We start from the raw sequence: 114,689 nt of genomic DNA, 5'->3' as shown, positions 1-114,689 counted from the left end.
AAACTCGTGCAGCAGGTAGCCGTTGGCGGAGTGAAGCTCCACGCCGTCGAATCTCGCCGCGATGGCGTTGCGGGATGCTGTCACGAACTCGTCAATCACGCCGGTGAGTTCGCCGTCGGTGAGCGCATGCGGCACCGGGTAGGGCTGCTTGCCGTCGTAAGTATGGGTCTGGCCGTTGATCGCGATCGCGCTCGGGGCTACGACGGTGTGTCCGCCGTTGGTAGCTTCGTGGGTCACTCGCCCGGCGTGCATCACTTGCGCGACGATCTGGCCGCCCGCCGCGTGCACCGCGTCGGTAACGTGCTTCCAGCCCTCGAGCTGCTCGGGCTCGACCAGACCGGGCTGGCCGGGGAAGCCCTGCCCGGCATGGCTCGGGTAGGTGCCCTCAGAAACGATCAGACCTAGCGAAGCGCGCTGGGCATAGTGTTCGGCAACCATCGGGCCGGGAACGCCGGCTTGGCCCGATCGGGTACGCGTGAGCGGTGCCATCACCAAGCGGTTGGTCAGGCTTAGCTCGCCGAGGGTCGTGGGGGAAAACAAGTTCACAGCAGATCTCTTTCTGTCGGTCGTATCAACTTCAACATCGACCGGCACGCACTATTCCTCCCTGAGAATGTGCTCGGTTTGCTGGCGGAACCTGCCCGCGCGTGGCTACAGCAACGGGGCTGCAGTTCGTTCACCGGCTAGGGCAGTCGACTCCAATCGGTCGGGATTCGGCGGCTACCTCCCTGGGGCAGTTCGCGGATGGTGCCCACAATGGCGAGGGCTGAGACGGTGGCGATAATGATTGCGGTTAACATGGCACCAACGCTACGATCGTATAAATAGTGCCAACAGTGGCAGCCATGCCGTCTATCTAATGAATACTGCCAACTTCGCATGCGGCGTATTCAGCGAAGAGTTGAGGTTCTCATGGAACGAGTAGCGGTCATCGTGCACGACGGGTTCACTCCGTTTGAGTTCGGACTCGCCTGCGAAGCGTTCGGTCTCGATCGCACCGATGAGGGCATCCAGTCGTTCGATTTTCGGGTGCTCACCGCAGACCCGGGCGCGATCCGCAGCAGCATCGGCTACACAATGAACGTCGACAACGACCTGTCGTTTGCCGACGACGCCGACGTGATCGTGCTCACACCGGTTCCTCGTTCCACCTGGGGAACCGTGGATGCGCGGGTCTCCGCAGCGCTCGAACGGGCGGTCGCGCGCGGAGCCTGGGTGCTGGCCATCTGTAGCGGCTCGTTTACTTTGGCGGCATCCGGACTATTGGATGGACGCCGCGCAACCACGCACTGGATGTACTCGCAAACCCTTGCCGAGATGTATCCCAAGATCGACGTCGACCCCGACGTTCTTTATGTGCAGGATGACCGCATCATCACGAGTGCCGGCACGGCCGCCGGCATCGACGCGTGCCTGCACCTCTTGCGGCAAGAGCTGGGGGCCGAGGTCACGAATCGCATCGCGCGACGCATGGTGATTGCGCCGCAACGCGATGGTGGTCAGGCGCAGTTCATCAGCAAGCCGCTGCCGGTCGTTCGGTCAGAGTCGTTCGCGGCAGTGACCGAGTGGATGCTAGAGAACCTGCGCGATGAACTTCCGGTAGACGAGCTTGCGCGTCGAGCCCAAATGTCGCCGCGCACCTTCGCCCGCCGCTTCAAAACGGATCTCGGCACCACCCCCGCAGCCTGGCTCGCCCGCCAACGACTGCTGCACGCGCAACGGCTTCTCGAAGAGACCGAGCTTGATCTTGAGCAAGTGGCGGGCGAGAGTGGGTTCGGCTCTGCCGCTGTGCTGCGCCAAAACTTTGCGCGCACGCTCGGAGTCACGCCGAGTGCGTATCGCAGCCACTTCAGTTGCGGAACGCACGAGCCTGTTTCGGCCTAGCGCAGCTGCTCTCCCCGATTCACCGCCAAATCTTACGGTTTTGACTCATCTCGAACCCTGCCGCCGTCTACACAGCAGCCGCGTCTAGGGTTGGTTGTGACTCCTGTTCCGGCGGTTCTGGAAGAGGATGTTCAAAGTCCAGCCCGGCGTCTAGACCCACGGTCTCTCGTCTTACTTAGGAAGAAGCGATTCGCCTGTGACCTCCACGACGAAGACTGCCCCGCCCGCCGAACTGAGCGTGAAGCGCATCCGCACCTGGTCGGCACTTCTTGGCGTGCTCAGTGCCGCCGTTGTGCTCGCTGTCGCCGAGTTCTTCGCCGTGTTCATCTCGCCCGCCAGCAGCCCTGTGCTTGCTGTCGGCTCCCTCGTCATCGACCTCGCACCGTCATGGTTGAAAGACCTCACCATTGCGCTGTTCGGAACCAACGACAAGATCGTGCTGCTGCTGTGTGTCGGGCTCTTGGTGCTGGTTCTCGCTGTGGCGATCGGGCTTGTTGAATACGCGCGGCCCAGCTGGGGAGTCATCCTTCTTGTCTTCGTCGGAGTGGTCGCGACGATCGCTGTCACGACGCGCGCCCAAGCTTCCGCAAGCTGGCCGATGCCGACAGTTCTCGGCGTGGTCGCCGGTGTGCTGGTGTTGCGCCTCACCATGATTCGCTTGCGACGCTGGGTGAGTTCTGCCCCGGTCACGCCTGCTAAGACGCCCGCCGGTACCGCAGCGGCCGCGCGTGCCGCTAGCGCTCAACGTTCATCCGCCACTCCCAACCGTGTGCCGGCCGCGTCGCGCCGCGACTTTCTTCGCATCGTGGGCGTGGCATCCGTTGGGGCTGTTCTCGTCGGCGTCGGCGCGCGCGTCGTCAACGCCAGTGCCAGTGTCGTGGATGCCGTGCGCACGGCTCTCACGCTGCCGGCCGCGGCGTTCCCCGCTCCGGCAATCCCCGCTGGCGCCAGTCTCGACGTCGCCGGCATCTCGCCGATCATCACCCCCAACGCTGACTTCTATCGCATCGACACAGCGCTCGTTGTGCCCAACATTGATGCGGATGAGTGGAGCCTCAAGATCACCGGAATGGTCGAGAACGAGATCGAAATCACGTTCGCCGAACTGCTCGCACTGCCCTTGGTGGAGACTGCCGCAACGCTGTCGTGCGTGTCGAATGTGGTGGGCGGCGACCTCGTCGACAACGCCATGTGGCTTGGCTACCCCATCCGTGAACTGCTCGCCCAGGCGAAGCCGCTCGCCGGAGCTGACATGGTGCTGTCGCGCAGCATCGACGGCTTTACCGCCAGCACCCCGATCGAGGCGTTGCAAGAAGAGTCTCGCGAGAGCATCCTTGCCGTCGGGATGAACGGCGAGCCGCTTCCGCGCGAACACGGGTTCCCGGTGCGCATGGTGGTGCCCGGACTCTACGGCTACGTCTCGGCAACCAAATGGGTTGTTGAGATGGAAGTCACCCGCTTCGCCGACGCCACGGCCTACTGGACCGATCGCGGATGGTCGGCAATCGGTCCCGTCAAAGTGCAATCGCGCATTGATGTTCCGTCCTCAGACGCATCGGTTGAGGCGGGCACTGTCGCCGTTGCTGGCGTCGCGTGGGCGCCCAACACGGGAATTGCCGGTGTCGAAGTGCGCGTCGACAGCGGCGACTGGGAAGCCGCCGAGCTCGCCACCGCGATTTCCGCTGACACCTGGGTTCAGTGGGTCTACCAATGGGAAGCCACGAGTGGCAACCACATCATCGAGGTGCGCGCAACGGATACCGAAGGCACAACGCAATCCGGTGACCCCGTGCCGGTCGTGCCCGACGGCGCCGAGGGCTGGCATCGAATCGGCGTTCAAGTCGCGTAGCAAAGCCCGAGCGAGTAGCTGTAGCGGGGAACTCAGCTGCAGTTGTCTGTGTCTATCGGCTTGGCGCCGTACGACTCAAGAAACCAATGCAGCGCATGCAGTAGCCGCGAGGGCACGGCGGGACGCAGGTCAGTCGGTGCGGCCTCGAGGATTACGGCGAGCTCATCGTGCAATCCAACGAGATCCCAGCGGGAAGCTAGCACCCGAAATTCTTCATACGGGCCATGGCTCGTAGGTTCGTCAACCACGAGTTACACCTGTTCCGCTGCGAAATTGAAACTCAACGGCAGAAGATCGGTGGCAACCACACTCACGATCCCCTCCGGGGAAGGGAGAAGCACGCGAATATTCGGGTAGTAATCGGCGAGCACTTGCCGGTCTCGACCGCACGGACTCTTCACTCCGCGCCCGTGATTTCCGACCGCCACAATCTCCGTCAGTTCCGTCGCTCCGGCTGCGCGGGCTGAGCCGAGCGCGACAAGTTCAGCACAGGGCCCGCCGGTGAAGTGATACAGATTTACTCCCGTAAACGTTCGGCCGTCGGATGCTCGTACCGCAGCGCCCATCGTGTGCACACCGTCTTCGTCTGGGCCGGCATCCGTTGTTGCGTCAATAGTGTTTCGTGCGAGTTCGATGAGCGCCAGCTCGCTCTCGTTCACGGCGCGGGCCGATGGCGGCAGCCCTGCAGTCATCGTCGAGCAACCCTGCGGTTGTGCACCGGGATCATGATGAGGCCCGGAAGAAACAGGAGGACCACGAGGGCGGCGACCCAGTAGCCGCCCGGCGAAGCCGCGGTGATGACCCCAAAGACGATCAACCCGACGCCCAAGCTGCGCGTGATGATCGAACCTCGAGGGATCACTTCTGGGCGAGTCCAGTACGGAATTCGCGTGCTGCTATTTGCGCGGACTGTTGCAGCGATTGACCAGAGGAGCATCGCGCCGCCCGCAATTGCTAAGGCCCAACCAACGAGAATCATGCTGTCGATCCCACCACGCCCAAATCTGGAAAGCAAGTGTCGCTCAGGTTCAGGGCGTCGGCGATTTCGTCGCGGGCGAGAGTTGGCGCTCGGCATTGTCGCTGTGCAGTGTGCTTGCGAACTACGCGCGATCGTGGAGGGTGATTTGGTAGCCATCGAGGTCGGCGAACGTGAAGGTGCGGCCGAAGGGACCATCGACGGGAGCTGAGACGATGGTGATGCCATCGGCAGCGAGGGTGTCTTGGATAGCTTGGGCGTCGGGAGCGTGCATCCAAATGCCGACCCCGAGTCCGAGTTGCGAGACCGAGTCGAGGTCAACGCCGGGGGCAGCGGAGCGCACCGCGAATGCTGCCGGGGTGGTGCCAAAGACAATGGCGTGAGGTGGGCCTGGCTGACGGGTCAAGCCAAGGTACTTTTCGTAGAAGGCGCCTGCGGCGTCGAGGTCGCGAACCTGCAGTGAGATGAAGCCGGGGCCGGATGCGGTGGTCATGATGTCTCCTAGGTTCTGATGTCAATTAGTTGACATCGAACACTCTATGTCAGAATGTTGACATGCAGCAACAGTCATCCGGAATCGATTTGGAAACCTCGGTGGGATACCTCCTGAAGGAAGCCTCCAGCGCACTCCGGTCGTCGATGGAAGCCGTGCTGCGTCCGCTCGGGATGAACATCACGCACTACTCGTGCCTCGAACTGTTGGCCCAACGACCCGGCCTCTCGAACTCTGAGCTTGCCCGCGGAGCCTTCGTTACTCGCCAAGCGATGAACGTCTTGCTGCAATCCCTCGAGCGTGATGGTCTCATTACGCGGCCCGAGCAGCCCGTCGCTGGCCGCGTGCTCCCCGCCGAACTCACTGCGAGCGGGCGGCGCCAGTTGGCCTCCGCCAGCGCTGCGGTCAAAGACGTCGAGGACCGGATGAAGTCCACCCTGAGCATGGACGAACAAGCGATGCTCGGCGATCTGCTGTCGCGGTGCGTGACGTCGCTGCGCGGTGCAGGCGCCGAGTCGAGCTCGCCGGCGGACGAGCATCCGGCATCCACTCGTCAGCCCACCAAATCGCAGGCCCAATCGTGAGTGAATCGGTCTACCGGCGCGTGCTCGGTGCCGAACTCGACGAGCTAGCGCCTGAGCTTCGTCCCTACTTCGATGGCGGTTCGCGCGTCGGCGTAGGCAGCGGGGTGTTCGACGTTGCCGGGTCGCCGCTGCGCATCCTGAAACCGGTGCTGGCGTTTATGGCGTGGCAGCGCATCCTCTTTCCGGAGTACGCGCGCAACGTGCCCTTCGGCGTCATCAATACCCCCACCGCGGATGGCGACCTCGGCGCTGTGCGCACCTTCCACTTCCCCGGTCGCGACCGCGCCTTGCAGGATGAGATGCGCGTCGTCGACGGCCGCCTGCACGACTTCTTGGGCAGGCGCGGCGGCTTCGAGGTGCGCCTGGAGCTCACGGTCACGGATGGCCGCATGCGGTTGCGCTCCGACCGCCAATGGCTGCATCTGGCTGGCCTCCGCCTCCGCATCCCCGCGCTCGCCACGGTCACCGTCGACGAGTCGTGGGCCGACGGGCGACAGCACGTGGACGTTCGGCTCCACACTCCGCTACTCGGCGACTGGTTCCGCTACGTCGGGTACTTCGCTTACGGCTACAACTAGCTCCGCCGCAGGGTTCCCCTGACGACCCGTTTACAACGGCGCGCTTGAGGCGCAATATGGGACGCATGAACGCACAACGCGAGTTGCTCCGTATCGAAGTCGAAGACGTCGAAATCTCAAAACTGGCGAGATTGCTTACCTCGTACACAACAGGAGTGTTCAACCGAACGCTGCGCTTTGTCGGCAAGGTAGATGGCGACACTCGCTACGAAAGCGGAACCTTCTCGTCAAATCACATGTTCGATCCGGCGAATCCTGATGAAGCGTATGCGCCGCGCATGGCCGAGCACCTTGCGAAGATCCGCCACGACATCGAAGCGGATGGCTGGGTTGAGACCGAACAGGGAGCCCAATCGTGGGCGCTCACTTTCGCTCGGCCCGAAAGCAGCTAGAGCCGAGCGTCGCGAGCAGCTCGCTCTAGACTCTCGCCATGCTGCTACTTCTCGACCTTGACAACACTCTCGTCGACCGAGAGCTGGCGTTCCGCGAGTGGGCGGCGGATTTCGTGGCTGAGATCGGCGGGAACAACAACGACGAAGAGTGGCTAATCGTGGCCGACGCCAATGGGTACACGCCACGCGAGACGTTAGCGAGGGACATTCACAGCCGTTTCGAACTCGCCGCCCCGGTCGTCGCGCTCGTTGATCGACTGCTGTTCGATCATGTGGCTGCCGTTGCGTGCTACCCCGGAGTCGTCGACAAACTCGAGGAGCTTCGATGCGCTGGCGATCGACTCGTCATCGTGACGAACGGCACTACCGCTCAGCAGACGATGAAACTCCGTCGCGCTGGGTTGAGCGACCTAGTCGACGACGTAATAATTTCGGAGTCCGTCGGGATGCGAAAGCCTGAGCCGGCAATCTTCCGGCACGCAATGCGTGATCACACCCACAACACGGCAGTGTGGATGGTCGGCGACAACGCCGATGCCGACATTCGAGGAGCTCAAAAAGTCGGGCTGCTAACTGGCTGGGTGAGTCACAACCTTCGCTGGGACGGGGTGGAGTCGCCCACGGTTTCCCAACCCACCACGGCTCTGGTGCTCGAGCAGATCCTCCACGGTCGATGAGTTGAACTCAGGCATCTGCGGGAGGTAATCGTGGTCGTGGCCTGCATCAACCGCCGGGTCGATCAGTCTACCGAGCGCGCTCGCTTCCCCAGCGAGAAAGTCGACCAGCTCTCCGATGCGCCAAGCGCTACAACCTGACGGGGCAAAGGAAAGACCGGCCCTGGACCCCAATGGGGCGGAACCGGTCGTGTCGGAGAAAATTTAGCAGGTTCCACTGATATCAACGAAGTTATTAACATCCAGCCGCCGCAAAACCGTCAATTGACCTTTCGGCGTCATCTGCGGCACAAGCCGAAACCTCCTAAATCCACCCCTGCTGCCACGCCTTGTCGGCAGCGTCGTGCCGCGAGCGAGCGTCGAGCTTTGTCATCGCGGAGGACAAGTAGTTGCGCACGGTTCCGGGCGCGAGGTGTAGAGCATCAGCGATTTCTTGCACGCTCATCGTGGAGCGGCTGAACCGCAGCGCGTCGAGCTCGCGATCAGTGAGAGGGCAGCGGTCAGCAGTGAGGGCTGTAGCCGCAATTTCGGGATCAATGTAGCGTTTGCCTGCCACGACATCCCGAATCACAGCAGCCAAGTCTTCGGCGGGCGTCGACTTGGGCACGAAGCCCGAAACGCGGGCGGCAAGGGCCCGGCGCAGCACGCCCGGTCGAGCGTGGCGGGTCACAATAACGACCTTGGTGGCGACGGTCGAGAGGATGCGCGTGGCCGCCTCGATACCGTCGGCCTGCGGCATTTCGAGGTCGAGCAGACACACATCCGGCTGCAGCTCGAGCGCTTGCTCCGCCGCCGCAACACCGTTGTCGACGCTCGCGATGACCTCGATATCGGCTTCCAGATTGAGCAATGCGCTGAGAGCACCCCGGATGAGGTGCTCGTCGTCAGCAATGAGCAGGCGGATGACGCGCGGCATCGCAGCGGTGTCGGTCACGGCAGTATCGCTCACGCTTTCACGCTCGTTCGGGCGGGGATCCGCACCCGTAACTCGAAGCGGTCACCACTCGCATCGACGTCGGTAGCGAGTTCACCGCCGAGGGCGGCGACGCGAACCTGCAGGCCGGCGAGGCCGCTGCTGGGCGCATCTCCCGACGAGGCTGAGGCTCGCAGTACGTTATTGCTCATCGCCAACGTGCTCTCGCTGTCGTTGCTGTCGAGCTGGATCGACACTTGGGTTGCTTCACTGTGTCGCAGGATATTCGTCGTGGCCTCGCGCACGGCGAGCCCCAATGCGCGCCGCACCTCAGCGTCGGCGGGCATCGTGCCGACGGCCAGAACACACTGAGCACCAGCAGCCGCGAGAACTTCGCGCGCGTTCTCGAGTTCGTTGTCCAGCTCAACTTCGCGATAGCCAGCCACGAGGGAGCGGGTCTCTTCGAGGGCTTGTTTGGCGATCATCCGGGTTTCGTGAATATGTTCGCGGGCTGCTTCGGGGTCGATGGCCAGCATCCGCTCGGCCAGCTCAGATTTGAGGGCGATCACTTGCAGATGGTGCCCCTGAATATCGTGCAGGTCAGAAGCGAAGCGCAGTCGTTCTTCGGTGACAGCGAGTTCCGCCGCGCTCGAACGCAGGCGGTCGAGGGTGACGACAATGTCCCACCACCACAGGGCAGAAAGCACCATTAGCGGCAGCAGAATTCCATAAAACAGCACCAGCCAGGCGTCGGCAATCGCCGCAGGGCTGATGGGGTTGCCGAAGATCATGGTCGCGAGCACAGGGTGGGCGATGGACGCCGCGAGCCCGACGGCCAGCAGTGTCCAGAGTTGGCGACGCGGAAAGAGGGGAGCAACCACGCACACGGCCATCCACAGCGGAACAGCGGAAAGAAAGCCCACCTCGGGCCTGAAAAGTCCGATCACCCAGACCGCAATAGCGGGGGCGAGAAGCGCGATGAGCCACGCAATGTTCGGGATGCCCTGCCCTCGCTCCGTGCGAAGGAACCAGCATCCGCGCACTTGGGCTGCCACCGCAACCACCGTCAGCGCGATGAGAAGGCCATCGAGAGGCGAGCCTGATGCCGCGAAGATGGCGAGCATATTCAGAATCACAACCGCGTTCAACACGATGTAGAAGAACACGATGGAGCCGAGGGTGTAGTTCCAGGTGGCGCGCACTCCGCGAACGCCGCGAGCCTGTTCGCCGTCGCGGGGCGTCGCGGGCGTAGTGGATTCGAGCATGGCCTCCAGCGTAGAGCAGTGACATTTGTCACGGTCGCGGGTGCGAAAGTTCACCGGATGCCGTGACGCGGCGGCACTGCCCAGCGCGATTATCCGCGGCGAAGATTGATTCATCGCCGGAACCTCAGCCAGTGACAAGCCGGACGATTCACGTCATCCTCATCAGAAAGGCACACCATGTACGACGCTTTCACCTCCTTCACTTCCGGGTTGCCCGAACTGCTGCAGTGGGTTGGTGTGATCCTGATCGCGGCGATTCCCTACGTGGAGTCGTACGGCGGCTCGGTGATCGGGGTTATCGCCGGTGTCAATCCGGTGGTCGCGATCATCGCTGCGATTGTGGGTAACGTCATCTCGATGCTGATCTTCGTGTTCGTAGCCCACCGGGTTCGCGCCAAGGTTGCCGCGGGCCGCGCGCCCAAGCCGGAAACACCCCGTCGCCAGAAGCTCCGCGAACGGTTCGATCGCTACGGAGTCGCCGGCGTCAGCCTCCTCGGACAAACCCTCCTGCCCAGCCAGATCACTTCGGCCGCGATGGTGTCGTTCGGCGCTTCGCGCAACGCCGTGATCGTGTGGCAGATCATCTCGATCATCATCTGGGGTGTTCTGTTCGGTGTACTCGCCACGTTCGGAACCACCGCCCTGCGTTGATGCGGATGCCCGGGTGGCCGGGCATCTCCCCGCCGGAGCTGCGCACTACGTCTGTACGCAGCTTCGGTAGCGGCGGCAGGTCACTGGCCGCACAGACTGTCAGCGCACCATCCGCGCGTCAACGAGTTGGGGAGTTGCAGGGTCGATGTCTTCGGTGCCGTCGAACTCGAAGCCATTGCGGCGGTAGAAGGCCACAGCCCGGGGATTGTCCTTGGCGACCCACAGCGCAGCAGGCGAGTCGCCTAGGGTCGCGTCGAGCAATGCCTGACCGATGCCGGTGCCATGGTGCGCCGCCACAACATAAATCGCTTCGAGTTGGGCTTGCGCAGCCACGGCAGTTTCTTTGACGGCGGCTTCCCGCCCAACCGAAGCAAATCCAACGATTGTGCCGTCAAGGTCAGCCACTTGGATGCGCCGCTCCGCTCGCGGATGGTTAAGAATGTGATTCCACATCTTCTGGCGTCCGGCCAGATACTCGGCCGTGAAGAAGCCATCGGGGAGGAGGTGGGAATAGGTCTCCCGCCAGCTCGCGACATGCAATTGAGCGAGAGCGTCGGCGTCGGCAGGCACTGGGTCGCGAAGAATGGTGGTCATCTGATTATCGTGCCAGTAGCTTCGGCGGAGGGGAAGATGTGATCGTTTCTCTTGTTTAACTCTTGCGACACAAGGTATGTTCGACCGCATGGTTGAAAGCGCAGCAAGCACCCAGCTCCGGCGAGGGGTCGTTGGGCCGTGCATCCTCGCGTTGCTCTCGACCGGCCCGCGCTTCGGGCTACAAATCGTTCGCGAACTGAATGACGTCGGTCAGTTGCTGACGAGCCAGGGCACCGTGTACCCGCTGCTGAGCCGCCTACAAGAAGCGGGTCAAGTCAGCAGCCACTGGGAAGTGAGTGACACCGAGCGACCGCGCCGCTATTACAGCCTCACGGATGTCGGTCGTTGCGACCTTGAACTCTTCCGCGAAGACTGGCGCCAGTTCTCCGACTCCGTCGGCTCGCTCCTCGAGACCGTCCCCTCCGCATCCGTTCCCAGTGCCTCCATCGAAAGTGAGCTGCCATGAACCACACCGCCGAGCACCCACTTGTCACCTCGTACCTCTCTGATTTCGATGACCTGGCAGCACCACTGTCTTCGGCCCGCCGTCTGGAATTACGCGAAGAAATCGCCAGTCACTTGCGCGAGTCCATCCCGGTCGCAGTCTCGAACGCCGACGCTGCCGCCGTCATCGCTGCGTTCGGGTCGCCCGCTGAAATTCTCGGGGACGAAGGCATCCCGGGGCAGGGTCGCCCGGCCTCGCGCTCATCTCTGAAGCGCCGCCAGCGAGTTCTCATCGCAGCGGCGATCGTGATCGCCGGCCTCGTCCTGGCCATATACCTCTGGTTTCCCGGACCTCAGCCTGCGATCTCACCACAAGCGCCTCAGTCATCAGAGGGTCCAGCATCCGTGGTGAATGAAGACCCGACAGGACCAGCCAGGGTGACCGAGGGCACGGCCTACTTTGAATACCTCGCCGCGATCGAAGCGATGCCCGAGACGCTGCCCAGCGGCGCGGCCTATCCCGCCGGCGTGCCAGAAGGGTTGGACTCTGGCCAAACGGATGGCGGAGTTGTTCAGTCTGGACTGGGCGCGACTGTCGCGCACTTCACCTGGCTGTGTGCCTGGGAGGCCGAGTACCTGACCGCGGCTGACGACGAGGATGCCGAACGCCTAGTCGCTGCTGAGGCGATGCTCACGCAATGGCCTAGCTACGACTTTGTCTCCGACCCTGATGGTGGGTGGGCTGCGAATGTTCTCGAGCCGCTGAGCTTCGGCGACACGGCCGGTCTGCAGAGAGACTTTCCGCAGACTTGCGCTCAGGCGGGCATCCTCAACGTCACGGCCCCGTGAGCGCCCGGCGACTGAGAATCGCACCGCCCACGAGCACTCCGCCACCGATCCACGTGAGCGCGATGCCGAAGATCGCGGGGACCGTCCCTTGGTCGAGAAAGACGTTAACGGGCTCTTCGGAGGCGCTAGAGGGTGAGTACTCGCAGTTGAAGCCGAGGGGGAATAACGAGAACGATGCAATGATCCGGTATTCGCCAGCGCCGATCAGCGCTTCAGGTCGAGAGGTGTTGTCGGTGCAGTTTCTCCATTTACCCTCGTAATTATTCGATCCGAGGTTCAGCAGTACGCCGCCCAAAATCATTATGCCCAGCGCAATGAGCACAAAGCCTTCGACCCACGTAGCCCGCTTCATGATCCCCCGATCTCTGAGCGGCAAGCGGCCGACTCATAGCTAAAGATTACTTCAGAAACTATGGATAGCTCACGAGTTGGGAACTCAACCAGCCTTAGGATTGGCGCATGGCGACTCGCTTGCTCACCGAATCTGATCGACCCCTTCTCCGGCAGGCAACGTTGGCCAACATGAATTGGTGCGGGCCACGTTTCACCTTCGACGATCTCGATCAGTCCAAGGACCTCGCGCACTACTATTCCGACTTCCCTCGAGAAGACGACTTCGGGATGCTGGACGAGACTGACGGTGTCGCCCGCGCAGTCGCTTGGCTAGTCTTCTTCCCCGCAGAGCATCCCGGCTACGGTTTCGTCGATGAGGCCACCCCCGAGCTGAGCATCACGACGTTCGAGGGATTTCGCGGGCAAGGAATCGGCTCGGCGCTTCTTGAGCAACTCATCGCGGAAGCCGCAGCGAGAGGCGTGCCCGGCATCAGCCTGAGCGTGGAAGACGGCAACCACGCCCTCGCTCTGTACTCGCGGCTCGGGTTTCAGGCGGTCGGCCGCTCCGGTGAATCGGACACCATGGTGCTGCGGTTGCCTACTCTCTAAGACTCGCGCGGGGTAGCCGAGCGGGCTAACATCGAGACACAACCACCCGGATGCTTCGGCTACCGGGCGCGGCCCCTGAGGGATCAGGGGCCTGCTTCATTTCACGGCTAGATCAGCGCCTTCCGCATAATCCGCTGTTCCTCCTTGCGATGATCGTGGCGAACTCCGATCACGCCAACGGGCCTCGTTGAAGCTCAACGTCGTGGGCGCGAGCGCCTAGGAGGTAAGCCCAGGAAGCCCATCAATACTCAGAGTGTTTTTCTCAGCGCGATAATCAGCCAGTCCTGCCGGCCCCTTTTTCTCTGCTTGCAGTCGAAGAAGATCGCGTTCGCCGGTCATCTGCATGAGGGGCACTCCCCATCCACAGGAGTCGCTAATTCTCGTGACGTCGACAGTGATTACGGCACGGGTGCTGGGATGTTCTGGATGACGGGCCACGACATCGTCAAAGGTCGCATCGCCGGGTAGATGGACGGAGCCCGTGCCATGAAACCGCACGATGCGGGGCCGCTCCTCGAATGACAGGAACATGAGGCAGACGCGGCCGTTTTCCCGCAGGTGCGCAATAGTCTCGACTCCACTGCCCGTGTAGTCGACCCACCCCACCGAATTGGGGCCCAGCACCGAGAACGAATCGTGGCCGCGCGGTGACATGTTCACGTGGCCGTCCGTTGAGAGCGGGGCGGTAGAAACGAACCACAATGGTTGCGCTTCGACCCACGTTTTCAGGCTGTCGTCAATGCTGTCGAAGAGTTTGCCCATGGCCCGACTTTATCGTCAGTATCGCTCAACTACGCGGTAAGCCGCTCAATCAGTTCGCGATAGCGCGCCGCAGTCTGCTCCACGATGTCAGCGGGAAGCTCGGGCGGTACGCCCTGCTTGTCCCAGTGGGCGGTGAGCCAGTTGCGCACGATCTGCTTGTCGAAGCTCGCTAGACGACCGGGGCCGCCGGCGGCATAGAGTTCGGCATCCCAGTAACGGCTCGAGTCACTTGTCAGAACCTCGTCGGCCAGCACGAGAGCACCGGTCTCCGGGTCGGCTCCGAACTCGAACTTGGTGTCAGCGAGAATCACGCCACGAGTTTCGGCGATGGCGGAGGCCCGGGCAAAGATGTCGAGCGAAGCATCCCGAAGCGCCGTCGCAACCTCAGTACCCACGAGTTCGACGGTGCGCTCAAAGCTGATGTTCTCGTCGTGCTCACCCATCGGCGCTTTCCACGCCGGGGTGTAGATCGGTTCGGGCAGGCGGTCGCCATCGCTCAAACCAGCCGGCAGCGCAATGCCGCACACGCTCTGCGACTCCTGATATTCGAGCCAGCCACTGCCCGACAGGTAGCCGCGAACAACACACTCCACCGGATACATCTCCAGGCGCTTCACGATCATCGAGCGGTCAGCAAGCTCAGCAGGCGCATCAACGTCAGCGGCATCCGCCAAATGGTTCGGCATGTCAGCGAGCTGCTCGAACCACCACTTGCTCAGTTGCGTCAGCAGCGCCCCTTTGCTCGGGATGCCCGGCTCCAGCACATGGTCAAACGCACTCACGCGATCACTGGCAACCATGAGCACAAGCTGTGGCTCGTCGGCGCGCACATACAGGTCACGGACCTTGCCGGAATACGTCAGCGTCCACGCCCCAGCAGCAGAGTCAGCACCGGCAGCAGCATCCGCCCCAGCAGCGTCGTTCACAACGTCGCTCATTTCGCGACGCGCAAAGCGATGTCGCTGCGGAAGTGTGAGCCCTCAAGGTGAATGTGCCCGAGCGCTTCATAGGCACGTTCGCGGGCGACGGCGAAGGTCTCGCCGGTCGCGACAACGCTGAGCACGCGTCCGCCGGTGGCGACAAACTCGTCACCCTTTTTGGCGGTGGCCGCGTGGGCGATGGTGATTCCGGGAACGGCGAGGGCGGCATCCAGTCCGGTAATCGGGCGACCGATCTTGGGGTTCTCGGGGTAGCCCTCGCTCGCGAGAACAACCGTCACGGCAACGTCGTCGCTGAAGATGGGCGCTGCGTGGTCGGCAAGGCCGCCAGTTGCTGCGGCGTAGAGCAGCGAGCTGAGCGGGGTGACCAAGCGGGGGAGCACAACTTGCGTCTCGGGGTCACCGAAGCGAGCGTTGAATTCGATGACGCGGATGCCGTCCCGAGTGACAATGAGCCCACAGTAGAGGAGTCCGATAAATGGCGTCTGTTCTTCGGCGAGCTGGCGGACCGTGGGCAGCGCGATGGTGTCAATGACCTCCTCAACGAAGCCGTCGGGGAGCCAGGTGAGCGGCGAATAGGCGCCCATGCCGCCCGTGTTGGGTCCGTCGTCACCGTCGTAGGCGCGCTTGTAGTCCTGCGCGGGTGAGAGCGGAACAACGTTGTGGCCATCACTCAGCAGGAAGAGGGAGACCTCTTCGCCGGCGAGGTATTCCTCGACGAGAACGCTGCCGTAGGTGAGCCAGTGCTTGGCGTGATCAACGGCGGCGTTGCGGTCGCCCGTGACGAGAACGCCCTTGCCGGCAGCGAGGCCGTCGGCCTTCACGACGTACGGAGCGCCGAACTCGTCGAGAGCCTCAGTAGCTTCGTCGAGCGAGCCGGCGCGGTGGGCGCGACCGGTGGGCACGTTGGCGGCATCCATGATGCGCTTGGCAAAAGTCTTGCTGCCTTCAAGAGCGGCGGCAGCCTTGCCCGGGCCGAACACGGCGATACCGCGGCGGCGAAGAGCATCAGCGACGCCCTCAACCAGGGGAGCCTCGGGCCCGATGATGACCAGTTCGATGTCATTGTCGAGGGCGTATTCGGTAACAACGCTTCCCCGAGTGGGGTCAAGCGCGACCGTCTCCACGACCGATGCGATACCGGCATTGCCGGGCGCAGCCGTGATTTCGTGCGTCTCCTCCTCACTGAGAAGTGACGTCACAATGGCGTGCTCGCGGGCACCGGATCCAAGAACAAGAATTCGCACAAGCACAGCCTAACCAAGCCCACAGCCACAGTTGTTAGCGTTAAGGCATGGCACAGCTGAAAATAGCCCCCATTGCTGGTGAAGCGAGCATCCGGATGGTGCGCGACGGTAGAGCAGACCGCGACGCCACCGCAACCGCAGTGCGCTACCTCTTGCAGGTGCTCGCGAAGAATGCCGAAGGCAACTCGGTTGAAGTGCGAGTGCCGCCGTTCGGTGCCGTTCAAGCCATCGAAGGCCCCAACCACACGCGCGGCACCCCGCCCAATGTTGTTGAGATGGATGCCGCGACCTGGATTGCCCTTGCCACGGGAACACGAGAGTGGGCCGAAGCCCTCGACTCCGGCGACATCAGCGCCTCAGGGTCGCGTGCCGACCTCAGCGAATACCTCCCAGTTGTGTGGGAGAGAATAGTGCCGTGAGTATTACGCCAGAACACGAGCCCGCGGCATCCGCCCCGCAGCAGCCTGCGATGAAGACCACGGTCGAATCAACGGGCGTGAGCATTCGCCGTGCGCCTAAGTACGGCGCGTTCATGATTGTCGGTGGTGGGCTCGGTGCCGCCGCCACGTTCATTCTCACGATGTCGTTCCCCGCTGACCCTTCGGTCGGATTCGGGGCTCTCTTTGGCTACTTCAGCCTCTTTGGTATTCCTGCCGGTGTTGCCGTCGGAGCTCTCGTGGCGCTCATCGTCGACCGTTCCTCGCGCCGTCGGGCCAAGACCGGCACGGCCGAGCACGAGATCTCGGAGCCAGAAGTGTACGAGGGCACGCTCGAGTAACAACGAGCTGCACCCCGCGGAAGTTCACCCCGAGAAACGCGCTGCGCTAGCTCAGTTGCGTGAGCTCAAGCCAGTCGAGGTATTCGGGCGTGATGTTGCCCGAAACGTATTCGCCCGTGAAGCAGCTCATTTCGAGAGCTGAGACGTCGGATCCTTCAGTGATTGCGGCCTGCATGTCGGCGACCTCTTGGTAGATGAGAGCGTCAGCGCCCATCTCCAGAGCGATCTCGGGAATCTTGCGCCCGTGGGCAACGAGTTCAGCGCGCGTCGGCATGTTGATGCCGTACACGTGTGGGTAGCGCACGGGAGGTGCAGCGGAGGTGAAGGTGACCTTGTTGGCGCCGGCTTCACGAGCCATCTGCACGATCTCTTTCGAGGTGGTGCCACGCACGATGGAGTCATCCACGATCAGGATGTTCTTGCCCTTGAACTCGGTGCCCATGGCGTTCAGCTTCTGCTTGACGCTCTTCTTGCGCTCGGCCTGGCCGGGCATGATGAAGGTGCGGCCAACGTAGCGGTTCTTGTAGAAACCTTCGCGGTATTCGACGCCAAGCTTCTGGGCGACCTGCATTGCGGCGGGGCGCGAGGAGTCGGGGATGGGCATCACAACGTCGATGTCGCCCATGGGGGTGAACTTCGAGATGGTGTCGGCCAGTTTGTCGCCCAAGCGCAGGCGAGCTTCATAAACGGAGATGCCGTTCATGATCGAGTCCGGTCGGGCCAGGTATACGTATTCGAACGAGCACGGAATCAGCACTGGTGCTTTGGCGCACTGCTTGGAGAACATTTCGCCGTCGGGCGTAATGAAGATCGCTTCGCCGGGGGCAACATCCCGCACCAGTTCGTATCCGGCGCTTTCCAGCACGAGAGATTCGGATGCCACGATCCACTCGTAGCCGACGAGACCAGTTTGACGGCGGCCCAAAACTAAGGGGCGGATGCCGTAGGGGTCGCGGAACGCGAGCAAGCCGTGACCAGCGATCAGCGCGATCGCGGCGTAGGAGCCCTCAACGCGGTCGTGCACGCGCTCGATGGCGGTGAAAACTTGCTCGGGGTCGAGGTCGAGCCCCGACACCTGCTCTTGAAGTTCGTTGGCCAACACGTTGACGAGCAGTTCAGTGTCGCTCGTGGTGTTGAGGTGGCGACGGTCGATGCGGAACAGCTCATCGGTGAGCTGCTGCGTGTTCGTCAAGTTGCCGTTGTGAACAAGGATGATGCCGTAGGGCGCGTTCACATAGAACGGCTGGGCTTCATTTTCATTGAAAGCGTTGCCTTTGGTGGCGTAGCGCACGTGGCCGAGGCCGGACGTGCCGACAAGGTTGCGCATGTCGCGAGTGCGGTATGCCTCGCGCACTTGCCCGTTGGCTTTCTGCAAGTGCAGAGTGCTGCCGTCGGCGGTGGCGATTCCTGTGGAGTCTTGACCGCGGTGCTGCAGGAGCAGCAGGGCGTCATAGACCTGCTGGTTGACGGGCTGAGAAGAGACGATACCGACAATGCCGCACATGCTTTCGCGTGGCTCCCTGAGGTCGTAGAGCGCGTACCCGGTGTGAGTACGGTCTAGCTTCTCACATCTGGCAGTGCTGTTGCTGCGGGGAAGCGGGGGTGCTGCTGCGTGTAAAACCCGCAGACCGGTACGCTTGAGCCGTGACCGAGAACTCTTCTTCCAGCTATGCCGCAGCCGGTGTCGATACCGCTGCTGGTGACCGCGCCGTCGAACTCATGAAGGCGGCCGTCAGTGCCACTCATGGGCCCAACGTGGTCGGAGGTTTTGGCGGTTTCGCTGGCCTCTATGACGCCTCGTTCTTCAAGGACTACAAGCACCCGCTGATGGCGACATCGACGGATGGCGTGGGCACGAAGGTTGCGATCGCTCAGGCTCTCGACAAGCACGACACCATCGGCCAAGACCTCGTCGGCATGGTTGTTGACGACATCATCGTCGTGGGCGCCAAGCCCCTCTTCATGACCGACTACATCGCGTGCGGCAAGGTCGTTCCCTCGCGTATCGCCGACATCGTTGCCGGTATTGCTCGTGGATGCTCGGCTACCGGTACTGCGCTCGTCGGCGGCGAAACGGCAGAACACCCCGGTCTTCTCGGCCCAGACGACTACGACGTTGCCGGTGCGGCAACCGGCGTGGTTGAAGCCGGATCGCAGCTTGGCCCACACCTTGTTGCCGATGGCGATGTTGTGATCGCGATGGAGTCCTCGGGCATCCACTCCAACGGTTTCTCGCTTGTTCGCCACATTCTGGCCAACAACAAGGTCGGTTACAGCGACCACCTCAACGAACTCGGCGGAGTCGTCGGCGAAGTGCTCCTCGAGCCGACCCGCCTCTACACAATGCCGCTGCTCAACCTGCTCGACGCCCAGCCCGGCGCCGTGCACTCGCTCAGCCACGTCACCGGTGGTGGCATCGCCGCCAACCTCGCGCGCGTGCTGCCTGTCGGCTCGTGGGTTGAGGTCGAACGCTCGACCTGGTCGCCGCCCACCGTATTCCGCGTGCTGTCTGACCTGGCTGGTTCCAGCCTCGAAAGTGCCGAAGGAACCTGGAACCTCGGCATCGGCATGATCGCGATTGTGGCGGCGGATGCTGCCGACGCGACAATCGCCGCACTCACCGCCGACGGCATCCCCTCGTGGGAAGTCGGTCGTGTTTCGATGGCCGCCCATGATCTTTCTGGCTTCGAACAGGGAGCCAAGGGCGTCAACGGTGGCGCTGTGCGCCTGAGTGGTTCGTACGCGAACTAACTGCTCGCGATGTCGTCGACAGGAGACGAAGCGCAACCTCATTTTGTGAGTGACCGGGTGCCACGAAGGCGAATGGTCGTGCCGTGCGCTTGAATGGGCGCTATGGCAACTAAGCAGCCCGATAACTCGGTTGACGTCGACAACGACGTGCAATCAGCAGAACCCGAAGAAGTACCCACCCCCGTGGACGAGCAGCACGACGGCGACGACGTCGTGACCGTGAACGAAGCTGACTCGGATGACGGCCACGACGACGCAGATCAGGTAGACGGCACACAACGCCCCGAACCGCTGCTGACCCGCGATGGTTCCCCGGCCGCCGCACTGTGGAGTCTGAACTCCCGCTGGCGCCACATCAACCACGGCTCCTTCGGTGCGGTCCCCGTCTTTGCCCAACTGCGTCGCCTCGCCTACCTCCAAGAAACCGAGAGCGCACCGCAGCGTTGGTTCATGGCCGCACCCGAGCGCCTTGCTCAGGCCCGCGAAGGTCTTGCCGATTTCCTTGGGGTAGATGCCGACCGTTTCGGTTTCGTCCCTAACGCCAGCGCCGGAATGACGGCCGCCATCCGCGCCCTCATGCTCAACGCCGGTGACGAGCTGCTCATCACCGACCACGCCTACGGAGCGGTCGCGTTCTCGGCTCGTCGCGAGGCCCGCCAGCGCGGAGCCAAACTGCGCACCGTGCCCATCGAACTCGATGCCACGCCCGAGCAGATCCTTACGGTTCTCGGCAAAGCACTCGCCAAGAAGCCTGCTGGCCTCATCATCGACGCGTCAACCTCCGCCACCGCGCGCGAGTTCCCGGTCGCGGCGCTCGCCGAGTTGGCCACGAAGCACGGGGTTCCTCTGCTCGTGGATGCAGCCCACGCCCCGGGAATTCAGCACCGCCCGGCCGAGGGCATTGCGGCATCCGCCTGGGTTGGCAATTTGCACAAATTTGCCTGCGGTTTTCGGGGCAGCGCAGTGCTCGTGGCCGAAAAGAAGTTCGCCAAAAACCTGTACCCGGTAATCGATTCCTGGGGAATGGATGAGCCCTTCCCCGGTCGATTCGACCACCAGGGCACATTCGACTACACGCCGTACCTCGCTAGCGTCGACGCCATCACGGGGCTCGAAGCCCGCATCGGCTGGGATTCCATTCGTGGCTACATCGAGTCACTGCTCGACTACTCGACCGACGTTGTCGCCGATGCGCTTGATGCTGCGTCTGGTGAAGAGTCGCGAGTGGATGTCGCAGCCCCCGCTCCGGGAATGCGCCTCTTGCGGCTCCCCGGCGCTCTCGGCGCAAGCCATGACGATGCGCAAGCTGTTCGCCAACGCATCACGGACGAACTCGGATTCGAAACCCAAGTCACGAGCTTCCGTGACACCGGCTATCTGCGGCTTTCGGCGCACGCCTACAACACTGCCGACGACTATGAGCGCTTTGCCGAAGACGCTGTGCCGACTCTCGTGGAGTGGTCGCGCGAGCGCTAGCCCGGCACCGCGTTAACGCACGAAGCGAGCATCCGACCCCGGAGGGTCTGGTGCTCGCCTTGTGTGCAGAAGGTGCGTTATTAGGCGCTACGAGTTTCCTCGTCGTCCTCGTCATCTTCTTCAACGTCGTATTCGTCGCTGTATGAACTACCAGCGGAGTACTCCGGCCACTTTTCGCTGTCTTCCGACACCGGAGCAGCGCTTTCTGACCCGCTCAACTCGCGAGCGAGTGCACCATAGTTGGTGTCTGGGCTGAAGTACTTCAAATCCCGAGCAACCTTGGTGTGCTTTGCCTTTTGACGGCCGCGTCCCATTCGAGACCCCCTCATGCTTCTGTCCCGGTGCACTGACGGTGGCCAGCGAACGAGCGAACAGGGATGGATGAAAACTAACCTGAAGTTTAGCACGATGGACAGAAAGGTCTTCGTGGGCGGTGCACAGGTGGGGTGTTCACGGGTAACGTTAGCCCGTGACATCCACCACTGAAACCGACACCTCTGTTGTCGTTATTGGTGCTGGCCAAGCGGGCCTCTCTGTTGCCTACTATTTGCGGCGACTTGGCCTCGACCCCGGCAACGACTTTGTGCTCCTCGACCGCGGCCCCAATACGGGGGGCGCGTGGCAATTCCGTTGGGAAGCGTTGCGCATTGGTTCCGCCCACCGCATCAATGATCTTCCCGGCCTCGACGAGCTGGGGCTCAGCTTTGAGACCGCCGACAAACACATGCCGGCCAAGAAAGTTGTCGCCGACTACTACCGCGCCTACGAAGAGCACTACGGCCTTCAGGTCGTGCGCAATGCGGATGTCATCGCCGTCGATAACCTCGGCGAACATTTGAACGTCACTTTCACCCTCGATGGCGAAGAAACCAAAACTGTCAGCACCATGCTCGTCATCAACGCCACGGGCACCTGGGGTGCACCGTTTATTCCGTGGTACCCGGGGCTCAAGTCGTTTGAGGGCCGCCACCTTCACACGAGCGAATACCGCAGCGCCCGCGAATTCACCGACCAGAGTGTTGTCGTGGTCGGCGGAGGAACGTCAGCGATCGGGTTCCTGCTCGAACTCGAAAACATCGCCAGCAATCTCACCTGGGTGAGCCGCCGCCCCATCGACTTCCTCGAAGACGGTGGCCTCAACCTTGAAGCGCGCAAAGAAGCTGTGCTGGTGCAGGATGAGGCGGCGCGGGCAGGCCGAGCCCTCCCCAGCATCGTCAGTGGCACGGGCGTTCCGCGCACCCGCCGCATCCAAGCCGGAATTGAGCGGGGCGTTTTGACGCCGCGGCCCATGTTCTCCAGCATCGAACCCGGTGGGGTGCGCTGGAAAGACGGTGCCTTCCAACAGGCGGATGCCATCATCTGGTCCACCGGATTCCGCCCAGAACTGCGCCACCTTGCTCCGCTGAAACTGCGCGAGAAAGAGGGCGGCGTGGCCGTCGGGCAGGGCGTCGCCTGGAAAGACCCCCGTGTCTTCTTCGCCGGGTACGGGCCGCAGGCATCCACGATTGGTGCCAACCGTGCGGGGCGGATGATCGCCCGCCAAGCCATCGCCACGCTCAGCAAGATTCAAGCCATGAAGAACGGGCGCTAGCGCTTTCGCAACCGCGAGCTGTCGGGAACGCTGGCATCGCTAGCCGGCGGATGCCACATCGCGAATCAGTGCGCGAAGTGCGGCAAGCTGGGGCCGGCTGTCGCTCGTGCGCCATTGCATTTCGAGGGGCAGAGTTGCCGGCCGGGCCAGCGGAATGGCAACGAGATCCTCGGGCAGGTGGCCGATGAGGGCGGCGGAGACGAGCGAGAATGCGCGCGACTCCGAGAGTAGATAGAGCCGCGAACCCACGATTCGGGGCGGGCTCACCAGAAGCAGCGGGCTCAGCCCACGCGAGGTGCAAATCTCGAGCAAGTAGTCGAAGTAGGCGGGATTCTGTTCGCGCGGCCACAGCAACAGGGGAAGATCGCCGAGCTCCGGGAGTTCGAGGTGGGCGGCATCCGCCAGGGGGTGTTTGCGGCTGATCGCGACAAAGACTTGTTCTTCGGCGAGCACCTCAACGCTGTAGCCGTCGAGGTCGTCAAGGAAGCGGCCAAGCCCGACATCGGCCTGTTCGGCGACGAGGTGGGCCGACACTCCTCCGGTGTCTACAGGAATGTCTTCGATGCGAGTCGAGGCCAGGGACTGCTCCGCTTTGCTGATCACGGCGGGGAGCAGCCGGTTCACGACGCTCGGCGAGGCAACGACGCGCACGGTGCGCAGGCGGCTCGGCTCGTGCAGCTTCACATCGAGCACGACCTGAGTTGCGTGAGCGAGCAAACTTTTACCCTCAAGGGCCATCGCCTCGCCTGCCGCGGTGAGCGTGGCCGATCGCCCAGACCGATCGAGCAGTGCGATGTCGAGAGCGCGTTCCAGCCGACTGACTTCTTGGCTCACCGTCGGTTGAGAGATGTGGAGCGCTTCGGCTGCGCGACCGAAATGCCCGAACTCGGCAACGGCGACAAAGATCTCCACTTGCCGCAGTGTGATTTGCATAGGTTAAACCTATCGAAACTCTCGTGACTCTTTCTGGATTCTTGGTAATCGACTGGTTACGGTGGGGAGAGAGGTACGCCTCCGGCCGAGCATCAGTGAAGAAGCACAGCGAAGAAAGAGATTGACTATGTCTGAACCCGTCATCCACGTTTCCCAAGAAGTGCAAGACGCTGTGCGTGAAAACCGCCCCGTTGTCGCTCTCGAATCCACAATCTTCACCCACGGGCTTCCTCGCCCGCGCAACCTCGATGTTGCTCTTGAAGCCGAAGCCGGTCTTCGCGCGCAGGGCGTCACGCCCGCCACGATCGGTGTCTTCAACGGTGTGCCGACTGTCGGCCTCAGCACCGAACAGATCACTGAACTTTCCAACACTGACAATATTGCCAAGGCCAGCCTTCGCGACCTTCCTGTCGTGCGCGCCCTCGGCATCCACGGTGGCACCACCGTCGCAGCAACCGCGTTCCTCGCGCACCACGCAGGCGTCCAGGTCTTCTCCACCGGCGGTCTCGGTGGCGTTCACCACGGTGCCTCCGAAACCTTCGACGAGTCCGCTGACATGACCACGCTCGCGCAAATCCCGATCCTGGTCATCAGCGCCGGAGTGAAGTCGATTCTCGACATCCCCGCAACGCTCGAACGCTTCGAGACCCTCAACATCCCCGTCATCGGCTACGGCACCACCAAGTACCCGGGCTTCTATGTCACCGATTCAGGCTTCAGCATTGGGTACTCGGTCGACACTCCCGAAGAGGTCGCCGCCGTTGTCACCGCCCGCGATGAACTCGGACTCCCGCAGTCGGTATTGCTGGCCAACCCCGTCGCCGCCGACAAGCAGCTTCCTCCGGAGCAGCTCGACGACATCCTTGCTCGGGCCTGGGCCGAAGCCGACAAGCAGGGCATCAGCGGAAATGCCTCAACCCCGTTCCTGCTCGACTTCATCCAGAAGGACACCAAGGGCGTCAGCCTCGACGTCAACGTCGAGGTCTACCGCGGCAACGTCTCGCTCGGTGGACTCGTCGCCACGGCGCTCACGCGCTAGCGGCAGTCGACACGTGCTCGGAATCATCGGCGACCTCGTTGAAGACGTGGTCGTCTGGCTGGCTGAACCGCTGAGGCATGGCACCGATACGGCGGCGGAGATCTTCCACACCCGCGGCGGTAGCGGAGCGAACGTTGCCAGCTTCGCCGGCCGCCTCGGCCCCACGCGCTTCATCGGCTGTGTCGGCAACGACCACCTCGGCACCCTGCTTGTTGAGGGTCTCGAGGCGGAAGGTGTTGACGTACGCGTGCAGCGCAAACACGTCACCGGCACCGTCATCATCCTGATCGACCAAGACGGCGAACGCAGCATGGTGCCGAACCGGGCGGCAGCAACAATGCTCGATGAGGTTCCGGATGAGTGGCTCGACGGCCTCGAGCTGCTGCACGTCTCGGCCTATTCCTTCAACGGAGCGCCCGTTGGCGAAACCGTGATTGATGTGATTCGTCGTGCCAAGCAGCGCGGGATTCTCGTGTCGATCGACGTCTCCTCCACCGGGATGCTCGCCCAGTACGGCATCGACCGTTTCCTTGATCTCATGGCTGACCTCAGCCCCGACTTCTTGATCGGCAACGCCAGCGAAATGGAGTGTCTCGGAGTCGTCATCGACGGGCAGCCGGGTGCTGTCGCTGCTCGACTCGCGAAGACCATCATCGTGACGAAAGCGGGCGCGGATCCCACCCTCGTTCACGAGCCTGGTCGGGAGCCGCTGACGGTTGCGGTGCCACCGGTTCCCGAGGTCCGAGACCTCACCGGCGCCGGTGATGCCTTCGCTGCGGGATTCCTGACGTCGTACTTGGCTAGCCGCGACCTGCAGAAAGCGTGCGTGGGCGGTCACGCCTCCGCGGCCCTCGTGCTGGCATCGCCGGGAGCATCCTCCGGAGCAGCGTCGAAGTGACTCGCCTCTTCGTCAAAATCTGCGGCATCAGCACTGCGGATGCCGCAGCGGCGGTCGCCGACAGCGGCGCTGACGCGATCGGGTTCGTCTTCGCTCCCGGCAGTCCTCGTGAGGTCAGCGCCGAGCACGCGCGTTCCCTCATCGCGGGCCTTCCGTCCGCGTTGGAAACGGTGGGCGTTTTTCGCAACCAGTCGATCGATACGGTGCTCCGCACCGCGCGCGCTGCCGGTGTCGCAACAGTGCAGTTGCACGGTGATGAAACTGAGGCAGAATTTGACCGGCTGCGGGCAGAAGGCTTCGGCACCATCCGCGCGCTGTCGATTGATGATTACCGCCGGCTCAGTCGTGACGGAGCATTGCGCGCCGACGACCGGTTGTTGATCGACGCGGTTACGCCGGGTGGGGGAGCAGCGTTCGACCCCAGCCTGCTGTCGGATGCTGCGCCTGACGACTTCTGGATTCTGGCCGGCGGCCTCACCCCGCAGAATGTGGCGGAGCTTGTCGGCATCATGCAGCCGGGTGGTGTTGACGTCTCAAGCGGCGTCGAGGTGAGTCGCGGAGTGAAAGATCCGGCCCTCATCCGAGCTTTCGTGGAAGCCGTTCGCGCCGTCTCAGCGGCGAGGTAAACCCCACTGGCGACGCAGCCAAACGACGAGGCTAAGTCGCGAGCGCGATGAGGCCGAAGTAGGTCGCGGCGGCGACGCCGATGCCGAGCACGAGGTTGGCGGCAACGCTAGCGACGGCGGTCTGGAGTCGCTTCATAGTGGCGATCTGCATTGTTTCAACGCTGAGAGTACTGAAGGTGGTGAGTCCACCGCAGAGTCCGGTGAGCAGCACGAGCTCGAGGTTAGGGTCGATCGTGCCAATGTGCGCCATGCCAGCCAAGGTGCCGCCGAGGGCAGAGCCGATGACGTTGACGACGAGCACGGCCCACGGGAACCGCTTGTTCGGAACAAACGCGCGTGCGGTGAGGTAGCGCAAGACGGCCCCGGCGGCTCCGGCGCCCAGGATCGCAAACACCACGCCCGCGGTCATTCGTTCACCAGGTCAGGGCGGCGTGCGCGAGCGAAACCGAGGCGCAGGCCCAGTGCGGCTGCGGCGAGTCCGAGCACCAAGGTGGCCGCGAGGTAAATGAGGGCGGGGATGAGCTGGTCGGCACCAATGAGTTGCACGACGGCGACGGCCAAAGCGGAGAACGTCGTGAAGGAACCGAGAAGACCGGCGCCTAAGCCGGCGCGGGCCCAGACCGGAGCGGGTGTCCATAGCTCGGCGACGACGAGCGCCAGCACGAAACTGCCGACGATATTGGCGATCAGAGTTGAGAGGGGAAACAGCCCATCGTCGGTGGCAAAGGCAAGATCGAGAGCGAACCGCATTCCGGTGCCGATAGCACCGCCAACGGCAACGGCAGCGAGTTCACGGATCATGCGCTGCCTTTCAGATGCCAGTTCTGGGGGCTGTACTGCCTACCAGTCACCTTATGGCAACCGGGCGCGGACCTGTGCCACGCGCGCAGTCCTAGACTGAAGCCATGACCCGAACTGCTGCGATCCGCCGCCGTTGGCCGTGGATCGTGCTCGCCGTAGTTGTGGTGTTGCTCGTGCCCATCGCCATCATCGTCGTGCCGATTCTCACGCACGAGAGCGCGGGCCAGTCGAGCCAGCAGCTCGTCGATGGAGAATGGCCGCTCTCGGTCACCGCCGAGGGGGATGACGGTCGCACCCGCACGCTCAGCCTCGCCGGTGAAAACGGCGAACCCATCGACACCGAAGCACTCGTTCGTGACGAACGGGTGGTCGTGACGGGAACCGGCTACGACGGCACGCAGGGTGTGTACGTTGCCGTGTGCGTCATCCCAGAAACACCCGCAGACAAGCCAGGGCCCTGCATCGGCGGAGTGCCGTCGCAGCAGCAAGAAAACGTGGCCGAAGGCACCGTGCAGTGGGCCCCGAGCAACTGGATCAACGCCGATTGGGCGTGGCGGCTCTTCGGCGCTCGCAGTTATGACGACACCGCCACCGGCACCTTTACGGCCTACCTCGAGCTCGGTGACCCGCTCGGCGAGGACGCTGATTGCATCACCAACGAGTGCGGCATTTTCACCCGCAACGACCACACGGCGCTCAACGACCGGGTACAGGATGTCTACGTACCGGTGAAATTCACCGAATAGCCCGGTTGTTCGGATAGTGCGGTTCGCCGGAAAAGGCGCGTGCTTGACATTGACGTAGCGTCAACCTCTACCGTCGAGGTATGGCCCACGACACCCCACCACTCGCCGACCGCTCGATCAACGATGTCGCCCGCATCACCGGAACGACATCGCGCACGCTGCGGCACTACGACGACACCGGGCTGCTGAAACCGAGCCGAGTGGGCACCAACGGCTACCGCTATTACGACGCGGATGCTCTCGCTCGCCTTCAGCGCATTCTGCTGTTGCGCGAACTCGGGCTCGGCCTTCCGGCCATTGCCGAGGTTCTTGCCGGGCAGCGGGATGGCACCGCCGCGCTCAGAGACCATGTGCGCCTGCTCGAAAGTGAGAAGCAGCGCATCGATCGGCTCATTGCTTCGGTGACCAGCACCATCCATAAACTCGCAGAAGGAGAGCCACTCATGGCTGAAGAAATGTTCGACGGATTCGACCACACCGCTCACAAAGACGAAGTGGAGCAGCGCTGGGGTTCCGACTCTTACGCCGCGAGCAACACCTGGTGGAAGGCAATGAGCGCCGCCGAACGCGCCGAGTTCACCGCGCGCCAGAAACAGTTGGCGGCCGACTGGGCCGCTGCTGCCGAGCGCGGCGACGACCCCGAGAGCGACGCCGCTCAGGTGCTCGCACAGCGTCAGTTCGAGGGCCTTGTCGGCATCCCCGGCACTCCGAGCGAAGCAAAAGCGGGGCCGCCCCGGGAGTATTACCTCGGGCTTGCCGACCTGTATGTCGCTGATCCCCGCTTCGCTCGTAACTACGGAGGGCAGGCGGGTGCCGAGTTCGTACGCGCGGCCATGGTTGCGTTTGCGGCCACACGCTGGAGCTAGTTCGCGCCGCTGATCTGTCGCACGCGGGCGGGTTGCGGCCTGTTGCGGCGGTTGCTCGTGCTGCGCGGGTGCGGCGCCGCTACGGAACGGTGACGTCGGGGCTCGGTTCCGGCGTCTCCACGCTCTCGCCAGAGACGGCGGCCGGCACCATGAGGCGCGGAATCGTGAAGTGCACAATCGGGCCGATCAAGAGCGCGAACGCGAGCGTGCCCCAGCCGAGGTTGCCGCCGAGGATCGCACCGATCGTCAGCACGACGAGCTCGATACTGCTGCGCACGATCCAAATCTTGCCGCCATAGCGGTGGTGGATGCCGGTCATCAGGCCATCGCGCGGGCCGGGCCCAAAGCGTGCTCCGAGGTAGAGGCCGGTCGCGATTCCGAGCAGCAGCAGGCCAGCGACGAAGACGAGGATGCGCAGGGCAAGTCCCTCAATCTCGGGCAGCATCCACAATCCAAGTTGGGCACTGGGGCCGACGAGCGCCACGTTGAAGACGGTTCCGATGCCGGGCTTCTGGCGGATCGGGATCCACAGCAGCAACACGATGAGGCCAATGATGTTGGTGACAAAGCCAAAGGGGATGCCAGTGCTGAGCGAGACGCCCTGTCCGAGGACGTCCCACGGGGCGACCCCGACCTCCGCACGAATCATCAGCGCGATGGCGAAGCCGTAGAGGAAGAGGCCGGTGCCGAGCTGAACGATTCGTCGTGTCATGGTGAGGCGGGGAGTCATGTAAGTATCCAATTACGGAATTGGACTCGGAACAAGAGTCCAATCACGGTATTCTGGCCTCATGAATAGCCTTTCTGCCCGCGCATTGGTCGTGATGATGGGCGAGTGGCGTGCGAGTGGATCGAACGCTGCCTATCTGGCCGTCTCTGACCGCATCCGACTTCTCATCATGGATGGCCGCATTCTGACCTCGACGCGCCTGCCAGCCGAGCGCGAGTTGGCGCTCGCTCTCGGGGTGAGCCGCACCACGGTGACGGCGGCCTATTCGGCGCTGCGTGAGGGCGGTTACGTCGAGAGCACGCGGGGGTCGGGCAGTGTTGCCCAGTTGCCGCATCGCGCAAGCCTGATCCCTGATTCCGCGGCCCCGCAGATGCTCGATTTCAGCAAGTCGACCATTTCGGCCGCTCCCGAGGTGATTGAGGCATCCCGTCGTGCTGCCGAACAACTGCCGGCCTACCTGGGGGAGTCGGGCTTCGACCCGGTAGGGATCCCGGTGCTACGTGAGGCAATCGCCCAGCGCTATGCCGACCGCGGTCTGCCGACGAGCCCCGACCAAATCATGGTGACGCTCGGCGCCCAGCACGCCATAGCGCTGATTTCTCGCACCCTCATGTCACGCGGTGACCGTGCCCTCATGGAAAACCCGAGCTACCCGCACGCCCTCGACGCGCTCCGGGCTGCTGGTGCTCGACTCGTGCCTGTGGGGGTTTCGACCGAAACCGGCTGGGATGCCATCGCTGTCGAGCAGGCTATCCAGCGCACGAGCCCCTCGCTCGCGTACCTCATGCCTGACTTCCACAACCCGACCGGTCAGTCGATGCCCGAAGAGTTGCGCGAAAAAATACTGACCCTCGCGGAACGCCACGGCACCGCAGTCATCGCCGACGAGACAATGGCCGAACTCGACTTGGATGGCAACGGCATCCGACTGCCCTTCGCCGCTCACGGCAACGCGATCTCCGTGGGTTCGGTCGGCAAGACAGTGTGGGGCGGTTTGCGCACAGGCTGGATCCGCGCCGACCACGCCACCATCCGCCAACTCGTTCGTGCTCGCTCCGCCGGTGACCTCGGCACGCCCCTGCTCGAACAACTCGTCGTTACCAACATCCTCGAAACTTTCCCGTCGATTCTGGATGCTCGACGCACCTCCCTGCGCGCTGGCCGCGAGCACCTCTCCGCTCTGCTCGCCGAGCAACTGCCGTCCTGGCAGGTGCCGCATACCCCCGGCGGAATGACCGCGTGGATCGGCCTCGGCCAACCCGTGAGCTCGCAGCTCGTGCTCGCCGCCCGCAACGAAGGTCTTGTGATTGCCGCCGGGCCACGCTTCGGAATGGATGGCGCGTTCGAACGCTTCCTGCGCATCCCCTTCAGCGGGGGCGCCGCCGACCTGGAACAGGGCGTCTCGGCGCTCGCCGCAGCGTGGTCGACGGTGATGCGGCATCCGTTCTCGCCAGCGAGCAGTGAATTCGCGAACGTCGTCTAAGCCGCACTGCGGAGAACGCGCCGACCGCGGTTGCAGCGCTGCGGGTTTAACGCAGATGTAATCTCGCGAGAGTACGCGGAATACTCAGCGTGCTGAGAGAATTGACCTAACCAAGAAGTGGTTTTTGCGACCGCGCCCGCGTTTAACAGCAACGAAAGTTCCCTCGTGCATCTGCTTTCTGTCTTCTCCCTGCGTAACCGAGCGCTCATCGCCCTCGTGACAATTGTCATCGGAATCTTCGGTGGCGTTGCGCTGACATCGCTCAAGCAAGAACTCATTCCGTCGCTGTCGCTGCCGCAGATCTTCATCGTCTCTACCTACCCGGGCGCATCGCCGGCGGTTGTCGATAAGGACTTGGCTGGCCCGCTTGAGGCAGCCATCCAGGGCGTCGAGGGGCTTGAGTCGACGACCGCAACCTCGAACTCGAACTTCGCCAACATTTCGGCTTCCTTCGCATACGGCACCAACATCGCCACTGCTGAGCAGAAGATTCAGCTCGCCATCAACCGCATCTCTGGCCAGCTTCCCGACTCCGCCGACACTCAAGTGTTCACCTTCAACTTCACCGATCTTCCGGTCGTGCAGATCGCGGTCTCGAGCGACCTCGACCCTCTCGAGCTCTCCAGCAAGCTCGAAGCATCCACTCTCGTTGAACTCAATAAGTTGGATGGCGTCAGTGACGCAAGCCTGCTGGGCACGTCTACTCAGCGCCTGGTTATCACTCCCGACCAAGACGAACTGTTCCTCAACGGTCTGAACAACCAGGACATCATTTCTGCGCTCGACGACAACGGCGTGCTGTTGCCGGCCGGTGAGATCACCGAAGATGGCCAGACCCTCACGGTGCAGGCCGGTCAGCGCATCACGACGGCAGACGGCATTGCCGAACTGCCGTTGCTCGGCGGTTCGAACACCGACGTCGTCACCATCTCAGACGTAGCGACAGTCGACGTCATCGACGATCCCGCCACCGGAATCTCGCGCGTTGACGGTGAGCCTTCGCTCACGATCGCGATCACGAAGAGCCCCGCGGGCAACACCGTCGCTGTGTCCCAAGCCGTTCTCGAAGCGATCCCTGACCTCGAGAGTGCCCTCGGCAACAACACCAAGTTCACGGTTGTCTTCGACCAGGCCCCCTTCATCCAAGAATCAATCGACAGCCTCACCACCGAGGGACTGCTCGGTCTCGTCTTCGCCGTGATCGTGATTCTGGTGTTCTTGCTGTCGATTCGATCGACGCTGGTGACCGCGATCTCGATTCCGGCATCCGTTCTCATCACCTTTATCGGTATGCAGGTCTCGGGCTACACCCTCAACATCATCACCCTCGGAGCCCTCACGATCTCGATTGGTCGAGTGGTGGATGACTCGATTGTGGTTATCGAGAACATCAAGAGACACGTCTCGATGGGGGAGCCGAAGCTTCAGGCCATCCAGACCGCGGTGAAGGAAGTTGCGGGAGCCATCACGGCTTCGACCGTGACGACCATTGCCGTGTTCTTGCCTCTGGCCCTTGTCGGCGACATCACGGGAGAGTTGTTCCGCCCGTTCGCGTTGACGACCGCCATCGCGCTCGCCGCATCACTCTTCGTGTCGCTCACGATCGTGCCGGTGCTCGCCTACTGGTTCCTCGGCAACAAGGCTGTGCCGCGCCACACCGAAGACGCTGTCGAGCACGCGCACGCAGCGGGTATGCCTCAGGAAGAGAAGACCAACGCCCTGCAGCGTGGCTACCTGCCCGTAATCAAGTGGACGCTCAAGCGCCCCGTTGCCACGCTCATGACTGCTGTTCTCCTGCTCGGTGGAACCGTGGCACTCGTGCCGTTCATGAAGACCAACTTCATTGGCGACAGCGGACAGAACACTCTGACCGTCAACCAGTCGCTGCCACTCGGTGCAAGCCTCGAAGCTCGTGACGAAGCCGCCAAGAAGGTTGAAGCGGTTCTCATGGACCTCGACGGCATCGAGACCGTGCAGCTCTCCATCGGTTCCAGCGGCGGCTCGCTGCGGGCCGCGTTCACCGGCAGCGGAGCGAACGCATTCTCGCTCACCACCGACCCCGACCTTGATCAGACCGAGCTGCAAGAAGACGTGCGCGAGGCTGTTGCCGACATCGAGGATGCGGGCGAGATCACGCTTGCCGCGGCATCGAGCGGCTTCGCTTCGAGCGACATCGAGATCAACCTCACCGCCACCAGCGATTCTGAACTGCGCGAAGCATCGGATGCCCTGCTCGAGCAGGTGCGCGACCTCGACGTCGTCGCCGAAGCCACGAGCAACCTGTCTGAACAGCAGCCGTTCATCTCGATCGTTGTTGACCGTGACAAGGCCGCGAAGGTCGGACTGAGCGAAATTGCAGTTGGCGGAATCGTCACCGGTGCAATGAACCCGAATGCGGTCGGTAGCGCCGTCATCGACGAATCGACGCTCTCGATTTACATTCTCAATGACCTTGCGCCGACCACGATTGAAGAGTTGGAAGACTTCGAGATCCCGGGTGCCACCGGACTCATCCCGCTGACGGATGTCGCCACAGTGTCCGTCGATGACGGCCCCGCGAGCATCACCTCGGTTAAGGGCGTACGCAGTGCGACCCTGAGCGTGACGCCGAGCAGTGACGACGTGGGAACGGCATCCGCCCTGGTTGCTGCCGCTGTTGATGAAGCAGAATTGCCCGCGGGCGCTTCGGCTGAACTGGGCGGTGTCGCTACGGAGCAGACGGATGCGTTCCAGCAGCTCGGCCTCGCGCTCCTGGTCGCAATTCTCATCGTGTACGTCGTAATGGTGGCAACCTTCAAGAGCCTGCGCCAGCCGTTGCTGCTGCTGGTGTCGGTGCCCTTCGCGGCAACCGGTGCCATTGCGCTTCAGGTGATCTCGGGCATCCCGCTCGGTGTCGCTTCGCTCATCGGTGTGCTCATGCTCATCGGTATCGTCGTGACGAACGCGATCGTGCTCGTCGACCTCATCAACCAGTACCGCGTGAAGGGCATGCGCGCTCGCGAAGCCATCATCGAGGGTGCATCGCGTCGACTTCGCCCCATCCTGATGACCGCTGCGGCCACGATCTTCGCGCTCCTTCCGCTGGGCATTGGTGTCACCGGCCAGGGCGGATTCATCTCCCAGCCGCTCGCCATCATCGTGATCGGTGGACTCGTCTCCTCGACAGTTCTCACCCTCGTGGTGCTTCCTGTTCTCTACTACCTCGTTGAGGGCGCCAAGGAACGTCGCGAAGACAAGAAGGCAGCCGGCACCGATCGCAAGAGTCGTCGTGCGGCCAAGAAGGCCGGTCGCGAGACTCCGGTGGTTGCCACCGCAGAGTAATGCCTGAATGGTCTAGTTTCCCCACGCCGGTTCAGCTGCCGTGGGGAAACAGAATTTCTTTCACTATTGTGGAAGACATTCTGCAGACCGAATCGGAGAACTCATGTACGGCAATATGGGGTACTTCCCTTTCGCAATCGCACTGATGCTCTTGGCGATAGTCGTGGGTGCCATGCTTGTCTATTGGCTGATCCGTCTGGCGGTTGGTCGGGCGATGCGCGATCACCACAAGTGGCTTGAGCTTCGTGCTGAAAAGACAGTTCCGCCCGAGCCGCGCCCCAACGGCGATCTTCCCTACGACCACAACGTTTAGTCACCGACGTGGGCGAGGGCGGGCTGGGATCTGCCTGCGTGCCTCGCGCGACCGCATCGCTGCATTCGCTTAGCGTTTCACGCCGTCCGGTAGACCACTTGGCCTGATCTGCTCGTTCAATTGAACAAATGTCAGTGCCGTCCGACAGGGTGAGTAAGTAACCACGCGGGGGCGTCTAGGCGATACCGGCCAGATGAGATCACTCATCACTCGGCCAGTTGTCGTGTGCCTCGGCGTGCGCGCACAACAACGTGCGCGGCGTGAATCACAGTGCGCGCGTTTCTCTTCATTACCCGAACGAAAGAGGCTCAATGTCAGACGCCACACCTACACCCGAATCGAACGCGCAAGACATTCCGGATAGTGCACCTCCTGCAGCTCCGACTGCGCCCCCAGTACCTCCGATCGCTGGCAAGTCGTTTGTCATCACGTGGCTTTTCGCTCTCCTGCTTGGTTTCTTCGCCGTCGACCGTTTCTACCTCGGCAAAGTCGGTACCGGAATTCTGAAGCTCATCACTTTCGGTGGTGCAGGAATCTGGGTCCTAGTTGACATCATCCTCACGCTCAGCGGGGCTCAGCGCGACAAGGCAGGCAATGCGCTTGTCGGGTACAACGAGAACAAGAAGGTTGCTTGGATCGTTACCGGCGCACTCATCGTTCTCTCGATCGTCACGTCGAGCCTCAACGGAGGCAACGCCGAGACAACTGATTCGAGTGACACGAGCGCTATTTCGGAGAGCGCTGACGTAGAAGAGTCGGACGCTGCTGAGGAAGAGGCTGCTGAACCAGAAGTACCGGCAGTGCAGGGCTGGGCGGATGACGCCTTCGGCACATTCGAAGCCATCACCGAGACTGGCACGGGCGACAGCATTGTCGACCTGCCTATCGGCGCGACAGCAGGAATCGTTACCGCTACACATGCCGGAGCGTCGAACTTCGCAGTCTCAGTACTCAACGAAGATAACGAGAGCACTGGCGAACTGTTGGTGAATACGATCGGAGACTACGCGGGCACAACGTCGTATGGATTCAATGCGCTCTCAGACGGCGTTACGCTTCAGATCAAGGCGGATGGTGCGTGGTCGTTGCTTATTGCTCCTGTTTCGGCAGCCCCCCTGCTGGCCGAATCCGGCACCGGCGACGCAGTGTTCCTGTACAACGGCGATGCAGCTAAGCTCACGGCTACCCACTCGGGCGACAGCAACTTCTCCATTATTGAAGAAACCGACAAGGCGTTCGCGTTTGGCCTCCTCGTTAACGAAATCGGCTCCTACAGTGGCACCGTTGCACTGAGCACGGGTCCGTCGGCGATCACGGTAGGCGCTGACGGCGCCTGGACGCTCGCAGTCGAGTAATTGATCGCTGGGGTCGAGCGGCTGTGTCGCTTGACCCCGGCATCCGCTCGGCCCTCGCTATTAGGGGCTCGATCGAGTAACGTAGTCAAGTCGGCTCAAGACAGCGCGAAATCTCGCGTATGGGTTTGTAAGTCTTGCGGGCCGGTTTGCCAGTCCATCCAACTGGTGACAATCACACGAATGTATGTGACGGCCTCGGTCAAAGACTGCCCGGGTTCAGTAGTGCAGCGTACGAATACTCAAGCTAATTAGAAGACAGCCAATCGGTTTCTAACCAATCGGCGTCTCGCTAACTAAATGGTGAGTGTTGGCGTGCGCGCGTGCTCCACGCACTAGATGTGTTCCATCTAAGAACAACCCGGAAAGAACAATGCCTAATTTCAATAAGCCTGCCACTGGTCGTGGCAACAAAAACTTCAACTCTGGAGCGCCCAAACGTGGCGGTTCACGCAGCGAAGGTCACCGCGGATTCCGTGCCGATGAGGGCGATGCCCCCAAGCGTCGCTGGAGCGCGGATGACCGTGCCGCTCGCACCGGGGACCGCAAGCCCGGAGCCGCTCGTGGCGGACGCGACGAGCGTCGCCCCGACTGGACTCCTCGCGAGAAGCCTGCCCGTGGTGGACGCCCCGAGGCAGGCGGCCGCGGAGATCGCCCCTCGTATGGTGACCGCCCGCAGCGCAACGAACGTGGCGCCTACGGCGACCGTCCCCAGCGCAGCAACGATCGTCCCTCGTCGGGTGACCGCCCCGAGCGCGGTGGACGCCCCACGTATGGCGACCGCAACGAGCGCCCGCAGCGTAGCAACGATCGCCCGTCTTACGGCGACCGTCCTGACCGTGGTGGACGTCCGTCGTACAACGACCGCAACGACCGCAACGAGCGCCCGCAGCGCAGCAATGACCGTCCTTCGTATGGTGACCGCCCCGACCGTGGCGGCAACGCCGGTCGCAGCGAGCGCCCGTCGTACAACGACCGCAACTCGAGCGGCCGTAACGAGCGCCCCTCGTACAACGACCGCAATGCTGGTGGCCGTTCAGAGCGTCCCTCCTACGGTGACCGCCCCGACCGCGGTGGCCGTCCCTCCTACAACGACCGCACCGAGCGTCCGTCGTACAACGACCGCAACGCTGGCCGCACTGAGCGTCCCTCGTACGGTGACCGTGGCGCATCCGCTGGTCGCACCGAGCGTCCGTCGTACAACGACCGTGCTCAGCGCACCGAGCGCCCCGCGTACGGTGACCGTCCCGACCGTGGTTCGCGCCCCGAGCGTTCCGAGCGTCCCGCCTACAACGAGCGCCCGCAGCGTTCAGAGCGTCCCGCGTATGGCGACCGTCCCGACCGTGGTTCGCGCCCGTCGTACAACGACCGCAACGATCGTCCGCAGCGTTCGGAGCCGCGCGAAAGCGCCTACTACCCGGCCCGCGATGGCAAGTCGTCGCACTCGCAGCAAGAAGACGTTGTACTTGAGCGTCTCGTAGCCAAGACCGTTACCGCCAGCGATGTTGAAGGCAAGTCCTTCATCGACCTAGGCATCGGTTCGAACATTTCGCGTCAGCTCGCATCCATGGGTGCAGAGTCGCCGTTCCCCATCCAGGCAGCAACCATCCCCGACGTTCTCGCCGGCAAGGATGTTCTTGGCCGCGGAAAGACCGGATCGGGCAAGACCATTGCTTTCGGTGCGCCTCTCGTTGAGCGCCTCATGGAAAACAACGGTGGCAAGGACCGTCAGATGGGCCGCAAGCCGCGCGCCCTCATCCTGGCCCCGACCCGCGAGCTTGCTCAGCAGATCGACCGCACCATCCAGCCCATCGCTCGCAGCGTTGGTCTGTTCACCACGACCATCGTGGGTGGTGTTCCTCAGTACAAGCAGGTTGCAGCTCTCACCCGTGGCGTCGATGTCATCATCGCGACCCCCGGCCGTGTTGAAGACCTCATCGAGCAGGGTCGTCTCGACCTCAGCCAGGTGAAGGTTACTGTTCTCGACGAAGCAGACCACATGTGCGACCTCGGGTTCCTTGAGCCTGTTCAGCGCATCCTGCGTGAGACCAGCGAGGGCGGCCAGAAGCTGCTGTTCTCGGCAACCCTCGACAAGGGTGTTGCCACTCTCGTCAAGGAATTCTTGGTTGACCCGGCCGTGCACGAGGTTGCTGGTGAAGACCAGGCTTCTTCCACGATCGACCACAAGGTTCTGCTCATCGAACAGCGCGACAAGCGTGCGATCATCAAGCAGCTTTCCGCCGGCACGGGCAAGACTCTCGTCTTCACCCGCACGCGTGCGTTTGCTGAAGAGATGGCTGAATTCTTGAGCATGGGTGGAACCCCAGCCACGAGCCTTCACGGTGACCTTAACCAGTCGCGTCGTACCCGCAACCTTCAGATGCTCACGAGCGGCAAGGTCAACGTGCTTGTCGCGACAGACGTTGCAGCCCGCGGCATCCACGTAGATGACATCAGCCTCGTTATTCAGGCTGACGCTCCTGAGGAGTACAAGACGTACCTGCACCGTGCTGGCCGTACCGGTCGTGCCGGCAAGGTCGGAACCGTTGTCACGCTCATCCCGCGCAACCGTCGTCGCAAGATGGAAGAACTCCTCGGCCGCGCTGAGATCGACGCAGAGTCGGTCGACGTAGCGCCCGGTGACCGTTTCATCGACAATCTCGCAGCGCTCTAGCAAGCACCCCGCTCACTCGAGCATAAGAAAGCCCCGGATGCCCCACTCATGTGGTCGGCAGCCGGGGCTTTCTTCTTCCAGCGCATATGGGCTGTCGAACGAGCGCTGCATCAGCGCTATCGTCTTCCTGCGAGTTGTCTTTCGCGCAGGCTGTCCGATTGCCGCTGAACTCTGGATAAGCCCAACTTTCGGATGAACCCGGTGCCGTTGCAAACTCACTGCGGTGTTCGCTGTATGAATGGCAGCTTCGAGGTGGATTCACTCTGGAACAAGGCCCAGACAGCGTTGGCCACCGCCTTGGCCGGGTCTATTAGTGTTCCACCGCTGCCGCGAGCGATCAACGGCAGCTCAGTGCAGGCCAAAATCGCACATTTTGTGCCCTTCAGCTCGAGATACCGCTCAATCTCATTCCACATCCCCTGCAGGAGTTGGACATCTGTACAAGCTTTTATGCCGTAAATAAGATGTGTTATTAGCTCTTGAAACTCGGGTTCGATTTCTAGAACATACCTTCCGTGACTGCGCAGGGCACGCACATATAGAGCAGATCTCGCCAACCCTGCTGTGCCGAGCACCGCGACCATTTCGCCGATTTCGGTCTTGGCAATGCATTCTTCGACCGCGTAAGTGGTCATGTTGATGATGGGCAACCCGCCCAGCTTCTCTTCACCTTCCAGAAACGCGTGGGCGGTGTTGCAGGCGAGGACCAAATGTGTGGCGCCCATGCCCGATAGTGCGTCTGCTCCGCGTCTAAGCTCTAAAATAGGCGATGGCCCCAAATTCAGGAGAGCTGCGGATCTATCGGGGATGTTTGGATTTGCGTAGACGATCACGGTCATGCCCTCCTGATCTGAGGGCGGAGCTTGAGCCGCGATTATTTTTGAGTACACATCTGCTGTAGCTGCGGGGCCCATCCCACCTAGAATCCCCAGAACCATCGGTTGAGTTTCAGCCATCGCTTCGATTGCGCCAGTCGTATAAGTCTCCATTTATGTGGGTGATCACGAGGCCAATTGACGGCGCGACTGCAACGTAGGCCGACATCCCTGGCCAGGGTGATATTTCGTAGAGTTCTCGCTGAAATTCCTGTCCGTGAATGTTGATGGTGGCGTGTAGATGGGGCTTCAGTTCCAAGGCATCTAGCCATCTAATGCCGACCGCGCACGATTTCAGGGCGGCTTCTGAGCGAGCCCAAATATCCCGTTCCTGCCGGTCGTTTAGGCGGTCCTCGATGTCTAACCCAATTTCGTTCACGCTTGCCACTGCTACAGCGACATGGCTCCTGGCGTAGCTGGCTGAACAAGCCACTCCAGGAACGCTAGGTTTTGGTGCTCCATGTTCGTAACTTCCACATCCTCGACACCACCGGGTAACTCCGCCTGAGTATGAACCTAGAAAGTTGCGCAAGCTCGTGTTTAGCGCCAGCTCGCCCATCGAACGCAATTCTTGATCATCAGTTTTTTTCGGCACAGTGCCGGAATATCTACTCAATTCCTTGGCCTTATTGATGCCCCGTAGTTTGTTATAGCTGTACCAATAGATATGGGCCACGGCTCCGCGCGCTTCAGAGTGAATCAAGATCGAGTGCCCCCTAAGAGCGGGTTGATTATTTATTATTTATGACTTCATTAGCTTTCGTACCACATGAAAGTGAGAAACTATCTGTAAATTTTTTCTAAATCAAACTTATGCTCGTTTAGTGTTTCGGGTCTAACGTCGTCGGGAGAAAATTGAGTGAGTCATTGCGTTTTTGGTGTTCGGCTTTGGAGGGTCTTGAGCCCGTGGAGTTGCCCACTGATCGGTCTCGACCGTTGGTGCGTTCGGGGTTGGGCGGGTCTGTTTCGTTTGTGGTTCCTTCGAGCGTCGTGGAGAGCTTGAAACGGTTGGCTCAGCAGCGTAATGCTTCGTTGTTTATGGTGGGTCTTGCTGCTTTCGAGGTCTTGCTGGCTCGGTGGAGTGGTCAGGTCGATATCGCGGTCGGGACTCCGATTGCGGGGCGCACACAGGCTGAACTCGAAGATGTTGTCGGGTTTTTTGTCAATACGCTTGTGGTGCGGGGTGATTTGGAGTCGAATCCCTCTTTCGAGGACTTTGTTGATCAGATCAGAGATGCTGCTCTCGGGGCTTATGACCATCAGGATCTTCCGTTTGATCGTGTCGTGGAGGAGTTGTCACCTGAGCGTGATTTGAGTCGGACTCCTGTGTTCCAGCACATGTTTGCGCTAAACGTCGGCAGTGAAGGCGATGACCTTGAGCTGGAACACGCGACTGTTGGATTGATGTCTGCTGAAGCCAAGAGCTCTAAGTTTGATCTGACTTTAACCTTGACCCAAGTGGCTGATGTTCTTGAAGGGAAGGTTGTCTTCGCTTCGGACTTGTTCGATACGCAGACGATGGAGCGTCTGGCGGGCCACTTTGTGAATCTCTTGACCGAAGCAGGGTCAAACCCTAAGCAGAGAGTGGGGGATATCGACTTTCTTACGGAGCGGGAGCGCCTCCAGCTAACCGTTGGGTTCAACGATACTGCGTCAAAGTTTGACGACCAGGCCTTGGTGCATGAGTTCGTGGAACGTCACGCTCGCAAAACTCCCGATGCTGTGGCGTTGTGGTTTGAAGACGAATCGATGACCTACGGGCAATTGAACTCACGGGCAAACCAGTTAGCGGTATTCCTGCGTCGTTCGGGGGTTGAATCGGAATCGTTGGTCGCTGTATGTCTTGAGCGTGGTTTTGACATGGTCGTGTCATTGCTGGCGATTTGGAAGGCTGGCGGTGCTTATGTTCCCATCGATCCTGCCTATCCTGCAGAACGCGTCGCGTTCATGATCGAGGATACCGCGGCGCAAGTTGTCTTGACTCAGTCGTCGTTGGTAGGTCTGTTTAGTGGAGCGCGTACGAACTCGATAGTTGCGCTCGATGTTGTTGCCTTGGATCTTGAAGAATTGCCGACGCGTGACCTCGACCGTCGAGGGTCGCCGACTGACTTGGCGTATGTGATCTATACCTCTGGCTCAACAGGGACGCCGAAGGGCGTCATGATCGAACACCAAGGAATCTGTTCGCTAGTCGCGTCCGATAGTTCCGTGGCGGGTATTCAAAGTAGCGACGTCATTCTTGCGGGGGCCAACTTTGCCTTCGATGCCATCGTATTTGAGCTCTGGGCGCCTCTGGTAAGTGGTGCTCAGTCTGTAATTGTGGACTCTACGGTCATGCTTAATCACGGTGAACTTGAATCTCTTATCTTGAGGAGGGGTGTTTCTGTCGCGTTCATCACAACAGCACTTTTGGCTCAGCTGGTTCAGATGCGTTCGACGGCTTTTTCGACTTTACGATGCCTTCTCTACGGTGGTGAGCGTTCAGACGGATCGCTAGTTCTCGGGCTGAGAGAAATAGACGATGGACCAAAGGAGCTTAGACATGTCTACGGTCCAACCGAAACGACAGTGTTTGCCACTCAATACTTGGTACCGGTGCAGCATGGTGCTGTAGTGCCGATTGGGCGGCCGGTGGCGAATGCTCGGGCGGTTGTGGTGGATCGGTGGGGTGGGTTGGCTCCGGTGGGGGTCGCGGGCGAGTTGCTGATTGGTGGGGCTGGTGTTGGTCGAGGCTATTTGAATAGGCCTGATCTCACTGCGGAACGGTTCGTGGATGATCCTGTGGTCAGGGGTGCGGGTCGGGTTTATCGGACGGGGGATCTTGTCCGGTGGCTGCCGGGCGGATCGTTGGAGTTCCTTGGGCGTCAGGACAATCAGGTCAAGATCCGTGGTCTGCGGATCGAGTTAGGTGAGATTGAGTCGCAGCTGATGAAGTCTCCGACGGTGTCGGCTGGCGCAGTAGTTGTTAAAGACGATGGCGCAGGTGGAAAGCGTTTAGTCGCGTACTGCGTGTCGTCGTCGGAGTCTGTCTCAGAGCTCAGGGATTGGTGTGCGCAGAAGCTCCCAGCTTTCATGGTTCCCAATGTGTTTGTTTTCCTTGATGCGCTTCCGATGACTCCCAGCGGGAAGCTTGATCGACGCGCATTGCCCGAGCCGGTAGCTTCACGAGACAGTCTCGAGGGAGAGTATGTTGCTCCGCGGAACGAGGTTGAGAGGGCTTTGGCTGAGATTTGGGCTGAGGTTTTGGGGGTGGATCGGGTTGGAGTTCACGATAACTTCTTCGCTATTGGAGGACACAGCCTCCTTGCGACCAAAGCCGTTAGTCGTGCAAACCAGTTGCTTGATATGTCTGCTTCGGTGAAGAACCTCTTCGTGACGCCGACTATTGCGGGTTATGCTCATGGCACTTTGTCTGGAGGGGTGGGGGGTGTTCCGATTGCTCGTTCAGAGCGAGTGGAGGGGGCGTTATCTTTCGCCCAGAAGCGGTTGTGGTTTCTTGATCAGTTGACGCCAGAGAGTGCGGAGTATGTGGTTCCGTTTGGCTACCAGATCTCGGGCCCTGTGAATCTTTCGGCGCTAACGAAAGCTTTTAGGAAGGTCGTTGAACGGCACCCGGTTCTGCGCACGGCGTGTGAAATTGATGCGCAGGGAGAGCCCGTTCAGCGGGTATTGGAGCCGTGGTCGGTGACCATTGATGAATTTGATCTCACCCAGGTGGCCGTGACTGACCGCGATGATCGAGTCCGGGAGGTGGTGGAAGATGCTTTCGGAATGCCCTTTGATTTGACGGCCGGGCAGCTTTTGAGGGTGCAATGGATTCATGTTGGCGTAGAGGAGGGGTATCTCTTATTCCAGATTCATCACATCGCTGTCGATGGTTGGTCAGCTGGGATCATTCTCGCGGATATTGAAGCGCTATATCGCGGTGAGATAACGGGCAACGATGTGGCGTTGTCGTCGGCACCGGTGGATTATCTTGATTTCGCGGCATGGCAACAAGACTTGTTGTCGGGCGAGTTGCTGGAGCGTCAGTTGCGTTTTTGGTGTTCGGCTTTGGAGGGGCTTGAGCCCGTGGAGTTGCCCACTGATCGGTCTCGACCGTTGGTGCGTTCGGGGTTGGGCGGGTCTGTTTCGTTTGTGGTTCCTTCGAGCGTCGTGGAGAGCTTGAAACGGTTGGCTCAGCAGCGTAATGCTTCGTTGTTTATGGTGGGTCTTGCTGCTTTCGAGGTCTTGCTGGCTCGGTGGAGTGGTCAGGTCGATATCGCGGTCGGGACTCCGATTGCGGGGCGCACACAGGCTGAACTCGAAGATGTTGTCGGGTTTTTTGTCAATACGCTTGTGGTGCGGGGTGATTTGGAGTCGAATCCCTCTTTCGAGGACTTTGTTGATCAGATCAGAGATGCTGCTCTCGGGGCTTATGACCATCAGGATCTTCCGTTTGATCGTGTCGTGGAGGAGTTGTCACCTGAGCGTGATTTGAGTCGGACTCCTGTGTTCCAGCACATGTTTGCGCTAAACGTCGGCAGTGAAGGCGATGACCTTGAGCTGGAACACGCGACTGTTGGATTGATGTCTGCTGAAGCCAAGAGCTCTAAGTTTGATCTGACTTTAACCTTGACCCAAGTGGCTGATGTTCTTGAAGGGAAGGTTGTCTTCGCTTCGGACTTGTTCGATACGCAGACGATGGAGCGTCTGGCGGGCCACTTTGTGAATCTCTTGACCGAAGCAGGGTCAAACCCTAAGCAGAGAGTGGGGGATATCGACTTTCTTACGGAGCGGGAGCGCCTCCAGCTAACCGTTGGGTTCAACGATACTGCGTCAAAGTTTGACGACCAGGCCTTGGTGCATGAGTTCGTGGAACGTCACGCTCGCAAAACTCCCGATGCTGTGGCGTTGTGGTTTGAAGACGAATCGATGACCTACGGGCAATTGAACTCACGGGCAAACCAGTTAGCGGTATTCCTGCGTCGTTCGGGGGTTGAATCGGAATCGTTGGTCGCTGTATGTCTTGAGCGTGGTTTTGACATGGTCGTGTCATTGCTGGCGATTTGGAAGGCTGGCGGTGCTTATGTTCCCATCGATCCTGCCTATCCTGCAGAACGCGTCGCGTTCATGATCGAGGATACCGCGGCGCAAGTTGTCTTGACTCAGTCGTCGTTGGTAGGTCTGTTTAGTGGAGCGCGTACGAACTCGATAGTTGCGCTCGATGTTGTTGCCTTGGATCTTGAAGAATTGCCGACGCGTGACCTCGACCGTCGAGGGTCGCCGACTGACTTGGCGTATGTGATCTATACCTCTGGCTCAACAGGGACGCCGAAGGGCGTCATGATCGAACACCACAGCCTCACACACTATATCGCTTATTTGAGTCGGACTCATGATTTGGATCGAGGTTCGTGGACCTCGCTCGTTACCGCATCGCTTGCTTACGATGCATATTTGAGGGAGCTTCTGGCGGTCCTCGTAAACGGAAGCTGCGGGATACTTACTCCGACTACGCTCGGTTTCAGCCCTAGCGAACTACTGCGTCTGGTGGAACTGCATGGGGTCTCTAAGGTTCTCAGCATCACGCCGTCAGTCTTGCGAGAGATTTTGTCTCTTGATATCCACAATAGATGGCCGATGACATTGACCTTTATGACGGGTGAATCAGGTTCGATTTTGGGAAGTCTTGGCGGCCTCGAGGGGCCAGTATTCTCATCGATTGTTCACAACTATGGTCCCACCGAGTGCACGATGACCTCGGTCGCCAACCCGATTTGGGACGCGAGTTCGGCAGACAATATTGGGCGGCCGGTGGCGAATGCTCGGGCGGTTGTGGTGGATCGGTGGGGTGGGTTGGCTCCGGTGGGGGTCGCGGGCGAGTTGCTGATTGGTGGGGCTGGTGTTGGTCGAGGCTATTTGAATAGGCCTGATCTCACTGCGGAACGGTTCGTGGATGATCCTGTGGTCAGGGGTGCGGGTCGGGTTTATCGGACGGGGGATCTTGTCCGGTGGCTGCCGGGCGGATCGTTGGAGTTCCTTGGGCGTCAGGACAATCAGGTCAAGATCCGTGGTCTGCGGATCGAGTTAGGTGAGATTGAGTCGCAGCTGATGAAGTCTCCGACGGTGTCGGCTGGCGCAGTAGTTGTTAAAGACGATGGCGCAGGTGGAAAGCGTTTAGTCGCGTACTGCGTGTCGTCGTCGGAGTCTGTCTCAGAGCTCAGGGATTGGTGTGCGCAGAAGCTCCCAGCTTTCATGGTTCCCAATGTGTTTGTTTTCCTTGATGCGCTTCCGATGACTCCCAGCGGGAAGCTTGATCGACGCGCATTGCCCGAGCCGGTAGCTTCACGAGACAGTCTCGAGGGAGAGTATGTTGCTCCGCGGAACGAGGTTGAGAGGGCTTTGGCTGAGATTTGGGCTGAGGTTTTGGGGGTGGATCGGGTTGGAGTTCACGATAACTTCTTCGCTATTGGAGGACACAGCCTCCTTGCGACCAAAGCCGTTAGTCGTGCAAACCAGTTGCTTGATATGTCTGCTTCGGTGAAGAACCTCTTCGTGACGCCGACTATTGCGGGTTATGCTCATGGCACTTTGTCTGGAGGGGTGGGGGGTGTTCCGATTGCTCGTTCAGAGCGAGTGGAGGGGGCGTTATCTTTCGCCCAGAAGCGGTTGTGGTTTCTTGATCAGTTGACGCCAGAGAGTGCGGAGTATGTGGTTCCGTTTGGCTACCAGATCTCGGGCCCTGTGAATCTTTCGGCGCTAACGAAAGCTTTTAGGAAGGTCGTTGAACGGCACCCGGTTCTGCGCACGGCGTGTGAAATTGATGCGCAGGGAGAGCCCGTTCAGCGGGTATTGGAGCCGTGGTCGGTGACCATTGATGAATTTGATCTCACCCAGGTGGCCGTGACTGACCGCGATGATCGAGTCCGGGAGGTGGTGGAAGATGCTTTCGGAATGCCCTTTGATTTGACGGCCGGGCAGCTTTTGAGGGTGCAATGGATTCATGTTGGCGTAGAGGAGGGGTATCTCTTATTCCAGATTCATCACATCGCTGTCGATGGTTGGTCAGCTGGGATCATTCTCGCGGATATTGAAGCGCTATATCGCGGTGAGATAACGGGCAACGATGTGGCGTTGTCGTCGGCACCGGTGGATTATCTTGATTTCGCGGCATGGCAACAAGACTTGTTGTCGGGCGAGTTGCTGGAGCGTCAGTTGCGTTTTTGGTGTTCGGCTTTGGAGGGGCTTGAGCCCGTGGAGTTGCCCACTGATCGGTCTCGACCGTTGGTGCGTTCGGGGTTGGGCGGGTCTGTTTCGTTTGTGGTTCCTTCGAGCGTCGTGGAGAGCTTGAAACGGTTGGCTCAGCAGCGTAATGCTTCGTTGTTTATGGTGGGTCTTGCTGCTTTCGAGGTCTTGCTGGCTCGGTGGAGTGGTCAGGTCGATATCGCGGTCGGGACTCCGATTGCGGGGCGCACACAGGCTGAACTCGAAGATGTTGTCGGGTTTTTTGTCAATACGCTTGTGGTGCGGGGTGATTTGGAGTCGAATCCCTCTTTCGAGGACTTTGTTGATCAGATCAGAGATGCTGCTCTCGGGGCTTATGACCATCAGGATCTTCCGTTTGATCGTGTCGTGGAGGAGTTGTCACCTGAGCGTGATTTGAGTCGGACTCCTGTGTTCCAGCACATGTTTGAGTTGAGGGAAGAATTCTCTACTCCCACGACACTTTTACTTTTCAATGCCGTTGCTTCGTCCGCGGATTACCTCGCGCATGCTCCCTCGAAGCTTGACATCAGTTGCACTATCGAGGCGGTGGCTGGTGTTCTTGAAGGGAAGGTTGTCTTCGCTTCGGACTTGTTCGATACGCAGACGATGGAGCGTCTGGCGGGCCACTTTGTGAATCTCTTGACCGAAGCAGGGTCAAACCCTAAGCAGAGAGTGGGGGATATCGACTTTCTTACGGAGCGGGAGCGCCTCCAGCTAACCGTTGGGTTCAACGATACTGCGTCAAAGTTTGACGACCAGGCCTTGGTGCATGAGTTCGTGGAACGTCACGCTCGCAAAACTCCCGATGCTGTGGCGTTGTGGTTTGAAGACGAATCGATGACCTACGGGCAATTGAACTCACGGGCAAACCAGTTAGCGGTATTCCTGCGTCGTTCGGGGGTTGAATCGGAATCGTTGGTCGCTGTATGTCTTGAGCGTGGTTTTGACATGGTCGTGTCATTGCTGGCGATTTGGAAGGCTGGCGGTGCTTATGTTCCCATCGATCCTGCCTATCCTGCAGAACGCGTCGCGTTCATGATCGAGGATACCGCGGCGCAAGTTGTCTTGACTCAGTCGTCGTTGGTGGGTCTGTTTAGTGGAGCGCGTACGAACTCGATAGTTGCGCTCGATGTTGTTGCCTTGGATCTTGAAGAATTGCCGACGCGTGACCTCGACCGTCGAGGGTCGCCGACTGACTTGGCGTATGTGATCTATACCTCTGGCTCAACAGGGACGCCGAAGGGCGTCATGATCGAACACCACAGCCTCACAGCTTCCATAACTGACATGAGAGCGCGCTATCGTGTTCAACCGCAAGATGTAGTCGCTCAGTTCGCGAGCTCGGTATTTGATGCATCTCTTGAGCAGCTTTTTACGGCCTTAGCGTCTCAAGCTCAATCTGTCTTGGTGGGTCTCAATGAGCGTGACCCGCACCTCCTAGTGCAACTTTTGATTCGTCGACAAGTGACAGTTCTCGAGTTGACACCAGCCGTTTGGGATATCGGTTTCGCGGATGGAGCCTTTATTCAGAGTGCGGAATTGCGGCTTCGCCTCTTGATAACAGGGGGTGACGTGCTCTCATCAGCCACTCTTGCCAAAATGCTCGAATACAACGGGGCGAGGGTGGCAAATACTTATGGACCTACTGAGACAACGATCTCAGCCACACACTGCGAGCTGTGGTCAGTACCAAGCTCTGTGCCGATTGGGCGGCCGGTGGCGAATGCTCGGGCGGTTGTGGTGGATCGGTGGGGTGGGTTGGCTCCGGTGGGGGTCGCGGGCGAGTTGCTGATTGGTGGGGCTGGTGTTGGTCGAGGCTATTTGAATAGGCCTGATCTCACTGCGGAACGGTTCGTGGATGATCCTGTGGTCAGGGGTGCGGGTCGGGTTTATCGGACGGGGGATCTTGTCCGGTGGCTGCCGGGCGGATCGTTGGAGTTCCTTGGGCGTCAGGACAATCAGGTCAAGATCCGTGGTCTGCGGATCGAGTTAGGTGAGATTGAGTCGCAGCTGATGAAGTCTCCGACGGTGTCGGCTGGCGCAGTAGTTGTTAAAGACGATGGCGCAGGTGGAAAGCGTTTAGTCGCGTACTGCGTGTCGTCGTCGGAGTCTGTCTCAGAGCTCAGGGATTGGTGTGCGCAGAAGCTCCCAGCTTTCATGGTTCCCAATGTGTTTGTTTTCCTTGATGCGCTTCCGATGACTCCCAGCGGGAAGCTTGATCGACGCGCATTGCCCGAGCCGGTAGCTTCACGAGACAGTCTCGAGGGAGAGTATGTTGCTCCGCGGAACGAGGTTGAGAGGGCTTTGGCTGAGATTTGGGCTGAGGTTTTGGGGGTGGATCGGGTTGGAGTTCACGATAACTTCTTCGCTATTGGAGGACACAGCCTCCTTGTGACCAAAATAACGAGCAAAGTGCGAGAAGCATTGAATATATCGATGGTGGTGTCCGATGCGTTTCTAGCGCCGACAGTCTCGCGCTATAGCGCGGTAGTTATCGAGCGATATACGGAAAATACCAATAAGGGGAAAAATTAATGACCAGCGTCATTGACCAGATTGCAGCAAAACTGTCTGGAGGGGTGGGGGGTGTTCCGATTGCTCGTTCAGAGCGAGTGGAGGGGGCGTTATCTTTCGCCCAGAAGCGGTTGTGGTTTCTTGATCAGTTGACGCCAGAGAGTGCGGAGTATGTGGTTCCGTTTGGCTACCAGATCTCGGGCCCTGTGAATCTTTCGGCGCTAACGAAAGCTTTTAGGAAGGTCGTTGAACGGCACCCGGTTCTGCGCACGGCGTGTGAAATTGATGCGCAGGGAGAGCCCGTTCAGCGGGTATTGGAGCCGTGGTCGGTGACCATTGATGAATTTGATCTCACCCAGGTGGCCGTGACTGACCGCGATGATCGAGTCCGGGAGGTGGTGGAAGATGCTTTCGGAATGCCCTTTGATTTGACGGCCGGGCAGCTTTTGAGGGTGCAATGGATTCATGTTGGCGTAGAGGAGGGGTATCTCTTATTCCAGATTCATCACATCGCTGTCGATGGTTGGTCAGCTGGGATCATTCTCGCGGATATTGAAGCGCTATATCGCGGTGAGATAACGGGCAACGATGTGGCGTTGTCGTCGGCACCGGTGGATTATCTTGATTTCGCGGCATGGCAACAAGACTTGTTGTCGGGCGAGTTGCTGGAGCGTCAGTTGCGTTTTTGGTGTTCGGCTTTGGAGGGGCTTGAGCCCGTGGAGTTGCCCACTGATCGGTCTCGACCGTTGGTGCGTTCGGGGTTGGGCGGGTCTGTTTCGTTTGTGGTTCCTTCGAGCGTCGTGGAGAGCTTGAAACGGTTGGCTCAGCAGCGTAATGCTTCGTTGTTTATGGTGGGTCTTGCTGCTTTCGAGGTCTTGCTGGCTCGGTGGAGTGGTCAGGTCGATATCGCGGTCGGGACTCCGATTGCGGGGCGCACACAGGCTGAACTCGAAGATGTTGTCGGGTTTTTTGTCAATACGCTTGTGGTGCGGGGTGATTTGGAGTCGAATCCCTCTTTCGAGGACTTTGTTGATCAGATCAGAGATGCTGCTCTCGGGGCTTATGACCATCAGGATCTTCCGTTTGATCGTGTCGTGGAGGAGTTGTCACCTGAGCGTGATTTGAGTCGGACTCCTGTGTTCCAGCACATGTTTGCGCTAAACGTCGGCAGTGAAGGCGATGACCTTGAGCTGGAACACGCGACTGTTGGATTGATGTCTGCTGAAGCCAAGAGCTCTAAGTTTGATCTGACTTTAACCTTGACCCAAGTGGCTGATGTTCTTGAAGGGAAGGTTGTCTTCGCTTCGGACTTGTTCGATACGCAGACGATGGAGCGTCTGGCGGGCCACTTTGTGAATCTCTTGACCGAAGCAGGGTCAAACCCTAAGCAGAGAGTGGGGGATATCGACTTTCTTACGGAGCGGGAGCGCCTCCAGCTAACCGTTGGGTTCAACGATACTGCGTCAAAGTTTGACGACCAGGCCTTGGTGCATGAGTTCGTGGAACGTCACGCTCGCAAAACTCCCGATGCTGTGGCGTTGTGGTTTGAAGACGAATCGATGACCTACGGGCAATTGAACTCACGGGCAAACCAGTTAGCGGTATTCCTGCGTCGTTCGGGGGTTGAATCGGAATCGTTGGTCGCTGTATGTCTTGAGCGTGGTTTTGACATGGTCGTGTCATTGCTGGCGATTTGGAAGGCTGGCGGTGCTTATGTTCCCATCGATCCTGCCTATCCTGCAGAACGCGTCGCGTTCATGATCGAGGATACCGCGGCGCAAGTTGTCTTGACTCAGTCGTCGTTGGTAGGTCTGTTTAGTGGAGCGCGTACGAACTCGATAGTTGCGCTCGATGTTGTTGCCTTGGATCTTGAAGAATTGCCGACGCGTGACCTCGACCGTCGAGGGTCGCCGACTGACTTGGCGTATGTGATCTATACCTCTGGCTCAACAGGGACGCCGAAGGGCGTCATGATCGAACACCAAGGAATCTGTTCGCTAGTCGCGTCCGATAGTTCCGTGGCGGGTATTCAAAGTAGCGACGTCATTCTTGCGGGGGCCAACTTCGTTTTCGATGCCGCTGTGTACGAGTTCTGGGGTGCGTTGACCCAAGGTGCCTCTATGGTCATTGGTTCGGAGCGAATGTTGCTTGATGGCGATGCTGTACGCGATCTCGTTAAGGTCCGCCGAGTGACTCAAATGTTCGTGACTCCGATCTTGTTGGCGCCTCTTTACCGGGCGGGAGCGTTCGATGCTCTTCGTGCAGTTGTTTTTGGAGGCGAAGCTGCCGATCCTGCTTTAGTTCGCGATATGAGCCTTGCACTTCCGGGCTGCGCATTCGTCAACGCGTATGGGCCTTCTGAATTTTCCGTAATGGCTACTGTGTTTGAGATCGGGAGCGGTTGGAGTGGTGGTGCTGTAGTGCCGATTGGGCGGCCGGTGGCGAATGCTCGGGCGGTTGTGGTGGATCGGTGGGGTGGGTTGGCTCCGGTGGGGGTCGCGGGCGAGTTGCTGATTGGTGGGGCTGGTGTTGGTCGAGGCTATTTGAATAGGCCTGATCTCACTGCGGAACGGTTCGTGGATGATCCTGTGGTCAGGGGTGCGGGTCGGGTTTATCGGACGGGGGATCTTGTCCGGTGGCTGCCGGGCGGATCGTTGGAGTTCCTTGGGCGTCAGGACAATCAGGTCAAGATCCGTGGTCTGCGGATCGAGTTAGGTGAGATTGAGTCGCAGCTGATGAAGTCTCCGACGGTGTCGGCTGGCGCAGTAGTTGTTAAAGACGATGGCGCAGGTGGAAAGCGTTTAGTCGCGTACTGCGTGTCGTCGTCGGAGTCTGTCTCAGAGCTCAGGGATTGGTGTGCGCAGAAGCTCCCAGCTTTCATGGTTCCCAATGTGTTTGTTTTCCTTGATGCGCTTCCGATGACTCCCAGCGGGAAGCTTGATCGACGCGCATTGCCCGAGCCGGTAGCTTCACGAGACAGTCTCGAGGGAGAGTATGTTGCTCCGCGGAACGAGGTTGAGAGGGCTTTGGCTGAGATTTGGGCTGAGGTTTTGGGGGTGGATCGGGTTGGAGTTCACGATAACTTCTTCGCTATTGGAGGACACAGCCTCCTTGCGACCAAAGCCGTTAGTCGTGCAAACCAGTTGCTTGATATGTCTGCTTCGGTGAAGAACCTCTTCGTGACGCCGACTATTGCGGGTTATGCTCATGGCACTTTGTCTGGAGGGGTGGGGGGTGTTCCGATTGCTCGTTCAGAGCGAGTGGAGGGGGCGTTATCTTTCGCCCAGAAGCGGTTGTGGTTTCTTGATCAGTTGACGCCAGAGAGTGCGGAGTATGTGGTTCCGTTTGGCTACCAGATCTCGGGCCCTGTGAATCTTTCGGCGCTAACGAAAGCTTTTAGGAAGGTCGTTGAACGGCACCCGGTTCTGCGCACGGCGTGTGAAATTGATGCGCAGGGAGAGCCCGTTCAGCGGGTATTGGAGCCGTGGTCGGTGACCATTGATGAATTTGATCTCACCCAGGTGGCCGTGACTGACCGCGATGATCGAGTCCGGGAGGTGGTGGAAGATGCTTTCGGAATGCCCTTTGATTTGACGGCCGGGCAGCTTTTGAGGGTGCAATGGATTCATGTTGGCGTAGAGGAGGGGTATCTCTTATTCCAGATTCATCACATCGCTGTCGATGGTTGGTCAGCTGGGATCATTCTCGCGGATATTGAAGCGCTATATCGCGGTGAGATAACGGGCAACGATGTGGCGTTGTCGTCGGCACCGGTGGATTATCTTGATTTCGCGGCATGGCAACAAGACTTGTTGTCGGGCGAGTTGCTGGAGCGTCAGTTGCGTTTTTGGTGTTCGGCTTTGGAGGGGCTTGAGCCCGTGGAGTTGCCCACTGATCGGTCTCGACCGTTGGTGCGTTCGGGGTTGGGCGGGTCTGTTTCGTTTGTGGTTCCTTCGAGCGTCGTGGAGAGCTTGAAACGGTTGGCTCAGCAGCGTAATGCTTCGTTGTTTATGGTGGGTCTTGCTGCTTTCGAGGTCTTGCTGGCTCGGTGGAGTGGTCAGGTCGATATCGCGGTCGGGACTCCGATTGCGGGGCGCACACAGGCTGAACTCGAAGATGTTGTCGGGTTTTTTGTCAATACGCTTGTGGTGCGGGGTGATTTGGAGTCGAATCCCTCTTTCGAGGACTTTGTTGATCAGATCAGAGATGCTGCTCTCGGGGCTTATGACCATCAGGATCTTCCGTTTGATCGTGTCGTGGAGGAGTTGTCACCTGAGCGTGATTTGAGTCGGACTCCTGTGTTCCAGCACATGTTTGCGCTAAACGTCGGCAGTGAAGGCGATGACCTTGAGCTGGAACACGCGACTGTTGGATTGATGTCTGCTGAAGCCAAGAGCTCTAAGTTTGATCTGACTTTAACCTTGACCCAAGTGGCTGATGTTCTTGAAGGGAAGGTTGTCTTCGCTTCGGACTTGTTCGATACGCAGACGATGGAGCGTCTGGCGGGCCACTTTGTGAATCTCTTGACCGAAGCAGGGTCAAACCCTAAGCAGAGAGTGGGGGATATCGACTTTCTTACGGAGCGGGAGCGCCTCCAGCTAACCGTTGGGTTCAACGATACTGCGTCAAAGTTTGACGACCAGGCCTTGGTGCATGAGTTCGTGGAACGTCACGCTCGCAAAACTCCCGATGCTGTGGCGTTGTGGTTTGAAGACGAATCGATGACCTACGGGCAATTGAACTCACGGGCAAACCAGTTAGCGGTATTCCTGCGTCGTTCGGGGGTTGAATCGGAATCGTTGGTCGCTGTATGTCTTGAGCGTGGTTTTGACATGGTCGTGTCATTGCTGGCGATTTGGAAGGCTGGCGGTGCTTATGTTCCCATCGATCCTGCCTATCCTGCAGAACGCGTCGCGTTCATGATCGAGGATACCGCGGCGCAAGTTGTCTTGACTCAGTCGTCGTTGGTAGGTCTGTTTAGTGGAGCGCGTACGAACTCGATAGTTGCGCTCGATGTTGTTGCCTTGGATCTTGAAGAATTGCCGACGCGTGACCTCGACCGTCGAGGGTCGCCGACTGACTTGGCGTATGTGATCTATACCTCTGGCTCAACAGGGACGCCGAAGGGCGTCATGATCGAACACCAAGGAATCTGTTCGCTAGTCGCGTCCGATAGTTCCGTGGCGGGTATTCAAAGTAGCGACGTCATTCTTGCGGGGGCCAACTTTGCCTTCGATGCCATCGTATTTGAGCTCTGGGCGCCTCTGGTAAGTGGTGCTCAGTCTGTAATTGTGGACTCTACGGTCATGCTTAATCACGGTGAACTTGAATCTCTTATCTTGAGGAGGGGTGTTTCTGTCGCGTTCATCACAACAGCACTTTTGGCTCAGCTGGTTCAGATGCGTTCGACGGCTTTTTCGACTTTACGATGCCTTCTCTACGGTGGTGAGCGTTCAGACGGATCGCTAGTTCTCGGGCTGAGAGAAATAGACGATGGACCAAAGGAGCTTAGACATGTCTACGGTCCAACCGAAACGACAGTGTTTGCCACTCAATACTTGGTACCGGTGCAGCATGGTGCTGTAGTGCCGATTGGGCGGCCGGTGGCGAATGCTCGGGCGGTTGTGGTGGATCGGTGGGGTGGGTTGGCTCCGGTGGGGGTCGCGGGCGAGTTGCTGATTGGTGGGGCTGGTGTTGGTCGAGGCTATTTGAATAGGCCTGATCTCACTGCGGAACGGTTCGTGGATGATCCTGTGGTCAGGGGTGCGGGTCGGGTTTATCGGACGGGGGATCTTGTCCGGTGGCTGCCGGGCGGATCGTTGGAGTTCCTTGGGCGTCAGGACAATCAGGTCAAGATCCGTGGTCTGCGGATCGAGTTAGGTGAGATTGAGTCGCAGCTGATGAAGTCTCCGACGGTGTCGGCTGGCGCAGTAGTTGTTAAAGACGATGGCGCAGGTGGAAAGCGTTTAGTCGCGTACTGCGTGTCGTCGTCGGAGTCTGTCTCAGAGCTCAGGGATTGGTGTGCGCAGAAGCTCCCAGCTTTCATGGTTCCCAATGTGTTTGTTTTCCTTGATGCGCTTCCGATGACTCCCAGCGGGAAGCTTGATCGACGCGCATTGCCCGAGCCGGTAGCTTCACGAGACAGTCTCGAGGGAGAGTATGTTGCTCCGCGGAACGAGGTTGAGAGGGCTTTGGCTGAGATTTGGGCTGAGGTTTTGGGGGTGGATCGGGTTGGAGTTCACGATAACTTCTTCGCTATTGGAGGACACAGCCTCCTTGCGACCAAAGCCGTTAGTCGTGCAAAGCAACGGGGCGTTGATGTGTCTCTAGGGGCCCTTATGGTTCGAAGCACAATAAGTGGTGTTCTCGCAGTCGAAGCAAATTCCAGCCGGATTATCGATCTGCTTACGCGCACAAACCCCTCTCTGGGGCGGCCAGCGCTTGTATGCATCCACCCGAGCGGTGGCTCATCCCACTGGTTCAAGGACATCGCGACTCAACTCGAAGGTACTCTCGACGTCTACGGTGTCCGCGCAAGGGGCATGCTAGAGGGGGAGCCTTATCGTGACAGCATTGCTGGCTTAGCGGCGGACTACATACACGAAATCGAGTGCCTACTGAACGGGCGGAAGGTCATATTGCTTGGGTGGTCGCTCGGGGCGACTATTGCACACCACATGGCATTCATTAACGCCGGTCTATTCCGAGACATAATTCTCCTAGAACCCGCGTCCGTAAGCTCGCATGAGAATAGTCGCTTTGAACACTACGCATCTGCCTATGAGGAAGCTGCACAAATTGTGGCCCAGCGGGGCTTGTCGCTTTCAAGTGCGAAGCGCCTACGGGAACTGTCCGCGGATCTAGAAGTTCCAAGTGAAATGGTAGGTACCGGTGAATGGCTTCCGTTTGGCGCACTGGGTGGTCTCGTGAAGGCAGTCGCCAGTCATGTGCCGTCAATTGTGCAGTCAAAAGGGAACTTAATCACGAGCGAAGATCTGGGTTTAGGGACATCAACAGTCACGGATTTTGAACTTTACGATTACGTTGACTGGTGGGGACAACGTTTCGCTGAAACCGTAATTCATCAACAAGTCGCCGCCAGCCACCTTGACATGGTGACCGACCCGCGTGCCATCGAGGTCATAATTTCGGTAATACTAGCCATAACGGAAGAGGCATGAAGCTGTGATTGCAAAGGGAGGGTTGAACTCATCTCGTTTTTTGCTCTTCGGCTCGAGTCTAGGGTTCAGCCTTGCTGCCGACGGGCTGTGGTTCATATTGCTGTCTTGGCTAGCGAACCGCAACGGAACTGCTTTCCAAGCGTCACTGGTAATCGCTGCTGGGTCTCTGCCCCGCGCGGCGCTTATGCTTTTTGGCGGGACGCTCGTGGACCGAATTGGTGCCTTGCTGACGGCGAAAATCACGAATTTTGTTAGGCTCTTGATCCTGTCAGCCGTAACAATTCATGCCGTGGTGGGCGAGATCAGTATCCCTTTTCTTATGTTTTACGCCCTGGCGTTTGGCATCCTCGATGCAATTTATTTGCCTGCAGTTAATTCAATGCCTGCTGTGCTTGTGCCAAGTGTGGCCTTGCCTGCGGCTCAGGGGTTGGTGCAGACCATCGAGCGACTTTCGATGATCCTAGCTTCAGCATCGGCGGGGCTTCTACTGGCCGGAGCAGGAGTAGGAGGTACGGCAGGAGTAGGGGCGGCCGCGCTGTTAGTTTCGGTGATGCTCCTTCTCATGATCAGTAGTGAACCTGGGAATCACGAGTTTCGAGTTTTGCGCGAAGAGTCGATGAGGAAAGCGCTCTTGGCAGGCCTTCGACGTGTGGCAAAAGACCGAGTTGTTGGCCCTCTGCTAATTACTATTGGTACCTTGAACCTCGCGCTATCGGCGCCGATCAATATCGGAAGCCCACGCTTGGCACTTGACAATGGGTGGGGCGAGTCAGGGTTCGGATTCCTGCTAGCTGCCTTTGGCGTCGGGGCGGCAGCGGGGGCGCTCGTGATGATTTTCTGGCGCCCGGATCGAGCCGGCCTCTGGGGCGCTTCGTTCGCTGGGATAGGCGCGATTTTGGTTGGCGTTATCCCTTGGGCCTCCTCGCTAGCTCTTGCAGCGGGTCTGTTTGCGATGATTGGGTTGTGCGCGGGTCCGGCAGCGGCACTCCTTATCGGGCTTGTTCAAGTGCTAACTCCATCACAGTTTATGGGGCGAACGATGGCACTTCTCACCTTCGCGGCGCTAGGGTTAATACCTATTGGCTACACGGGCTTTGGGGCTTTGACTACGGCATTTGGCACTCAGGTTGCGTATTTGACTTTCGGCTCTCTCGAGCTCGCTGGGGCGCTCTTCGCATTGAGCGTACCGGAACTTCGGCGGGCATCGATCAAGTCCAAATAGCGGTCTCTGCGAGAGCTTGAGTGCGTGGTGTTAGAAGGTCTCGAGGCCGCCGAGATGAGAGAGATCTTCAGGCCTCTTCCACGATCGACCACAAGGTTCTGCTCATCGAACAGCGCGACAAGCGTGCGATCATCAAGCAGCTTTCCGCCGGCACGGGCAAGACTCTCGTCTTCACCCGCACGCGTGCCTTTGCTGAAGAGATGGCCGAATTCTTGAGCATGGGTGGAACCCCAGCCACGAGCCTTCACGGTGACCTCAACCAGTCGCGTCGTACCCGCAACCTGCAGATGCTCACGAGCGGCAAGGTCAACGTGCTTGTCGCGACAGACGTTGCAGCCCGCGGCATCCACGTAGATGACATCAGCCTCGTTATTCAGGCCGATGCCCCCGAGGAGTACAAGACGTACCTGCACCGCGCTGGCCGTACCGGTCGCGCAGGCAAGGCCGGAACTGTTGTCACGCTCATCCCGCGCAACCGTCGTCGCAAGATGGACGAACTCCTCGGCCGCGCCGAGATCGATGCAGAGTCGGTCGACGTAGCGCCTGGCGATTCGTTCGTCGACAAGCTGGCTGCGCTCTAACAAGCACCCCGCTCACTCGAGCACAAGAAAGCCCCGGATGCCCCACTCATGTGGTCGGCAGCCGGGGCTTTCTGCATGTGTCCGCTGTGGTTGACGGGCATGGCATCCCGTGGTTCTATGGAGCGCACGCGTTGTTGCGATTAAACCTCAAATAACAAGATTGTTGGGTAACCACAGATGAGTATTCGATCGCAACACACCTCTCGGATCGCGACTCCGGCGGGCGTTCTGCTCATCGCCGCCAGTTTTCTGCTGTCGTCATGCTCGACCGGCACTGTCGGGTTGGAATCTTCAGGCGTCGACATCGAGCCCTACGCCCACGTGACCGCCACCCTCGACTTCGAGGCGGGCACCGTTGTTCTGCCGGTGGATGCCATTAATCGGAATGCGCCGCAGGTCGATGAACTCCGGCGTGAAGCGTGGCAGGTGTTGACTGACGCGTGTCTTGCTGAGAGCGGGCTGCCTGGTTACAGCCGGTCAGAGACGGTGTCGAGCGAAGAGGATCGGCTCTTTGGGCTGTGGAGTGTTCCGCTCGCTCAGAAGTACGGTTTCGAGATTGCCGCCCTCATTGACCAGGTGCCCCCGACTCCGAGCGATGAGGAGCTGCGCTGCCTCGATGAATCTAAAGAAGAAATGAGAACACGCTTCAATCTGGATGACGGCTACTCCTTTGATGCGCAGGTCGCGGACGCTGCCTACGATGCCGCCTTCGCTTCGGAGCCAGGCCAAGCAGCGCTCGCTGCTGCCAAGGAGTGCATGGTTGAGCAGGGGCTCGAATTCGATGCCGAGTCACCTATGCCTCAGTTCGACTACGAGTCAGATGGCGACAGCGCCGAGAACCGACGAATCGCCGTGATCGAGGCCACCTGCAATGTTGAGACCGGCGCTATCCAGACGCTGTACGACCTCACTGCTCGCTACCAGTCGGCACTCATGGATGCGAACGAGGCCGAGGCCCAGGAAGCTGCTGAGGTTGTCGCGACGCGCATCGCCGGTTTCGAGGGCGTGATCTCAGCTAGCGAGTAGAGAACCCACTCGTAGAATCAGCCTATGAACCAGAAACGAACAGTCGCCGCGCGTGCAGGTGTGGCGGTAGGGCACGCGGCAAGTTCCGCCGCTCATGGAACGCGCGAGGCGATCCGCAAGAACCCCAAGGCAGACCGCGTCTATCGCACGACCGTTGGTGTTGTTGGCGGCACGACCGTCGCTCTTGGTGTGGTGCTCATCCCATTGCCCGGGCCGGGTTCCCTCGTAGCGATCGGTGGGCTCGCGCTTCTGGGCACCGAGTTTGAGATGGCGAAGAAAGCCAGTGGCAAAGCGAATGCCCTCGCCCGTAAGGCGCTTGCCACAGCCAACGAGAAGCGTAAACGGCGGGCAGCTGTGCGGGCTGCCGCCGATGCCGATGCCGATGCCGATGCCGATGCTGTTGCTGGCGTCGGCGACCACGACGCTTCCGGAGACTGAGCGCTCTCGTTCAGTGATCTCCGTGGCGTGTTCGAAGCGCTGCGGACACCGCAGTCACGGCTCTAATCGGCGCTTGGCTAGTTGGCGGCATCCGCCAAGACGGCTTTCAGTACAGCCCCAATTCTCGCGGGGAAGCTGTCGGGAGCATTCTCGGGGAGGGCGTTCGTGGCGAACCAGCGCACGTCTTCGCTTTCGTCGCTGGCTGCGAAGTCGACATCAGCGGCGGCAATGGCAACGAATCCCACATCCCAGTGTGCGGCGCAGGCGAAACCGCCGTGCAGCTCGTGCCGGTCAAGATCAACGATCGAGTCCGAGTGGAGGGCGAGGGCGGCAATGCCCGACTCCTCGCGAGCTTCGCGTAGTGCGGCATCCGCGACGGAAGCATCCTGCGGCTCAATGTGGCCACCGAACTGCACCCAAAACTGTCCTTTGCGGTGAAAGCACAACAGCACGCGCTCGAAGTCAGGCGAGAAGACGAAACAGGATGCCGTCACATGCTCGGGCCCACCATCGCGCTTGAGCGCATCCGACCCACCCGCCGTGACAAAGGAGAGGTAGGACTCGCGGGCGGGTGAAGCCGGGAGTGCGGCAAGGCTGGTCAGGAAGTCGTCGACGTTCACTTGGCCATTATCCGATACGAGGGTCTCGGCGTCGGAGTGGCGACCGCGGGAGACTTCATATGCACTCCTGCAGAGTAGTTGTGCAGAAACACGCGAACATAAGTGTGGCGGCCGTCGCAAAAGTGCAATAGGGTATCGGCATGTCTGATAACCACAGCGAACGTGCCCTGGAAGACGAGATTGTCACCGACTTTAGTAAGCGGATGTCGTACGGCTCGTATCTGGAACTCGACACGCTGCTGAGCGCGCAGACTCCGCAAAGCACCCCTGAGCATCACGACGAGATGTTGTTCATCATCCAGCATCAGACCACCGAGCTGTGGCTCAAGCTCGTGATCCACGAACTCACCTCGGCCCGCGATCTCATTGCGAGCGACAACCTCTCTATTGCGCTCAAGCGCATTGCACGCGTCAAGCACATCCAGCGCACCCTCACCGAGCAGTGGTCAGTGCTCGCAACGCTGACGCCGAGCGAGTATTCGCAGTTTCGCGACTACTTGGGCAGCTCATCCGGATTCCAGTCGTACCAGTACCGCGCTGTCGAGTTTTTGCTCGGCAACAAGAACGCCGGCATGCTGAAAGTGTTCGAATCGCAGCCTGAAGCCCACGCCCTGCTCAGCAAGCTGCTCGCCGAGCCCAGCGTCTACGACGAGTTCTTGCGTTACCTCAGCCGCCACGGCTACGAGATTCCCGATGCCGTACTCAATCGCGATGTCACGCGCGGCTATGAGCAAAATGACGAGCTCATCGACACTTTCCGCCACATCTACGACAACGAAAGCGAACACTGGCTCGCCTATGAAGCCTGCGAAGAGTTCGTCGACCTCGAAGACAACTTCCAACTGTGGCGTTTCCGCCACATGAAAACAGTCATGCGCATCATCGGCACGAAACGCGGCACCGGCGGCTCGAGCGGCGTCGGCTTTCTGCAGAAGGCACTCGACCTCACCTTCTTCCCTGAACTCTTTGCCGTGCGCACTGAGATCGGCCGCTCGTGACCGAACAACCGAACCCAGCTCCGCAGCTCCCTGCGGCGACCGGACCAACCACCGAGTCAGCGCTCACCGTCGACTACGCCGTCGACGGCTACTGGCTGCGTGAATGGCACGGCCCGGCCACAGTGCGGGTCAGCCCCCACGGCATTCGAGCGATAGCGGATGCCGCAATCCCGACCGCGGTGCGTCTTCCGGGAGTGCTGCTGCCGGGCTTTCGCGACGCGCACGTGCATCTCGGATTGACGGAGCCGCGCGCTCTCGTGGCTGGCGGCCTCGCGGCGGTCGACGATTTGGGTGGGCATCCTGAGCGTCTGCGCGAGTGGGCGATCGACGATGCGGTTCCCGCGCTGAACCACGCGGGCGCTTTCATTACCGCGCCTCATGCTTACCCGGCGAATCGTGCGTGGGCGGCGACGCTTGCGGTTGCTGAAGTGGAGACGGGTGAGCAGGCGATGGCGGCGGTCGCGCAGCAGCTCGCCGCTGGTGCGACCTTTGTGAAGGTTGCGCTGAATGCCGAGGATGGCCCGGTCATTGATGATGAAACCTTGTGCGCACTGGTGGAGTACGCGCACAGTCGCGGCGCCGAAGTTGTCGTTCATGTGCAGGGGCCAGGGCAAGCGCAGCGGGCGTTTTCTGCGGGGGCCGATCGCCTGGCGCACACACCGTGGACCGAGAAACTCAGTGACGCCCTGATTGCTGAAATGGCGCAGCCGAACTCCCGCTTTCTTGCCGGACGTCACTCGTGGATCAGCACCCTCGACATCCACGGCTATGGCCAGCGTGGTCGCGACTTCGAGACTGCGAGCGACAACCTGCGACGCTTTCACGCCGCGGGCGGCACCGTTCGTTACGGCACCGACATGGGCAATGGCGATCTTCCTCCCGGCCTCAACCAGCGCGAACTGACCGCACTGCAGGATGCCGGGGTGCGCTACGACGCCCTGTTGCGGGCGTTGTGCTTACCCGGTTTCGGCAGCACCGTGAGCTACTTGCCGACGGTGCCGACCGCGGATGCTGACCTCGCGTCGTGGCTCATGACCGCCACCGTGGTCACGGCCCGTGAGCTGCTTCACCCTGACTTTGCCGTGAGCGCGACCCGCGCGCACGCGGCTTGGCGCAGCGACAGCGCTGTTCCCACCGCAACAACCCCCATCCCGACCACATGGAGGATCGACCTATGACCGACACCCACGCGCCGACTGCTGCGCACGATGACGCGACGGCTGCGCCCACCGGAGCCAGCGCGCCACTCGACACGAGTGCCGAGGCCGCAGCAGCACTCGACGCCGCCGACCCGCTGAAGCAATACCCGGCCAAATTCGTGCGATCCGCTGAAGTGCGTGCCTACCTCGACGGCAACTCGCTCGGGCGACCCACCATCGCGAGTGCGGCCCGCCTCGCCGAGTTCGTTGACGAGCAGTGGGGCGGTCGTCTCATCCGTGGCTGGGATGAAGCGTGGTACGAACTGCCTCTCACCCTCGGCGATCGTCTCGGCGCTGCAACGCTCGGTGCTGCACCGGGCCAAACGTTCATCGGCGACTCGACCACGGTCGTGCTCTACAAACTGATTCGCGCCGGTCTGAGCGCTCGCCCCGAACGCAGCGAGATCGTGATCGACTCCGGCAACTTTCCGACCGATCGCTATCTGGTCGAGGGCATCGCGGCTGAGCTCGGCAAGACGCTGCGCTGGATCGATCCCGCCAGCGATGGGGGAGTCACCGCCGCCGAAGTAGAGGACGCGCTCAACGAGAACACGGCCCTTGTCGTGATCAGCCACGTCGCCTACCGCTCCGGCCACCTCGCCGATATGCCCGGCATCACCGCCCTCGCGCACGAGGCCGGAGCGCTCGTGCTCTGGGATCTCTGTCACTCCGCCGGCGTCGTTGAAACCGAACTCGATGCCTGGGGCGTCGACCTGGCTGCTGGATGCACGTATAAATACCTCAACGGAGGCCCGGGTTCCCCCGCCTTCGGCTACGTGCGCGCCGAGCACATCGAGGCCATGACGCAGCCGATCCAAGGGTGGATGGGCAGCAACAACCCCTTCGAAATGGGGCCAGGCTACGCACCGCACGAAGGCATCCGTCGCTTCATCAGTGGCACACCATCGGTCGTCGGCTCGCTCGCGATGCAAGACATGCTCGGCCTTATCGAAGAGGCGGGGATCCCCGCGATCCGCGCCAAGTCGGTCGCCCTCACCGAGTACGCGCTCGCGCTCGTTGACGAACTGCTCGTGCCGCTCGGCGTCACCGTCAGCTCGCCGCGGGATGCCGCCGAACGGGGCAGCCACGTCACGATCGACCACGAGAGCTTCGCCGCCGTGAATGCCGAACTCTGGAAACAGGGGATCATTCCTGACTTCCGCCGGCCTCACGGCATCCGCCTCGGGTTGTCGCCGCTCAGCACAACCTTCGCCGAAGTGCAGCTCGGCATCGAGGCCATTCACGCACAGCTCACCAAGTAACCGCCATGATTCTGGATGACTTCGACTCCCGCCCCGGGAGTGCAACAGCCCTGCTCCGCACCTTTGTGGGCTCGCAGCTGCGTCAGCTGGGTGGCTGGATCTCGTCGGCGCATCTCGTGCGCATCATGGAAGCGCTGGGAGTCTCTGCCAATGGCGCCCGCAGCGCGATCGCACGCGTTAAATCAAAGGGCCTACTGGTGCCTGAAATGGTCGACGGCCAACAGGGCTACCGAGTGAACGCGGATGCTGTGCCAATGCTCGAGAGTGGCGATCGCCGGGTCTTCAGCTTTCGCCAGCAGCGCGAAGATGACCCGTGGTGTCTGATCTCGTTTTCGATCCCCGAATCACGCCGCGATGAACGCCACCAGCTTCGTCGCAGGCTCGGCTGGATCGGGTGCGGCACCGTCGCCACCGGGCTCTGGATTTGCCCGGCGCACCTCAAACCAGAAGTGTTGCGCATTCTGGAACACCTCGAACTGAGGGAGTGCGCAACGCTGTTTATTGCGGGCCGGCCCGAGACGACTCAGTCGTTCGCGGATGCCGTAGCCCAGTGGTGGGATCTCGACCGCTTGCGTGAATTGCACGACAGTTTTCTCGCCCAGCACTCCGCCCTAGTGGGCCCGGCGTCGACCGATGCCGAAGCGTTCGCGTGCTATATCCATGCTCTCGATCAGTGGCGTGTGATCCCGTACGTCGATCCGGGGTTGCCGGATTCTGCGTTGCCCGAGGATTGGCCGGGGCGGGCAAGCGTCGATCTTTTCGGTCGCCTTTCGCGTTCGTTGGCGGCGCGGGCGCACGCTTTTGTGCGCAATTCGGCCCAGTAACGGCGTCGCAGACCGACGCACGGAGCGGGTAGCTGGCCGAGTCGCGAGGCCGCACGCTTCGCACAATAACAACGGGTTACGCGCACATGAGCAATTCGTTTAAAACCTTGGAATGAGCTGTGGGCAGGGCTATCGTCTGACATACCCCCATTGGGGGTAGACCGTTGATTTCACAATTCATAAGGGGACTGCCCGCTATGTATCCACGAAGCAGCAGGCCAACGCGGCTCACGATCGGGGCTCTTGCCACGTCGTGCGCCATCGCGTTGACCGCGATCACCGCTCCGGCCGCCCTAGCGGCCGAAGCAACAGCAACTATTGCCGACGTTCAAGGCACTTCAGCCTCGAGCACCATGGTCGGCACCACCGTCACCGTCGAGGGTGTTGTCACCGCTGACTACCGTGGGGCCTCCGGCTACCGTGGCATTGTCATCCAGACTCCCGGATCGGGTGGGGCGAGCGATGCTACGCCCGGCGCCTCCGACGGAATCTTCATCTTCCTGGGCAGTGCGAACCCCGCAGTGTCAATCGGAGACAAGGTCACCGCAACCGGCCCCGTCGCTGAATACTTCGGACTGACCCAGCTCGGTTCGGGCACGGCCGTCGAACTCGTGACGTCGGCCGCCGACCTTGACCCGGCTGACCGTGTTGAGGCATCCGCCCTCGATGCGGGCGTTGTTGGTGCCGACCGGGAGCCTCTCGAGTCGATGCTCGTTGCTCCCACGGGCGACTACCTCGTGAGCTCCAGCCACCAGCTCTACAACTTCGGCACCCTCTGGCTCAGCCCAGAAGAGCTCGCCGTCAAGAGCACCGAGACCACGGATGCCGGAGCCGACGCCGCCGCGATCGCCGCTGCTAACCGTGCCAGCCGCATCTTCCTCGATGATGGCTACAGCATCCAAATCTCTAACGGTTCTCACCCCGGTGAGCAGCCGTATTTCTCAGCAGACACTGTTGTGCGCAACGGTGACACTGTGGAGTTCCCGGCGAACCCTTACGTTCTGAGCTACGGCTTCGATGACTGGCGTTTGCAGCCGACCATCGCGATCAACGATGCGAGCCCGGCGGAGTACCTGCCCACGTTCGAGTCGACGAATCCGCGGGAAGATTCAGCCCCCGTTGTCGGCGGAGACTTTAAGGTCTCAGCCTTCAACGTCTACAACTACTTCACGACACTGACGAGTGAAGACTCGGATGCTCGTGGTGCAGACACCGCTGAAGAGTTCGCTATCCAGCAGTCGAAGATCGTTGCCGCTATCAACTCGCTCGATGCGGATGTTGTGGGTCTCATGGAGATCGAAAACTCCATCAAGTTGGGTGGCGACCTTGACGAAGCACTCATGGATCTCGTCGGTGCTCTCAATGCCGCCGCCGGCGCCGGAACGTGGGACTACGTTCGCACGCCAGCAGACCTGAACGATGCAGCCATCACTGACTTCATCACGAACGCGATCATCTTCAAGCCAGCAGCAGCCACTCCGGTTGGCGACAGCTTCACTGCTGTTGACGAGTCGGTCTGGGACATCGCGCGTGAACCGATCGCTCAAACCTTTGAGTCGAACGGTGAGCTCATCACGGTTATCGCTAACCACTTCAAGTCAAAGGGCGGTTCGGGAACCGAGCCGACTGACGGCCAGGGTTTCTTCAACACTGAGCGTGTGGAGCAGGCCAACGCTGTCAAGACCCTCGTTGACTCGATCTCGGCCGATGAAGCAAAGAGCGACAAGGTCGTTCTCGTCGGTGACTTCAACGCCTACTCCGAAGAAGACCCGATTCAGGTCTTCACCGAAGCTGGATTTGTCGACACCCTCGCCGCTGAAGGCGACAACGAGTACACCTACACCTTCGATGGTGAACTGGGATCGCTCGACCACATCATCGTCTCGCCCTCGCTCGCCGAGCACGTGACCGATGCTGCCGTCTGGAACATCAACTCGCCCGAGTGGGGCGATCGCGGCTACGCCTTCGGAGCAACCGAAGCGGGAAGCGTGTTCCGGTCGAGCGACCACGACCCGATCAGCATTGGCCTCAGCACTGAGGCTGCGCCGGTCGAGATCGAGATCCTCACCACGAACGACTTCCACGGTCGTATCGAGGCAGACCGTGGCATCCCCGGTGCAGCTCAGCTCGGCGGAATGGTGAACTACTGGGAAGCCATGAACCCCAACACCACGTTCGTTGGTGCCGGTGACTTCGTCGGAGCCACCACGTTCACCTCGTTCATCCAGAACGACCAGCCCACGATCGACGTGCTCAACGAAATCGGACTCGACACGAGTTCCTTCGGTAACCACGAATTCGATCAGGGTCGTGCCGATGTTGACGACCGCATCCTAGATGCTGCCGATTGGCCCTACCTCGCCGCGAACCTCTACGACCGGGACACCAACGCTCCGGCCTACGACGAGTACTTCTTGCAGGAGTTCGACGGCGTGACCGTCGGATTCATCGGTGCTGTTACTGAAGATCTGAACGAGTTGGTCAGCCCCGCTGGCATCGAGTCGCTCGAGATCCGCAGCATCGTGACCGAGGTTGACCGTGTTGCGGACTACCTCACCGATGGAAGTGACGCCAACGGCGAAGCAGACGTTCTCGTTCTGCTCGTTCACGAAGGTGCGGCATCCACCGACATCGCAGCATCGACCGACGACTCGGCCTTTGGCCAGATCGTCATGGGCCTGAGCCCGAAGGTCGAAGCGATCGTGTCGGGTCACACTCACCTCGCGTACGACCACGAGGTCACCGTTCCTGGCATGGACCGCCCGCGTTTGGTGGTTTCGGCCGGACAGTACGGTGCCAACTACGGCCACTTCGACCTCAATGTCGACCCGGCAACGAAGGAGATCATCGACTTCGAGGCTGAGGTTCTGCCGATTGAGGGCTTCGAGCCAGATGCCGCTGTTCAGGCGATTGTCGACGAGGCTACCGCAGCGGCCGCCGAGCTCGGCAACGCTAAGGTCGGAGAAATTTCCGACAGCATGTACCGCGCGGTGCAGACTCCGGTTGATGGAACTCCGTTCCCCGAGAACCGTGGTGGCGAGTCGACCATCGGCAACTTCGTAGCCGACGTTCAACTGTGGGCAGCTTCCGATTCAGGTGCCGAGATTGCGTTCATGAACCCGGGTGGTTTGCGCACGGACCTCGTCTACGAAGCATCAGGTGCTGGCGACGGTGACGGTGAAGTGACGTACCGCGAGGCTGCGAACGTGCAGCCCTTCGGCAACACGCTCACGACGATGTCGCTGACCGGTGCTCAGATCAAGTCAGTTCTCGAAGAGCAGTGGCAGCCCGAGGGTGCGCAGCGTCCGTTCCTCAAGCTCGGAGTTTCGGAAGGGTTGACGTACTCGTACGACCCCACCGCGGCTCAGGGTGAGCGAGTAACCGCGATGTACCTCAACGGTGTTCCGGTGGATGTTGCAGCCAGCTACACGGTGGTTGCTAACTCCTTCCTCGCGGCCGGTGGCGACAACTTCGCTACTCTCGCCGAGGGAACCGATCGCGCCGACAGCGGCCGCGTCGACCTGCAGTCCATGGTCGAGTGGTTCGAAGAGAACACGATCGCTGACCCGCCGCTCGAACAGCGCGCCATTGGTGCTGTTGTTTCAGCTCCGGATGCCGACGGCTACAACCCCGGAGATGACGTCACGCTCGACCTCTCGTCGCTCACCTTCAGCCGCGGCGGCTCAGACGCCACCACGGTCGAGGTTTCGGTTGATGGAGACGTGCTCGGTTCGGCAACGATCGACCGCACCATCGTCGACACCACGGATGAGCAGGGCCGCGCTAGCGTGACCGTTACGATCCCCGCCGGCGCACCTTCGGGCACGCTCGCGCTGACCGTCATGGTTGCGGGAACCGACACTGCGGTCGTAGTGCCCATCGAGGTCGCGACAACTGCTGAAGCCATCGAGAACACGAAGGCACCGAGCATCCGCGGCAAGGTCGAGGTTGGCAAGACAGTCAAGGCCGTGCACGGTAACTGGAGTGTGGCTTCGGCCGACTACAGCTACCAGTGGCTGCGCGACGGTGCACCGATCGCTGATGCGACCGACAGCCGGTACCGCATCACGACCGACGACATCGGAACCGAGCTGAGCGTGCAGGTCACGGCCAGCAAGGATGGTTACTCGGATGGTGTTGCAGAATCGGACGCACAATCGGTGGAGAAGATCTCCTCGAGTGTTCGCTCGAGTCTCTCCTCCTGGTTCGTGTGGGGCAACCGCTCCGTCACGGCGGATGCCAGCGTCTCGGTCGGCAAGGATGGCACGACCGCAGGCGAGGTGACCTTCTACGACGGTCGCACCGCCGTCGGCACGAGCACGGTAGACAAGCGCGGCAATGCCTCGCTGAAGCTGCCGAAGCTCAGCCGCGGCATCCACTGGATCTCGGTCGAATACTCCGGTAACGACCTCGTGGAGTCCAGCACTAGCTGGCCGCGACTGGTCTTCGTCTTCTAGGCGAAAGCTGGCAGCTAGCTGCATAACGCGAAGAGGGTCCCGCACAACGCGGGGCCCTCTTTTCGTACTTTTACCCAGATTGATGAAATAAATTTGGCCTGCTGATTGCTACTAACTATGGTGAGCAAGCTCCCATCGATCTCCAACCTGCAAAGGAACCCCTGAATCATGGCTAGTCGTATCTATAAGAACATCACCGAACTTGTCGGTAACACCCCGTTGGTTCAGCTCAACTCCGTCACAGACGGTGCTGGCGCTACGGTGCTGGCGAAGCTCGAATTCCAGAACCCCTCGGCCAGTGTGAAGGACCGCATCGGTGTTGCGATCATCGACGCCGCTGAGAAGGCCGGGGCCCTGAAGCCCGGCGGAACCATCGTTGAGGGCACCAGTGGCAACACCGGCATCGCCCTCGCCATGGTCGGTGCAGCCCGCGGCTACCGCGTTGTGCTCACCATGCCGGAGAGCATGAGCAAGGAACGCCGCATGTTGCTTCGCGCGTTCGGTGCAGAACTCGTCTTGACCCCTGCCGGCGAAGGAATGCGTGGCGCCGTTGAGAAGGCTGCCGAAATCGTTGCTGCCACTGAAGGCGCCGTTGCCGCACAGCAGTTCGCTAACGCTGCAAACCCCGCTATTCACCGTGCAACCACGGGCCCAGAAATCTGGAATGACACCGACGGTGCCGTCGACATCTTCGTTGCGGGAATCGGAACCGGTGGAACGATCACGGGTGCTGGCGGTTACCTCAAGGAACAGAACCCTGAGATCAAGGTTGTCGCTGTTGAGCCCGAAGAGTCCGCGATCCTCAATGGTGGAGCTCCTGGCCCCCACAAGATTCAGGGAATCGGCGCCAACTTTGTGCCTGAGATTCTCGACCGCGATGTCTACGACGAGGTTCTCGACGTCAACATCACTCAGTCGGTCACGATGGCTCGTCGCCTCGCTGCTGAAGAGGGAATCCTCGCTGGCATCTCCTCGGGAGCAACCGTTCACGCGGCTCTCGAATTGGCCAAGCGCCCCGAGAACGCGGGAAAGACCATCGTTGTCATCATTGCGAGCTTCGGCGAGCGTTACCTGTCGACGCTTCTCTACGAAGACCTCGTCGACTAGGGGCTTGTCGACTAAGACCGAGTCACCTCAACTCAACGCCGCTAACCACCACTAACGACGGATCCCTCTATTGTTTGCTCGAACTCGTGAAGACATCGCTGCCGTGCGCGAACGCGACCCCGCAGCCCGTGGTGCCTTCGAGATTTGGCTGACCTATTCGGGGATGCACGCCGTGTGGGGTTACCGCTTTAGTCACTGGCTGTGGACTGCGCGGGCATTTTTTCTTGCCCGCGTGGTCTCCCAGTTCGTTCGCTTCTTGACCGGCGTTGAGATTCACCCTGGCGCGCAACTTGGTCGCCGCGTCATCATCGATCACGGCTCCGGAGTCGTCATTGGCGAGACCGCCATCGTGGGCGACGACGTCTTGATTTACCATGGCGTCACACTGGGCGGCACAAGCTCACAGGGCGGCAAACGTCACCCCACGCTCGGCAACGACATTGTCGTGGGCGCTGGGGCTGCCGTTCTTGGCGACATCACGATCGGCTCTGGCTCGGTCGTCGGTGCTGGTGCCGTAGTGGTGGCGGATGCTCCCGCCGATTCTCTTCTCGTCGGGGCTCCCGCCGTGGCGCGCCCCAAGGGCCGCACTAAGGCCCCCAAAGACGGCTTCAACTACATCGATCCGGCCATCTACATCTAGTCACTCGCGCTCGGCAGAGAGCCACTCGCGTTCAGGCGGCCTCACGTAGTGCCCCCTGAGCGCACCGTTCTCCCTGCACCCCCAGGGTCGGTTTCGTCAGTTATGCTCAGCATTATGACGTCAGTTGAGGCAGCGCCCATCGAGCCCGAACGAAGCGAACTAGCGCCCGGCGGGATCGTCGTCGAAAATGTCGCACGATCGTTTGGCGAAGTCCATGCGGTGCGCGACGCCAGTTTCGTCGCGACTCCCGGAACCGTCACCGGCCTCATCGGGCCCAATGGTTCCGGCAAGACCACGCTCATGCTCATGCTGGCATCCCTGCTTCAACCGGATGCCGGCAGCATCCGCATTGCCGGTCACGATCCCGTCACCGAGACGGCAGCGGTCCGCTCGCAGCTCGGATGGATGCCTGATGTGCTCGGTTCGTGGCCCACGCTCAGCGTGCGCGATACTCTCAGCTACACCGCGCGCATGTACGCGATGGATAAGGCGGCCGCGGCCGCACGCGCAAGCGAACTCATTGCGCTCGTCGACCTCACCGAGCTTGCCGACAGCCCCACTCGCGTTCTTTCGCGCGGGCAGAAGCAGCGCCTGAGCCTTGCTCGCGCGCTCGTGCACGACCCCAGCGTGCTGCTGCTCGATGAACCCGCCTCGGGCCTCGATCCGGTTGCCCGCGGTCATTTGCGCACGCTTGTTCGCCGACTTGCTTCCGAAGGAAAAACGCTCCTCGTCTCCAGCCACGTGCTCTCTGAGCTCGACGAAATGGCCGATGGCGCGGTGTACCTGTCGAAGGGCGTCACGGCGTCCGCGGAGGCCTTGGCGCGCAGCCGCGCCACTGCTCGTCCCTGGCGCATCCGCTCGAGCGACGTCGTGGCCCTGCGCGCGGCACTCGTCGCGGAGGGCATCGAGGAGGCTGCGATAGCGACCGATCGCACGGAACTCCTTGTTGCGCTTGAGGGGGAGGCTGCGGCATCCACGCTGCTTGCTCGACTGGTGGGCGCTGGCATTGCGATCAGCACTTTTGCCCCGGCGGTGGGCGACCTCGAACATGCCTTTATCGACCTGAGCTCGGAGGAAAGCAAATGAGCGCGTTCTTCGCCGGTGTCGGAGTAATTCTTTCGCTCGAACTGCGCCAGCGCGTGCGCACTACGAGCTGGTACATCTTGCTCGGTGTCTTCGTAGCGCTGATCCTCATGGTGACGGTGCTGTTGTCATTCGCGCTGAATGGTTTTGGCACTGACGACAATGGTGCTGCCGGGGTCTACTCCACCGTCATCTACTTCGTGCTGCTGCTCGGTACACTGGTGGCGCCCGCCCTGAGCGGCAACGCCATCAATGGCGACCGGGATGCCGGAACCCTGGCAACCACGCAAGTGACGCTCATCACAACCGGCCAACTGATCGTTGGCAAGTTTCTCTCGGCGTGGATCACGGCGCTCGCGTTTTTGGTGGCCGCTATTCCGTTCCTCGTTTATGCGGCTATCGCCGGCCAGCTTCCGGTGAGCACTATCGTCGTGTCGATCGTGGTGCTCGCGCTTGAACTGGGCGTCGTTGCTGCGGTCGGGGTGGGGCTTTCGGGCCTCATGTCGCGCCCGCTGTTCTCCATCGTGGTGACCTACTTGGTGGTCGCTGCTCTCAGCGTCGGCACCATCATCGCGTTCACTCTTGGGGGGCTGGCGCTGCAGACGACGGCAACTCAGACCTCAAGCTACGCGCTTGAATACGACAGCGCCGGAGCGCCGACGGCGTGCTCGGCGCCCGAAGAGTATGAGTACCAGACGCCACGCTTCGATCTGTTCTGGGGCGCATTGGCGGCAAACCCGTACGTGATTCTGGCGGATGCCGTGCCGACAGCGTACGACTCGAACGATCAACCGACCGACCTCTTCGGCTACTTCAAACTGTCGACTCGTATGGCCCAACTTCCGCAGGACGCGGGGTACAGCTACGGCGAGTGCGTCGTTGGTGAGAGTGAGCAATACCCGGACGTCCCGAGTGCTCGCAGCGTGATCGAATCCACGACTCCGAGCTGGGCTGTGGGGTTAGCGATTCACCTCGTCCTTGCGGGGGCGTTGCTTGCTGGGGCCTGGGCTCGCACCAAGACCCCAGCGGCAAAGCTAAGTCGCGGCAGCCGCATCGCTTAGGGAGACGGCTTTCGCGGCGTTAGCCCATCGTGTTGACGATGAGCCCAATGTGAGTGAAGAAGTTGAGTGCGCCGAAGAGGAGGAACGCGGTGCCGCCGAGAGCGAGAGCGACCCCGGTAACCCACTGAACCTTGGTCGGCGTGCTGCGAACCGCAAAGCTGCGGGTGGCGAACGGGAAGAGCAGCGCTCCGAGGCCTACGAGCGCGAAGAGGCCTGACATGAAGATCGCTTCGACCCAGGGCCATTCGGCGAAGGCGCCAGAGATGGGCTCCTCGGGAGGGGCGGCGAAGAGCTGGAAGATGACTCCGGCGAAAGCAATCGCGATGAGAGCGAGGCCGAGACCGAAGATGAGCACGCCAAGGGGTTCAGCAGTACGGGCGACGGCGCGGGCGGCATCCTTGGATTCTTCGAGCACGGATGCGCGGCGCCAGAGCACGAAGCTCGCGGCGAGCAGCAGCACGCCGAAGGCCAGGCTCGGCTCGCCGAAGATGATGTTGTCGAAGGGGAAGTAGGCCGCGAAGGGCCAGGTCAGCGTCATGTGTGCGCCCGTGACGGTGAGGATCAGGCCCAGCACTCCGAAGTTCACGGCGTGACCGCGGAACTCCACGTCAGCTCCCGCCATGAGCTTGCGAGCAAACAACACGAGACTGAGCAGTCCCGCACCCGCGGCCACCGCCATGATCGTGTTGTAGGTGGGCATTTGTGTCCAGTCGATGACTAATCCTTGATCCATCTCGTCAGTCAACACCCCGCGGCAGCGATACTCAAATTTGCCTAAATCGCGTATAGCTGCGCCGAGATGGCGCACGGTCATGTCTCATTCGTGTTGCGGTAGACAACTCAGTTGCGCAAGCGCTTGCACAAACCGTTGATCGTCACCTAGCGTGAGTCATGAACACGCTCTCTTGAGCTGCAATGAGTGAGCGAGTTCAGAGCTGCAGTTGTTCCCCCGCATACTGCTCGGTCTGCGGGCAAACCTCGACGAGGAGGATTTGTATGATTTCCCACAACTTTCGACGGGCCATGCTGCCCATCGCCACTCTTGGCGTCGCAAGCATGGTTCTTACGGGCTGCGCCTCCGGTTCCGGTGGCACGGGTGGCCCCGGCGATTCTGGTGAAGCGGATGGCGTAGTCACCATCTACGGCACCATCGCTGACACTGAGGCTGAACTTCTCGAAGAATCCTGGGCGGACTGGGAAGAAGCGAATGACATCGACATTCAGTACGAATCGAGCAAAGAGTTCGAAGCGCAGATCAGCATCCGCGCTCAGGGCGGCAACGCACCTGACATCGCAATCTTCCCGCAGCCAGGTCTTCTCGCCGACCTCGCTTCGCGCGAGTACATTCAGCCGGCGCCCGAGAGCGTTCAGGCCAATGTCGACGAGTACTGGTCTGCAGACTGGGCCGCGTATGCGACCACCGGTGACACCCTCTACGGTGCGCCGCTTATGGCCAGCGTCAAGGGCTTCGTCTGGTACTCGCCTTCGCAATTCGAGGAGTGGGGCGTCGAAGTTCCCGAGACCTGGGACGAACTGCTCACGCTCACCCAGACGATCGCCGACGAAACCGGAACCGCACCCTGGTGTGCCGGGTTCGGTTCGGATGCCGCAACCGGTTGGCCAGGAACGGACTGGGTAGAAGACCTCGTGCTTCGCGAAGCGGGACCAGACGTCTACGACCAGTGGGTCTCTCACGAGATTCCGTTCAGCGATCCTGCGATCGTCTCGGCGTTCGACTCCGTCGGGGACATTCTCCTCAACCCTGAGTTCGTGAATGCTGGATTCGGCGACGTGAAGTCAATCAACTCCACGCCGTTCGGTGACCCGGCTCGCGCGCTCGGCGACGGCACGTGTGCCCTCCACCACCAGGCATCCTTCTTCGACGGGTTCATTCAGGACCCCAAGAACGGAAACGCTACGGTCGGACCGGATGCTGACATCTGGGCCTTCGTGACGCCGTCTGCTGAAGCGGGTGGCAACGCAGTCACCGGTGGTGGCGAGATTGTCGGAGCCTTCTCCAACGATGAAGACACGATCGCTGTGCAGGAATACCTGTCGAGCGCGGAGTGGGCGAACTCTCGCGTGAAGCTGGGCGGTGTCATTAGCGCTAACAATGGCCTTGACCCGGCAAGCGCGAGCAGCCCCATCCTGCAGGAAGCCATCACGATTCTGCAGGACCCCGACACCACGTTCCGCTTCGATGCTTCCGACCTCATGCCGGGTGTTGTTGGCGCTGGATCGTTCTGGACCGGAATGGTCGACTGGGTCAACGGCAAGTCAACAGAAGACGTGCTCTCGACCATCGACGCATCATGGCCGTCTGAGTAACATCGTTCAACGGTGAGCGTGGGCTGGACCCTTGTGCTTCCAGCCCACGCTTACTTTTCTCCCACTCGGGCCGACTCCTCGGTAGAGTCGAAACAGCAGCAATGCCAGTGAAGTGAAGAGTCCAGTGATGCACTCGAAAGGTCGCTAATGTCAGCTTTTCTCGCGTGGATTTCCACGCTTCCCGCTCTCGCTCAAATACCGCTTGTGCTCCTGGCATTCTTCGCGGTGATCGCCCTGCTGATCTTCTTCATTGAGATCGCTCCACGCAGTGGCCGCAAGTACACGATCATCCGCGCCGTGGCGTGTGTGCTCATCCCCACCCTCATCTTCTTAGCGCTGGGTTCGGTGTACTGGGCAGCCGGCGCAGCAGCCGTCTTCGGGGGGCTCTTCTTTCTCCTCGACTACCGCTCTAAGCAGGGTGCTGGCTACCTCTTCCAGCTCGTCGGCTTCATGAGCCCGGCGATTTTCTTGCTCGCTATCGGTCTCATCTACCCGACGATTCAGACCACGATCCAGGCCTTCATGAACAGCCGCGGAACACGTTTCGTTGGCCTCGAAAACTTCATCTGGATCTTCACTCAAGACACCGGCATCCGCACCGTTCTCAACACCGTCGTGTGGGTGCTGATTGTTCCCACGGTTTCTACGATTTTCGGCCTCGCCTATGCGGTCTTCATTGACAAGTCGCGCGGCGAGAAAGTGTTCAAAGTGCTCGTCTTCATGCCGATGGCTATCTCGTTCGTGGGCGCGAGCATCATCTGGCGCTTCGTGTACGCGGTGCGCCCGGCCGACCAAGAGCAGATCGGTTTGCTCAACCAGATTGTGGTCTGGATGGGCGGGCAACCGGTCGACTGGATCTCGAACTCTCCGTGGAACACCTTCTTTCTCATCGTCGTGCTGATCTGGATCCAGACCGGTTTCGCGATGGTGATTCTCTCGGCCGCGATCAAGGGTGTTCCCGCCGAGCAGCTTGAGGCTGCGGAACTCGACGGAACGAACGCGTGGCAGAGCTTTATCAATGTGACCGTGCCGGGCATCCGCAGCTCACTGGTTGTTGTGCTCACCACGATCTCGATTGCCTCGCTGAAAGTCTTCGACATTGTGCGCACGATGACTGCCGGCGCGAACGAAACGAGTGTGATCGCGAACGAAATGTACTCGCAGTGGCAAGGCTTTGAGGTCGGCAGGTCTGCCGCCTTCGCGGTCGTGCTGTTCGTGATGGTGCTGCCGATTGTTGTGTACAACGCGAGACAGATTGCTAAGCAGAGGGAGATCCGATGACCGCGACAGTGCCCGCGAAGCTTCCACTCGGCAAGAAAACCAAGAAGCAACTGGCCCGGGGCGAAAAGCAGTCAGCCGCCAAGCGCACCAAGAAACGCCTCACGAGCCGTGGCGCGACGATCGCCGCGCTGGTAATCGCGGTGTTGTGGACGACGCCAACCTTCGGGCTCTTCGTCTCATCGCTGCGGCCGCCCGAGGAAATTCTGCGCAACGGTTGGTGGACGATCTTCCAGAACCCTGGCTTCACGCTCAACAACTACACCGAGGTATTGGCGGCGGGAAACAGCACGCTCAACCTCGCTGGCGCCTTCATCAACTCGATCGCCATTACCTTGCCGGCCACGATTTTCCCGCTCGTCATTGCGAGCCTGGCGGCCTACGCCTTCGCCTGGATCAAGTTCCCCGGCCGCAACTGGATGTTCATCGGCGTTTTCGCGCTGCAGATCGTTCCCCTGCAGATGGCGCTTGTTCCGCTGCTGAGCCTGTTCTCCCGGGGACTTTCGATCGGTGACATCGAAATCTTCTCGAGTCTCAACGCCTCCAACTCGTATTCGCAGGTCTGGATTGCGCACACGATCTTCGCGCTGCCTCTGGCCATCTTCTTGCTGCACAACTTCGTCTCCGAGATTCCTTCCGAGCTCATCGAAGCGGCGAGAGTGGATGGCGCGGGGCACGGCCAAGTCTTCTTCCGCATCGTGCTTCCGCTCACGATGCCGGCCATTGCGTCGTTCGCGATCTTCCAATTCTTGTGGGTCTGGAACGACCTCCTCGTGGCGCTGGTGTTTGCCGACGGACGAGTAGCGCCCATGACGAAACTCTTGGCAGAGATCACCGGTAGCCGGGGTCAAGACTGGAACCTGCTCACCGCCGGTGCCTTCATCTCGATCCTCGTGCCGCTCATCGTGTTCTTCGCGCTGCAGCGCTACTTCGTGCGCGGACTGCTCGCCGGTTCGACGAAGGGATAGCGCCAGTCGCACGGACGAGCGCGCCAACGTCTCGGTGAGGCACTAGCCGCCGACCACGAGCAGGACGCTCGCGGTGATGCCCAACGCAATGCCCAGGTATTGCACGGGCGCAATTCGCTCACGCAAAACGATGGCCGCGAGCAGCACCGTGCCCGCCGGGTAAAGGGCGGTAAGCACGGCAATGACCGAGAGGTCGCCGATGCGCACTCCCGTGATGATCGCCATGTTGGCGATCACGTCGAGGGTGCCGCCGATCATGGCGAAATAGAGTCCGCGACGCCAGAGGGACGAGCGGGCGGGGGCTGATGCTCCGGCTCGTTTGCGCTTGGCCAACGCCGCCATCACAAAGAACAGCGAGAACATGAGGAGCGCGTTGACGACGCGGTTTCCCACGACCGGGATGATGCCAGAGTCGTCGGGGGCGGCATCCAAGATCACAAAGAACAGCCCGATCGCACTGCCCGCACCAACCGCCATGAGCAGTGCCTTGGCACTCGGTCGCACAGCACCCTTTTCGGGAACGAACCCGACGAGCACGACGGCAATGAGCGCGATCGGGATCGCGACGAACCCAAACGCCCCGAGAGATTCTCCACGCAGCAAGCCGACCGTCACGGGGACGATTGCCGACATGACCGCGGTCACGGGCGAGAGGATGCTCATCGGCCCGATCGCGAGGCAGGCGTAGAGCAGGCCGATTGCCACCGCGCTATTGACGCCAGCGATCGCGCCGTAGAGCACGGCCTCGGTTGACCACACGTTCGAGACGAACGGGAAGATCAGCAGCAGCACAGCGAGGCCGGCAACGGCACCGACCGCGGTGGCCAAAATGGGGCTAATTCGCTTGGCTGCGATACCGCCGAAAAAGTCTGCGGCGCCGAATGTGAGCGCGCTAGAAAGCCCAAGAAATACGGTGAACATGGCGCCTGTCGCTATGGGGACTAATCATGCCAATGGTAGTGGCTGCGCCTAGACTTCTCGGCATGGTGTCTGCCCAGTCTGTTCTTGAGTCCACGTTCGGTTACGACTCGTTCCGGGGGCAGCAAGGCGAAATCATCGACACCATCGTCGGCGGTGGTGATGCGCTTGTTCTCATGCCTACCGGTGGCGGCAAGTCGCTGTGTTATCAAATCCCCGCACTTGTTCGTGAGGGCACCGGCGTTGTTATTTCCCCGCTGATCGCTTTGATGCAAGATCAAGTGGATGCCCTGGCCGCCGTTGGCGCCCGTGCAGAGTTTCTCAACTCCACCCAGTCCGCCGACGAGCGCACTCGCGTCGAAAACGCGTACCGGGCTGGTGAGCTGGATCTTCTCTACCTCGCGCCCGAGCGCCTCCGCGTCTCGTCCACCGTGTCACTTCTCAAGCAGGGCCAGATCGGGCTCTTCGCCATCGACGAGGCGCACTGTGTGTCGCAGTGGGGCCACGACTTTCGCCCCGACTACCTGCAGCTCGATGTGTTGCATGACCTGTGGCCGAGCGTCCCGCGCATTGCGCTGACCGCGACCGCGACTGAGGCCACGCGCAAAGAGATCGCCCAGCGACTGAAGCTCGCTGACGCTACGCAGTATGTTTCTAGTTTTGACCGGCCCAACATCCAGTACCGCATTGAATCCAAGGCGCAGCCGCTGCAGCAATTGCTCACGCTGCTGAACACCGAGCACTCGGGCGACGCCGGCATCGTGTACTGCTTGTCTCGCGCCTCGGTCGAGAAGACGGCGCAGTTCTTGGTGGAGAACGGTATCCCCGCGTTGCCGTACCACGCGGGTCTCGACTCGCGAGTGCGCGCCAGCAACCAGAGCCGCTTCTTGCGCGAAGAGGGCATGGTGATGGTTGCGACGATCGCGTTCGGCATGGGCATCGACAAGCCTGATGTGCGTTTTGTCGCTCATCTCGACCTACCCAAGAGCGTCGAGGGTTACTACCAAGAGACCGGTCGTGCCGGTCGTGACGGTCTGCCCGCGACGGCATGGCTCGCCTACGGACTGCAGGATGTCATGCAGCAGCGCCGCATGATCGATCAGTCGGGTGGCGACCTGGCCCACCGTCGCAACCTGAGCGCGCACCTCGATGCGATGCTCGCGCTCTGCGAAACCGTGGAATGTCGCCGCGTGCAGCTGCTCGGTTACTTCGGTCAAGAGTCGACCGCGTGCGGCAATTGCGACACCTGCCTGTCTCCGCCCGAGTCATGGGATGGCACTGTCGCGGCCCAAAAGCTGATGTCCACCATTGTGCGGTTGGAGCGCGAGCGCAACCAGAAGTTTGGCGCCGGCCATCTGGTCGACATCCTCATCGGCAAGACCACGCCACGCGTGACGCAGCAACGTCACGACGATCTGGCCACGTTCGGAATCGGTTCGGATGTCTCGGAGCAAGACTGGCGCTCGGTCGTGCGGCAGTTGCTCGCGCAGTCATTGCTCACGGTGCAGGGGGAGTACGGCACGCTCGCGATCACGCCCGAGAGCGCCTCGGTGCTGAGCGGCGGGCGCACGGTGAAACTGCGCAAGGAAGCGCCTCGCAAGGCTCGTGGTTCCGGTGCAGCGGGCGGTGCGGCGAAGCGCAAGGTTATGACCGACCTGCCCGCCTCGGCAACCGATCTGTTTGAGAATTTGCGCACCTGGCGTTCGGGAGTCGCGCGCGACAACGGTGTGCCCGCGTACGTCGTGTTCGCGGATGCCACCCTGCGCGGCATTGCCGTCACCAAACCAGAGTCGTTGGCTGAGCTGTCGGAAATCAGCGGTGTGGGCGAGAAGAAACTCGAGACGTATGGCGCTGCGGTGCTTGCGGTCGTTGCGGGGGAGTCGCCGGAAGCCGCTGTTGCGCCACCGGTGGCGGCTGCCGCTTCGCCCGCCTTTGCCGCGGCGCCTGCTGTCAGCGCGTCGACTTCCGCGCCGTCACGCCAATCTCGCCCCGCGGCATCTCGCCCAGCGGCATCCAAGTTGGCTCCTTCACGACCGGCTCAGCGCCAAGCGCCCGCCCCGGCAGCATCCGTTCCCGGCGACGAAAACGACATCCCGTTCTACTCGGATGATGACGCCCCCTATGACGGGCCGCCTGAGTTTTAGGCAGTTGCGAGGGGGAGCCGGATGATGATCCGGGTTCCCTCTCCGACAGCAGACTCGACTTCGGCGCTGCCTCCGTGCTGGTCGACAACCTCGCGCACGACCGCGAGACCGATACCGGAACCGGAGATGTCGCGGGCTGCGGTGCCCCGCCAGAGCCGATCGAAAACGTAGGGCAGATCGTCCACGGGGATGCCGGGGCCGGTATCAGAAATCGTGAGTACCGCATCGTCGCCCTGCACGGCCAGCGCAACCGTCAGTGAGTCGTCGTCGCGGCAATAGCGCACAGCATTGGCGATAACGTTGCCGACCGCCTGATGAAGCCGGTCGGCATCGCCCTGCACAAACACTGGCTCGGGAAGATTGGTGATGACGTGAAGCCCGGCCGCTCGAAGTTGGGCGTCATGCAGCGCTACCTCTTCCTGGGAAATCTGAGCCAGATCCACACGGCTCTCGTGGGGCAGAGCCCCGGCGGTTTCGGCGGCAGCTAGTTCGGCCAGGTCGGCGACGATGCGACCGAGCCGCAACGACTGATCGTGCAGTGCAGCAAGTCGTTCAGCATCGGGAACGACCAAGCCATCGCGAAGCTCTTCGAGACCTGCTTGAAGCGCAGCAAGCGGGGTGCGCAATTCGTGAGCGACATCGGCGGTGAGATTGCGACGGTCGCGTTCAGAGCGCGCAACCTCGTCGGCCATCCCGTTGAACGCGACGGCGAGTTCTCCGAGCTCGCCGGGCGCGCGGCCATCTACTCGTGACGTGCGATCTCCCGCAGTGAATGCGCGGGCAGCATCCGTCACCCGGTGCAACGGGCCAACAAGAAAACGGGTGACAACCCAGCTTGCCGTGAACGCGATAGCAAGCGCGGCGAAGGCGGCGATCACAATCCACGCCCACGCTATGTCGAGCACGCGGGACGAGCTGGCCGTCGATAAAGCCACTCGCACGGTACCGACGACCGCATCGTCGACTGTCACGTCTGCGACGCTGGCCGAGGAACTCAGTGCGCCTCCACCACCGGGCGAGTTTTCATTAGGAATGCCGCTTGAGACAACCGTTGTGCCCGCCAAATCGAGGATCACGAGTCGAGCGGATGCTGCTTCGCCGATGCGCACGGCGCGCGACAGATCAGCCGCATCCCAGCTTCCCGCACGCTGAAAAGATTCAGCGGCGGTGGCGGCGATGGCGTCGGCAACCTCCTGTCGATCGGCTTGTTCCCCCGCTTGCACCCCGCGGTCGACACCGATGAGGGCGGCTCCGGCCAGCACCAACACTGTGGAGATTGCGACCGCGAGAAACGCGAGGAGGATGCGTGTGCCCAAGGCTCCAAAGCCCCACAGGTTAAGCCCGGAGGTGCGCGTCATCGTCCTGCCTCATCCTTAGCGAACCCGAGGCGGTACCCCACACCGAGCACTGTTTCGACGACGTGCGTTCCCTCTGTTCCGAGCTTGCGGCGCAGGTTCTTGATGTGGGAATCGATTGTGCGCTCGTAGCCCTCATATTCGTAGCCGCGCACCCGATTCACTAACTCATAGCGTGAATAGACCCGGCCGGCGGCAGCGGCGATTGCAGACAGAAGCCCCCACTCGGTGGGGGTGAGGTCGAGCTCCACGTCATCCAACCACGCGCGATGGGAATCGTCATCGATTCGAAGGCGGCCGCTGCCGTAGGTAGTGACCTCATTCTCGGTCGTGCTGCCACCGTGGCGATTCAGTACGGCTTGGACACGCAGTACAACCTCGTGGGGGCTGAAGGGCTTCGTGACATAGTCATCGGCGCCGAGTTCGAGGCCGCGAATGCGTTCCTCGGTTGTGCTCCGAGCGGTCAAGACGATGACCGGGAGGCTGCCCAGAGTTTTGATCTCGCGAAGAAGGTCGGTTCCCTCGATATCGGGCAAGCCAAGATCGAGCAGAACGAGATCTGCCGAAGCGAACAGTTTGAATGCCTCGGCACCCGAACCGGTCGTGAGCACCGAAAATCCGGCGCGTTCAAGGTAGCGACGGAGCACCTCGCGGATGTCCCGCTCATCTTCGACGACCAGCACGGTTGGCATACCTCACCTTATTCCACGGCGCGAAAATGCAGTCTCCACACGATCTCCACACGGCTGCATCTCCCTCTGCACATCGGGAGCGCACTGTGTGCCTATACACAAGGAACAGGAGCATCACATGCGCAAGGCAACCATCATCACCACCTCAATCGTCGGCGGCGTACTCGCTGTCACTCTCGTCGCGGGAGCCAGTTTCGCTGTCGGTACCGGCCTCGGCCGTATCTCAGCCGGTGCTGGGTCAAGCCAGAGCGGCTTCTCGCACGGAAACTCGGGCCACTCAGCAGGAGAGGGGCAGGATTCATCGAACATGGAACGCGAGGGCCGGAATGGTCATGACTCGAATGACAGCTCGATGGGCGAAAATCTCACTCTCGAAAGTGGCACGCTTACGGGCGCTGAAGAAGCGACGCTCTCCCTCATGGCTGAAGAGGAAAAAGTAGCTCACGACCTGTATGTCGCATTCGGCGACCTCTATGGCGACAAGGTGTTTGACCGTGTTTCGAACTCGGAAAGTAGCCATCTTTCCGCGGTGCAAACCCTGCTCGAGCGCTACGGTCTGGCCGACCCCACCGTCGGACAACCCGTCGGCGAATTCGAGTCCGAGAGCATGCAGGAGCTCTACGACTCATTGCTCGCCCAGGGATCGGTTAGCCGCGATGACGCCTACGAGGCGGCTCGCACCGTCGAAAAGACCGACATCCGTGACCTGGCGGCAGCCGCGGATGAGTTCACGGCACCTGACGTTATCGCTGTGTTCGAACGGTTGCTCGCCGCATCCGAAAAGCACCTGGCTGCGTTCGGCGGTTGATGTCGGGAGGCTGGCGGGCTACCGGCGGCGAGGTGGCGTGCCTTTGGCGCGTTACTGGCGTAGCCCGCATCCACCGCATCGTGGAGTATTGGTCACATGAACGAGACACGCATAGTTGATCTGCGCCGTGAGCGCGGCTGGACCCAAGAGAAGCTCGCCACTGAGTGTGGTGTCGGCATCCGCACCATCCAACGGTTAGAAGCGGGGAGTGACGCCAGCCTCGAAACGCTGTCGCTGGTCGCGGATGCACTCGGGGTGCCGGTTCGGGATCTCTTCGCCAGCATCGAGAGCGATGAGTTGAGCGGCCGGGTCGATTCATTCGAGTCGCGCGCTCAGGATCAGCAGTCGTCACGCAAACGGGTGGCAGGTGCTTGGGTGTGGCTATTCGTCGGTGTGGGCGTGGTGATCAGCATGTTCAGCTTTGCGATCAATACGCAGTTGTCGAGCATGGGTTTCGTCGCCTATTGGCTCGGTGGCAGTCTCATTTTCATTGCTCTGAAGCGACTTGTTCTCGAGCCATATCTCCAACGCACATTCCCGCTGTCGCGCAGCAAAGGTGACCGCCGACTGCAGAAGAGCCGCGAGATCTGACCCTTTTCGCTTCAGGTTAGGTATGCCATACTTAGGCAATGCTTACCTTGGAGCGCGAGATCGCGAAGGACGCCCGCCCGGGCTATCGACCATTCGCTGCCCGCGTGGAAAGCATCCGCGAACTTTCGCCTCACTTTAAGCGGGTTACCTTCGCGGGCGCTGAGTTTGAGACCTTCGGCACTGATGGTTTCGACCAGCGCATCAAGATCGTTTTTCCGCTGCCGGGCATCGGCCTGAGCGACATCGGCGCGAACGATCCGCAGACCATCGCCGATGGCACCTGGTACGCCCGCTGGCGTGCGCTGCCCGACGAGGCGCGCAACCCGTTCCGCACGTACACGATCCGTGCCGTGCGTCCCGAGCTCCGCGAGATCGACGTCGACGTGGTCTTCCACGGTGCTAACGGCCCCGCCGGGCAGTGGCTTTCGAACGCAGCAGCCGGTGACGAAGTCATCATTGTCGGGCCCGACGCCGCGAGCATCCACTCGGGCATAGGCATCGACTGGCACCCCGGCCCCGCCCGCACCGCTCTTCTCGCCGGTGACGAAACCTCAGCGCCCGCTATCTGCAGCATCCTCGAACGCCTCGACTCCAGCGTTCAGGCTCACGCTTTCATCGAGATTCCGGATGCCGCAGACCAGCCGCCGCTGAACCTTCCGAGCAACTGCCACGTCACGTGGCTACCGCGGGGCACGCAGCCCGCAGGTTCCGTGCTCGACCCCGCCGTCCGGGCGTGGACGCAAGCCAACGCCTCACTCGTGTTGCCTGCGCTCTCGCCGGCCGCGCAACCACTCGGTGATATCGATGTCGATACCGAGCTCCTCTGGGATTCGCCGGGCGAAGCATCCGGAACGCACTTCTACGCGTGGCTTGCCGCGGAGGCCTGCGTCATCAAAATGCTGCGCCGTTTTCTCGTGAGCGAGACGGGCGTTGACCGCAAGCAGGTTGCGTTCATGGGGTACTGGCGTCTCGGCAAGTCCGAAGCGCAGTAGCTCGCACCACCGCCCCCGACCATGACCCAGACTGCCTCGGCTTCGCGCGCACGACTGAGCCTCCGCACCCAGCGCTGGCTCACTCTCGGCTCAGCTCTTGGTTTGCTCGCGATTGTGCTCGTGCTGAGTCTCGCGCTCGGCGCTCGCGGCGTCGAGTTTTCACAAATTGGGCAAGCACTCTTCGACCCGGAGGCAGGCAACAACGACCAGCTCGTGATTCGTGAACTGCGCTTGCCGCGCACGATCGTCGGCTTGCTCGCCGGGCTCTCTCTCGGAGTCGCAGGAGCCGTCATGCAGGGCGTCACCCGCAACCCGCTCGCCGACCCCGGGCTGCTCGGCGTCAACGCCGGTGCCTCGCTCGCGGTCGTCTTCGCGATCAGTGTTCTCTCGATCACGAATCCCACCGGCTACATCTGGTTCGCCTTCGCCGGAGCCGCGGGCGCTGCCGCCATCGTCTACGCGATCGGCTCTCTGGGCCGCGAAGGTGCCACCCCGGTCAAGCTCGTGCTCGCCGGAACCGCCGTCACCGCCGGCATCACCTCCGTGATTTCCCTGGTTTTGATCTCCGACACCGACACCCTCAACACCTTCCGCTTCTGGTCCGTCGGGTCGCTCGCCAGCCGCGACCTCGAAGCCGTGCGCCTCACGATCGGTTTCGTTGTCGCCGGTGCACTCCTCGCGATCATTTCGGGGCGGATGCTCAACCTTGTCGCCCTCGGAGATGACCTCGCTCGCGGCCTCGGCCAGCGGGTCTATGTTGCGCGTGCCGTTGCTGCCGGAGCCATCGTTCTCCTGTGCGGCTCCGCCACCGCGCTTGCCGGCCCCATCGTCTTCGTCGGTCTCGTTGTGCCCCACATCGTGCGCCCCTTCACTGGCCCCGACTACCGCTGGATCATCGCTGTCTCCGCCGTCGTCGGCCCCAGCCTGCTTCTGATCGCCGACATCGTGGGCCGTCTCGTGGTCGCGCCTTCCGAGCTCGAGGCGGGGCTCGTCGTCGCCGTCATCGGTGCGCCGGTCATGATCGCCCTCGTGCGCCGAGTGAAGTTGGCCGGGCTGTGACCGCCATGCGGGGCGCAACCGTGAGCGCCAGCCGAGCCTCTCGAGTCCCGTTGACGGCCCGTACTCTCCGCATCACCATCGGGCTCATCGTTGCCGCAGTGGCGCTTGCTCTCGTCAGTATTGCCGTTGGGGCATATACGCTCACGCTGCCCGATCTGCTCGCAACTCTCTTCGGCGGCGGCACCTCATCCGACCAGTTCATTGTCTTCAAGTTGCGGCTACCGCGCGTGCTGCTTGCCATCTTGGTGGCGATCGCGTTCGGCCTCGCGGGGGCTCTCTTCCAAAGCCTCCTGCGCAATGCGTTGGCGAGTCCCGACATCATCGGCATCAGCGGTGGAGCCAGCGTCGCCGCCGTGCTGAGCTTGCTTGTGTTCGGCGCGACAGGCCTCATCGTCTCGCTCTCCGCGCTCGTTGGTGCGCTTCTCGTCGCGTTCACGATCTACTTGCTCTCGTGGCGCTCGGGCATGAACGGCATGCGCTTCGTGCTCATCGGCGTCGGTATCGCGTTCATGGCGCAATCCGTGCTCGGGTACCTCATCACGCGCGGTGATGTGCGCGATGCGCAACAAGCTCTCGTCTGGATGGTGGGCGGGCTTGGCGGTGCCAGCTGGGACGACATCCTCATCATGGTCGTCAGTCTGGCCATCTTGTTGCCCGCCGTTTTATTGCTTGCCTCCAAACTCCGGATGCTGCAGCTCGGCGATGATCTTGCTGCGGGTCTTGGGGTCTCCGTGCAACGGTCGCGGCTTGCCCTCATCGTCGTTGCCGTCGCTCTCGTCGCCATCGCGACAGCACTCGTGGGCCCCCTCGCCTTTGTCGCCTTCGTCTCCGCCCCGATCGCTCGACGCCTGGTGCGCGGGGGAGGCCTCGCGCTGGTGCCGAGCGCCTTGGTCGCGATTGTGCTCGTGCTCGGTGCCGATTTCGTCGCTCAACACTTGCTCACTGCCGGAACCCAGGTGCCGACCGGAATTGTCACCGGCATCGTGGGCGCCCCGTATCTGCTGTGGCTCATCTCCACCACCAACCGCGAAGGACGTGCCTCGTGACCCAGGCTGACGCACCCCAGAACCACGCGCCCCAACGCCCCGCGCACTCGTTGCGCGCCGACAACGTCACCCTCAACTATGGCGGCCGCGACATTGTGTCGAACTTGAGCGTGGAGATCCCCGACGGCAAGGTCACCGTGATTGTGGGCGCCAACGCCTGCGGCAAGTCGACGCTGCTGCGCGGGCTGTCACGGTTGCTGCGACCGGCTTCGGGTCACGTGATGCTCGATGGGCGCGACATCCATTCGGTGCCGTCGAAAGAGATCGCTCAAGTGGTGGGCATTTTGCCTCAGTCGCCAATCGCGCCGGAGGGCATCACCGTTCGCGACCTCGTGGCTCGCGGACGCTACCCGCATCAGGGCTGGTTTCAGCAGTGGTCGGCGGCGGATGAAGCGGCTGTCGAGCACGCGCTCGAAGCGACCGACACGGCCCAGTTGGCGTCGCGGCGCATCGAGGAGCTCTCGGGTGGGCAGCGCCAGCGGGTGTGGATCGCGATGGCTCTGAGCCAGGATCCCGACATTCTGCTGCTCGACGAGCCCACCACGTTCCTCGACGTGCGCCACCAGCTTGATGCGCTCGACGTTCTCGCTGATCTCAATCGTGAACGTGGCACCACGATCGTGATGGTGCTGCACGAACTCACTCTTGCCGCCCGCTACGCCGACCATATGATCCTCATGTGCGAGGGGCAGATCATCGCCGAGGGAACACCTTCCGAGGTTGTTACAGCAGAGCGGATGCGGGAGGCGTTTGGGCTCGAGGCTCAGATCATGGCCGATCCGGTTTCTGGCTCACCGATGGTCATCCCGCTGGGGCGTCGCTCGGGGCGCTAGTGGCACTGTCGTCGGACGCCGGCGCCGCCTGTGCCCCAGCGCCCTGCCGGCATGTTCGCCCGCACGCTGCTTGCGCAACTCACTAAGGTAAGCCTATCCTTACTGTGCACCTATCGTCCGATCGAGGAGATCAATGTCACGCCGTTCCCGCCTTGCAGCCTTCGCTGCGGCCACCGCCGCTCTCATCGCGTTGAGCGGTTGCGCCGCCTCAACGTCCGAAGGTGAAACGGATGCGCCCGCGGCATCCGACGCATTCCCTGTCACGATCGAGCACGCCTTCGGTGAAACAGTCATTGAGAGCGAACCGCAGCGCGTCCTCACCCTGGGGTGGGGCAGCGGCGACGCGGTTCTCGCTCTCGGCGTCGTGCCGGTGGGCATGGAAGCCCAGAACTACGGTGGCGACGAGAACGGCGTTCTGCCGTGGGCGGCGGATGCTCTCGCCGAGATGGGCGCAGAGACCCCGCTCATCTTCCCCGCGACCACGGATGCTCCCGCTTATGAGCAAATCGCCGAAGCCGCTCCTGACTTGATCCTCGCAACCTACTCCGGAATCACCGAGGAGCAGTACGACCTCCTCAGCGAGATCGCACCCGTCGTTGCGTACCCCGAGCTGCCGTGGTCGACTCCGTGGCGCGACGTCATCAGCATCACGGGCAGCGCCCTCGGCAAGACTGCTGCCGCGGATGACGTGCTCGCCAACATCGACGCTCTCGTCGCCGAGAAGGCGGCCGAGCATCCCGAGTTCGAAGGCAAGACCGTTGCGGCCACCTTCGACGTGGGCGGAACTTTCTACGTCTACAAGCCCGCCGACCCCCGCGTGGAGTTCTTGCTCGACCTCGGTCTCGAGAACGCGCCCGCCGTCGACGCTCTCTCGAATGGCGACTCCACGTTCTTCTATACGCTCAGCTACGAGAAGCTCGATGAGCTCGACAGCGATCTGTTGATCGCCTATGCCGAGACCGAAGAAGTCGGCGACATCTTCGCCTCGCAGCCTTACGCGCAGAGCATCCCGGCTGTCGCCAACGGTGGCCTCGTTGCCGTCAATGGCGCATCGCTCGTCGCTTCGGTATCGCCTCCCACGGCGCTCTCGCTGCCCTGGGGAATCGACAGCTTCGTGGATGCAATCGCTGGCGCGCTGAAATAACGAATCACCACGCGAATCACCACGCGAATCACCTCTCGAAAGCGGCCACAGACGTCAACGTCAGTGGCCGCTTTTGTGTCGCCCGGGGTGCCCGACCATCTGCGCTTTCGGGTGCGGTGGGCCCGGACACCCTTGTGTGCGACCTCGCTATCGCCATGAGCTGATAGCTAGATAGGCAATTCGACCACCCCTGGATAACGATCAGGCCAAACTTTGGGACCAGAAGGGCAGGTAGGCGCCTCGCTCGTTACCGTGAAGTGAGAAATTGCTCACTTTTTGTTAGGGGATGCAGATGTCTACAGCGTTGAGAAGAACCGTGTCCATCGCGGCGGTAGGAGTAACGGCGCTCCTGCTGCTCGGCGCCTGCAGCCCGCCCGCAGAGCCCGAACCTACGGCCGCACCTGCGGGTGGACCCGCTCCCACGGAGACGGCCACGCCCGCGTTCCCCACTACGGTCGTACACTCTGGGGGCGAAACCACGCTCGAAGTTGCCCCAGAACGCATCTTCACTTTCGGCGCTCAGCAGACGCATTCGCTTCTAGCGCTGGGTATCGCGCCGGTCGCCTCCGGCGGCGGCTCGCTTGGTCCTTGGCGGGAGGAAGCGATCGGCTCGCTCGGCGCCGGCGGGGTGCCGACCATCGATCCTCTCGACGGTGACACTCTTGCCGATGTGGAAGCAGTCTCGCCAGACGTCATCGTCACGGGGCTGCCTTCTCATCCGTTCGACATGGATCCGACGTCATGGCTTGCCTTTTATGATGCTCTCCCTGACGTAGCGCCCACTATCCGCCCAGCACTGTCAGCCCTCGACTCTCCCGAATTCAGCTCCTCGAACTCGTGGCGCGAAACCCTCCTCCAGATGGGGCAGATTGTTGGTCACGTGCCTGAGGCTGAGGCTCACCTAGCGTCTATCGACGATTCGTTGGCGGCGCACGCTGCGGCGCATCCTGAGTTCGCAGGAAAGACCATCGCGGTCATCTCGCCGCAAGGAGGCTCTGTTGCCTACAGTAAATCGAACACTGCGGTCGCGGCTCTCCTCGAGCAACTTGGTTTCACTTACTCCGATGACTCAACTGTCGCCTACAACTCAGAATCGGACAACGGCAAGGTGTACTACTTGTGGGCCGACGATGTTGAACAGCTTGACACCGATGTGCTGATTTATATCGGGGACCCGGTCGGTGCGCCCTATTGGGTGACGTTCGTTGAAGCCAGTGCTACGGGGGCTGACGGGGTCATTCACTATCCGGGATTCCTCGATGAGCCGACTCTGGGCATGATCGCGCCCACTGCGCTCACCGTGCCGTGGGCAGTTGATGCCTTCGTGGCAGATCTGGCTGCGTCGATTGGTGCTCCGTAGGCGGCCTTAGTTCACGCGCAGAAAAGGCCCCGCCGACATCGCGTCGGCGGGGCCTTTGTGGTCTGCGGTGGTGCTTCTGGTTAGTGAGAGTGCTCAGCCGGCGCTTCGCCAGCTTCAGCAGCAGCCTGCTGTTCAGCAACCTGCTTGTGAACCTCGACCATGTCGAGGTTCTTGGCGCCCTCAATGACCTGCTCGAGCGCAGGAGCGGGGAGTGCTCCGGGCTGCGAGAAGACGAGTACGCCTTCACGGAAAACCATGAGCGTCGGAATCGAGGTGATTCCTGCTGCGCCAGCGAGTTCCTGCTGGTCTTCGGTGTCTACCTTGCCGAACGTGATGTCCGGGTGGGCTTCGCTTGCAGCTTCATAAATGGGCCCGAACTGCTTACAGGGGCCACACCATTCGGCCCAGAAATCCACGAGGAGGATTCCGTCTTTAGTGACCGCCTGGCCAAAGTCTTCTGAGGTGAGAGTGATTGTCGACATAGTTACATCCTTTCACGGAGGCCAACAACAGCACCTGAACAAAGATTCCCGAGGTATCAGGAGCGAGATTCGCACTAGTTCCCACAACGCTACGGCGGCTGTTTTGCGGTTTTGCACAAAGGGATGCGGTGGGTCCGGCATCCACTTGGTTGACCGTGAACGAGACACTTTGCACCCGCTCGCACCAGTCGTACGTTGTGATTACCGAACTTTGACGAATCGAGATAGCCATGACCCAGGTTCACGACCACACGGCGACCGAGTCGGCGCCGGAGTCATCCACCCCCGCCAACAACGCCGCACCTTCCCCTGCTGCAGCGACGACAGATAGTGCCGCCGCTGCCCCCACCATCGATGTCGAATGGTTGGGCGAATACCTTCTGGGCAAGTGGGCGAAGGAGCGCAAAGAGTCCCGCACGCTGATGTCGAACCCTGAGTTCCACCGCGTCGACGGGCTCTCGATGCAAGACCACCGCGAGCGTGTTCTGCACCAGTTGTCGCTCCTCGTCGAGAACAAAGCTGTTCACCGGGCGTTCCCGGTTGACCTTGGCGGCAACGACGACCACGGCGGAAACATCGCCGCGTTCGAAGAGACCGTGTTGGCTGATCCGTCGCTGCAGATCAAGTCGGGCGTGCAGTGGGGACTCTTCGGTTCCGCCGTCGTCCACCTCGGCACGAAAGAGCACCACGACAAGTGGCTGCCCGACATCATGAGCCTCAAGACTCCCGGCGCGTTCGCGATGACCGAGATCGGTCACGGATCGGATGTCGCGAGCATCGCCACCACGGCGACCTACGACCCCGACACCGATGAGTTCGTCATCAACACCCCGTTCCGCGCGGCGTGGAAGGAATACCTCGGCAACGCGGCCCTGCACGGCAAGGCAGCAACTGTCTTCGCTCAGCTCATCACTAAGGACGTCAACCACGGCGTGCACGCGTTCTACGTTCCGCTGCGCGACGACAACGGCCCGCTCCCCGGAATCTCCACCGAAGACGATGGTCTCAAGGGCGGCCTGAACGGTATCGACAACGGTCGCCTTCACTTTGACCACGTTCGCGTTCCCCGCACCAACCTCCTCAACCGCTACGGCAACGTTGACGAGAACGGCGACTACGCCTCCGACATCGACAGCCCCGGTCGTCGCTTCTTCACGATGCTCGGCACGCTCGTGCAGGGTCGCGTTTCGCTCGATGGTGCCGCAGTGCTCGCGAGCAAAATGGCCCTCACGATTGCGATCAAGTACGGCGCAGAGCGTCGACAGTTCACGGCATCCAGCAACACCAACGAAGAAGTAATTCTGGACTACCAGCGTCACCAACGTCGCCTGCTGCCGCGCTTGGCTCAGACCTACGCGATGTCGTTTGCCCACGAGGAGTTCCTCGACAAGTTCGATGGCGTTTTCTCGGGTCGCACCGACACCGATGCTGACCGTCAAGACCTCGAAACTATTGCGGCCGCACTGAAGCCGCTCAGCACGTGGGCTGCGCTCGACATCCTGCAAGAGTCTCGCGAGGCTTGTGGTGGTTCTGGTTTTATGGCCGAAAACCGCCTCACGCAAATGCGCGCCGATATGGACGTCTATGTCACCTTCGAGGGCGACAACAACGTGCTGCTGCAGTTGGTTGCTAAGCGCCTGCTCACCGACTACTCGCGCAAATTTGCGGGGGCGGATGCTGGTGCCCTGGCTCACTACGTTGCCGACCAGGTCAACGAGGCTGCCGTCAACCGCACGGGTCTTCGCCGCTTCGCCCAGAACGTGGTGGACTTCGGTTCAACCGCTCGTTCGATCGGCTACGTTCGCGACACCGACTCCCAGCGCCAGCTGCTCACTGACCGTGTTGAGACGATGGTGGCGGATGTCGCGGGCAAGTTGCGTCCAGCAAGCAAGCTTCCGCAGGCTGAGGCTGCCGCTCTCTTCAACAGCCACCAGAACCAGCTCATCATGACTGCGTACGCGCATGCCGAGCTGCTCCAGTGGGAGGCGTTCACTCGCGCCATCGAGAAGATCGAAGATAAGGACACCGCTCAGGTCATGACCTGGTTGCGTGACCTCTTCGGTTTCTCGCTCATCGAGAAGAATCTCGCGTGGTACCTCATGCACGGTCGCATCTCCACGAACCGCGCGCAAGCGATCACCGACTACATCGACGACCGTCTGCTGCCGCGTCTGCGTCCGCAAGCTCTGGATCTCGTGGCCGCGTTCGGCCTGACCGACGAGTTGGTGCGCGCACCGATCGCCTCCGGCATCGAAGCTCAGCGCCAGAACGAGGCCCGCGATTACTACGCAGCGCGTCGCGCAAGCGGCGAAGAGCCCGTGCACGAAAAGGATCTCAAGCAGAAGAAGCCCCGCTAACAGCACTGATCTACAGAGAAGGCTGCCGCCCCACATAGCGTGGGGCGGCAGCCTTTGTGTATCTCTACCCGGCGGTTATTCTCGCGCGGACTCGTCAGTTGACTCTGCAGCGTAGCGTGCACCAGCGCCGTCATCGCCGGCACCCTCGGCGTCATCGTCGCCGCGGCGTCCAGCGTCGAGACGGAGGCTGGCGAGGAATCCAAACGCAAGGAAACCGGCAGCCGCGAGCGCGGAATACCGTGTCGAATCGGTGAACGCTTGGCGGGCGTCGGCTGCGGCATCCGGCGATGTTTCATCGAGGGTGCTGATGGCGGTGCCGGCAGTGTCGACGACGAGGTCCACGATCTCGCTGCGGGTTTCGGCGGGGATCTCGGCACGATCAGCGAGCTTGGCGTCGAGGCCGGTGCCGAGGCTCGCGAAGAGCACGGTGCCGAGAATGGCGATTCCGAGCGCGGAACCGACCTGGCGGGCCGTGCTCTGTGTTCCGGACCCCTGACCCGACTGGCTGAGAGGCACGTCCTTGAGCACAACGCTCGTGAGTTGGGCGGTGGCGAGACCGACTCCGAAGCCGTAGATGAAGAGGCCGGGCGCGATGTGCCACCAGGCGGCATCTGGGCTCAGGACGAACGCGACGATCAGCACCCCCACGATCTCGGCGCCGATTCCGACGCGCACGATCGTGACAGGAGTCACCTTGTTGCCGAACGCACCGGCGAAGCCGCTCGCGACGAACGAACCAATAGCGAGGGCGAGGATGACGAAACCAGTCTGCAGGGCGTCATAGCCGAGCACGTTCTGCAGCCACAGCGGTAGCGACAGGATGATGCCGAACTCTCCGAGAGAGACGATCATCGCAGCAATATTTCCGTTGCGGAACGACGGAATTTTCAGCAGTCCGAACGCGAGCATCGTCGATTTGCCAGCGCGCTCGCGAGCGAAACCCCAGCGCACAAACACGATGCCGCTCACGAGGGCGAGGGCAAAGGCGAAGGGGATGGGGGAGACGCCCCACGTCCAGAAGGTGGGAGGGGTGTCGCTGAAGAACCAGCCATAGCTGCGGCCCTCAATGAGAGCGAAGACCAGTGACGCAAACAGCACGACAGAGAGAACCGCGCCCACGACATCCACTCGTCGTTGGGCCGAGGGCTCCTTCGATTCGATCGTGAAGATCAGGATGCCGATAACGATGATGACGCCGAGCGGCACGTTGATGCCGAAGGCCCAGCGCCAGGAGTAATACGTCGTGAGCCAGCCACCGAGGAGCGGGCCGACAGCCGCCATGCCGCCGATGGTGGAGCCCCAGACGGCGAAGGCGATAGCGCGCTCGCGGCCGCGGAAGGTTGCGTTGATCGTCGAGAGTGACGACGGAAGGATCATTGCCCCGCCGACGCCCTGCACCAGGCGGGAGGCGATCAGCAGTTCGCCCGTCGCGGCAGTGGCGGCAAGGATCGAGGAGAGAGCGAAGATCGCCACACCGATGAGCAGAACCTTGCGACGACCGTAGCGGTCAGCGAGGGTGCCAAACACGAGCAGTAGTGCAGCGAAAACAAGGGTGTAGCTTTCCTGCACCCACTGCACTTGAGTGGAATTAAGGTCGAGGTCTTCGACGACGGAGGGGATGGCAACGTTAACGATCGTCGAGTCGACGATGATGAGCGCAACGGCAATGCTGATGAAGAGGAGGCCTAACCAGCGTTTGCGTGAGGCGCGTCGATCGTTCATTGAGCGGTCTGTTCAGCCCTCAGGCGTGCGGCGGTGAACACCGCGGCACTTGCGAGTACGGCGACGAGAGCAACGATCGCAGCGACCGCGGTGGGCTGCGAGATGAGGTCGCCGGTGAGGCGTCCAACGGCAACCCATGCGAGCCCCCAGCTCAGCGAAAGCGATGGCGCAAAGTGCGCGCGGCCACGGGCAGCGAGGGCGATACCGACGGCGCCAGCAACGAAGACAACAGCGACGCCCCACACATCTTGCGAGATGCCGAAGCCCGTAAAGCCGATGGCAGTGAGCCACGCGGCGATATTGGCTGCGGTGGCGACGCAGACCCAACCGAGGTAGAGACCGATGGTGCCGTCGGTGATGATGGTGTCGATTGCACCGGCAGCGGGCAGCTTGACGGTGATGAGGTAGGCCCGGATGAGCACGATGAGCAAGAGGATGATCACCGGAACACTCAGAGCGAGCATGTCGAACTGAATCGAGAGAATCCAGGCCGCATTCAACACGAGAGAGGCAGCAACCCAGTACCCCACGCGACGGTGCAGCTCGGTGCGGGTCTGTTTCGGCAGCATCTGCCACACGGCGTAGGCCACAAGGCCGAAGTAGATGATGCTCCAGATGGTGAATGCTGCACCGGCCGGGGCGATGACGGTAGCATCGGCGCTCAGCGCACCGCCTGCAACTTCCTCTACGGGGGTGCCGCCATAGGCGCCAGATCCCACGAAGGCCCCGATGAGGGCAAAGGTCGCGCTCGCAGCGACGGTGATCTGGCGGACTACATCTTTGGACTCGCGCATCACGTTCTCCTTCGGTAGGCCTTTAGCCTAGAACTCCCGTGTCGGAGTTGTCCGAAGAATCGCTGAAATGTGGGTGTCGCTCAGCTAACGCGTCCGTCGAGGTGACGCATTTAGTGCGTGAAGCCGGCGAGCAAGCTCGGAACGGCCAGGTTCACGAGCAAGATGATGCCCGTGAGCGCAACAATCGCACCCATAACGACGAGCACTGCCTTGCCGAGAACGGTGATTACGGAGATGAAATTCATTCCTCAAGGATATCTGAGTAGATCGGGATGTGGTCCCGGTGCATAGTAAATTCCCTCTATGACGTTCAACGACAATGCCCGCATCAATCCAGACAAAGTCTCCCGGCGCGGGCGCAACACCGGAATCGCGGTCGGCGGCGGCAGCACACTGCTGGTCATTGGGCTTTTAATCGCGTCTCAAGTTCTCGGCGTCGATTTGACCGGGCTTGTGGGCGGCGGTGCACCCAGCGGAGAGCAAGAACAGGGCCAAGCGCTCACGGAATGCACTACGGCAGAGGAAGCCAATAGCGGCATCGATTGCCGTATCGCCGGAGCAGCAGATTCGCTCGATACCTTTTGGGAGGGGCAGGTCGACGGCTACCGCACCACCAACGTTGTTCTTTTCACTGATCAGGTCAACACCGGATGCGGTGGCGCGACGAGCGCGACGGGGCCGTTCTATTGCCCTGCCGACGAGAAGATCTACGTCGACACCGCTTTCTACGATGACCTGCGCAGCCGGTTCGGTTCCTCCGGCGGGCCTCTGGCCGAGATGTATGTCATTGCGCATGAGTGGGGCCACCACATTCAGAATTCCACAGGAATTATGGAGGGCCTCGATCGTCAAACAACGGGCCCGTCATCCGACTCGGTGCGACTCGAGTTGCAGGCAGACTGTTTCGCGGGAGCGTGGGTGGGGGCGGCATCCACCATCACTAACGATGACGGGGTGGTCTTTCTTGACCCCGTCACGGATGCCCAAATTGCGGATGCTCTGAGCGCAGCTTCGGCTGTAGGCGACGACCGCATCCAAGAGTCGACCCAGGGTCAGGTAACTCCCGAGTCGTGGACGCACGGCTCGAGCGATAAGCGTCAGCAGTGGTTTACGACCGGGCTCAACGGCGGTCCGAGCGCGTGCAACACCTTTGAGGTGGCAACGCCCTAGCGCTCGCTCGCGAGTCGACGGGCTAGCTACAGTGCGACAGTGCGGAACCCGGCGTTACCCATCGAGGAATCGGGAGTGTTCTGCGAGCGGGCCGAGTTTCGATAGCGGTTGCAGTACGAGATGTGGCATAGGTAACTGCCGCCGCGCAGCACCCGAACGGTTTCCCCGCTGGGGCCGGCCGGGTTGTCGGTGGGCGCATCGGCGGCGAGTGTCGAATAGTAGTTCGCGTCGTACCAGTCAGAGCACCACTCCCACACGTTGCCGACGGTTTGGAAGAGTCCGTAGCCGTTGGGCTCGAAGCTGCGCACGGGCGCGGTGGTCAGGTAACCATCATCGAGAGTGTTGGTGCGGGGAAAGTCACCTTGGAAGATGTTGGCGCGCCAGCCGCCGGCATCCATTTCGTCGTCGCCCCACGGGTACTTGGTTTGGTCGAGACCGCCGCGCGAGGCGTATTCCCACTCGGCCTCGGTGGGAAGTCGTCGGCCCGCCCAGGCGCAGTATGCTTCGGCGTCGTTGAAGCTGATGTGCACGACCGGATGATCGCCCAAACCTTCGAGGGAAGAATTGCGCCCGCCGGGGTGCTGCCAGTCGGCACCAGTCACGCCGAACCACCACGGAGCTCCTGCGGCCCGCCCCATAATGTCTTCCTCGGGGGCGTCGACAGCGAGATGGAAGACTGCCGAATTTCCGAACGTTTCTGCCTCAGTGAGGTAGCCCGTGGCATCCACGAATCGTGCGAAGTCGTCGTTCGTCACACTCGTGACGTCGATGGAGAAAGCGCTCAGAGAGACTGGATGTTGCGGCAGTTCGCCATCGGCTGCGTTGCGGTCGCCTGAGGAGTCGCCCATCACGAAGGTGCCGGCGGGAATCGCAGCCTGCTCGACAGGGTGGTCGCCAGCTTCGGGAGTCAGTGGTGCGGATGCGGCGGGGGGGTCGGCGGTTACTGCTGAGGATGACGCGGGCGGTGCTGCCAGTGGCATGCCGAGAGGTGCCGCGGAACTGCGTTGGGGCGTGCAGGAGCAGCTGTCTCCGCAGCCTGAGTTTGAAGCGTCATCCATCGTTCCAGCCTACGCCGGTGGAGTTGCTTCGCCCGCGAGCTATTCGGGAGCGGGAGCGGGAGCCGCCGGGCGAGCCGTGGGGGCGAGTTGCGCAAGTTTGAGCACCGCGTAGACCGCGATGCCGCTCAGGCACATATTCACCCAGTTGATCTCGTATTCCGCTTGTGGAAAGTACTGCGCTGCGAAGGCGACAAGCCCTCGAAGCACGAGTGCCCACATGTTGATCGCGAGAAAACCTTTGCGGGCCCATTCGCTCCCGCGGCCCACTTGGATAAGCAGTAAAAGCCCGATCGCACCAGAGGTGATCAATCCGACTTCGGGATCGTCGAGGGGAAAGAAGCCCCACACAATCGCGACAACTTGGGTGGCGATCGCGACTCGCAGCCACGGAAACGTGGTCTCGTCATCCGCTGCTAGCTCCGAAGCTGATTCGGGAGTCGTGTCAGTCACGTTCGAATCTTTCCATGTGCTGACCCTGTCGACTATCTCTAGCGTCGCCCCAAGTCGAGGGGCACCGCGAGTGAGATCACACGTCGAAAACCACTAATTGGTGGCGCACGGCTGGCTCAGGCTCCCATAGTCGCCATCAGCCGTCGTCCAATCAACGGCGATGTCGATCTCGCCCGCTTCAGACTGGCTGGAGAACTCGAGCATCGCAGTTTGATCTGCGCGCCAGCTGCTGACGGAGGCATAGCTCGAGTCAACGTTGACTCCGTTCTCGTCGAGAAGCGAGAGGGTGAGGCTGAGGTTATCTATGTCGGTACCGGTCGTGTTTTTCGCAGCTGATTCGTAGTCGAACCAGCCGTAGCTCTCTCCAGCCATCTCCCACTCAAGATCGCAAACGACAGACGAGATCGATGACTCAAAAGAGGCACGCTCTTCGGCCAGGTTGGCGTTGGTGCGCATCTCATCGGTGATGTCTTGGTATTCAGCAGGGAGCTCGAGTGAGTATGTGTCGATGAGGTCGAGAATTGCCACCGTGCGGCGGTCATAAATGTCGCGCCAAAGTCCATCAAACTTTAGATAGTCGACATTCAGGTATTGAAGTGCGTCTTTGCTTTCCCCGAGCAAATCAACGTAGTCGACGGCGCGTGTACGGAGCGAATCGTCCTCGAACGGCATTGAGGTGTATCCGCCGACCTTGTCGATTTCGATTGCAATGGCAGCCTGCATCTGTTGCTCGAATTTTTCGTCGTAGCCTGAATCGTTTGGATCGAGGTCTTGTTCGGGGGTGTCTAGAAAGTCCCAACGATCGACCCAACCAGAGGTCACGTCCTCCAAGAAAGCTTGATCGGCCGATGCGGGCTCGGGCGACGGGTTGGTTCCAGAGCACGCCGTAAGCGCGATCAAGCAGAGCGCGGTGATGGCAGGCGCGAAAATGCGCATATTGAATGCTCCTCAATTTAGCTTTGTATCAACTTTACCTGCAAGCCGTTCGAAGCGACAATCGAAGAGAGGCGGGGCTGAACCCCTCAGCGAGTCCATCGCTGAGTTGATCGGAACTGCCGGCAACACGCGAGACCACGCAATCGTCAGGGCGAGACCTGAGGGGATTCTTGAGCCTTGGTCAAAATTGGGGGACCGAGTGGCGATAAGACTGGGCTGGGCGCAAAAAAATGACCCTCGCCCGGTAGAAGCCCGGGAAAGGGTCAAGTGGCTCCGACGGGCGTCGATCCCGTGACCTCACAATTTTCAGTCGTGCGCTCTACCAACTGAGCTACAGAGCCGTAAGAGTTTCCTCCTACTCGTAAAGGTTTCCCCCTACTACAGAAAAAGCCCCTCCTTGCGAAGAGGCTTTCTGTTTGCGACCCTGACCGGACTTGAACCGGCGACCTCCGCCGTGACAGGGCGGCGCGCTAACCAACTGCGCTACAGGGCCAAGCTATTAAATTCTGTGTGTGTCTGGTGACCCCAACGGGATTCGAACCCGTGCTGCCGCCGTGAAAGGGCGGTGTCCTAGGCCACTAAACGATGGGGCCTCGAAGTCACAGAACTTCTTAGCTACCGAGGGAAAAGCATACGGTGCGTTTCGTGATTTACCAAACTGAGAAGCAAACTGACTGATATTTCATGAAGCGCTTTTTCCAACAGGCTCAAATGTACCCGACTTTTGCGGCGCCGGATACTACGTTCAGTGAGAGGTTGAGACTTTTGCGCCAAGTGTCGTTGGCGCGGGTGATCTTTCCCGCGTGGCTACGTGCTCTAAGCCAACGCCCGATAACGCTGAGGGGAATAATGAAGGTCATGCATGCGAGTCGGGGAACCACGGCAACGCGAGCGCTCCGCTCTCTCGCTTTCCGCGTCATTGGCTTCACCGCCGCGCTTAGCCTCATTGTGGGCGTGAGCGTCGTTGCCGGTACCAGCCAGGCAGCATTCGCCGATGATTACCCCACGTGGAGTGACGTCACCGAAGCCCGCAATGACGAAGCAGCAACCAAAAAAGTTGTCGAGCGCATTGAGGCGGCACTCGTTCAGCTCGAGGCTGATGCCGCAGCCGCCCAGAAAGAGGCCGAAGAAAAGGGCAACATCTGGCAAGAGGCTGACACGAAGTACCAAGCGAAGGCCACCCAGACCGCAACTTTGCAAGAGCAAGCGGATGCCGCAAGCGCCGAAGCTGACGAAGCTGAGACACGCATCGGTGAGCTTGCCGCGCGGCTCGTGCGTGCCGGTGGTGGCGACGTCACCACTAGCCTCCTCGCCAACTCGCAGGACGCAGACGCGCTGCTCTACAACCTGGGCATGTCGTCAAAGATTTCGCAGCAGACATCCTCCCTGTTTGATCGCGCTGTTCAAGCTCGCAATACGGCGCAGTCGCTGAGCGATGCTGCGGAAGTTGCTCGCGCCGAACTTGAAGTTCTCAAGATCGCGGCTGAAAAGGCTTTCGCTGAGGCTCAGGCCGCCGCTCAGGCCGCCGAAGAAGCTCTCGCCGAGCAGCAGGAGCGCAAGATTGAGTTCGACGCTCAGCTCGCCGCACTGACTTCTGCTCGCAAGGCAACTGAAGACAGCTATCTAGAGGGCGTGCGTGAGCGCGAAGCCGCTCGCGCTGCTGCAGAAGCTGCCGCACAGGTTCCGAATTTGGACGCTGGCGAAATCAGCCTGAGTGGTTGGGCCCGCCCCGCCGGGGGATACATCACTTCGGTGTATGGCTACAGCTCGAATTACGGCTCCAGCTTCCATAAGGGCACCGATATCGGTGCTGCTTGTGGTGCTGGCATTTATGCGGCGTCGAGCGGAACCGTTGTCTATGCCGGTTATGGCTGGAATGGCGGCTACGGAAACTACATCATCATTGAGCACAGCGGTGGATTGCGCACCGCGTATGGCCACATCGTTGACGGCGGTATTCGGGTTTCTTCTGGACAGAGTGTGGCCGTCGGAACGAAGATCGCCAGCGTCGGCTCGACCGGAAACTCCACCGGATGCCACCTTCACTTTGAGGTGCGCCCCAACGGCTGGGACACGACAAACCCGGTGCCGTTCATGGCGGGCCAAGGCATTCAACTCGGCTAAAGCCTCAGAACGTGCTCCTGCTGAAGGGAAATGCTCGCGAATCAGCACCGCAGTCTTTCCATGGCATCCTGATGGGCCGGGATCGGCCGGGGAGATGCGTTGCGGCGTGCACTAATGCACGCGAAACCCGCATTCAACAAAAGGTTGAGACTTTTGGGTCGCATGTTGTTAGTGTGGTCAATGTTATTCGTGTGACTAATGGCCATTAGTCGGCGCTGAACAATGTTTAGGGGAACAATTGAAGGTCATGCATGCGAGTCGGGGGACCGCAGCAAAGCACAAGCTTCGCTCACACTCTTTTCGGGCAATCAGTTTCGTCGCGGCGCTCAGCCTCGTCGTCGGGGTCAGCGTTGTTGCGGGAAGTAGCCAGGCTGCTTTCGCCGATGACTACCCCACGTGGAGCGAAGTCACTGAGGCCCGCAACAACGAAGCGGCGACTCAGAAGGTAGTCGACCGCATCAAGGCCGCACTGGTAGAACTCGAAGCTCAAGCCGTCGCCACTCAAAAGGATGCCGAAGAAAAAGGCAACATTTGGCAAGAGGCCGACACTAAGTACCAAGCGAAGTCTGCACAGACCGAAACTTTGCAAGAGCAAGCGGATGTCGCAAGCGCCGAAGCCGATGAAGCTGAGAAGCGCATCGGTGAGCTTGCTGCGCGGCTCGTGCGTGCTGGCGGCGGAGACGTCACCACGAACCTCCTCGCCAATTCTCAAGACGCCGACGCCTTGCTTTACAACTTGGGCATGTCATCGAAGATTTCCCAGCAGACATCCGCTCTGTTCGATCGTGCCGTTCAGGCTCGCAACACCGCGCAGTCGCTGAGCGATGCTGCTGAAGTGGCTCGCGCCGAACTTGAAGTTCTGAAGATCGCCGCCGAGAAAGCGTTTGAGGAAGCTCAAGCAGCAGCGGCTGCAGCGGAAATCGCAGTAGCGGAGCAGCAGGAACGCAAGGTTGAGTTCGACGCTCAGCTTGCTGCTCTCACTGCCGAGCGCGTCGTCACCGAAGCTGACTACCAGGCTGGGGTCAAGCAGCGCGAAGCGGAGCGCATTGCACGCGAGAAGCGGGCTGCTGCGGCAGCCGCGGCTGCCGCTGCTGCTGCCGCCGCTCAAAACGGTGGCTCCAGTGGCGGTTCAGGCTCCTCGAGCGCCAACGGCTGGACTAAGCCTGCCTATGGCTACATCACGTCGGTGTACGGCTACAGCTCGAACTACGGCTCAAGCTTCCACAAGGGAACTGACATTGGCGCTGGCTGTGGAGCCCCGATCTACGCCGCATCAAGCGGAACTGTTGTGTACGCCGGTTATGGCTGGAATGGCGGCTACGGCAACTACATCATCATCGAACACGCTGGTGGAGTGCGCACCGCTTACGGTCACATTATTGCCGGCGGCATCAACGTCTCCTACGGTCAGAGCGTGGGTGTCGGAACCAGAATTGCCAGCGTCGGCACGACCGGAAACTCCACCGGCTGCCACTTGCACTTCGAGGTTCGCCCCAACGGGTGGGACACCACCAACCCCGTGTCATTCATGTCAGGTAAGGGCGTTGGCCTCGGCTAAAGTCTGAGCACAGGCTTGAGGCAACGACGTCTCTGGCAGAGGGAGCACGCCATGCACTCAGTTGCCGGACTCGTTGTTGTGATTACGGGCGCTGCCCGCGGAATGGGCGAGATTTATGCTCAGCGCGCTGTCGCTGAGGGTGCCGCGAAAGTAGTGCTGCTTGACGTCGATGCCACGGCTCTGGATGTCGCAGCAGCCGCTCTGAGTGCTGCGGGCGGTTCCGTCACCAGTTACGTTGTCGATCTCTCGTCACGCACCGCGATCGAGTCTGTCGCCGAACGCATCCGCACCGAAGTGGGAACCCCCCACGTGCTCATCAACAACGCGGGCATTGTGCGCAGTGGCTACTTCTGGGAGCACGACGCGGTTCGCGATATCGAAGCGACCATGCAGATCAACACTCTCGCGGCCATGTACCTGTCCCGCGAACTGCTGCCCGCGATGATCGAGGGCGGAGCGCCCAGCCGCATCCTGAATATCGCGTCGGCGGCCGGAACTCTCTCGAATCCGAATATGAGTGTCTACGCGGCATCCAAGTGGGCCATGATCGGCTGGAGCGATTCGCTGCGGCTCGAACTGAACAAAGCAGGCCACGCCCATATCGCGGTGACCACTTTTGCACCCAGCTACATCAGCACCGGGATGTTCGCCGGCGTGCGGGGGCCGCTGTTGACCCCCATCATGACTCCCGAGATCGCGACCTCGGCAGCGTGGTCGGCGATGCTCCGCGGCAAGCCGCTACTCATGAAGCCGTGGACGGTCGGGCTGGCTCGCGGGCTCAAAGGCGTGCTGCCGACGCGCGCTTGGGACTTTGTGGCCGGGCGAGTTTTCAAGGTCTACAACTCGATGGATGAGTTCACGGGGCGCTGAGTTCAGCGGGCGCTGAGCCCACCAGCCGATAAGTTCGGCGGGCGCTGAGCCGCGCTAAACCGTTAAACGCCGATGGCGGATGCCTGAGCATCCGCCATCGGGGTGACGCGCACGGTACCTGAGCACCGCGCGCGAGAAGTGCGCCGTGAACTGCTTAGTGGCCTTCGGCCTTGAGCTTCTCGAAACCAGCCTGAACGATCGCGTCAGCTTCTGCTGCGTCGCCCCAACCGTCGATCTTGACCCACTTGCCGGGCTCGAGGTCTTTGTAGTGCTCGAAGAAGTGCTCGATCTCCTTGCGGGTGAACTCAGGAACATCGTTGATGTCCTGAATGTGCGACCAGCGCGGGTCTTTCGCCTGAACGCAAATGACCTTGGAGTCGATGCCGCCATCGTCGCTCATGTTGAGCACAGCAACCGGACGAACCGAAATACCCACACCGGGGAAGGTCGGAGCATCGAGCAGAATCAGAGCGTCTACGGGGTCACCGTCGAGGCCGAGAGTGTTCTCGAAGAAGCCGTAGTCGGTGGGGTAGGCGAAGGTGGTGAAGAGAAAACGGTCGAGAAATACGCGACCGGTTTCGTGGTCAACTTCGTACTTGTTCCGGCTTCCGCGCGGAATCTCAACGACAACGTCGTATGCGGCCATGTAGCTGCTCCTAAGAAAAATGTGGGGTTGCTGCAATAACGTTACTGGATGCACTCCGAACGGCGCCCCCGTCTTACTCCCGCAATCGCTGATGTGAGGCGTGCTGTGCGCACTGCGTTGAGCTCATTACCGGTGCCCGCGGGTTCCGCGGGGGTGCCTGCAGGCTCAGAACCGCTCGTTCTTGTCGCCCTCAGCGGTGGCCCCGATTCGCTTGCGCTGGCGGCCGCAACGGCCTTCGAAGCGTCCAAGGCCGGCATGCGAGCCGGTGCCGTGATCGTGAATCACAACCTTCAAGACGGGTCAGCGGATGTCGCCGCCGCCGCCGCACAGCAGGCTCGCGACCTCGGGCTTGACCCCGTCGACATCCGCTCGGTACTCGTCGGAGACGCCGGAGGCCCCGAATCTGCCGCCCGGGACGCGCGCTACGCGGCGCTAGCCGAAGCCGCCGCCGAGCATGGCGCCATTCGGGTGCTGCTCGGCCACACCCTCGACGATCAGGCCGAAACCGTGCTGCTTGGCCTTGCCCGCGGCAGCGGGGCTGGCAGCCTCAAAGGGATGGCAGCCGACACTGGCCAATACCTGCGGCCGCTGCTGGCAGTGCCGCGAACCACGACCGTTCAGTGCTGCGAAGACTCCGGAATGGCGGCGTGGAATGACCCGCACAACCTCGATACCTCGTACACGCGAGTGCGGGTGCGGCAGACCGTATTGCCGCTGCTCGAAAGCGAACTGGGGCCCGGCATCCGCGACGCTTTAGTGCGAACGGCAGACCAAGCGCGCGAAGATGCCGAAGCGCTCGACCATTTTGCGGAAGAAATCGCGGAAGATTTGGCCGAGATTTCGGAGGCGGGAATCTCGTTGCCGGTGCGCGCGCTTGCGGCGAATCCGGCCGCTCTACGCCAGCGTTTGATTAGGTTGGCGGTGGCAAGCGAGTTCCATGTCTCGCTCAGTCGCACCCACACTCTGGAGATCGCACGCCTCGTCACCGACTGGAGGGGGCAGGGACCGATCGACGTTCCCGGCGTTAGGGTTGAACGACGAGAGAACCTTCTCCACTTTTCGGCCCACAGTGAGGAACGCGATGCAGTTTAGCGATGTCGAAGGAGACCTCAGCGAGGTCCTTCTGACCCAGGAAGAGATCCACGAGAAGATCGCCGTGATGGCGCGTCAGATCGAGGCCGACTATGCCGGCGAGAAGCTGCTGCTGGTCGGTGTGCTGCGCGGTGCTGTCATGGTGATGGCTGACCTCGCACGTGAACTCAGCCTGCCGATCGAGATGGACTGGATGGCCGTCTCCTCGTATGGCGCCGGCACGCAGTCCTCGGGTGTCGTTCGCATCCTCAAAGACCTCGACAGCGACCTTGAGGGTCGCAAGGTACTCATCGTTGAAGACATCATCGACTCGGGCCTCACGCTCTCCTGGTTGCTTGGCAACCTGCGCAGCCGCGGTGCTGCCTCCGTGGAGATCTGCACCCTGCTGCGTAAGCCGGATGCCGCCAAGGTCGAAGTAGATGTCAAGTACGTCGGCTTCGACATCCCCAACGCGTTCGTGATCGGCTACGGCCTCGACTACGCGGAGAAGTACCGCAACTTGCGCGGCGTCGCAGTGCTCGCACCTCACGTTTACGCCTAGGGCTCGCTGAATGCGGGCGAAGGCAGCAATCGATCAGGCGACCGACGAGATTGTTGGTCTGTTTGAGAATCGGGTAGCCGAGCAGAAGGCCCCAGCATCGTTCTTCGCGGTGTTTGGCCCAGACGGCATCGTGCTGGAGGGCGGCTACGGCGAGAAGGTTCTTGGCGAAGGCAACGCTCCCGACCGCGACACGGTGTTCCGCATCGCGTCGTGCACGAAGAGCTTCACGTGCACGCTGCTGCTGATGCTGCGCGATCGTGGCCAGCTCAGCCTCGATGCGCCGATCACTGACTTTGTTCCTGCGTTCACCGCTCTCGAGCCCGCGGCTGCTCCCGTGACTCCGAGTGTGCGTCAGCTCATGACGATGTCGGCGGGGTTCCCCACCGATAACCCGTGGGGTGACCGCGTGGAGGAGATGACGCGGGCCGAACTCGACGAGTTCATGGCGGCGGGCATCCGCTATTCGAGCACGCCAGGCACTCGCTTTGAGTACTCGAATCTCGGCTACGCCCTGCTGGGTGAAGTCATCGCCGAAATTACGGGCCGCCCCTACATCGAGGCGATTGCCGCCGAAATTCTCGAACCCCTTGGCCTCACCTCGACACGCTTCGAGGAAGACCCGGATGCCGATGTCGCCCTCGGCTACCGGCTCGCCAATGGGCAGTGGCAGGTTCAGCCGTTCACCGGGCCCGGAGTCTTTTCTTCCATGGGTGGTTTGTTTTCTAGCGCGACCGACCTGGTGCGTTGGTCGCTGTGGCTCGCTGGCGCTCTCGATCCAGACGGCACTTCAGACGGACCCCTGTCTGCCGCCAGCCGCCGCGAACTTCAGCAGATTCAGCGCGCCGTGCCCGAGGGCATGTCGAAGGCTGCCGAGTTTTCCGAGCCGACAGCGCACGGTTATGGCTACGGCCTGTTCATCGATGAGGGCACGACGAAGATCGTGTCGCACTCGGGCGGTTACCCCGGAGTGAGTGCCCACATGCGCTGGCACGCCCCAACCGGCCTCGGCATTGTGGCGTTCGAGAATGGCACGTTTGCGGCATCCTCGATCCCGGCAACTCAGGCTTTGCAGGCTGCGTTGAATGCGTACGGCGAGCTGACGACGCCAGCTCCGGCCTGGCCCGAAACTCTGTCCGCTCGCGACGTGTTCGATGGCCTCGTTCGCGAGTGGGATACCCCCACCGCGGATGCGCTCGCCGCCGTGAACTTGGCGCTCGATGTTCCGTGGGAAGAGCGCATCGCTGGCATTGCGAAAGCGATTGCTGAGGTGGGGCCGCTCACCGGTGCGCCGCTGACCGAAGTACCGCGCACCCTCAGCGACACTCCTGCCGTGACCAACTGGACGATCGACGGCGAACGCGGTCGCATCAAGTGCCACATCCTGATGAGCCCCGAACTGCCACCCCGCGTGCAAACCTTCGCGGTGACAACCGAAAGTCACTAGCCGCAGCGAGCCCGCTCGGAACGCATTACGCCGAGGGCAAACATGCAGTGGTCTTGCAGCGCGATAACGGTAACCTTGCAGCACGTTTCTTCAGAGAGAGGCACTGGGTCACCCGACCCGGAACATCATGAATTTTAAGCGCATTTTCCGCGGCCCCGTTCCGTACATCATCATCGGTATCGCCGCCGTCTCGATCGCCGCGAGCCTTCTCCTCGGCGAGGGCTACAAAGAGATCACCACTCAAGAGGGCCTCGACCTTCTTCAGGGATCGACGGTGTCATCAGCCACCATCATTGACGGTGAGCAGCGCGTTGACCTCGAGCTCTCCAAAGCCGACGGCGACAACGGAACGAAGGTGCAGTTCTACTACGTAGCACCGCGTGGCACCGAGATCGTTTCTGCTGTCAACGGCGCCGACGTCAAGGAGTTCAACGACCAGGTTCCGCAGGAAAACTTCTTCGTCTCCTTCCTCTCGATCATGCTGCCGTTCCTCATCATCGGCATCATCTTCTTCTTCATCTTCAGCCGCATGCAGGGTGGCGGCGGCAAGGTTATGCAGTTCGGCAAGTCGAAGGCCAAGCTCGTGGGTAAAGACACCCCGCAGGCCACTTTTGCGGATGTCGCTGGTGCTGACGAGGCCATCGAAGAGCTCGAAGAAATCAAAGACTTCCTGAAAGAACCGGCCAAGTTCTTGGCTGTTGGCGCCCGCATCCCGAAGGGCGTACTGCTGTACGGCCCTCCCGGAACCGGTAAGACCCTGCTGGCCAAGGCCACCGCGGGTGAAGCTGGCGTGCCGTTCTACACAATCTCTGGTTCTGACTTCGTCGAAATGTTCGTGGGTGTCGGTGCAAGCCGTGTTCGCGACCTCTTCGAGCAGGCCAAGCAGAATGCTCCCGCAATCATCTTCATCGACGAGATCGATGCTGTTGGTCGTCACCGTGGTGCCGGAATCGGTGGCGGTAACGATGAGCGCGAGCAGACTCTCAACCAGTTGCTGGTCGAGATGGATGGCTTCGACGTGAACGCCAACGTGATCCTCATCGCCGCAACGAACCGCCCTGATGTTCTCGACCCCGCGCTTCTGCGCCCTGGTCGTTTTGACCGTCAGATTGGTGTGGATGCTCCCGACAAGATCGGTCGCAAGCAGATTCTCGAAGTGCACGCCAAGGGCAAGCCCATGGCCGAGGGCGTTGACCTCGAAGTGCTCGCTCGCAAGACGCCCGGCTTCACCGGTGCCGACCTGGCGAACGTGCTCAACGAAGCAGCCTTGCTGACCGCGCGCTCCAACGCGCAGCTCATCGACAACCGTGCTCTCGACGAGGCCGTTGACCGTGTCATGGCCGGCCCGCAGCGTCGTTCGCGCCTCATGAACGACAAAGAGAAGCTCGTCACGGCGTACCACGAGGGTGGTCACGCGGTGGCTGCTGCCTCGATGCGCAACACCGACCCCGTCACGAAGATCACCATTCTTCCTCGCGGTCGTGCGCTCGGCTACACGATGGTGATGCCGCTCGAAGACAAGTACTCCGTTTCGCGTAACGAGCTGCTCGATCAGCTCGCCTACGCGATGGGTGGTCGTGTTGCGGAAGAAATCGTGTTCCACGACCCGACGACCGGGGCATCCAACGACATCGAAAAGGCCACCTCGATTGCTCGCCGCATGGTCACCGAATACGGCATGAGTGCCCGAATCGGTTCCGTGAAGCTGGGCAGTGCCTCAAGCGAACCCTTCATGGGTCGCGACATGAGCTCGAGCCGCGAATACTCCGAAGAGCTCGCCAAGATCATTGACGAAGAAGTTCGGCTGTTGATCGAGAAAGCTCACGACGAGGCATGGCAGATGCTCAACGAGAACCGCAAGGTGCTCGACAAGATCGCCCTCGAGTTGATGGAGAAAGAGACCCTCGACCACGTCGAGCTCGACAAGATCTTCAAGGGAATCGCCAAGCTTCCCGAGCGTCCCCAGTGGCTCTCGAGCGACGCACGCCCCGTGTCGCAGTTGCCTCCCATCAAGGTTCCCAAGAAGAAGGTGCCGAAGGCTGACGCAAGCGACAGCGACGAAAGCACCCCTTCGAAGCCGGCACGCACCCCACGGCCACGCAAGTCGCCCGGGGTAGCAACGGCCTAGGACACTATGTCGATCGACCTCGCACGCATTGAAGCTGCGGTAGCCGAGATTCTGGATGCCGTCGGCGAAGACCCGAAGCGGGCAGGCCTCACCGCCACCCCGCGTCGGGTCGCCGAGGCGTACTCCGAGTTCTTCGCAGGCAACACGATCGACCCTCTCGTGCACCTCTCCGACAGCATCGAGTTCACCGCTAAGGCGGATCAGACGGGCGAGCTGGTGCTCGTGCGTGACATCGAGTTTCGGTCCATGTGTGAGCATCACCTGTTGCCGTTCTTGGGCGTCGCGCATGTCGCCTATGTCCCGGATGAGCGCATCATCGGCCTGGGCAATATTGCGCGGGTCGTGGAGACGATTGCCGCGCGCGCGCAACTGCAGGAGCGACTGACCGAGGAGATCACCGAGGCGATCAACACGGGGCTGTCGCCGCGTGGAGTGCTCGTTGTTATTGATGCTGTTCACGGCTGTGTTTCGGCTCGCGGACCCCGCCAGACCGCCAGCTCCACTGTGACTTTGGCGTCTCGTGGAGTTCTCAGCGATCCAGTGGAACGCGCTGAAGTGATGGCGCTCATCGGCCGAGGTGGCGATGCGTAGAAACCCTCGCGTGGCGGTTCCCCAAATCATGGGCATCCTCAATGTCACGCCTGATTCTTTTAGCGACGGCGGCCAGTTCGAACATGTGGACGCCGCCATTGCGCGAGGCATCGAACTGCGCAACCAAGGCGCGGATGTCGTCGATGTCGGTGGCGAATCGACTCGCCCCGGTGCCGAACGGGTCTCAGCCGCGGCGGAGCAGCAGCGGGTAATCCCGGTGATCAAGGCGCTCACGGCTGAAGGCGTGACCGTGAGCATCGACACCATGAATGCCGAGACAGCACTGGCCGCGGCGAATGCGGGAGCATCCATCATCAATGATGTCTCTGGTGGGCTTGCTGACCCCGAGATGTACCGCACCGTTGCCGAAACAGATCTGCTTTATATTGCGATGCACTGGCGTGGGCACAGCACCACGATGGGGCAACTCGCGCACTATGACGACGTGGTTGACGACGTGCGCAGCGAGCTGAAGGCGCGTCTGGCAGAAATGATGGTGTGGGGAGTGAAGCCCAATCGGGTGGTGCTCGATCCCGGCCTGGGCTTTGCCAAAGACGCCCGCCACAACTGGGCGCTGCTCGCGCGTATCGATGAGATTGCGTCGCTGGGGCATCCGGTGCTGATCGGGGCGTCACGCAAACGCTTTCTCGCAAAAATGCTTCCGGCCGATGCGCCGCCAGCCGAACGCGACCTGGCTACCGCAGTGATCAGCAATGTCGCCGCCGAGGCGGGCATGTGGGCCGTTCGGGTGCACGATGTTCCGTCAACGCACATTGCACTTTCCGTGTATCGAGCTATGCAGAAGGGCAAGAAACGATGAATCCCGCACTGGACGAAATCACCCTCACCGGCTTGCGCGCCACTGCCTTTCATGGCGTCTTCGACCACGAGCGTCGCGATGGTCAAGTCTTCGTGATCGACGCGACCGTGTATCTCGACTTTGCAGCCGCTGCCCGCACCGACGACCTTGACCGCACCATTCACTACGGCGTCTTGGCCGAAGAGATCGTCGCCGCCGTCGAGAGCAACCCGGTCGATCTCATCGAGACGGTTGCCGAACGCATCGCCGCTGTAGTGCTCGCACACGAGGCCGCCGTGAGCACCAAGATCACGCTCCACAAACCAGAAGCACCCATCACGGTGCCGTTCACCGATGTCTCGGTCACCATCACTCGTCAGCGTGCAGCCCGCGCCCAGACCGCCGGCTTCAGCGCAGAACCGCAGCCGCTGCCGTGATGCGACAGCAACGACTGCACGTCGAGTTGCCGGTGATGCTTGCCATCGGCAGCAATCTTGGCGACCGCGAAACCACCCTGCGCGATGCCGTGCACGCCATCAACCGCATCGACGGTGTGACCGTGGATGCCGCCTCCAGCATTGTGCAGACTCCGGCCCTGAAACTCTCCGGCATCGACCACTCTGCGCCCGCGTATCTCAACGCGGTCGTGTTAGCGCGCAGTTCGCTGGAGCCCCACGCTCTCCTCGCTGAGCTGCAGCGCGTCGAGGCTGAGCATGGTCGCGTGCGCGACGAACGCTGGGGCGATCGCACGCTCGACATCGACATCATTTCTTTCGCGCACCTGCAAGTGGATGACGAACTTCTGACGATTCCGCATCCGCGGGCCGCCGAACGATCGTTCGTGCTCGTGCCGCTGCTGCAGCTCGACCCCCACGCGCACCTCGCCGGAATCGGAAGCGCGGCGGACGCCCTTGCCGGCATCGAGAACGACGCCACCGAGTTTGAGGCGGAACCCCTGTGGTAGCCCGCACGTCAGCCGTGCACTTGGTCACCATTGCCGCGGCGGGAGCAGCCGTCGGCTGGTTGCTCGAAGTGTTGTTGACGGCATCCGGAAACCCGATTGTGACCCCCTCGGTCGCCTTGGCGGTCTCGCTCTTCTTGATCGCCGTGATCGTGGTCGTGCTGGCAGTGCCCATCTACCGCTCATCACGCGGGCTGCGCAAAGAACGCGTGAATCCCTTCTTCGCGCTGCGCGTTGTCGTGCTCGCGAAAGCATCGAGCTTCGCCGGGGCTCTCCTTGGCGGAACCGCCCTCGGCATCGCGGTCTACCTGCTGAGCCGCACCGTTTCTCCCGAAACCGGCGCCATCGGCACGAGCTTCGTCGTTTCGGCTGGCGCGATAGTGTTGCTGATCGCAGGATTGGTCGCTGAATATTTGTGCACCATCCCGCCTGATGATGACGACCCGTCGTCGCAGAACCCGATGGACCCCCAAGGAGCAGCGTGACCGAGCGACTTGATCTCCCCGACGCCGAGTGGCGCGGCGTCTCCCGCAAGTACACCATCGTAGAAGCGGTCGGGCTGCTCATTACGGGCATTATCCTCACGGTGGGAACGTCGATCCCGACCTTCATCACCGGAATCCAGTGGCTTGCCGTAATTCCGATTTCGCTCGGCATCATCTTCGTCATCAACATCGCACTCACCCCGCGGCGAGTGCGGGCGATCGGCTACATGCTGCGCGAGGATGACCTGGTCTTTCGTCGCGGACTGATGTTCCGCCGCGTGGTTGCTGTGCCCTATGGCCGCATGCAGCTCGTCGACATCAACCGCGGACCCCTCGATCGCGCCGTTGGCCTCAGCGAACTCAAGTTTGTGACGGCCGCGGCATCCACCGGTGTGGTGATTCCTGGCCTTCCTGAGCAGGATGCTGAGGAGTTGAGAGACACGCTCGTCGCCCTGGCCGAGAGCCGCAGGGCCGGACTGTGAGCGACCCGCGCGAGCCCGCCGAGCCGCTGGAGCCTCGAGAACCGCTGGAGTCCGTGAACGCAACTGAGCCTGCGAACCTGAACGCTGCCGAGCCTGCTGCTCCCGCCGTGGCGCTCACGGTGCCCGAGAGCGCTCGTCGCCTTGCAGACGGCGAGTGGCATCGACTGCACCCGGCAACGCCGTTCTTGCGCGGCGGCATCGCGTTCGTGGCAATCATCGGTGTCATCATCGTCAACGCCCGCGACGTCTTTCTCGACACCATTTTTGGCGGCGGCAGCCGAGAACTGCGTTTCTTGGAGCGTTTTGCCGAGTCAAGCCTGATCATTTTGGCGATTCTCGCCGTGCTCGTCATCCTGATTCTGAGCGTCGGTGGTTTTTATCTGTCGTGGCGGATGCACACCTTCCGCATCACGGACGAGCTTGTTGAGGTGCGCAGCGGCATCCTGTTCCGCACCAACCGTCGTGGACGACTAGATCGCATTCAGGGCATCAATATCTCGCGGCCATTCTTGGCACGCCTGTTTGGGGCCGCCAAGCTCGAAGTGAATGTGGCAGGTCAAGACGCCAACGTTGAGCTGGCCTATCTCGGCTCCGCTGGCGCCGACGATTTACGAGTCGCGATCTTGCAGCTCGCCTCGGGCACCCGCGCGGCTGAAGCAGCGGCCGATGCAGCCGCACAAGCCCCGACCGGTGTCACGGGTGTGGTGGAGTCGCGCGTCAACGAATTCTTGGCCCCAGAGCTCGACCCCCATGCCGCGCCGCCAGAGTCGATCGTGCGCATCAGCATCCCGCGGCTCATCGGTTCTCTCGTGCTCAGCGAAGCGACCATCATCGCGATTCTGGTGGGCATCGGCATCATCACGACGATCATCGTTACTGGCGACTACGGCTGGATCTTTGCGCTCCTCCCGGGCTTTCTCGGTCTCGGCGGTTATTTGGCTTCCAGACTGACGCGCTCGCTTCGGTACTCCATCGCGGCAACGGACGACGGCATCCGGGTCGGTTATGGCCTGTTGTCGACGACCAATGAGACGCTCCCGCCCGGCCGCATTCACGCGGTTGAGGTATCGCAGCCGCTGTTATGGCGCGCTGCCGGCTGGTGGGAAATCAAGATCAACACCGCCTCGCAAGCAACAAGCTCAAGCGGTGCGACCGCGAAGACAACGCTGCTCCCGGTCGGAGATATGGCCGATGTGCACCGCGTGCTGCAACTCATTCTGCCGAGCCTCGCTGACGCCAAGTCGCGGGAACTGCTCGAGTGCGGTCTTGCCGCTGGAGCCCACGATGACGACTACGTCACCTCGCCCAAGCGGGCGGCCTGGCTGCGCTGGTTCTCCTGGCGCCGCAATGGTTTCGTGCTGATTTCGGATGCCGTAGCGCTCCGCAAGGGAGCCATCTGGCGTTCCCTCGTGCTTGTGCCTCAAGCCCGCATGCAGAGCGTCAGCATGAACGAGGGTCCGCTGCTGCGTCGCATGGGTCTTGCTGAGCTGCGAATTCACACTGTTGCGGGGCCGATTTCGGCCACCATCGGTGCGCTCGACCGCAACGATGTTGTGCGCTTCTTCGATGAGGTTGAGCACGCGGCTGTGCATGCCGCAGGCGTCGACACGAGTCACCGCTGGCGCAGTGCTGGCGTGGACGCCGAGTCCCCGGCACCAACACCACGTGAGGACAACGCGTAATGGCGCAGGCAGCTGGCCGACTCGGAATCGGCATCATTGGCGCGGGAAAGGT

At 61.1% G+C, this 114,689-nt stretch carries 100 protein-coding genes, 3 tRNA genes and 1 pseudogene (2 of these 104 only partly in view); 69 read left to right on the top strand and 35 right to left on the bottom strand.

Annotation, left to right across the window (positions count from 1 at the left end):
* A protein-coding gene (locus ACWFSR_RS13135; protein ID WP_447522586.1) for an alkene reductase crosses the window boundary here: on the bottom strand, nucleotides 1–546 show its 5' portion. The gene continues 531 nt to the left of window position 1, outside the view; only the first 546 of its 1,077 coding nucleotides appear in the window; the start codon lies at nucleotides 544–546; its stop codon lies off the left edge, out of view.
* Nucleotides 547–912: 366 nt separating this feature from the next.
* Here ACWFSR_RS13135 and ACWFSR_RS13130 point away from each other — a divergent pair, with 366 nt between their 5' ends.
* Complete coding sequence (locus ACWFSR_RS13130) at nucleotides 913–1,884, top strand: GlxA family transcriptional regulator (protein WP_447522585.1); 972 nt, start codon at nucleotides 913–915, stop codon at nucleotides 1,882–1,884.
* A gap of 196 nt (nucleotides 1,885–2,080) precedes the next feature.
* Complete coding sequence (locus tag ACWFSR_RS13125; RefSeq protein ID WP_447522584.1) at nucleotides 2,081–3,733, top strand: molybdopterin-dependent oxidoreductase; 1,653 nt, start codon at nucleotides 2,081–2,083, stop codon at nucleotides 3,731–3,733.
* Nucleotides 3,734–3,765: 32 nt separating this feature from the next.
* On the opposite strand, the gene ACWFSR_RS13120 is transcribed toward ACWFSR_RS13125, so the two are convergent.
* The 4 genes from ACWFSR_RS13120 to ACWFSR_RS13105 form a co-directional block, all read right to left on the bottom strand.
* Nucleotides 3,766–3,981 (bottom strand): hypothetical protein, encoded by a 216-nt coding sequence (locus tag ACWFSR_RS13120; protein WP_447522583.1) that lies wholly within the window; start codon nucleotides 3,979–3,981, stop codon nucleotides 3,766–3,768.
* A 3-nt stretch (nucleotides 3,982–3,984) separates the two neighbouring features.
* Entirely contained in the window at nucleotides 3,985–4,425 is a 441-nt protein-coding gene (locus ACWFSR_RS13115) for a cytidine deaminase family protein (protein WP_447522582.1), read from the bottom strand.
* Nucleotides 4,422–4,712, bottom strand: a complete 291-nt coding sequence (locus tag ACWFSR_RS13110) for a hypothetical protein (RefSeq protein WP_447522581.1) — start codon at nucleotides 4,710–4,712, stop codon at nucleotides 4,422–4,424. Before ACWFSR_RS13110 ends, ACWFSR_RS13115 begins: the two co-directional genes overlap by 4 nt.
* Before the next feature lie 121 nt (nucleotides 4,713–4,833).
* A complete protein-coding gene (locus tag ACWFSR_RS13105) occupies nucleotides 4,834–5,202 on the bottom strand; it encodes a VOC family protein (RefSeq protein ID WP_447522580.1) in 369 nt (122 codons plus the stop codon).
* A gap of 62 nt (nucleotides 5,203–5,264) precedes the next feature.
* Here ACWFSR_RS13105 and ACWFSR_RS13100 point away from each other — a divergent pair, with 62 nt between their 5' ends.
* The 4 genes from ACWFSR_RS13100 to ACWFSR_RS13085 all read left to right on the top strand — a co-directional run bounded on the left by ACWFSR_RS13100 (nucleotide 5,265) and on the right by ACWFSR_RS13085 (nucleotide 7,433).
* Entirely contained in the window at nucleotides 5,265–5,786 is a 522-nt protein-coding gene (locus tag ACWFSR_RS13100) for a MarR family winged helix-turn-helix transcriptional regulator (RefSeq protein WP_447522579.1), read from the top strand.
* Nucleotides 5,783–6,364 carry a DUF4166 domain-containing protein gene (locus ACWFSR_RS13095; RefSeq protein ID WP_447522578.1) on the top strand — a complete coding sequence of 194 codons (582 nt, stop codon included), beginning with the start codon at nucleotides 5,783–5,785 and terminating at the stop codon, nucleotides 6,362–6,364. Before ACWFSR_RS13100 ends, ACWFSR_RS13095 begins: the two co-directional genes overlap by 4 nt.
* A 65-nt stretch (nucleotides 6,365–6,429) precedes the next feature.
* Complete coding sequence (locus ACWFSR_RS13090) at nucleotides 6,430–6,756, top strand: hypothetical protein (protein ID WP_447522577.1); 327 nt, start codon at nucleotides 6,430–6,432, stop codon at nucleotides 6,754–6,756.
* 38 nt (nucleotides 6,757–6,794) lie between these two features.
* Entirely contained in the window at nucleotides 6,795–7,433 is a 639-nt protein-coding gene (locus ACWFSR_RS13085) for an HAD family hydrolase (RefSeq protein ID WP_447522576.1), read from the top strand.
* A gap of 301 nt (nucleotides 7,434–7,734) precedes the next feature.
* On the opposite strand, the gene ACWFSR_RS13080 is transcribed toward ACWFSR_RS13085, so the two are convergent.
* Nucleotides 7,735–8,346 (bottom strand): response regulator transcription factor, encoded by a 612-nt coding sequence (locus ACWFSR_RS13080; RefSeq protein ID WP_447523451.1) that lies wholly within the window; start codon nucleotides 8,344–8,346, stop codon nucleotides 7,735–7,737.
* Between the two features lie 29 nt (nucleotides 8,347–8,375).
* Nucleotides 8,376–9,608 (bottom strand): sensor histidine kinase, encoded by a 1,233-nt coding sequence (locus ACWFSR_RS13075; RefSeq protein ID WP_447522575.1) that lies wholly within the window; start codon nucleotides 9,606–9,608, stop codon nucleotides 8,376–8,378.
* 177 nt (nucleotides 9,609–9,785) lie between these two features.
* Here ACWFSR_RS13075 and ACWFSR_RS13070 point away from each other — a divergent pair, with 177 nt between their 5' ends.
* The gene (locus tag ACWFSR_RS13070) at nucleotides 9,786–10,259 is read left to right on the top strand and encodes a hypothetical protein (RefSeq protein WP_447522574.1); all 474 of its coding nucleotides are present in this window, start codon (nucleotides 9,786–9,788) and stop codon (nucleotides 10,257–10,259) included.
* Nucleotides 10,260–10,358: 99 nt separating this feature from the next.
* Here the strand turns inward: ACWFSR_RS13070 and ACWFSR_RS13065 are convergent, their stop codons facing one another.
* Nucleotides 10,359–10,853, bottom strand: a complete 495-nt coding sequence (locus tag ACWFSR_RS13065; RefSeq protein WP_447522573.1) for an N-acetyltransferase family protein — start codon at nucleotides 10,851–10,853, stop codon at nucleotides 10,359–10,361.
* A gap of 88 nt (nucleotides 10,854–10,941) precedes the next feature.
* On the opposite strand from ACWFSR_RS13065, the gene ACWFSR_RS13060 reads away from it, so the two are divergent.
* A complete protein-coding gene (locus tag ACWFSR_RS13060; RefSeq protein WP_447522572.1) occupies nucleotides 10,942–11,319 on the top strand; it encodes a PadR family transcriptional regulator in 378 nt (125 codons plus the stop codon).
* The gene (locus tag ACWFSR_RS13055; RefSeq protein WP_447522571.1) at nucleotides 11,316–12,146 is read left to right on the top strand and encodes an HAAS signaling domain-containing protein; all 831 of its coding nucleotides are present in this window, start codon (nucleotides 11,316–11,318) and stop codon (nucleotides 12,144–12,146) included. The genes ACWFSR_RS13060 and ACWFSR_RS13055 overlap by 4 nt, the downstream gene beginning before the upstream one ends.
* Here ACWFSR_RS13055 and ACWFSR_RS13050 read toward each other — a convergent pair.
* Nucleotides 12,133–12,498, bottom strand: a complete 366-nt coding sequence (locus ACWFSR_RS13050) for a hypothetical protein (protein ID WP_447522570.1) — start codon at nucleotides 12,496–12,498, stop codon at nucleotides 12,133–12,135. The genes ACWFSR_RS13055 and ACWFSR_RS13050 overlap by 14 nt on opposite strands.
* A 107-nt stretch (nucleotides 12,499–12,605) precedes the next feature.
* Between ACWFSR_RS13050 and ACWFSR_RS13045 the strand changes: the two genes are divergently transcribed.
* On the top strand, nucleotides 12,606–13,088 hold the full coding sequence (locus ACWFSR_RS13045; protein ID WP_447522569.1) for an N-acetyltransferase family protein: 483 nt from the start codon (nucleotides 12,606–12,608) through the stop codon (nucleotides 13,086–13,088).
* A 216-nt stretch (nucleotides 13,089–13,304) separates the two neighbouring features.
* On the opposite strand, the gene ACWFSR_RS13040 is transcribed toward ACWFSR_RS13045, so the two are convergent.
* From ACWFSR_RS13040 to purD, 3 genes are read right to left on the bottom strand one after another with little or no spacing between them, the layout of a single operon-like run.
* Nucleotides 13,305–13,850, bottom strand: a complete 546-nt coding sequence (locus ACWFSR_RS13040; RefSeq protein WP_447522568.1) for a pyridoxamine 5'-phosphate oxidase family protein — start codon at nucleotides 13,848–13,850, stop codon at nucleotides 13,305–13,307.
* 29 nt (nucleotides 13,851–13,879) lie between these two features.
* Nucleotides 13,880–14,788, bottom strand: a complete 909-nt coding sequence (locus ACWFSR_RS13035) for a phosphoribosylaminoimidazolesuccinocarboxamide synthase (RefSeq protein WP_447522567.1) — start codon at nucleotides 14,786–14,788, stop codon at nucleotides 13,880–13,882.
* Complete coding sequence (gene purD / locus ACWFSR_RS13030) at nucleotides 14,785–16,035, bottom strand: phosphoribosylamine--glycine ligase (RefSeq protein WP_447522566.1); 1,251 nt, start codon at nucleotides 16,033–16,035, stop codon at nucleotides 14,785–14,787. The genes ACWFSR_RS13035 and purD overlap by 4 nt, the downstream gene beginning before the upstream one ends.
* Nucleotides 16,036–16,082: 47 nt before the next feature.
* On the opposite strand from purD, the gene ACWFSR_RS13025 reads away from it, so the two are divergent.
* Nucleotides 16,083–16,454, top strand: a complete 372-nt coding sequence (locus ACWFSR_RS13025) for a sterol carrier family protein (protein WP_197106631.1) — start codon at nucleotides 16,083–16,085, stop codon at nucleotides 16,452–16,454.
* On the top strand, nucleotides 16,451–16,813 hold the full coding sequence (locus ACWFSR_RS13020; protein WP_447522565.1) for a hypothetical protein: 363 nt from the start codon (nucleotides 16,451–16,453) through the stop codon (nucleotides 16,811–16,813). Before ACWFSR_RS13025 ends, ACWFSR_RS13020 begins: the two co-directional genes overlap by 4 nt.
* A gap of 46 nt (nucleotides 16,814–16,859) precedes the next feature.
* Here the strand turns inward: ACWFSR_RS13020 and purF are convergent, their stop codons facing one another.
* Nucleotides 16,860–18,317 (bottom strand): amidophosphoribosyltransferase, encoded by a 1,458-nt coding sequence (gene purF / locus ACWFSR_RS13015; RefSeq protein WP_197106629.1) that lies wholly within the window; start codon nucleotides 18,315–18,317, stop codon nucleotides 16,860–16,862.
* A gap of 140 nt (nucleotides 18,318–18,457) precedes the next feature.
* Between purF and purM the strand changes: the two genes are divergently transcribed.
* Both purM and ACWFSR_RS13005 read left to right on the top strand, forming a co-directional pair.
* Entirely contained in the window at nucleotides 18,458–19,564 is a 1,107-nt protein-coding gene (purM, locus tag ACWFSR_RS13010; protein ID WP_197106628.1) for a phosphoribosylformylglycinamidine cyclo-ligase, read from the top strand.
* 102 nt (nucleotides 19,565–19,666) lie between these two features.
* On the top strand, nucleotides 19,667–21,040 hold the full coding sequence (locus ACWFSR_RS13005; RefSeq protein ID WP_447522564.1) for an aminotransferase class V-fold PLP-dependent enzyme: 1,374 nt from the start codon (nucleotides 19,667–19,669) through the stop codon (nucleotides 21,038–21,040).
* 80 nt (nucleotides 21,041–21,120) lie between these two features.
* Here ACWFSR_RS13005 and ACWFSR_RS13000 read toward each other — a convergent pair whose 3' ends face one another.
* The gene (locus tag ACWFSR_RS13000) at nucleotides 21,121–21,354 is read right to left on the bottom strand and encodes a DUF3073 domain-containing protein (protein WP_197106626.1); all 234 of its coding nucleotides are present in this window, start codon (nucleotides 21,352–21,354) and stop codon (nucleotides 21,121–21,123) included.
* Nucleotides 21,355–21,509: 155 nt separating this feature from the next.
* Between ACWFSR_RS13000 and ACWFSR_RS12995 the strand changes: the two genes are divergently transcribed.
* Complete coding sequence (locus ACWFSR_RS12995; protein WP_197106625.1) at nucleotides 21,510–22,631, top strand: NAD(P)-binding domain-containing protein; 1,122 nt, start codon at nucleotides 21,510–21,512, stop codon at nucleotides 22,629–22,631.
* Between the two features lie 39 nt (nucleotides 22,632–22,670).
* Here ACWFSR_RS12995 and ACWFSR_RS12990 read toward each other — a convergent pair whose 3' ends face one another.
* Entirely contained in the window at nucleotides 22,671–23,564 is an 894-nt protein-coding gene (locus ACWFSR_RS12990) for a LysR family transcriptional regulator (protein ID WP_447522563.1), read from the bottom strand.
* Nucleotides 23,565–23,691: 127 nt separating this feature from the next.
* On the opposite strand from ACWFSR_RS12990, the gene ACWFSR_RS12985 reads away from it, so the two are divergent.
* From ACWFSR_RS12985 to ACWFSR_RS12975, 3 genes are read left to right on the top strand one after another with little or no spacing between them, the layout of a single operon-like run.
* Nucleotides 23,692–24,603 carry a pseudouridine-5'-phosphate glycosidase gene (locus ACWFSR_RS12985; RefSeq protein WP_447522562.1) on the top strand — a complete coding sequence of 304 codons (912 nt, stop codon included), beginning with the start codon at nucleotides 23,692–23,694 and terminating at the stop codon, nucleotides 24,601–24,603.
* A 13-nt stretch (nucleotides 24,604–24,616) separates the two neighbouring features.
* The gene (locus ACWFSR_RS12980; protein WP_447522561.1) at nucleotides 24,617–25,501 is read left to right on the top strand and encodes a carbohydrate kinase family protein; all 885 of its coding nucleotides are present in this window, start codon (nucleotides 24,617–24,619) and stop codon (nucleotides 25,499–25,501) included.
* The gene (locus ACWFSR_RS12975) at nucleotides 25,498–26,127 is read left to right on the top strand and encodes a phosphoribosylanthranilate isomerase (RefSeq protein WP_447522560.1); all 630 of its coding nucleotides are present in this window, start codon (nucleotides 25,498–25,500) and stop codon (nucleotides 26,125–26,127) included. The genes ACWFSR_RS12980 and ACWFSR_RS12975 overlap by 4 nt, the downstream gene beginning before the upstream one ends.
* Nucleotides 26,128–26,158: 31 nt before the next feature.
* On the opposite strand, the gene ACWFSR_RS12970 is transcribed toward ACWFSR_RS12975, so the two are convergent.
* Nucleotides 26,159–26,536 carry a fluoride efflux transporter FluC gene (locus ACWFSR_RS12970; protein ID WP_197106620.1) on the bottom strand — a complete coding sequence of 126 codons (378 nt, stop codon included), beginning with the start codon at nucleotides 26,534–26,536 and terminating at the stop codon, nucleotides 26,159–26,161.
* Complete coding sequence (locus tag ACWFSR_RS12965; protein ID WP_447522559.1) at nucleotides 26,533–26,928, bottom strand: fluoride efflux transporter FluC; 396 nt, start codon at nucleotides 26,926–26,928, stop codon at nucleotides 26,533–26,535. Before ACWFSR_RS12965 ends, ACWFSR_RS12970 begins: the two co-directional genes overlap by 4 nt.
* Before the next feature lie 104 nt (nucleotides 26,929–27,032).
* Between ACWFSR_RS12965 and ACWFSR_RS12960 the strand changes: the two genes are divergently transcribed.
* Both ACWFSR_RS12960 and ACWFSR_RS12955 read left to right on the top strand, forming a co-directional pair.
* Nucleotides 27,033–27,674 carry a hypothetical protein gene (locus tag ACWFSR_RS12960; RefSeq protein WP_447522558.1) on the top strand — a complete coding sequence of 214 codons (642 nt, stop codon included), beginning with the start codon at nucleotides 27,033–27,035 and terminating at the stop codon, nucleotides 27,672–27,674.
* Between the two features lie 80 nt (nucleotides 27,675–27,754).
* The gene (locus tag ACWFSR_RS12955; protein ID WP_447522557.1) at nucleotides 27,755–28,540 is read left to right on the top strand and encodes a MerR family transcriptional regulator; all 786 of its coding nucleotides are present in this window, start codon (nucleotides 27,755–27,757) and stop codon (nucleotides 28,538–28,540) included.
* Between the two features lie 79 nt (nucleotides 28,541–28,619).
* Here ACWFSR_RS12955 and yczE read toward each other — a convergent pair whose 3' ends face one another.
* The gene (gene yczE / locus ACWFSR_RS12950) at nucleotides 28,620–29,270 is read right to left on the bottom strand and encodes a membrane protein YczE (protein WP_197106616.1); all 651 of its coding nucleotides are present in this window, start codon (nucleotides 29,268–29,270) and stop codon (nucleotides 28,620–28,622) included.
* Between the two features lie 61 nt (nucleotides 29,271–29,331).
* On the opposite strand from yczE, the gene yczR reads away from it, so the two are divergent.
* From yczR to ACWFSR_RS12925, 5 genes are all read left to right on the top strand, one after another.
* Complete coding sequence (gene yczR / locus ACWFSR_RS12945; RefSeq protein WP_197106615.1) at nucleotides 29,332–30,753, top strand: MocR-like transcription factor YczR; 1,422 nt, start codon at nucleotides 29,332–29,334, stop codon at nucleotides 30,751–30,753.
* Nucleotides 30,754–30,918: 165 nt separating this feature from the next.
* On the top strand, nucleotides 30,919–34,074 hold the full coding sequence (locus ACWFSR_RS12940; RefSeq protein WP_197106614.1) for an efflux RND transporter permease subunit: 3,156 nt from the start codon (nucleotides 30,919–30,921) through the stop codon (nucleotides 34,072–34,074).
* A 103-nt stretch (nucleotides 34,075–34,177) separates the two neighbouring features.
* A complete protein-coding gene (locus ACWFSR_RS12935) occupies nucleotides 34,178–34,387 on the top strand; it encodes a hypothetical protein (RefSeq protein ID WP_447522556.1) in 210 nt (69 codons plus the stop codon).
* A gap of 311 nt (nucleotides 34,388–34,698) precedes the next feature.
* Nucleotides 34,699–35,742 carry a TM2 domain-containing protein gene (locus ACWFSR_RS12930; protein ID WP_447522555.1) on the top strand — a complete coding sequence of 348 codons (1,044 nt, stop codon included), beginning with the start codon at nucleotides 34,699–34,701 and terminating at the stop codon, nucleotides 35,740–35,742.
* 370 nt (nucleotides 35,743–36,112) lie between these two features.
* On the top strand, nucleotides 36,113–38,413 hold the full coding sequence (locus tag ACWFSR_RS12925) for a DEAD/DEAH box helicase (RefSeq protein WP_447522554.1): 2,301 nt from the start codon (nucleotides 36,113–36,115) through the stop codon (nucleotides 38,411–38,413).
* Nucleotides 38,414–38,628: 215 nt separating this feature from the next.
* On the opposite strand, the gene ACWFSR_RS12920 is transcribed toward ACWFSR_RS12925, so the two are convergent.
* On the bottom strand, nucleotides 38,629–39,402 hold the full coding sequence (locus ACWFSR_RS12920) for an aspartate/glutamate racemase family protein (RefSeq protein ID WP_447522553.1): 774 nt from the start codon (nucleotides 39,400–39,402) through the stop codon (nucleotides 38,629–38,631).
* Between the two features lie 741 nt (nucleotides 39,403–40,143).
* On the opposite strand from ACWFSR_RS12920, the gene ACWFSR_RS12915 reads away from it, so the two are divergent.
* The 6 genes and pseudogenes from ACWFSR_RS12915 (at nucleotide 40,144) to ACWFSR_RS12890 (ending at nucleotide 59,498) form a co-directional block, all read left to right on the top strand.
* On the top strand, nucleotides 40,144–49,071 hold the full coding sequence (locus tag ACWFSR_RS12915) for an amino acid adenylation domain-containing protein (RefSeq protein ID WP_447522552.1): 8,928 nt from the start codon (nucleotides 40,144–40,146) through the stop codon (nucleotides 49,069–49,071).
* Nucleotides 49,071–56,231: an amino acid adenylation domain-containing protein gene (locus ACWFSR_RS12910; protein WP_447522551.1), complete on the top strand. Its 7,161-nt coding sequence runs from the start codon at nucleotides 49,071–49,073 to the stop codon at nucleotides 56,229–56,231. Before ACWFSR_RS12915 ends, ACWFSR_RS12910 begins: the two co-directional genes overlap by 1 nt.
* 4 nt (nucleotides 56,232–56,235) lie before the next feature.
* Nucleotides 56,236–57,453: an MFS transporter gene (locus ACWFSR_RS12905; protein ID WP_447522550.1), complete on the top strand. Its 1,218-nt coding sequence runs from the start codon at nucleotides 56,236–56,238 to the stop codon at nucleotides 57,451–57,453.
* Between the two features lie 68 nt (nucleotides 57,454–57,521).
* A pseudogene (locus tag ACWFSR_RS12900) lies at nucleotides 57,522–58,034 on the top strand (helicase-related protein); the annotation flags it as partial.
* A 177-nt stretch (nucleotides 58,035–58,211) separates the two neighbouring features.
* Nucleotides 58,212–59,060, top strand: coding sequence for a hypothetical protein (locus ACWFSR_RS12895; protein WP_447522549.1), 849 nt, complete (start codon nucleotides 58,212–58,214; stop codon nucleotides 59,058–59,060).
* A 24-nt stretch (nucleotides 59,061–59,084) separates the two neighbouring features.
* Entirely contained in the window at nucleotides 59,085–59,498 is a 414-nt protein-coding gene (locus tag ACWFSR_RS12890) for a PGPGW domain-containing protein (protein ID WP_447522548.1), read from the top strand.
* Nucleotides 59,499–59,575: 77 nt separating this feature from the next.
* Here the strand turns inward: ACWFSR_RS12890 and ACWFSR_RS12885 are convergent, their stop codons facing one another.
* Nucleotides 59,576–60,118, bottom strand: a complete 543-nt coding sequence (locus ACWFSR_RS12885) for an NUDIX hydrolase (RefSeq protein WP_447522547.1) — start codon at nucleotides 60,116–60,118, stop codon at nucleotides 59,576–59,578.
* Between the two features lie 140 nt (nucleotides 60,119–60,258).
* On the opposite strand from ACWFSR_RS12885, the gene kynA reads away from it, so the two are divergent.
* From kynA to ACWFSR_RS12840, 9 genes are all read left to right on the top strand, one after another.
* Nucleotides 60,259–61,116, top strand: a complete 858-nt coding sequence (gene kynA / locus ACWFSR_RS12880) for a tryptophan 2,3-dioxygenase (protein WP_197155755.1) — start codon at nucleotides 60,259–60,261, stop codon at nucleotides 61,114–61,116.
* Entirely contained in the window at nucleotides 61,113–62,294 is a 1,182-nt protein-coding gene (locus ACWFSR_RS12875; protein ID WP_447522546.1) for an amidohydrolase family protein, read from the top strand. The genes kynA and ACWFSR_RS12875 overlap by 4 nt, the downstream gene beginning before the upstream one ends.
* Nucleotides 62,291–63,577, top strand: a complete 1,287-nt coding sequence (locus tag ACWFSR_RS12870; protein ID WP_447522545.1) for a kynureninase — start codon at nucleotides 62,291–62,293, stop codon at nucleotides 63,575–63,577. The genes ACWFSR_RS12875 and ACWFSR_RS12870 overlap by 4 nt, the downstream gene beginning before the upstream one ends.
* A 5-nt stretch (nucleotides 63,578–63,582) precedes the next feature.
* Nucleotides 63,583–64,401, top strand: a complete 819-nt coding sequence (locus ACWFSR_RS12865) for a PaaX family transcriptional regulator (protein ID WP_447522544.1) — start codon at nucleotides 63,583–63,585, stop codon at nucleotides 64,399–64,401.
* 197 nt (nucleotides 64,402–64,598) lie between these two features.
* On the top strand, nucleotides 64,599–68,858 hold the full coding sequence (locus ACWFSR_RS12860; RefSeq protein ID WP_447522543.1) for an ExeM/NucH family extracellular endonuclease: 4,260 nt from the start codon (nucleotides 64,599–64,601) through the stop codon (nucleotides 68,856–68,858).
* A gap of 168 nt (nucleotides 68,859–69,026) precedes the next feature.
* On the top strand, nucleotides 69,027–69,965 hold the full coding sequence (gene cysK / locus ACWFSR_RS12855) for a cysteine synthase A (protein WP_197106602.1): 939 nt from the start codon (nucleotides 69,027–69,029) through the stop codon (nucleotides 69,963–69,965).
* 70 nt (nucleotides 69,966–70,035) lie between these two features.
* A complete protein-coding gene (gene cysE, locus ACWFSR_RS12850; protein ID WP_197122986.1) occupies nucleotides 70,036–70,605 on the top strand; it encodes a serine O-acetyltransferase in 570 nt (189 codons plus the stop codon).
* Nucleotides 70,606–70,719: 114 nt separating this feature from the next.
* On the top strand, nucleotides 70,720–71,691 hold the full coding sequence (locus ACWFSR_RS12845) for an ABC transporter ATP-binding protein (RefSeq protein ID WP_197109384.1): 972 nt from the start codon (nucleotides 70,720–70,722) through the stop codon (nucleotides 71,689–71,691).
* The gene (locus ACWFSR_RS12840) at nucleotides 71,688–72,749 is read left to right on the top strand and encodes an ABC transporter permease (RefSeq protein ID WP_197106599.1); all 1,062 of its coding nucleotides are present in this window, start codon (nucleotides 71,688–71,690) and stop codon (nucleotides 72,747–72,749) included. Before ACWFSR_RS12845 ends, ACWFSR_RS12840 begins: the two co-directional genes overlap by 4 nt.
* Before the next feature lie 19 nt (nucleotides 72,750–72,768).
* Here the strand turns inward: ACWFSR_RS12840 and ACWFSR_RS12835 are convergent, their stop codons facing one another.
* Nucleotides 72,769–73,482, bottom strand: a complete 714-nt coding sequence (locus ACWFSR_RS12835) for a DUF981 domain-containing protein (protein WP_231599634.1) — start codon at nucleotides 73,480–73,482, stop codon at nucleotides 72,769–72,771.
* Between the two features lie 263 nt (nucleotides 73,483–73,745).
* Between ACWFSR_RS12835 and ACWFSR_RS12830 the strand changes: the two genes are divergently transcribed.
* From ACWFSR_RS12830 to ACWFSR_RS12820, 3 genes are all read left to right on the top strand, one after another.
* On the top strand, nucleotides 73,746–75,077 hold the full coding sequence (locus ACWFSR_RS12830; RefSeq protein WP_447522542.1) for an ABC transporter substrate-binding protein: 1,332 nt from the start codon (nucleotides 73,746–73,748) through the stop codon (nucleotides 75,075–75,077).
* 147 nt (nucleotides 75,078–75,224) lie between these two features.
* Nucleotides 75,225–76,358: a carbohydrate ABC transporter permease gene (locus ACWFSR_RS12825; RefSeq protein WP_197106597.1), complete on the top strand. Its 1,134-nt coding sequence runs from the start codon at nucleotides 75,225–75,227 to the stop codon at nucleotides 76,356–76,358.
* Entirely contained in the window at nucleotides 76,355–77,323 is a 969-nt protein-coding gene (locus ACWFSR_RS12820) for a carbohydrate ABC transporter permease (RefSeq protein WP_197106596.1), read from the top strand. The genes ACWFSR_RS12825 and ACWFSR_RS12820 overlap by 4 nt, the downstream gene beginning before the upstream one ends.
* A 42-nt stretch (nucleotides 77,324–77,365) precedes the next feature.
* Here ACWFSR_RS12820 and ACWFSR_RS12815 read toward each other — a convergent pair whose 3' ends face one another.
* Nucleotides 77,366–78,244, bottom strand: a complete 879-nt coding sequence (locus ACWFSR_RS12815) for an EamA family transporter (protein ID WP_447522541.1) — start codon at nucleotides 78,242–78,244, stop codon at nucleotides 77,366–77,368.
* A gap of 62 nt (nucleotides 78,245–78,306) precedes the next feature.
* On the opposite strand from ACWFSR_RS12815, the gene recQ reads away from it, so the two are divergent.
* Nucleotides 78,307–80,385 carry a DNA helicase RecQ gene (recQ, locus tag ACWFSR_RS12810; RefSeq protein ID WP_197106594.1) on the top strand — a complete coding sequence of 693 codons (2,079 nt, stop codon included), beginning with the start codon at nucleotides 78,307–78,309 and terminating at the stop codon, nucleotides 80,383–80,385.
* On the opposite strand, the gene ACWFSR_RS12805 is transcribed toward recQ, so the two are convergent.
* The gene (locus ACWFSR_RS12805; protein WP_197106593.1) at nucleotides 80,382–81,743 is read right to left on the bottom strand and encodes a HAMP domain-containing sensor histidine kinase; all 1,362 of its coding nucleotides are present in this window, start codon (nucleotides 81,741–81,743) and stop codon (nucleotides 80,382–80,384) included. The two genes, recQ and ACWFSR_RS12805, sit on opposite strands and share 4 nt — an antisense overlap.
* Entirely contained in the window at nucleotides 81,740–82,432 is a 693-nt protein-coding gene (locus ACWFSR_RS12800; RefSeq protein WP_447522540.1) for a response regulator transcription factor, read from the bottom strand. Before ACWFSR_RS12800 ends, ACWFSR_RS12805 begins: the two co-directional genes overlap by 4 nt.
* 118 nt (nucleotides 82,433–82,550) lie before the next feature.
* Between ACWFSR_RS12800 and ACWFSR_RS12795 the strand changes: the two genes are divergently transcribed.
* From ACWFSR_RS12795 to ACWFSR_RS12760, 8 genes are all read left to right on the top strand, one after another.
* Nucleotides 82,551–83,240, top strand: coding sequence for a DUF2202 domain-containing protein (locus tag ACWFSR_RS12795; protein WP_197106591.1), 690 nt, complete (start codon nucleotides 82,551–82,553; stop codon nucleotides 83,238–83,240).
* Nucleotides 83,241–83,336: 96 nt separating this feature from the next.
* Nucleotides 83,337–83,831 carry a helix-turn-helix domain-containing protein gene (locus tag ACWFSR_RS12790; protein ID WP_197109388.1) on the top strand — a complete coding sequence of 165 codons (495 nt, stop codon included), beginning with the start codon at nucleotides 83,337–83,339 and terminating at the stop codon, nucleotides 83,829–83,831.
* 38 nt (nucleotides 83,832–83,869) lie between these two features.
* Nucleotides 83,870–84,823, top strand: a complete 954-nt coding sequence (locus ACWFSR_RS12785) for a siderophore-interacting protein (protein ID WP_447522539.1) — start codon at nucleotides 83,870–83,872, stop codon at nucleotides 84,821–84,823.
* 21 nt (nucleotides 84,824–84,844) lie between these two features.
* Entirely contained in the window at nucleotides 84,845–85,882 is a 1,038-nt protein-coding gene (locus ACWFSR_RS12780; protein WP_197106588.1) for a FecCD family ABC transporter permease, read from the top strand.
* Nucleotides 85,883–85,887: 5 nt separating this feature from the next.
* Complete coding sequence (locus ACWFSR_RS12775; RefSeq protein WP_447523450.1) at nucleotides 85,888–86,928, top strand: FecCD family ABC transporter permease; 1,041 nt, start codon at nucleotides 85,888–85,890, stop codon at nucleotides 86,926–86,928.
* Nucleotides 86,925–87,761: an ABC transporter ATP-binding protein gene (locus ACWFSR_RS12770; protein ID WP_447522538.1), complete on the top strand. Its 837-nt coding sequence runs from the start codon at nucleotides 86,925–86,927 to the stop codon at nucleotides 87,759–87,761. Before ACWFSR_RS12775 ends, ACWFSR_RS12770 begins: the two co-directional genes overlap by 4 nt.
* A gap of 133 nt (nucleotides 87,762–87,894) precedes the next feature.
* Nucleotides 87,895–88,905, top strand: a complete 1,011-nt coding sequence (locus tag ACWFSR_RS12765) for an iron-siderophore ABC transporter substrate-binding protein (RefSeq protein WP_447522537.1) — start codon at nucleotides 87,895–87,897, stop codon at nucleotides 88,903–88,905.
* Nucleotides 88,906–89,197: 292 nt separating this feature from the next.
* Entirely contained in the window at nucleotides 89,198–90,265 is a 1,068-nt protein-coding gene (locus tag ACWFSR_RS12760) for an ABC transporter substrate-binding protein (RefSeq protein ID WP_447522536.1), read from the top strand.
* An 80-nt stretch (nucleotides 90,266–90,345) separates the two neighbouring features.
* Here the strand turns inward: ACWFSR_RS12760 and trxA are convergent, their stop codons facing one another.
* Nucleotides 90,346–90,747 carry a thioredoxin gene (trxA, locus tag ACWFSR_RS12755; protein ID WP_197106585.1) on the bottom strand — a complete coding sequence of 134 codons (402 nt, stop codon included), beginning with the start codon at nucleotides 90,745–90,747 and terminating at the stop codon, nucleotides 90,346–90,348.
* A gap of 230 nt (nucleotides 90,748–90,977) precedes the next feature.
* Here trxA and ACWFSR_RS12750 point away from each other — a divergent pair, with 230 nt between their 5' ends.
* Nucleotides 90,978–93,104, top strand: coding sequence for an acyl-CoA dehydrogenase family protein (locus ACWFSR_RS12750; RefSeq protein WP_447522535.1), 2,127 nt, complete (start codon nucleotides 90,978–90,980; stop codon nucleotides 93,102–93,104).
* A gap of 75 nt (nucleotides 93,105–93,179) precedes the next feature.
* Here the strand turns inward: ACWFSR_RS12750 and ACWFSR_RS12745 are convergent, their stop codons facing one another.
* The 3 genes from ACWFSR_RS12745 to ACWFSR_RS12735 all read right to left on the bottom strand — a co-directional run bounded on the left by ACWFSR_RS12745 (nucleotide 93,180) and on the right by ACWFSR_RS12735 (nucleotide 95,865).
* Nucleotides 93,180–94,826: a DHA2 family efflux MFS transporter permease subunit gene (locus ACWFSR_RS12745; protein WP_447522534.1), complete on the bottom strand. Its 1,647-nt coding sequence runs from the start codon at nucleotides 94,824–94,826 to the stop codon at nucleotides 93,180–93,182.
* On the bottom strand, nucleotides 94,823–95,620 hold the full coding sequence (locus ACWFSR_RS12740) for a tryptophan-rich sensory protein (RefSeq protein ID WP_197123005.1): 798 nt from the start codon (nucleotides 95,618–95,620) through the stop codon (nucleotides 94,823–94,825). Before ACWFSR_RS12740 ends, ACWFSR_RS12745 begins: the two co-directional genes overlap by 4 nt.
* A gap of 110 nt (nucleotides 95,621–95,730) precedes the next feature.
* The gene (locus ACWFSR_RS12735; protein WP_255528431.1) at nucleotides 95,731–95,865 is read right to left on the bottom strand and encodes a hypothetical protein; all 135 of its coding nucleotides are present in this window, start codon (nucleotides 95,863–95,865) and stop codon (nucleotides 95,731–95,733) included.
* A 58-nt stretch (nucleotides 95,866–95,923) separates the two neighbouring features.
* On the opposite strand from ACWFSR_RS12735, the gene ypfJ reads away from it, so the two are divergent.
* Nucleotides 95,924–96,790: a KPN_02809 family neutral zinc metallopeptidase gene (ypfJ, locus tag ACWFSR_RS12730; RefSeq protein WP_447522533.1), complete on the top strand. Its 867-nt coding sequence runs from the start codon at nucleotides 95,924–95,926 to the stop codon at nucleotides 96,788–96,790.
* Nucleotides 96,791–96,816: 26 nt separating this feature from the next.
* On the opposite strand, the gene ACWFSR_RS12725 is transcribed toward ypfJ, so the two are convergent.
* The 6 genes from ACWFSR_RS12725 to ACWFSR_RS12700 form a co-directional block, all read right to left on the bottom strand.
* A complete protein-coding gene (locus ACWFSR_RS12725; protein WP_447522532.1) occupies nucleotides 96,817–97,848 on the bottom strand; it encodes a formylglycine-generating enzyme family protein in 1,032 nt (343 codons plus the stop codon).
* Between the two features lie 39 nt (nucleotides 97,849–97,887).
* Nucleotides 97,888–98,298, bottom strand: a complete 411-nt coding sequence (locus tag ACWFSR_RS12720) for a hypothetical protein (RefSeq protein WP_447522531.1) — start codon at nucleotides 98,296–98,298, stop codon at nucleotides 97,888–97,890.
* A gap of 93 nt (nucleotides 98,299–98,391) precedes the next feature.
* A complete protein-coding gene (locus tag ACWFSR_RS12715; protein WP_447522530.1) occupies nucleotides 98,392–99,234 on the bottom strand; it encodes an FxLYD domain-containing protein in 843 nt (280 codons plus the stop codon).
* 268 nt (nucleotides 99,235–99,502) lie between these two features.
* A tRNA-Phe gene (locus ACWFSR_RS12710) sits at nucleotides 99,503–99,575 on the bottom strand.
* A 78-nt stretch (nucleotides 99,576–99,653) separates the two neighbouring features.
* A tRNA-Asp gene (locus tag ACWFSR_RS12705) sits at nucleotides 99,654–99,727 on the bottom strand.
* 24 nt (nucleotides 99,728–99,751) lie between these two features.
* Nucleotides 99,752–99,827, bottom strand: a tRNA-Glu gene (locus tag ACWFSR_RS12700).
* 265 nt (nucleotides 99,828–100,092) lie between these two features.
* Here ACWFSR_RS12700 and ACWFSR_RS12695 point away from each other — a divergent pair.
* From ACWFSR_RS12695 to ACWFSR_RS12685, 3 genes are all read left to right on the top strand, one after another.
* Nucleotides 100,093–101,358, top strand: coding sequence for a M23 family metallopeptidase (locus tag ACWFSR_RS12695; protein WP_447522529.1), 1,266 nt, complete (start codon nucleotides 100,093–100,095; stop codon nucleotides 101,356–101,358).
* 247 nt (nucleotides 101,359–101,605) lie between these two features.
* Complete coding sequence (locus ACWFSR_RS12690; protein ID WP_231599820.1) at nucleotides 101,606–102,916, top strand: M23 family metallopeptidase; 1,311 nt, start codon at nucleotides 101,606–101,608, stop codon at nucleotides 102,914–102,916.
* 51 nt (nucleotides 102,917–102,967) lie between these two features.
* A complete protein-coding gene (locus tag ACWFSR_RS12685; protein WP_197109405.1) occupies nucleotides 102,968–103,786 on the top strand; it encodes an SDR family NAD(P)-dependent oxidoreductase in 819 nt (272 codons plus the stop codon).
* Nucleotides 103,787–103,940: 154 nt separating this feature from the next.
* Here the strand turns inward: ACWFSR_RS12685 and ACWFSR_RS12680 are convergent, their stop codons facing one another.
* Nucleotides 103,941–104,432: an inorganic diphosphatase gene (locus tag ACWFSR_RS12680; protein WP_197106574.1), complete on the bottom strand. Its 492-nt coding sequence runs from the start codon at nucleotides 104,430–104,432 to the stop codon at nucleotides 103,941–103,943.
* Between the two features lie 48 nt (nucleotides 104,433–104,480).
* On the opposite strand from ACWFSR_RS12680, the gene tilS reads away from it, so the two are divergent.
* From tilS to ACWFSR_RS12620, 12 genes are all read left to right on the top strand, one after another.
* Nucleotides 104,481–105,524 carry a tRNA lysidine(34) synthetase TilS gene (gene tilS / locus ACWFSR_RS12675; protein WP_447522528.1) on the top strand — a complete coding sequence of 348 codons (1,044 nt, stop codon included), beginning with the start codon at nucleotides 104,481–104,483 and terminating at the stop codon, nucleotides 105,522–105,524.
* Nucleotides 105,514–106,065, top strand: a complete 552-nt coding sequence (gene hpt, locus ACWFSR_RS12670; protein ID WP_447522527.1) for a hypoxanthine phosphoribosyltransferase — start codon at nucleotides 105,514–105,516, stop codon at nucleotides 106,063–106,065. The genes tilS and hpt overlap by 11 nt, the downstream gene beginning before the upstream one ends.
* A 10-nt stretch (nucleotides 106,066–106,075) precedes the next feature.
* Nucleotides 106,076–107,509, top strand: coding sequence for a serine hydrolase domain-containing protein (locus ACWFSR_RS12665; RefSeq protein ID WP_447522526.1), 1,434 nt, complete (start codon nucleotides 106,076–106,078; stop codon nucleotides 107,507–107,509).
* Between the two features lie 127 nt (nucleotides 107,510–107,636).
* Entirely contained in the window at nucleotides 107,637–109,637 is a 2,001-nt protein-coding gene (gene ftsH / locus ACWFSR_RS12660; protein ID WP_197106570.1) for an ATP-dependent zinc metalloprotease FtsH, read from the top strand.
* Between the two features lie 6 nt (nucleotides 109,638–109,643).
* Nucleotides 109,644–110,228: a GTP cyclohydrolase I FolE gene (folE, locus tag ACWFSR_RS12655; RefSeq protein ID WP_197106569.1), complete on the top strand. Its 585-nt coding sequence runs from the start codon at nucleotides 109,644–109,646 to the stop codon at nucleotides 110,226–110,228.
* Between the two features lie 10 nt (nucleotides 110,229–110,238).
* Nucleotides 110,239–111,048 carry a dihydropteroate synthase gene (gene folP / locus ACWFSR_RS12650; RefSeq protein ID WP_307784206.1) on the top strand — a complete coding sequence of 270 codons (810 nt, stop codon included), beginning with the start codon at nucleotides 110,239–110,241 and terminating at the stop codon, nucleotides 111,046–111,048.
* A complete protein-coding gene (gene folB, locus ACWFSR_RS12645; RefSeq protein WP_197106568.1) occupies nucleotides 111,045–111,464 on the top strand; it encodes a dihydroneopterin aldolase in 420 nt (139 codons plus the stop codon). The genes folP and folB overlap by 4 nt, the downstream gene beginning before the upstream one ends.
* Nucleotides 111,464–111,991: a 2-amino-4-hydroxy-6-hydroxymethyldihydropteridine diphosphokinase gene (gene folK, locus ACWFSR_RS12640; protein ID WP_447522525.1), complete on the top strand. Its 528-nt coding sequence runs from the start codon at nucleotides 111,464–111,466 to the stop codon at nucleotides 111,989–111,991. Before folB ends, folK begins: the two co-directional genes overlap by 1 nt.
* Nucleotides 111,985–112,473, top strand: a complete 489-nt coding sequence (locus tag ACWFSR_RS12635; RefSeq protein WP_129072313.1) for a DUF3180 domain-containing protein — start codon at nucleotides 111,985–111,987, stop codon at nucleotides 112,471–112,473. Before folK ends, ACWFSR_RS12635 begins: the two co-directional genes overlap by 7 nt.
* Nucleotides 112,470–112,955, top strand: a complete 486-nt coding sequence (locus ACWFSR_RS12630) for a PH domain-containing protein (protein ID WP_129072312.1) — start codon at nucleotides 112,470–112,472, stop codon at nucleotides 112,953–112,955. Before ACWFSR_RS12635 ends, ACWFSR_RS12630 begins: the two co-directional genes overlap by 4 nt.
* On the top strand, nucleotides 112,952–114,637 hold the full coding sequence (locus ACWFSR_RS12625) for a PH domain-containing protein (protein ID WP_447522524.1): 1,686 nt from the start codon (nucleotides 112,952–112,954) through the stop codon (nucleotides 114,635–114,637). Before ACWFSR_RS12630 ends, ACWFSR_RS12625 begins: the two co-directional genes overlap by 4 nt.
* Nucleotides 114,637–114,689, top strand: the start of a protein-coding gene (locus ACWFSR_RS12620) for a DUF2520 domain-containing protein (protein ID WP_447522523.1). 697 nt of this gene lie beyond the right edge of the window; only the first 53 of its 750 coding nucleotides appear in the window; the start codon lies at nucleotides 114,637–114,639; the stop codon falls past the right edge of the window. Before ACWFSR_RS12625 ends, ACWFSR_RS12620 begins: the two co-directional genes overlap by 1 nt.

The sequence above is a fragment of the Salinibacterium sp. NYA9b genome (assembly GCF_976973725.1).
The sequence above is the reverse complement of the archived record's forward strand: the minus strand, read 5'-3'. Positions and strand labels throughout refer to the sequence as shown.

Coding starts and splice junctions, on each gene's coding strand:
- ACWFSR_RS13130 (WP_447522585.1), top strand. CDS start 913: ATGGAACGAGTAGCGGTCATCGTGCACGACGGGTTCACTCCGTTTGAG.
- ACWFSR_RS13115 (WP_447522582.1), bottom strand. CDS start 4,425: ATGACTGCAGGGCTGCCGCCATCGGCCCGCGCCGTGAACGAGAGCGAG.
- ACWFSR_RS13110 (WP_447522581.1), bottom strand. CDS start 4,712: ATGATTCTCGTTGGTTGGGCCTTAGCAATTGCGGGCGGCGCGATGCTC.
- ACWFSR_RS13105 (WP_447522580.1), bottom strand. CDS start 5,202: ATGACCACCGCATCCGGCCCCGGCTTCATCTCACTGCAGGTTCGCGAC.
- ACWFSR_RS13100 (WP_447522579.1), top strand. CDS start 5,265: ATGCAGCAACAGTCATCCGGAATCGATTTGGAAACCTCGGTGGGATAC.
- ACWFSR_RS13090 (WP_447522577.1), top strand. CDS start 6,430: ATGAACGCACAACGCGAGTTGCTCCGTATCGAAGTCGAAGACGTCGAA.
- ACWFSR_RS13085 (WP_447522576.1), top strand. CDS start 6,795: ATGCTGCTACTTCTCGACCTTGACAACACTCTCGTCGACCGAGAGCTG.
- ACWFSR_RS13080 (WP_447523451.1), bottom strand. CDS start 8,346: ATGCCGCGCGTCATCCGCCTGCTCATTGCTGACGACGAGCACCTCATC.
- ACWFSR_RS13075 (WP_447522575.1), bottom strand. CDS start 9,608: ATGCTCGAATCCACTACGCCCGCGACGCCCCGCGACGGCGAACAGGCT.
- ACWFSR_RS13070 (WP_447522574.1), top strand. CDS start 9,786: ATGTACGACGCTTTCACCTCCTTCACTTCCGGGTTGCCCGAACTGCTG.
- ACWFSR_RS13065 (WP_447522573.1), bottom strand. CDS start 10,853: ATGACCACCATTCTTCGCGACCCAGTGCCTGCCGACGCCGACGCTCTC.
- ACWFSR_RS13060 (WP_447522572.1), top strand. CDS start 10,942: ATGGTTGAAAGCGCAGCAAGCACCCAGCTCCGGCGAGGGGTCGTTGGG.
- ACWFSR_RS13055 (WP_447522571.1), top strand. CDS start 11,316: ATGAACCACACCGCCGAGCACCCACTTGTCACCTCGTACCTCTCTGAT.
- ACWFSR_RS13050 (WP_447522570.1), bottom strand. CDS start 12,498: ATGAAGCGGGCTACGTGGGTCGAAGGCTTTGTGCTCATTGCGCTGGGC.
- ACWFSR_RS13045 (WP_447522569.1), top strand. CDS start 12,606: ATGGCGACTCGCTTGCTCACCGAATCTGATCGACCCCTTCTCCGGCAG.
- ACWFSR_RS13040 (WP_447522568.1), bottom strand. CDS start 13,850: ATGGGCAAACTCTTCGACAGCATTGACGACAGCCTGAAAACGTGGGTC.
- ACWFSR_RS13035 (WP_447522567.1), bottom strand. CDS start 14,788: ATGAGCGACGTTGTGAACGACGCTGCTGGGGCGGATGCTGCTGCCGGT.
- ACWFSR_RS13025 (WP_197106631.1), top strand. CDS start 16,083: ATGGCACAGCTGAAAATAGCCCCCATTGCTGGTGAAGCGAGCATCCGG.
- purF (WP_197106629.1), bottom strand. CDS start 18,317: ATGTGCGGCATTGTCGGTATCGTCTCTTCTCAGCCCGTCAACCAGCAG.
- ACWFSR_RS13005 (WP_447522564.1), top strand. CDS start 19,667: ATGGCAACTAAGCAGCCCGATAACTCGGTTGACGTCGACAACGACGTG.
- ACWFSR_RS13000 (WP_197106626.1), bottom strand. CDS start 21,354: ATGGGACGCGGCCGTCAAAAGGCAAAGCACACCAAGGTTGCTCGGGAT.
- ACWFSR_RS12990 (WP_447522563.1), bottom strand. CDS start 23,564: ATGCAAATCACACTGCGGCAAGTGGAGATCTTTGTCGCCGTTGCCGAG.
- ACWFSR_RS12985 (WP_447522562.1), top strand. CDS start 23,692: ATGTCTGAACCCGTCATCCACGTTTCCCAAGAAGTGCAAGACGCTGTG.
- ACWFSR_RS12970 (WP_197106620.1), bottom strand. CDS start 26,536: ATGACCGCGGGCGTGGTGTTTGCGATCCTGGGCGCCGGAGCCGCCGGG.
- ACWFSR_RS12965 (WP_447522559.1), bottom strand. CDS start 26,928: ATGATCCGTGAACTCGCTGCCGTTGCCGTTGGCGGTGCTATCGGCACC.
- ACWFSR_RS12960 (WP_447522558.1), top strand. CDS start 27,033: ATGACCCGAACTGCTGCGATCCGCCGCCGTTGGCCGTGGATCGTGCTC.
- ACWFSR_RS12955 (WP_447522557.1), top strand. CDS start 27,755: ATGGCCCACGACACCCCACCACTCGCCGACCGCTCGATCAACGATGTC.
- yczE (WP_197106616.1), bottom strand. CDS start 29,270: ATGACTCCCCGCCTCACCATGACACGACGAATCGTTCAGCTCGGCACC.
- yczR (WP_197106615.1), top strand. CDS start 29,332: ATGAATAGCCTTTCTGCCCGCGCATTGGTCGTGATGATGGGCGAGTGG.
- ACWFSR_RS12935 (WP_447522556.1), top strand. CDS start 34,178: ATGTACGGCAATATGGGGTACTTCCCTTTCGCAATCGCACTGATGCTC.
- ACWFSR_RS12930 (WP_447522555.1), top strand. CDS start 34,699: ATGTCAGACGCCACACCTACACCCGAATCGAACGCGCAAGACATTCCG.
- ACWFSR_RS12925 (WP_447522554.1), top strand. CDS start 36,113: ATGCCTAATTTCAATAAGCCTGCCACTGGTCGTGGCAACAAAAACTTC.
- ACWFSR_RS12920 (WP_447522553.1), bottom strand. CDS start 39,402: ATGGAGACTTATACGACTGGCGCAATCGAAGCGATGGCTGAAACTCAA.
- ACWFSR_RS12910 (WP_447522551.1), top strand. CDS start 49,071: ATGACCAGCGTCATTGACCAGATTGCAGCAAAACTGTCTGGAGGGGTG.
- ACWFSR_RS12895 (WP_447522549.1), top strand. CDS start 58,212: ATGAGTATTCGATCGCAACACACCTCTCGGATCGCGACTCCGGCGGGC.
- ACWFSR_RS12890 (WP_447522548.1), top strand. CDS start 59,085: ATGAACCAGAAACGAACAGTCGCCGCGCGTGCAGGTGTGGCGGTAGGG.
- kynA (WP_197155755.1), top strand. CDS start 60,259: ATGTCTGATAACCACAGCGAACGTGCCCTGGAAGACGAGATTGTCACC.
- ACWFSR_RS12870 (WP_447522545.1), top strand. CDS start 62,291: ATGACCGACACCCACGCGCCGACTGCTGCGCACGATGACGCGACGGCT.
- ACWFSR_RS12865 (WP_447522544.1), top strand. CDS start 63,583: ATGATTCTGGATGACTTCGACTCCCGCCCCGGGAGTGCAACAGCCCTG.
- ACWFSR_RS12860 (WP_447522543.1), top strand. CDS start 64,599: ATGTATCCACGAAGCAGCAGGCCAACGCGGCTCACGATCGGGGCTCTT.
- cysK (WP_197106602.1), top strand. CDS start 69,027: ATGGCTAGTCGTATCTATAAGAACATCACCGAACTTGTCGGTAACACC.
- ACWFSR_RS12845 (WP_197109384.1), top strand. CDS start 70,720: ATGACGTCAGTTGAGGCAGCGCCCATCGAGCCCGAACGAAGCGAACTA.
- ACWFSR_RS12840 (WP_197106599.1), top strand. CDS start 71,688: ATGAGCGCGTTCTTCGCCGGTGTCGGAGTAATTCTTTCGCTCGAACTG.
- ACWFSR_RS12835 (WP_231599634.1), bottom strand. CDS start 73,482: ATGGATCAAGGATTAGTCATCGACTGGACACAAATGCCCACCTACAAC.
- ACWFSR_RS12830 (WP_447522542.1), top strand. CDS start 73,746: ATGATTTCCCACAACTTTCGACGGGCCATGCTGCCCATCGCCACTCTT.
- ACWFSR_RS12825 (WP_197106597.1), top strand. CDS start 75,225: ATGTCAGCTTTTCTCGCGTGGATTTCCACGCTTCCCGCTCTCGCTCAA.
- ACWFSR_RS12820 (WP_197106596.1), top strand. CDS start 76,355: ATGACCGCGACAGTGCCCGCGAAGCTTCCACTCGGCAAGAAAACCAAG.
- ACWFSR_RS12815 (WP_447522541.1), bottom strand. CDS start 78,244: ATGTTCACCGTATTTCTTGGGCTTTCTAGCGCGCTCACATTCGGCGCC.
- recQ (WP_197106594.1), top strand. CDS start 78,307: ATGGTGTCTGCCCAGTCTGTTCTTGAGTCCACGTTCGGTTACGACTCG.
- ACWFSR_RS12805 (WP_197106593.1), bottom strand. CDS start 81,743: ATGACGCGCACCTCCGGGCTTAACCTGTGGGGCTTTGGAGCCTTGGGC.
- ACWFSR_RS12800 (WP_447522540.1), bottom strand. CDS start 82,432: ATGCCAACCGTGCTGGTCGTCGAAGATGAGCGGGACATCCGCGAGGTG.
- ACWFSR_RS12795 (WP_197106591.1), top strand. CDS start 82,551: ATGCGCAAGGCAACCATCATCACCACCTCAATCGTCGGCGGCGTACTC.
- ACWFSR_RS12790 (WP_197109388.1), top strand. CDS start 83,337: ATGAACGAGACACGCATAGTTGATCTGCGCCGTGAGCGCGGCTGGACC.
- ACWFSR_RS12785 (WP_447522539.1), top strand. CDS start 83,870: ATGCTTACCTTGGAGCGCGAGATCGCGAAGGACGCCCGCCCGGGCTAT.
- ACWFSR_RS12780 (WP_197106588.1), top strand. CDS start 84,845: ATGACCCAGACTGCCTCGGCTTCGCGCGCACGACTGAGCCTCCGCACC.
- ACWFSR_RS12775 (WP_447523450.1), top strand. CDS start 85,888: ATGCGGGGCGCAACCGTGAGCGCCAGCCGAGCCTCTCGAGTCCCGTTG.
- ACWFSR_RS12765 (WP_447522537.1), top strand. CDS start 87,895: ATGTCACGCCGTTCCCGCCTTGCAGCCTTCGCTGCGGCCACCGCCGCT.
- ACWFSR_RS12760 (WP_447522536.1), top strand. CDS start 89,198: ATGTCTACAGCGTTGAGAAGAACCGTGTCCATCGCGGCGGTAGGAGTA.
- trxA (WP_197106585.1), bottom strand. CDS start 90,747: ATGTCGACAATCACTCTCACCTCAGAAGACTTTGGCCAGGCGGTCACT.
- ACWFSR_RS12750 (WP_447522535.1), top strand. CDS start 90,978: ATGACCCAGGTTCACGACCACACGGCGACCGAGTCGGCGCCGGAGTCA.
- ACWFSR_RS12745 (WP_447522534.1), bottom strand. CDS start 94,826: ATGAACGATCGACGCGCCTCACGCAAACGCTGGTTAGGCCTCCTCTTC.
- ACWFSR_RS12740 (WP_197123005.1), bottom strand. CDS start 95,620: ATGCGCGAGTCCAAAGATGTAGTCCGCCAGATCACCGTCGCTGCGAGC.
- ACWFSR_RS12735 (WP_255528431.1), bottom strand. CDS start 95,865: ATGAATTTCATCTCCGTAATCACCGTTCTCGGCAAGGCAGTGCTCGTC.
- ypfJ (WP_447522533.1), top strand. CDS start 95,924: ATGACGTTCAACGACAATGCCCGCATCAATCCAGACAAAGTCTCCCGG.
- ACWFSR_RS12725 (WP_447522532.1), bottom strand. CDS start 97,848: ATGGATGACGCTTCAAACTCAGGCTGCGGAGACAGCTGCTCCTGCACG.
- ACWFSR_RS12715 (WP_447522530.1), bottom strand. CDS start 99,234: ATGCGCATTTTCGCGCCTGCCATCACCGCGCTCTGCTTGATCGCGCTT.
- ACWFSR_RS12695 (WP_447522529.1), top strand. CDS start 100,093: ATGCATGCGAGTCGGGGAACCACGGCAACGCGAGCGCTCCGCTCTCTC.
- ACWFSR_RS12690 (WP_231599820.1), top strand. CDS start 101,606: ATGCATGCGAGTCGGGGGACCGCAGCAAAGCACAAGCTTCGCTCACAC.
- ACWFSR_RS12685 (WP_197109405.1), top strand. CDS start 102,968: ATGCACTCAGTTGCCGGACTCGTTGTTGTGATTACGGGCGCTGCCCGC.
- ACWFSR_RS12680 (WP_197106574.1), bottom strand. CDS start 104,432: ATGGCCGCATACGACGTTGTCGTTGAGATTCCGCGCGGAAGCCGGAAC.
- tilS (WP_447522528.1), top strand. CDS start 104,481: ATGCACTCCGAACGGCGCCCCCGTCTTACTCCCGCAATCGCTGATGTG.
- hpt (WP_447522527.1), top strand. CDS start 105,514: ATGCAGTTTAGCGATGTCGAAGGAGACCTCAGCGAGGTCCTTCTGACC.
- ACWFSR_RS12665 (WP_447522526.1), top strand. CDS start 106,076: ATGCGGGCGAAGGCAGCAATCGATCAGGCGACCGACGAGATTGTTGGT.
- ftsH (WP_197106570.1), top strand. CDS start 107,637: ATGAATTTTAAGCGCATTTTCCGCGGCCCCGTTCCGTACATCATCATC.
- folE (WP_197106569.1), top strand. CDS start 109,644: ATGTCGATCGACCTCGCACGCATTGAAGCTGCGGTAGCCGAGATTCTG.
- folB (WP_197106568.1), top strand. CDS start 111,045: ATGAATCCCGCACTGGACGAAATCACCCTCACCGGCTTGCGCGCCACT.
- folK (WP_447522525.1), top strand. CDS start 111,464: ATGCGACAGCAACGACTGCACGTCGAGTTGCCGGTGATGCTTGCCATC.